The sequence below is a fragment of the Methanoculleus taiwanensis genome, assembly GCF_004102725.1.
GTDB classification, from domain to species: domain Archaea; phylum Halobacteriota; class Methanomicrobia; order Methanomicrobiales; family Methanoculleaceae; genus Methanoculleus_A; species Methanoculleus_A taiwanensis.
The window spans coordinates 54,199-163,922 of record NZ_LHQS01000001.1 but is presented as its reverse complement, the minus strand read 5'-3'; the positions used below and the strand labels follow the sequence as shown (position 1 = coordinate 163,922).

At 60.7% G+C, this 109,724-nt stretch carries 120 protein-coding genes, 2 tRNA genes, 1 rRNA gene and 1 pseudogene (2 of these 124 only partly in view); 62 read left to right on the top strand and 62 right to left on the bottom strand.

The window, feature by feature from the left end; genetic code table 11:
• The 3 genes from ABH15_RS00915 to ABH15_RS00905 form a co-directional block, all read right to left on the bottom strand.
• Positions 1-891, bottom strand: partial view of a hypothetical protein gene (locus ABH15_RS00915; protein ID WP_128692492.1) — the 5' end (the start) only. Its footprint begins 1,017 nt before the window's first position; 891 of the gene's 1,908 nt are visible here — the first part of the coding sequence; its start codon is at positions 889-891; its stop codon lies beyond the left edge, outside the window.
• A gap of 161 nt (positions 892-1,052) precedes the next feature.
• Positions 1,053-2,078 (bottom strand): AI-2E family transporter, encoded by a 1,026-nt coding sequence (locus ABH15_RS00910; protein WP_206633402.1) that lies wholly within the window; start codon positions 2,076-2,078, stop codon positions 1,053-1,055.
• A 69-nt stretch (positions 2,079-2,147) separates the two neighbouring features.
• Positions 2,148-2,612, bottom strand: coding sequence for an SHOCT domain-containing protein (locus ABH15_RS00905; RefSeq protein ID WP_164913600.1), 465 nt, complete (start codon positions 2,610-2,612; stop codon positions 2,148-2,150).
• A 385-nt stretch (positions 2,613-2,997) separates the two neighbouring features.
• Between ABH15_RS00905 and ABH15_RS00900 the strand changes: the two genes are divergently transcribed.
• Entirely contained in the window at positions 2,998-3,219 is a 222-nt protein-coding gene (locus ABH15_RS00900) for a hypothetical protein (protein WP_128692489.1), read from the top strand.
• A 591-nt stretch (positions 3,220-3,810) separates the two neighbouring features.
• Entirely contained in the window at positions 3,811-4,344 is a 534-nt protein-coding gene (locus ABH15_RS00895; RefSeq protein WP_128692488.1) for a hypothetical protein, read from the top strand.
• On the opposite strand, the pseudogene ABH15_RS00890 reads toward ABH15_RS00895, so the two are convergent.
• Positions 4,305-4,502, bottom strand: a pseudogene (locus tag ABH15_RS00890) (transposase); the annotation flags it as partial. The gene ABH15_RS00895 and the pseudogene ABH15_RS00890 sit on opposite strands and share 40 nt — an antisense overlap.
• Positions 4,503-4,781: 279 nt before the next feature.
• Here ABH15_RS00890 and ABH15_RS00885 point away from each other — a divergent pair.
• Positions 4,782-5,318 (top strand): DUF1269 domain-containing protein, encoded by a 537-nt coding sequence (locus ABH15_RS00885; RefSeq protein ID WP_164913599.1) that lies wholly within the window; start codon positions 4,782-4,784, stop codon positions 5,316-5,318.
• Between the two features lie 133 nt (positions 5,319-5,451).
• On the opposite strand, the gene ABH15_RS00880 is transcribed toward ABH15_RS00885, so the two are convergent.
• The 9 genes from ABH15_RS00880 to ABH15_RS00840 form a co-directional block, all read right to left on the bottom strand.
• Positions 5,452-5,721, bottom strand: a complete 270-nt coding sequence (locus tag ABH15_RS00880) for a hypothetical protein (RefSeq protein ID WP_128692486.1) — start codon at positions 5,719-5,721, stop codon at positions 5,452-5,454.
• Positions 5,722-5,964: 243 nt separating this feature from the next.
• Positions 5,965-6,522 (bottom strand): DUF1269 domain-containing protein, encoded by a 558-nt coding sequence (locus ABH15_RS00875; protein WP_128692485.1) that lies wholly within the window; start codon positions 6,520-6,522, stop codon positions 5,965-5,967.
• Between the two features lie 523 nt (positions 6,523-7,045).
• On the bottom strand, positions 7,046-7,714 hold the full coding sequence (locus ABH15_RS00870; protein ID WP_164913598.1) for a TMEM175 family protein: 669 nt from the start codon (positions 7,712-7,714) through the stop codon (positions 7,046-7,048).
• Positions 7,715-8,042: 328 nt separating this feature from the next.
• On the bottom strand, positions 8,043-8,543 hold the full coding sequence (locus tag ABH15_RS00865; protein ID WP_164913597.1) for a mechanosensitive ion channel family protein: 501 nt from the start codon (positions 8,541-8,543) through the stop codon (positions 8,043-8,045).
• The gene (locus ABH15_RS00860; protein WP_128692482.1) at positions 8,540-8,935 is read right to left on the bottom strand and encodes a hypothetical protein; all 396 of its coding nucleotides are present in this window, start codon (positions 8,933-8,935) and stop codon (positions 8,540-8,542) included. Before ABH15_RS00860 ends, ABH15_RS00865 begins: the two co-directional genes overlap by 4 nt.
• Before the next feature lie 151 nt (positions 8,936-9,086).
• Positions 9,087-10,385 (bottom strand): anaerobic sulfatase maturase, encoded by a 1,299-nt coding sequence (locus tag ABH15_RS00855; RefSeq protein ID WP_128692481.1) that lies wholly within the window; start codon positions 10,383-10,385, stop codon positions 9,087-9,089.
• Between the two features lie 218 nt (positions 10,386-10,603).
• Complete coding sequence (locus ABH15_RS00850; RefSeq protein ID WP_128692480.1) at positions 10,604-10,981, bottom strand: hypothetical protein; 378 nt, start codon at positions 10,979-10,981, stop codon at positions 10,604-10,606.
• A 353-nt stretch (positions 10,982-11,334) separates the two neighbouring features.
• Entirely contained in the window at positions 11,335-11,949 is a 615-nt protein-coding gene (locus ABH15_RS00845) for a hypothetical protein (protein WP_128692479.1), read from the bottom strand.
• Between the two features lie 82 nt (positions 11,950-12,031).
• The gene (locus tag ABH15_RS00840; protein ID WP_241647959.1) at positions 12,032-12,628 is read right to left on the bottom strand and encodes a DUF1269 domain-containing protein; all 597 of its coding nucleotides are present in this window, start codon (positions 12,626-12,628) and stop codon (positions 12,032-12,034) included.
• 182 nt (positions 12,629-12,810) lie between these two features.
• Here ABH15_RS00840 and cls point away from each other — a divergent pair, with 182 nt between their 5' ends.
• Positions 12,811-14,241, top strand: coding sequence for a cardiolipin synthase (gene cls, locus ABH15_RS00835; protein WP_128692478.1), 1,431 nt, complete (start codon positions 12,811-12,813; stop codon positions 14,239-14,241).
• A 21-nt stretch (positions 14,242-14,262) separates the two neighbouring features.
• Here the strand turns inward: cls and ABH15_RS00830 are convergent, their stop codons facing one another.
• The 7 genes from ABH15_RS00830 to ABH15_RS00800 form a co-directional block, all read right to left on the bottom strand.
• Positions 14,263-15,150, bottom strand: coding sequence for a PHP domain-containing protein (locus tag ABH15_RS00830; RefSeq protein ID WP_128692477.1), 888 nt, complete (start codon positions 15,148-15,150; stop codon positions 14,263-14,265).
• Between the two features lie 66 nt (positions 15,151-15,216).
• On the bottom strand, positions 15,217-15,630 hold the full coding sequence (locus tag ABH15_RS00825; protein ID WP_128692476.1) for a SpoIIAA family protein: 414 nt from the start codon (positions 15,628-15,630) through the stop codon (positions 15,217-15,219).
• Positions 15,631-15,685: 55 nt separating this feature from the next.
• On the bottom strand, positions 15,686-16,096 hold the full coding sequence (locus tag ABH15_RS00820) for a SpoIIAA family protein (RefSeq protein WP_164913596.1): 411 nt from the start codon (positions 16,094-16,096) through the stop codon (positions 15,686-15,688).
• Between the two features lie 97 nt (positions 16,097-16,193).
• Positions 16,194-16,634, bottom strand: coding sequence for a hypothetical protein (locus ABH15_RS00815; RefSeq protein ID WP_128692474.1), 441 nt, complete (start codon positions 16,632-16,634; stop codon positions 16,194-16,196).
• 76 nt (positions 16,635-16,710) lie between these two features.
• Positions 16,711-17,082 carry a SpoIIAA family protein gene (locus ABH15_RS00810; protein WP_128692473.1) on the bottom strand — a complete coding sequence of 124 codons (372 nt, stop codon included), beginning with the start codon at positions 17,080-17,082 and terminating at the stop codon, positions 16,711-16,713.
• 85 nt (positions 17,083-17,167) lie between these two features.
• Positions 17,168-18,211, bottom strand: coding sequence for an AI-2E family transporter (locus ABH15_RS00805; protein ID WP_128692472.1), 1,044 nt, complete (start codon positions 18,209-18,211; stop codon positions 17,168-17,170).
• Between the two features lie 206 nt (positions 18,212-18,417).
• Positions 18,418-18,492 (bottom strand) — tRNA-Ile (locus ABH15_RS00800).
• A 404-nt stretch (positions 18,493-18,896) separates the two neighbouring features.
• Between ABH15_RS00800 and rrf the strand changes: the two genes are divergently transcribed.
• From rrf to ABH15_RS00770, 6 genes are all read left to right on the top strand, one after another.
• Positions 18,897-19,018 (top strand): 5S ribosomal RNA (gene rrf / locus ABH15_RS00795).
• A 499-nt stretch (positions 19,019-19,517) separates the two neighbouring features.
• Positions 19,518-20,669, top strand: coding sequence for an iron ABC transporter substrate-binding protein (locus ABH15_RS00790; protein ID WP_128692471.1), 1,152 nt, complete (start codon positions 19,518-19,520; stop codon positions 20,667-20,669).
• A gap of 51 nt (positions 20,670-20,720) precedes the next feature.
• Positions 20,721-21,845 carry a FecCD family ABC transporter permease gene (locus tag ABH15_RS00785; protein ID WP_128692470.1) on the top strand — a complete coding sequence of 375 codons (1,125 nt, stop codon included), beginning with the start codon at positions 20,721-20,723 and terminating at the stop codon, positions 21,843-21,845.
• Complete coding sequence (locus ABH15_RS00780) at positions 21,842-22,609, top strand: ABC transporter ATP-binding protein (RefSeq protein WP_128692469.1); 768 nt, start codon at positions 21,842-21,844, stop codon at positions 22,607-22,609. Before ABH15_RS00785 ends, ABH15_RS00780 begins: the two co-directional genes overlap by 4 nt.
• 38 nt (positions 22,610-22,647) lie before the next feature.
• On the top strand, positions 22,648-23,274 hold the full coding sequence (locus ABH15_RS00775; RefSeq protein ID WP_128692468.1) for an FmdE family protein: 627 nt from the start codon (positions 22,648-22,650) through the stop codon (positions 23,272-23,274).
• An 88-nt stretch (positions 23,275-23,362) separates the two neighbouring features.
• Positions 23,363-24,400, top strand: coding sequence for a radical SAM/SPASM domain-containing protein (locus tag ABH15_RS00770; RefSeq protein ID WP_164913595.1), 1,038 nt, complete (start codon positions 23,363-23,365; stop codon positions 24,398-24,400).
• 115 nt (positions 24,401-24,515) lie between these two features.
• On the opposite strand, the gene ABH15_RS00765 is transcribed toward ABH15_RS00770, so the two are convergent.
• From ABH15_RS00765 to ABH15_RS00755, 3 genes are all read right to left on the bottom strand, one after another.
• Positions 24,516-24,588 (bottom strand) — tRNA-Asn (locus tag ABH15_RS00765).
• Between the two features lie 37 nt (positions 24,589-24,625).
• A complete protein-coding gene (locus ABH15_RS00760) occupies positions 24,626-24,925 on the bottom strand; it encodes a hypothetical protein (protein ID WP_128692466.1) in 300 nt (99 codons plus the stop codon).
• Between the two features lie 45 nt (positions 24,926-24,970).
• Positions 24,971-25,201: a hypothetical protein gene (locus tag ABH15_RS00755; protein WP_128692465.1), complete on the bottom strand. Its 231-nt coding sequence runs from the start codon at positions 25,199-25,201 to the stop codon at positions 24,971-24,973.
• A gap of 59 nt (positions 25,202-25,260) precedes the next feature.
• On the opposite strand from ABH15_RS00755, the gene ABH15_RS00750 reads away from it, so the two are divergent.
• The 6 genes from ABH15_RS00750 (at position 25,261) to ABH15_RS00725 (ending at position 30,304) form a co-directional block, all read left to right on the top strand.
• The gene (locus ABH15_RS00750) at positions 25,261-26,388 is read left to right on the top strand and encodes a M24 family metallopeptidase (protein ID WP_128692464.1); all 1,128 of its coding nucleotides are present in this window, start codon (positions 25,261-25,263) and stop codon (positions 26,386-26,388) included.
• A complete protein-coding gene (map, locus tag ABH15_RS00745) occupies positions 26,385-27,260 on the top strand; it encodes a type II methionyl aminopeptidase (protein ID WP_128692463.1) in 876 nt (291 codons plus the stop codon). Before ABH15_RS00750 ends, map begins: the two co-directional genes overlap by 4 nt.
• A gap of 43 nt (positions 27,261-27,303) precedes the next feature.
• Positions 27,304-28,602, top strand: a complete 1,299-nt coding sequence (locus tag ABH15_RS00740; protein ID WP_128692462.1) for an ATP-binding protein — start codon at positions 27,304-27,306, stop codon at positions 28,600-28,602.
• Positions 28,599-29,318, top strand: coding sequence for an MBL fold metallo-hydrolase (locus ABH15_RS00735; RefSeq protein ID WP_128692461.1), 720 nt, complete (start codon positions 28,599-28,601; stop codon positions 29,316-29,318). Before ABH15_RS00740 ends, ABH15_RS00735 begins: the two co-directional genes overlap by 4 nt.
• Before the next feature lie 74 nt (positions 29,319-29,392).
• Positions 29,393-29,677 carry a DNA-directed RNA polymerase subunit L gene (locus ABH15_RS00730; protein WP_128692460.1) on the top strand — a complete coding sequence of 95 codons (285 nt, stop codon included), beginning with the start codon at positions 29,393-29,395 and terminating at the stop codon, positions 29,675-29,677.
• A gap of 9 nt (positions 29,678-29,686) precedes the next feature.
• A complete protein-coding gene (locus ABH15_RS00725) occupies positions 29,687-30,304 on the top strand; it encodes a class I SAM-dependent methyltransferase (protein WP_128692459.1) in 618 nt (205 codons plus the stop codon).
• Here ABH15_RS00725 and ABH15_RS00720 read toward each other — a convergent pair whose 3' ends face one another.
• Entirely contained in the window at positions 30,305-30,922 is a 618-nt protein-coding gene (locus tag ABH15_RS00720; RefSeq protein WP_128692458.1) for a translation initiation factor IF-2 subunit beta, read from the bottom strand.
• Positions 30,923-31,014: 92 nt separating this feature from the next.
• Between ABH15_RS00720 and purL the strand changes: the two genes are divergently transcribed.
• The gene (gene purL, locus ABH15_RS00715; protein ID WP_128692457.1) at positions 31,015-33,090 is read left to right on the top strand and encodes a phosphoribosylformylglycinamidine synthase subunit PurL; all 2,076 of its coding nucleotides are present in this window, start codon (positions 31,015-31,017) and stop codon (positions 33,088-33,090) included.
• A gap of 37 nt (positions 33,091-33,127) precedes the next feature.
• Here purL and ABH15_RS00710 read toward each other — a convergent pair whose 3' ends face one another.
• The 3 genes from ABH15_RS00710 to ilvC form a co-directional block, all read right to left on the bottom strand.
• Complete coding sequence (locus ABH15_RS00710) at positions 33,128-33,508, bottom strand: DUF2703 domain-containing protein (RefSeq protein WP_128692456.1); 381 nt, start codon at positions 33,506-33,508, stop codon at positions 33,128-33,130.
• 51 nt (positions 33,509-33,559) lie between these two features.
• Complete coding sequence (locus tag ABH15_RS00705) at positions 33,560-34,048, bottom strand: flavodoxin family protein (RefSeq protein ID WP_128692455.1); 489 nt, start codon at positions 34,046-34,048, stop codon at positions 33,560-33,562.
• Positions 34,049-34,112: 64 nt separating this feature from the next.
• Complete coding sequence (gene ilvC, locus ABH15_RS00700) at positions 34,113-35,105, bottom strand: ketol-acid reductoisomerase (RefSeq protein WP_128692454.1); 993 nt, start codon at positions 35,103-35,105, stop codon at positions 34,113-34,115.
• Between the two features lie 129 nt (positions 35,106-35,234).
• Between ilvC and mptA the strand changes: the two genes are divergently transcribed.
• The 5 genes from mptA to frhB all read left to right on the top strand — a co-directional run bounded on the left by mptA (position 35,235) and on the right by frhB (position 40,116).
• Positions 35,235-36,173, top strand: coding sequence for a GTP cyclohydrolase MptA (mptA, locus tag ABH15_RS00695; protein WP_128692453.1), 939 nt, complete (start codon positions 35,235-35,237; stop codon positions 36,171-36,173).
• Positions 36,174-36,402: 229 nt separating this feature from the next.
• Positions 36,403-37,770: a coenzyme F420 hydrogenase subunit alpha gene (gene frhA, locus ABH15_RS00690; RefSeq protein ID WP_128692452.1), complete on the top strand. Its 1,368-nt coding sequence runs from the start codon at positions 36,403-36,405 to the stop codon at positions 37,768-37,770.
• 10 nt (positions 37,771-37,780) lie between these two features.
• Complete coding sequence (frhD, locus tag ABH15_RS00685) at positions 37,781-38,407, top strand: coenzyme F420-reducing hydrogenase, FrhD protein (RefSeq protein ID WP_128692451.1); 627 nt, start codon at positions 37,781-37,783, stop codon at positions 38,405-38,407.
• Between the two features lie 49 nt (positions 38,408-38,456).
• Entirely contained in the window at positions 38,457-39,218 is a 762-nt protein-coding gene (gene frhG / locus ABH15_RS00680) for a coenzyme F420 hydrogenase subunit gamma (protein ID WP_174719405.1), read from the top strand.
• A gap of 10 nt (positions 39,219-39,228) precedes the next feature.
• Positions 39,229-40,116 carry a coenzyme F420 hydrogenase subunit beta gene (gene frhB, locus ABH15_RS00675; protein ID WP_128692450.1) on the top strand — a complete coding sequence of 296 codons (888 nt, stop codon included), beginning with the start codon at positions 39,229-39,231 and terminating at the stop codon, positions 40,114-40,116.
• A 193-nt stretch (positions 40,117-40,309) separates the two neighbouring features.
• On the opposite strand, the gene ABH15_RS00670 is transcribed toward frhB, so the two are convergent.
• The 6 genes from ABH15_RS00670 to ABH15_RS00645 all read right to left on the bottom strand — a co-directional run bounded on the left by ABH15_RS00670 (position 40,310) and on the right by ABH15_RS00645 (position 46,747).
• Positions 40,310-40,753, bottom strand: coding sequence for a hypothetical protein (locus ABH15_RS00670; protein WP_128692449.1), 444 nt, complete (start codon positions 40,751-40,753; stop codon positions 40,310-40,312).
• 43 nt (positions 40,754-40,796) lie between these two features.
• Entirely contained in the window at positions 40,797-41,243 is a 447-nt protein-coding gene (locus ABH15_RS00665) for an S-adenosylmethionine decarboxylase family protein (RefSeq protein WP_128692448.1), read from the bottom strand.
• Between the two features lie 947 nt (positions 41,244-42,190).
• Positions 42,191-42,787 (bottom strand): DNA polymerase ligase N-terminal domain-containing protein, encoded by a 597-nt coding sequence (locus tag ABH15_RS00660; protein WP_128692447.1) that lies wholly within the window; start codon positions 42,785-42,787, stop codon positions 42,191-42,193.
• A gap of 32 nt (positions 42,788-42,819) precedes the next feature.
• Positions 42,820-45,261 (bottom strand): ATP-binding protein, encoded by a 2,442-nt coding sequence (locus tag ABH15_RS00655; RefSeq protein WP_241647958.1) that lies wholly within the window; start codon positions 45,259-45,261, stop codon positions 42,820-42,822.
• A 281-nt stretch (positions 45,262-45,542) separates the two neighbouring features.
• Positions 45,543-45,779, bottom strand: coding sequence for a hypothetical protein (locus ABH15_RS00650; protein ID WP_128692445.1), 237 nt, complete (start codon positions 45,777-45,779; stop codon positions 45,543-45,545).
• On the bottom strand, positions 45,776-46,747 hold the full coding sequence (locus ABH15_RS00645; protein WP_128692444.1) for a HAMP domain-containing protein: 972 nt from the start codon (positions 46,745-46,747) through the stop codon (positions 45,776-45,778). The genes ABH15_RS00650 and ABH15_RS00645 overlap by 4 nt, the downstream gene beginning before the upstream one ends.
• Before the next feature lie 446 nt (positions 46,748-47,193).
• Here ABH15_RS00645 and ABH15_RS00640 point away from each other — a divergent pair, with 446 nt between their 5' ends.
• Complete coding sequence (locus tag ABH15_RS00640; RefSeq protein WP_128692443.1) at positions 47,194-48,606, top strand: sensor histidine kinase; 1,413 nt, start codon at positions 47,194-47,196, stop codon at positions 48,604-48,606.
• Here the strand turns inward: ABH15_RS00640 and ABH15_RS00635 are convergent.
• From ABH15_RS00635 to ABH15_RS00615, 5 genes are all read right to left on the bottom strand, one after another.
• Positions 48,590-49,072, bottom strand: coding sequence for a DUF2124 family protein (locus ABH15_RS00635; protein WP_128692442.1), 483 nt, complete (start codon positions 49,070-49,072; stop codon positions 48,590-48,592). The two genes, ABH15_RS00640 and ABH15_RS00635, sit on opposite strands and share 17 nt — an antisense overlap.
• A 118-nt stretch (positions 49,073-49,190) precedes the next feature.
• On the bottom strand, positions 49,191-49,538 hold the full coding sequence (locus ABH15_RS00630) for a hypothetical protein (protein WP_128692441.1): 348 nt from the start codon (positions 49,536-49,538) through the stop codon (positions 49,191-49,193).
• A gap of 100 nt (positions 49,539-49,638) precedes the next feature.
• Positions 49,639-49,824: a 2-hydroxymuconate tautomerase gene (locus ABH15_RS00625; protein ID WP_128692440.1), complete on the bottom strand. Its 186-nt coding sequence runs from the start codon at positions 49,822-49,824 to the stop codon at positions 49,639-49,641.
• Between the two features lie 34 nt (positions 49,825-49,858).
• Positions 49,859-50,833, bottom strand: coding sequence for a polyprenyl synthetase family protein (locus ABH15_RS00620; protein WP_128692439.1), 975 nt, complete (start codon positions 50,831-50,833; stop codon positions 49,859-49,861).
• Positions 50,826-51,305, bottom strand: a complete 480-nt coding sequence (locus ABH15_RS00615; protein ID WP_128692438.1) for a hypothetical protein — start codon at positions 51,303-51,305, stop codon at positions 50,826-50,828. Before ABH15_RS00615 ends, ABH15_RS00620 begins: the two co-directional genes overlap by 8 nt.
• Positions 51,306-51,956: 651 nt before the next feature.
• Here ABH15_RS00615 and ABH15_RS00610 point away from each other — a divergent pair.
• From ABH15_RS00610 to ABH15_RS00595, 4 genes are all read left to right on the top strand, one after another.
• Positions 51,957-52,697 (top strand): phosphotransferase, encoded by a 741-nt coding sequence (locus ABH15_RS00610; protein ID WP_338323519.1) that lies wholly within the window; start codon positions 51,957-51,959, stop codon positions 52,695-52,697.
• On the top strand, positions 52,673-53,344 hold the full coding sequence (locus ABH15_RS00605; protein ID WP_128692436.1) for an HAD family hydrolase: 672 nt from the start codon (positions 52,673-52,675) through the stop codon (positions 53,342-53,344). Before ABH15_RS00610 ends, ABH15_RS00605 begins: the two co-directional genes overlap by 25 nt.
• A 335-nt stretch (positions 53,345-53,679) precedes the next feature.
• On the top strand, positions 53,680-54,462 hold the full coding sequence (locus ABH15_RS00600; RefSeq protein ID WP_128692435.1) for an RNA-guided endonuclease TnpB family protein: 783 nt from the start codon (positions 53,680-53,682) through the stop codon (positions 54,460-54,462).
• Between the two features lie 46 nt (positions 54,463-54,508).
• Positions 54,509-55,249 carry a hypothetical protein gene (locus ABH15_RS00595; protein WP_128692434.1) on the top strand — a complete coding sequence of 247 codons (741 nt, stop codon included), beginning with the start codon at positions 54,509-54,511 and terminating at the stop codon, positions 55,247-55,249.
• A gap of 16 nt (positions 55,250-55,265) precedes the next feature.
• Here the strand turns inward: ABH15_RS00595 and ABH15_RS00590 are convergent, their stop codons facing one another.
• Together ABH15_RS00590 and ABH15_RS00585 are read right to left on the bottom strand one after the other, a co-directional pair.
• Positions 55,266-56,093, bottom strand: coding sequence for a hypothetical protein (locus tag ABH15_RS00590; protein WP_128692433.1), 828 nt, complete (start codon positions 56,091-56,093; stop codon positions 55,266-55,268).
• A 56-nt stretch (positions 56,094-56,149) separates the two neighbouring features.
• Positions 56,150-56,632: a GTP-binding protein gene (locus tag ABH15_RS00585; RefSeq protein WP_128692432.1), complete on the bottom strand. Its 483-nt coding sequence runs from the start codon at positions 56,630-56,632 to the stop codon at positions 56,150-56,152.
• 226 nt (positions 56,633-56,858) lie between these two features.
• On the opposite strand from ABH15_RS00585, the gene ABH15_RS00580 reads away from it, so the two are divergent.
• The 3 genes from ABH15_RS00580 (at position 56,859) to ABH15_RS00570 (ending at position 60,702) form a co-directional block, all read left to right on the top strand.
• Entirely contained in the window at positions 56,859-57,218 is a 360-nt protein-coding gene (locus ABH15_RS00580; protein ID WP_128692431.1) for a hypothetical protein, read from the top strand.
• 81 nt (positions 57,219-57,299) lie between these two features.
• Complete coding sequence (locus tag ABH15_RS00575; RefSeq protein WP_241647957.1) at positions 57,300-57,830, top strand: HEAT repeat domain-containing protein; 531 nt, start codon at positions 57,300-57,302, stop codon at positions 57,828-57,830.
• 7 nt (positions 57,831-57,837) lie between these two features.
• On the top strand, positions 57,838-60,702 hold the full coding sequence (locus ABH15_RS00570) for a M1 family metallopeptidase (RefSeq protein ID WP_128692429.1): 2,865 nt from the start codon (positions 57,838-57,840) through the stop codon (positions 60,700-60,702).
• A 6-nt stretch (positions 60,703-60,708) separates the two neighbouring features.
• Here ABH15_RS00570 and ABH15_RS00565 read toward each other — a convergent pair whose 3' ends face one another.
• The 3 genes from ABH15_RS00565 to ABH15_RS13550 all read right to left on the bottom strand — a co-directional run bounded on the left by ABH15_RS00565 (position 60,709) and on the right by ABH15_RS13550 (position 63,000).
• Positions 60,709-61,548: an MBL fold metallo-hydrolase gene (locus tag ABH15_RS00565; RefSeq protein WP_128692428.1), complete on the bottom strand. Its 840-nt coding sequence runs from the start codon at positions 61,546-61,548 to the stop codon at positions 60,709-60,711.
• Between the two features lie 133 nt (positions 61,549-61,681).
• Positions 61,682-62,824: a cation:proton antiporter gene (locus tag ABH15_RS00560; protein WP_128692427.1), complete on the bottom strand. Its 1,143-nt coding sequence runs from the start codon at positions 62,822-62,824 to the stop codon at positions 61,682-61,684.
• On the bottom strand, positions 62,824-63,000 hold the full coding sequence (locus ABH15_RS13550) for a hypothetical protein (protein WP_164913594.1): 177 nt from the start codon (positions 62,998-63,000) through the stop codon (positions 62,824-62,826). The genes ABH15_RS00560 and ABH15_RS13550 overlap by 1 nt, the downstream gene beginning before the upstream one ends.
• A 324-nt stretch (positions 63,001-63,324) precedes the next feature.
• Between ABH15_RS13550 and ABH15_RS00555 the strand changes: the two genes are divergently transcribed.
• Both ABH15_RS00555 and ABH15_RS00550 read left to right on the top strand, forming a co-directional pair.
• Entirely contained in the window at positions 63,325-66,387 is a 3,063-nt protein-coding gene (locus ABH15_RS00555; RefSeq protein WP_128692426.1) for a PKD domain-containing protein, read from the top strand.
• 57 nt (positions 66,388-66,444) lie between these two features.
• Positions 66,445-66,870, top strand: a complete 426-nt coding sequence (locus tag ABH15_RS00550) for a hypothetical protein (protein ID WP_241648010.1) — start codon at positions 66,445-66,447, stop codon at positions 66,868-66,870.
• A gap of 8 nt (positions 66,871-66,878) precedes the next feature.
• On the opposite strand, the gene ABH15_RS00545 is transcribed toward ABH15_RS00550, so the two are convergent.
• Positions 66,879-67,847, bottom strand: coding sequence for an exonuclease/endonuclease/phosphatase family protein (locus tag ABH15_RS00545; RefSeq protein ID WP_128692424.1), 969 nt, complete (start codon positions 67,845-67,847; stop codon positions 66,879-66,881).
• 51 nt (positions 67,848-67,898) lie between these two features.
• Entirely contained in the window at positions 67,899-68,834 is a 936-nt protein-coding gene (locus ABH15_RS00540) for a sensor histidine kinase (RefSeq protein ID WP_241647956.1), read from the bottom strand.
• A 301-nt stretch (positions 68,835-69,135) separates the two neighbouring features.
• Between ABH15_RS00540 and ABH15_RS00535 the strand changes: the two genes are divergently transcribed.
• Complete coding sequence (locus tag ABH15_RS00535) at positions 69,136-69,450, top strand: WYL domain-containing protein (protein WP_128692422.1); 315 nt, start codon at positions 69,136-69,138, stop codon at positions 69,448-69,450.
• 3 nt (positions 69,451-69,453) lie between these two features.
• Here the strand turns inward: ABH15_RS00535 and ABH15_RS00530 are convergent, their stop codons facing one another.
• From ABH15_RS00530 to ABH15_RS00520, 3 genes are all read right to left on the bottom strand, one after another.
• Positions 69,454-70,092, bottom strand: a complete 639-nt coding sequence (locus ABH15_RS00530; RefSeq protein WP_241647955.1) for a 2'-5' RNA ligase family protein — start codon at positions 70,090-70,092, stop codon at positions 69,454-69,456.
• 267 nt (positions 70,093-70,359) lie between these two features.
• Positions 70,360-70,560, bottom strand: coding sequence for a hypothetical protein (locus ABH15_RS00525; RefSeq protein WP_128692420.1), 201 nt, complete (start codon positions 70,558-70,560; stop codon positions 70,360-70,362).
• 142 nt (positions 70,561-70,702) lie between these two features.
• Positions 70,703-70,879 carry a DUF1059 domain-containing protein gene (locus tag ABH15_RS00520; RefSeq protein ID WP_128692419.1) on the bottom strand — a complete coding sequence of 59 codons (177 nt, stop codon included), beginning with the start codon at positions 70,877-70,879 and terminating at the stop codon, positions 70,703-70,705.
• Between the two features lie 258 nt (positions 70,880-71,137).
• Between ABH15_RS00520 and ABH15_RS00515 the strand changes: the two genes are divergently transcribed.
• Positions 71,138-71,728 (top strand): hypothetical protein, encoded by a 591-nt coding sequence (locus ABH15_RS00515; protein ID WP_128692418.1) that lies wholly within the window; start codon positions 71,138-71,140, stop codon positions 71,726-71,728.
• Between the two features lie 12 nt (positions 71,729-71,740).
• On the opposite strand, the gene ABH15_RS00510 is transcribed toward ABH15_RS00515, so the two are convergent.
• The 3 genes from ABH15_RS00510 to ABH15_RS00500 are packed head-to-tail and all read right to left on the bottom strand — an operon-like array spanning position 71,741 to position 74,911.
• Positions 71,741-72,442, bottom strand: coding sequence for an ABC transporter ATP-binding protein (locus ABH15_RS00510; protein WP_128692417.1), 702 nt, complete (start codon positions 72,440-72,442; stop codon positions 71,741-71,743).
• A gap of 5 nt (positions 72,443-72,447) precedes the next feature.
• On the bottom strand, positions 72,448-73,650 hold the full coding sequence (locus ABH15_RS00505; protein ID WP_128692416.1) for an ABC transporter permease: 1,203 nt from the start codon (positions 73,648-73,650) through the stop codon (positions 72,448-72,450).
• A gap of 10 nt (positions 73,651-73,660) precedes the next feature.
• A complete protein-coding gene (locus ABH15_RS00500) occupies positions 73,661-74,911 on the bottom strand; it encodes a COG1361 S-layer family protein (RefSeq protein WP_128692415.1) in 1,251 nt (416 codons plus the stop codon).
• 408 nt (positions 74,912-75,319) lie between these two features.
• Between ABH15_RS00500 and ABH15_RS00495 the strand changes: the two genes are divergently transcribed.
• The 3 genes from ABH15_RS00495 to ABH15_RS00485 all read left to right on the top strand — a co-directional run bounded on the left by ABH15_RS00495 (position 75,320) and on the right by ABH15_RS00485 (position 77,575).
• The gene (locus tag ABH15_RS00495) at positions 75,320-75,889 is read left to right on the top strand and encodes a class I SAM-dependent methyltransferase (RefSeq protein WP_128692414.1); all 570 of its coding nucleotides are present in this window, start codon (positions 75,320-75,322) and stop codon (positions 75,887-75,889) included.
• Between the two features lie 55 nt (positions 75,890-75,944).
• A complete protein-coding gene (locus ABH15_RS00490; protein ID WP_128692413.1) occupies positions 75,945-76,409 on the top strand; it encodes a protease inhibitor I42 family protein in 465 nt (154 codons plus the stop codon).
• A gap of 92 nt (positions 76,410-76,501) precedes the next feature.
• The gene (locus tag ABH15_RS00485; RefSeq protein WP_128692412.1) at positions 76,502-77,575 is read left to right on the top strand and encodes an AI-2E family transporter; all 1,074 of its coding nucleotides are present in this window, start codon (positions 76,502-76,504) and stop codon (positions 77,573-77,575) included.
• 11 nt (positions 77,576-77,586) lie between these two features.
• On the opposite strand, the gene ABH15_RS00480 is transcribed toward ABH15_RS00485, so the two are convergent.
• Positions 77,587-77,886, bottom strand: coding sequence for a DUF2769 domain-containing protein (locus tag ABH15_RS00480; protein WP_128692411.1), 300 nt, complete (start codon positions 77,884-77,886; stop codon positions 77,587-77,589).
• Between the two features lie 130 nt (positions 77,887-78,016).
• Between ABH15_RS00480 and ABH15_RS00475 the strand changes: the two genes are divergently transcribed.
• Both ABH15_RS00475 and ABH15_RS00465 read left to right on the top strand, forming a co-directional pair.
• On the top strand, positions 78,017-78,571 hold the full coding sequence (locus ABH15_RS00475; RefSeq protein ID WP_128692410.1) for a hypothetical protein: 555 nt from the start codon (positions 78,017-78,019) through the stop codon (positions 78,569-78,571).
• Positions 78,572-79,459: 888 nt separating this feature from the next.
• Entirely contained in the window at positions 79,460-80,422 is a 963-nt protein-coding gene (locus tag ABH15_RS00465) for a hypothetical protein (protein ID WP_128692408.1), read from the top strand.
• Positions 80,423-80,533: 111 nt separating this feature from the next.
• Here ABH15_RS00465 and ABH15_RS00460 read toward each other — a convergent pair whose 3' ends face one another.
• From ABH15_RS00460 to ABH15_RS00445, 4 genes are all read right to left on the bottom strand, one after another.
• Entirely contained in the window at positions 80,534-80,884 is a 351-nt protein-coding gene (locus ABH15_RS00460) for a hypothetical protein (protein WP_128692407.1), read from the bottom strand.
• 173 nt (positions 80,885-81,057) lie between these two features.
• Positions 81,058-83,250: an elongation factor EF-2 gene (locus tag ABH15_RS00455; protein WP_128692406.1), complete on the bottom strand. Its 2,193-nt coding sequence runs from the start codon at positions 83,248-83,250 to the stop codon at positions 81,058-81,060.
• Between the two features lie 31 nt (positions 83,251-83,281).
• Positions 83,282-83,866, bottom strand: a complete 585-nt coding sequence (locus ABH15_RS00450; RefSeq protein WP_128692405.1) for a 30S ribosomal protein S7 — start codon at positions 83,864-83,866, stop codon at positions 83,282-83,284.
• A gap of 5 nt (positions 83,867-83,871) precedes the next feature.
• Positions 83,872-84,300, bottom strand: a complete 429-nt coding sequence (locus ABH15_RS00445; RefSeq protein ID WP_128692404.1) for a 30S ribosomal protein S12 — start codon at positions 84,298-84,300, stop codon at positions 83,872-83,874.
• Between the two features lie 173 nt (positions 84,301-84,473).
• Here ABH15_RS00445 and ABH15_RS00440 point away from each other — a divergent pair, with 173 nt between their 5' ends.
• From ABH15_RS00440 to sepS, 9 genes are read left to right on the top strand one after another with little or no spacing between them, the layout of a single operon-like run.
• Positions 84,474-84,887 (top strand): 6-carboxytetrahydropterin synthase, encoded by a 414-nt coding sequence (locus tag ABH15_RS00440; protein ID WP_128692403.1) that lies wholly within the window; start codon positions 84,474-84,476, stop codon positions 84,885-84,887.
• A complete protein-coding gene (locus ABH15_RS00435; protein WP_128692402.1) occupies positions 84,874-85,482 on the top strand; it encodes a 7-carboxy-7-deazaguanine synthase QueE in 609 nt (202 codons plus the stop codon). The genes ABH15_RS00440 and ABH15_RS00435 overlap by 14 nt, the downstream gene beginning before the upstream one ends.
• A complete protein-coding gene (gene queC / locus ABH15_RS00430) occupies positions 85,483-86,148 on the top strand; it encodes a 7-cyano-7-deazaguanine synthase QueC (protein WP_128692401.1) in 666 nt (221 codons plus the stop codon).
• Between the two features lie 5 nt (positions 86,149-86,153).
• Complete coding sequence (locus tag ABH15_RS00425; protein ID WP_128692400.1) at positions 86,154-86,648, top strand: NUDIX hydrolase; 495 nt, start codon at positions 86,154-86,156, stop codon at positions 86,646-86,648.
• 5 nt (positions 86,649-86,653) lie between these two features.
• The gene (locus ABH15_RS00420; protein ID WP_128692399.1) at positions 86,654-87,529 is read left to right on the top strand and encodes an alpha/beta hydrolase; all 876 of its coding nucleotides are present in this window, start codon (positions 86,654-86,656) and stop codon (positions 87,527-87,529) included.
• A gap of 34 nt (positions 87,530-87,563) precedes the next feature.
• Positions 87,564-88,835 (top strand): peptide chain release factor aRF-1, encoded by a 1,272-nt coding sequence (gene prf1 / locus ABH15_RS00415; protein WP_128692398.1) that lies wholly within the window; start codon positions 87,564-87,566, stop codon positions 88,833-88,835.
• Positions 88,835-90,499, top strand: coding sequence for an arginine--tRNA ligase (gene argS / locus ABH15_RS00410; RefSeq protein WP_128692397.1), 1,665 nt, complete (start codon positions 88,835-88,837; stop codon positions 90,497-90,499). The genes prf1 and argS overlap by 1 nt, the downstream gene beginning before the upstream one ends.
• Complete coding sequence (gene twy1, locus ABH15_RS00405; protein ID WP_128692396.1) at positions 90,480-91,373, top strand: 4-demethylwyosine synthase TYW1; 894 nt, start codon at positions 90,480-90,482, stop codon at positions 91,371-91,373. Before argS ends, twy1 begins: the two co-directional genes overlap by 20 nt.
• Entirely contained in the window at positions 91,370-92,953 is a 1,584-nt protein-coding gene (sepS, locus tag ABH15_RS00400) for an O-phosphoserine--tRNA ligase (protein ID WP_128692395.1), read from the top strand. Before twy1 ends, sepS begins: the two co-directional genes overlap by 4 nt.
• On the opposite strand, the gene ABH15_RS00395 is transcribed toward sepS, so the two are convergent.
• Entirely contained in the window at positions 92,940-95,198 is a 2,259-nt protein-coding gene (locus ABH15_RS00395; protein WP_128692394.1) for a bifunctional alpha,alpha-trehalose-phosphate synthase (UDP-forming)/trehalose-phosphatase, read from the bottom strand. The two genes, sepS and ABH15_RS00395, sit on opposite strands and share 14 nt — an antisense overlap.
• A gap of 236 nt (positions 95,199-95,434) precedes the next feature.
• Between ABH15_RS00395 and ABH15_RS00390 the strand changes: the two genes are divergently transcribed.
• The 5 genes from ABH15_RS00390 (at position 95,435) to ABH15_RS00370 (ending at position 98,287) form a co-directional block, all read left to right on the top strand.
• A complete protein-coding gene (locus tag ABH15_RS00390; protein ID WP_241647953.1) occupies positions 95,435-96,418 on the top strand; it encodes an ABC transporter ATP-binding protein in 984 nt (327 codons plus the stop codon).
• Positions 96,415-97,119, top strand: coding sequence for a hypothetical protein (locus ABH15_RS00385; RefSeq protein WP_128692393.1), 705 nt, complete (start codon positions 96,415-96,417; stop codon positions 97,117-97,119). The genes ABH15_RS00390 and ABH15_RS00385 overlap by 4 nt, the downstream gene beginning before the upstream one ends.
• Positions 97,120-97,252: 133 nt before the next feature.
• Entirely contained in the window at positions 97,253-97,642 is a 390-nt protein-coding gene (locus ABH15_RS00380; RefSeq protein WP_128692392.1) for a hypothetical protein, read from the top strand.
• Positions 97,639-98,046, top strand: a complete 408-nt coding sequence (locus ABH15_RS00375; RefSeq protein ID WP_128692391.1) for a hypothetical protein — start codon at positions 97,639-97,641, stop codon at positions 98,044-98,046. Before ABH15_RS00380 ends, ABH15_RS00375 begins: the two co-directional genes overlap by 4 nt.
• Before the next feature lie 34 nt (positions 98,047-98,080).
• Positions 98,081-98,287, top strand: coding sequence for a helix-turn-helix transcriptional regulator (locus ABH15_RS00370; protein ID WP_128693200.1), 207 nt, complete (start codon positions 98,081-98,083; stop codon positions 98,285-98,287).
• Between the two features lie 316 nt (positions 98,288-98,603).
• On the opposite strand, the gene ABH15_RS00365 is transcribed toward ABH15_RS00370, so the two are convergent.
• From ABH15_RS00365 to ABH15_RS00355, 3 genes are read right to left on the bottom strand one after another with little or no spacing between them, the layout of a single operon-like run.
• Positions 98,604-99,146: an NTPase gene (locus ABH15_RS00365; RefSeq protein ID WP_164913592.1), complete on the bottom strand. Its 543-nt coding sequence runs from the start codon at positions 99,144-99,146 to the stop codon at positions 98,604-98,606.
• Positions 99,143-99,670 (bottom strand): archaemetzincin family Zn-dependent metalloprotease, encoded by a 528-nt coding sequence (locus ABH15_RS00360; RefSeq protein WP_128692389.1) that lies wholly within the window; start codon positions 99,668-99,670, stop codon positions 99,143-99,145. The genes ABH15_RS00365 and ABH15_RS00360 overlap by 4 nt, the downstream gene beginning before the upstream one ends.
• A gap of 41 nt (positions 99,671-99,711) precedes the next feature.
• Positions 99,712-100,755 (bottom strand): ribonuclease H-like domain-containing protein, encoded by a 1,044-nt coding sequence (locus ABH15_RS00355; protein ID WP_206633400.1) that lies wholly within the window; start codon positions 100,753-100,755, stop codon positions 99,712-99,714.
• A gap of 103 nt (positions 100,756-100,858) precedes the next feature.
• Between ABH15_RS00355 and ABH15_RS00350 the strand changes: the two genes are divergently transcribed.
• From ABH15_RS00350 to ABH15_RS00340, 3 genes are read left to right on the top strand one after another with little or no spacing between them, the layout of a single operon-like run.
• A complete protein-coding gene (locus ABH15_RS00350) occupies positions 100,859-101,536 on the top strand; it encodes a type 1 glutamine amidotransferase (protein ID WP_164913591.1) in 678 nt (225 codons plus the stop codon).
• A gap of 24 nt (positions 101,537-101,560) precedes the next feature.
• Positions 101,561-102,307 carry a TIGR01458 family HAD-type hydrolase gene (locus ABH15_RS00345; RefSeq protein WP_128692386.1) on the top strand — a complete coding sequence of 249 codons (747 nt, stop codon included), beginning with the start codon at positions 101,561-101,563 and terminating at the stop codon, positions 102,305-102,307.
• 1 nt (position 102,308) lies between these two features.
• Complete coding sequence (locus tag ABH15_RS00340; protein WP_241647951.1) at positions 102,309-103,460, top strand: adhesion protein FadA; 1,152 nt, start codon at positions 102,309-102,311, stop codon at positions 103,458-103,460.
• Here the strand turns inward: ABH15_RS00340 and ABH15_RS00335 are convergent.
• Positions 103,447-104,364, bottom strand: coding sequence for a DNA-methyltransferase (locus tag ABH15_RS00335; protein ID WP_128692385.1), 918 nt, complete (start codon positions 104,362-104,364; stop codon positions 103,447-103,449). The genes ABH15_RS00340 and ABH15_RS00335 overlap by 14 nt on opposite strands.
• A gap of 43 nt (positions 104,365-104,407) precedes the next feature.
• Positions 104,408-104,554, bottom strand: a complete 147-nt coding sequence (locus tag ABH15_RS13545) for a hypothetical protein (RefSeq protein ID WP_164913590.1) — start codon at positions 104,552-104,554, stop codon at positions 104,408-104,410.
• Positions 104,555-104,736: 182 nt separating this feature from the next.
• Between ABH15_RS13545 and ABH15_RS00330 the strand changes: the two genes are divergently transcribed.
• The 6 genes in view from ABH15_RS00330 to ABH15_RS00305 are tightly spaced (at most 36 nt apart) and all read left to right on the top strand, a layout consistent with a single transcriptional unit that may run on beyond the window.
• Entirely contained in the window at positions 104,737-105,468 is a 732-nt protein-coding gene (locus ABH15_RS00330) for an ABC transporter ATP-binding protein (RefSeq protein WP_128692384.1), read from the top strand.
• The gene (locus ABH15_RS00325) at positions 105,465-106,565 is read left to right on the top strand and encodes a SufB/SufD family protein (RefSeq protein WP_128692383.1); all 1,101 of its coding nucleotides are present in this window, start codon (positions 105,465-105,467) and stop codon (positions 106,563-106,565) included. Before ABH15_RS00330 ends, ABH15_RS00325 begins: the two co-directional genes overlap by 4 nt.
• Before the next feature lie 22 nt (positions 106,566-106,587).
• Positions 106,588-107,247, top strand: coding sequence for a protein-L-isoaspartate(D-aspartate) O-methyltransferase (locus tag ABH15_RS00320; protein ID WP_128692382.1), 660 nt, complete (start codon positions 106,588-106,590; stop codon positions 107,245-107,247).
• 2 nt (positions 107,248-107,249) lie between these two features.
• Entirely contained in the window at positions 107,250-107,870 is a 621-nt protein-coding gene (locus ABH15_RS00315) for a cyclase family protein (protein ID WP_128692381.1), read from the top strand.
• Between the two features lies 1 nt (position 107,871).
• Positions 107,872-108,477 (top strand): hypothetical protein, encoded by a 606-nt coding sequence (locus ABH15_RS00310; RefSeq protein WP_128692380.1) that lies wholly within the window; start codon positions 107,872-107,874, stop codon positions 108,475-108,477.
• Positions 108,478-108,513: 36 nt separating this feature from the next.
• Positions 108,514-109,724: the 5' portion of a phosphopentomutase/phosphoglucosamine mutase gene (locus ABH15_RS00305; protein ID WP_128692379.1), read on the top strand. The gene runs 40 nt beyond the window's last position; the window shows 1,211 of its 1,251 coding nt (coding positions 1-1,211); its start codon is at positions 108,514-108,516; the stop codon falls past the right edge of the window.

Genomic DNA, 109,724 nt, shown 5'->3' with positions numbered 1-109,724 from the left:
TTCGTTCCGGGTGCGGCTGAAGACCTCGAGTTCGTTGCCCTCGCTGTCATCGTCGAAGGTGTACTCGAGGGTGGCAGTAATGCCGTCTCCGGCCGGAACGCCTGCGCTCAGGGGTTTGCCGCCAAAGTCCCGCAAAACGAGAACGGGGATAAGGTCCCCGGACGTCGCCTCGATGAAGGCGTAGAAGGTATCGCCCTCTGTGACGGGGTTTAAGGTGTAGAATGTCGACGTCCTGTTCGCCGTCAGCGTCCCGTCGACCTCCTGCACGGCCATGCCCACCTCGGATGCATCTCTGTCCAGTACGGCGATGGCGGCACCGGTCGGCTCCGCTTGCCCGGTCAGGACTTGCGGCGCGTCGATGCCGACCAGCAGCCGGTAGGTGCCGAATGTATTCTCCTTCGCCGGGGAGCTGAACAGGATCAGCAGGTAATCACCATCGGCCGGGATCGTATACTGAACTGCTGCATCGTAGCCCGCTCCGGAGTCGTCGTCCCATGCAAGGAAGTATCGGTCAGCAATCTCCGGGATCACCTGGAGCGGATCACGCCCTTCGGCGATAGACCGATTGACCTCTGTGGCAAACTCCCGGCGTGCCTCTCCCCGGGTCAGGCTCGTATTCGCGAGAGCCAGGAATGGGTCAAGGTCTCCCCCTGTCCCGTTGGCATAGACGGAGAGGGTCTCTCCCGCCTGCAGGCCGGGGAGATCATAAATAATAACCTGATTCGGTTCTATTCGCCCGGTCAGCTCCTGCACGCTGGCGTTCTGTGCCTGCTGGGCAGCGGCCGTGCCTGTGAGTACGCACAGGAGAAGCGCCAGGAGGAGAATTCTCCACCAGGCATAGGCGCGCCGGGGCCGGAGTAACGGTATCGGCGTGTCGGTCGGGGTGTGCATCAGATCTGCTCCGTCAGCAGTTCAATCACCTCATGGGCGATACGTAAGGGGGTGATCGTAAGAGGTATACATCAGTATCAGTGGATTCCATTACTATTGCCAATATATTATATTTGTGGCCGGATGGATAATCTCCTCACCCGCTGTGTGGCGATCCGGCCTTATGATTCTGTATCTGTATCGGACGGCTCCATCAGTATCGCCAGCCACCGTGTCTCTTCCGAACTCGACAGCACAGCCTTTATGAGCAGCGCCAGGGGAGCACCCAGAAACAGTCCCGGGACACCGAGCACCAGCGTCCAGGCGAGGACCGAGAGGACGATCGCCAGTGGGGAGATTCGGAGCGCCCGCTCGGCAGGGTACGGCAGGAGCACGCGGCGGGCAAGAAGATCGACGACGAAGATGCCGACCGCGACGGCGAGCGCCCCAGGGAGGCCGTGCTGGAGCCAGGCAAGCCCGATAGGGGGTGCGGCTGCTATGGGCAGCCCGAAGTAGGGGATGTAGCCGAGCACGACGATGAGGACCGCCCAGAGCACCGGGGCGTCGATCCCGAGGAGCAGCAGGAGAGTCGCGATAACGATACCGGTTGCAATGCCGCTTTTGGTGCGAAGAACTGCGTATTCGACCAGATTGTTCGCGGCTCGGCCGAGTTCCGCCTCAACATCCGCCCCCAGACTTTTCTGGAGTTTTCCCCGGATGGAGGCCACCTCGAGGAGCATGAAGACGGCCACGATCAGGATGACCAGAAAATCGACGACCAGAATGGAGAGTCCGGCGAGGATCTCCCCGAGCGAGGGGATGAGCAGAGGCCCTGAAGCTGCATCGGGCAGCTGGAGAGAGGCCATGATCCCGATGTCCGCAAGCCGTGCCTGCAGTGTTTCCAGCTGTGCCTGTAGGAGGTCCTGGTAGGCGGGCAGGGCGCTGTCGAGTTCGATCAGCGACAGGCTCAGGAGTGCGACGAGCAGCAGGGCAACGCATGCGATCGCGCCGACCATCGCCAGCACCGCTGCCAACCCGGGCAACCCGCGCTCTTCCAGGCGGTGCACGGTCGGTGTGACGACGATCGCCAGGATGAACCCGGCGAGCACCGGGCTCACAATCGCGGCGCCGAGGTACATGCCGGTGACGACGACGGCACTGATGATGACAACCCGGGTGAGTGATGCAAGGCGGGACGGGGCGGGCATGGTCACCTCTCTCTCGCAGGAGAAACGACCGTCTTTCGGGGGTGTCTGCCCATTCCAGAATCTCCGGATCTACAATCCCAGGAGCTGCTTCTTCTTGGCCTGGAACTCCTCCTCGGTGATGATCCCTTTATCCCGAAGCCCGGCAAGCTTCTCCAGTTCGCCGATGTAAGACGGTTCGGCAGGCACAGCCCCGGGCGGAGGGGCTGCCGGGGGCGCTCTGGAAGGCTGCGGAGCCTGTTCTTTTACCATACCGGCTTCGATTGTGGTCATGTCCTGATCGGTTATCTCCTGCTCCTCGATGCCGAGGTCGTCCATCGCCGTGTTCAGCTCCTGCTCGGAGAGGTTTTCGGCCTTTTTTCCCGTATGCTGCTCGATGCGGTCGACATCCCTCTGTGAGAGTTTGATGACGGCGGCGGTTCCGCCGACAGCGAGCGCGACCATCCCGCCTACGAGGACGGTCCGCCGTATGGTACGGCGCATGACGCGGCGTGATGTACGGCGGGCGGTTCTCCGTGCGGTCCTCCGGGCTCCCATACGAAACATTTCCTTCCTCCATAGGTTGTGATGTGGACTGTGCGGTGACGTCGCCGTTCTCCCGCCTCAACCGGTTCAGTCATAGGAACCGGTTTTTATAATACTTTCCAGATAATGGCCGTACCTCGTGACCGGCAGTATTGTTCGCTTACCTTGCCCTGTCTGCCGGGATCATGACCGCGTCGCCACGGTCGGTGCCGTTGAGGGCGGGGGTCTTGAACACCGCCCCGACCGGTGGAGGATACCCGATGATTCCTCTCTCTGATGGGAAAATAGGTGAATCGACTCAAAAAAAGGTTTCTCACGAGCATCTGGCTATGCCGTTAATTATATATTGTTTGCCGAATAGTCGGTGCCTTCCTCCTTAACTTCAGGGGGCTTATAGATGTTGAAAAAATCGATCCTGCTGATGCTGCTGATCATGGCCGTGGCGGTCCTGGCGGCGGGGTGCGTTTCACCGGTGGGTAATGAGACCCCGACGGCAACGCCGACTGAAACGACACCCATGACCACTGAAGTGACACCGACTGAAACGATGACGATGGAGACGACACCAACCGAAATGATGACGATGGCGGCAACTGGAGCGCCGGGGTACCAGACCTGAACAATTTTTTACCTTTTACTCTTTTAGCGGTGCCATTGCATCTGTATCTCAAAACTGATCGAATAGAGCCGCTTCTTCACCATTATCCGTGTGAACAGTATTTGTTCTCTCTGCCACCCTGGTGAGATTGTCCCTGGGAGTTCCACACCGGCCGTTTTACCCTTGCCCGCGTACGGCATAATCCGATAGGTATGCGCTCGTAAACCTACCCATACCACTTCCGGCCATCCACCGCATGATGTCGTTCCCGGCCTATCAGCCTTTTTAATTGAAGGGTCTTCTGGCACTTCCGGCACCGCCGCCTGCCCTGAAGGGTTGGTACAGCCCCTGGTTCTCCGACGGTTTTCGGGCATCCAAAAGAATTAATCCATGACGCCTCCTTAGGCGGCGTCACAATTGCAGTGTGTGGAGAGTGCACTATGTCTGATACATGGAAGGGCACGGTCAATCTCGATATCCGGGATTCGGTGTCTGATTGGGATTCCTACCTGTAGCCGCAGACACCTGAGAGTGCCCCAACATCCTGATGATCGTCTGGGATGACGTGGGCTACGGGGCTATGGACGTATCGACGGGCCGGATGCGCAGGGCGTGCTGTTTGCTCAGGGAGGGATTGGCGGCGGCCACAGCCTGTACATTGCCGATGGGCGACTGCACTACGTCTACAATTGGCTTGGCGACGCGATCCAGAAGATTTCCTCGAACGACACCGTGCCCGCCGGTCGGCACGCCTTCATCGCGGAGTTCGCCAGGGACGGAGAGGATACGGAGACGAAGAGCGCTCTAGGCACCCTCACATTGTACATAGACATGAAGAAGGTAGGAGAGGGACGGATCAAGACTCAGCCGGGATTCTTCTCCCTCACCGGCGACGGTCTCTGTGTCGGCCGGGACAGCGGATCCCCGGTATCGCCTGATTATTCCGCACCCTTCGCCTTTACGGGTGGAACCATCGATCGGGTGGTGATCGATGTAGGCGGTGAGCATTATGTCGACCATGAGAAGGAAGTGGCGGCCTGGATGTGCGACGTTAATCTCCGCGCCGGTGCGGTTCATCACCACCATGACTCCGATGGTTGCAAGGCGGTCGCGAGCTTTCGGGTAAACCCTTCCATCTGGCGATAGGGCATCTGCAGGAAGATGTGAATGCAGGCCATCCACTCGATGAACGGCTCAGGATACTGACACGGCCGGCCGCGCTTGCCGGCGTTCATCCGGCCAAGGAGCTCGTCCCACTGCTCAAGGAAGTCAAGTGAGAGGTAGAACTCACCCCACCGAACCAGGTGTTCATTAGATATCCCAGTCGCGAGTATCGGGGTACGGCCGTCCCCAGTGTTTTTTCTTTGGTATGGAAGACCGGCAGGGGCGACCGTCATCTTCTCTCTTCTGGTCGTATCAACCGGATTTATTCAACACGGCACGAGCATAAAAACATTTTTATAAATTTGGGGTGGGTTGAGGTTGCTCTGGACGACGGATCCAGGCCGTAAAAAATGGGATCTGTTGCTCAAAGGTGCGATACCACCATGTGCATCAGGCCAACCCCGCAAAGGTGAATGAACATGGGTAAAACAGAAACAGGTTCTTCGGAAGTTTATGACATTCTGGCGCTCGTCTTTGACGGCCAGAAGACGGCAGGAAACATCCTGAACGAAGCCAAAAACGCCGGCCTGCTGGAAGGCTTTGATATCATTGCCCAGGCCGTGGTCGAGCAGGACGAACAGGGCAAAGTGCATTTTCACGAACCGGGCAGGGGTGGCCTCGGGGCGGCAGCTGGCGCGGTTGCCGGCGGGCTCCTGAGCCTCATCGGCGGTCCCGCCGGGTTTCTGGCTTGGGTAGTCGGCGGTGCTGTGGTCGGCGGCGTCGCCGGCAAATACCTCGGTCGCCCCATCAAGAAAGGCGATCTGGAAGATATCGGTAATGCCCTGACACCCGACAGCTCGGCTGTTCTGCTGTTGCTCGAAGACACCTACACCGAGGATGTCGTCAACAGCATGAGCGGCTACAATCCCAATGTGGTGACGCTCACGCTGGGCGACGAGATGTCGGGTGAGATCGCGTCCTATACAGCCAAGGTTGCCGCACCACCCGCTACATGAAAAGAGGCTGCTTTGAGAGATACGATCTGAGGAGGTGCGGGTGACCGGCACCGGACTCCCTTTTTTCACCCGTTCCTCTGCGTCCATCAGCGTATCCCCGGTCGAAGATACAAAAAATGCAGTCCCCTGACTGCTACACCGGCCTGAGCAGGGCGAACGTCACACCCGGCCCGAGGGCCGAGAACGCGGCCACGTAGGGAGAAGACCCCCTCGATACCTTTCCCATGCGGTGAAAACGGGCTGAAGGGCCGATGGGGAGCATCCTGGCTTTGCAGAGCACACCGACGCCCAGGTGATACGCCTGATCGATACGCTCGAAGACATGGGCATCTATGATGACCCCTTCTTCATCCCCCGATTGTGCAGGGAAAAAGATGGTGCTCTCTTTTTTTGCCTCCTTCATCCCTGCGATGCCTTTGTGGGCTTCTTCTCCCGAGTAACCGCAGATGCCGCTCCGCCCGCTTATCCATCTCCTCGCTCGCGAACATCAGCAGCACGAAACCGACCAGCTCAACGATGAGGATCATGATCATCACATCCGGATAGGTGACATTGGGACAGCGGTGGCGGGCGGGATGAGCATCAGCAGGATGAGTGATCGGGTGAGGCAATGGAAAAATGAGAGCGGGTCAGTCTCGGCATCGCTTCAGCGTGCCGGTGCCGCCATTGGTTTTTTCTCCTCCTCTGCACCTTCAGCTGCTTCTCGCAGTGCATCTCCTATCATGACAAGGGCTTCCGGCGTGACCATGCCCTGGGCGATGAGGTATCCGTTGGCATCGCGGAGTGCCTGCTTGAGGTCTTTCGCCCAGAGGTGCTCGATGAGGAAGACGGCGGCGGCGCTGTCGTTCGGGATGGCGTCGGTGATCCTCTGAACGTCCTCCTCGGTCATCCCAAAGGTCTGCTGGGCGGCCGCCATGGCGCCGGTTTCGGCGCCTTTCCGTGCTCCTTCCGCTCCGCCGGCCCCGAGGCCGATGAGTGCGCCGACGGCGGCGCCGAAGCGCTCCCGCTCCTCATCGTCGAGCTGGGTAGCCTCCATGGCACTGGCGTTGCCGTCTGCGTCTTTGTACACGAACCGGAGGTCGATCAGCCTGATAATGCCCTCCTCCATGACCGACCCGAGCGCACGGCGAATCTGACCGTGGAAGTCCGGGTTCGGAAATCCGATGACCAGGAGCTGCATCGGTCCATACATAACTTCAGCCATTTCTCTATTCCCCCTTTACTGAATCTGTTCTCAGTTGGCCCGTTCCAGCCGTATACTGCGCTTATACTGCTGTTATAAGATGCGGCATCAAGAGCCCCGAAGGCGTCGATCAGCGATCTTCGTTGACTTCTTCGGGTGTATGCATGCAGGAGGCGGGCTCGGCCTACTGTAGTTAAGATAATATAAAGATTTTATTATATGCATTAGGTTATATTAAATGGATAAACGGCTCTCTTTCATCCGGGTCTGCCAATCCTCCGGATGTTCGGATGTATATCTCTCCTTCGGCATCTTTCTCGGAGTGCTCATGGTTGACGGCCATGACCGGGAATCCAGATGGCAGGAGTCCCGTCTCCGGGACTGGCCACCCGATCTCCAGTTGATTCCGTCCGTCCTCTCCTAATCGTGCGAAATCTGGTCGATCGCCGCCGTAACGGCGAGTATGAGCGCATCGTCATGTCCCGGCTCCACTTCCACACCGTAGGTATCCCGGATCTCGTGGGGAGAGGGTGGCTCTCTTCTATCAGGTTTTCAAAGAACGCCGTATAATCCTTTTATAGAGCAGGGGCTGGAGGAAGAAGAAGAACGCCACCCCGATGTACGCGGCGACCGCCAGTGGGGGGAAGAGGAGGGCGAGCAGCACCCCGATAGCGTTGAAGATGATGCCCGATCGCCGCTTTCGTTCCATATCATCAACATCTTCTTCCGCAAGGTCGTCCACGAGCAGTTCGCGGCGCCGGGCAAGGTAACGCATGATCCCGCTCAGCATGATCGAGGCGATGAGCAAATTCAGCCCGTAGAGGAGCACCGACAGCCGGGAACCCGAGCCGGTGAGGTGGGTGGCCATCAGGCTCGTGGAGAACGGGATCAGGGAGATGAAGAAGAGTGTAATCAGCGTCAGCCGGAAGGTGACCTGGTCTTCCTGCTCGGTGAGCCGGGTGATGGCTGCATGCGTTATCCAGAACCCGCCGATGAACACGAAACTGATAATATAAGCGAGGAAATCGGGCCATTGTTCCAGAAGCGCCCATAGCAGGCCGTCGGCAACCTCCGGCACCGGGAGTTCGAGGACGAGCAGGGTGATGACGATGGCGAAGACGCCGTCGGCGAACGCGTTCAGCCTGTCCGTGGGGAGAATGTGGGGCGGGTGGCCGGGGTCGGATCTCTTCGTGCTCTCATCAGGGGCAGCCATCAACATCACCTGATCGCGAGTATGGATGGAAGGAGATATGAAAAGAGTATGGTTTCTTCATCCCTTGGTAGCGTAAAAATGGTGCCTTGCGTTCTCTCTGCCTCCATCAGCACCAATGGTGTATACCCGGTCGAAGATACAAGAAATGTGTTGCACCGGTCTGAGCGGGACGAACGCCGCATCCCGCTCAAAGGGGCGACAACGTGGTCACGCACGGGAAAGACCCGCCGATGCGTTTCTCCTGCGGTGAAAACGGGTTGACGGGTCAACGGCTCCCTCCTGGCACGGCATTGAACCGCGCAACCCAAGTGGGAAATTATTATAAATATCAGGTTATATCAGTCAGTGCCCGTGTCCGTCTGTCCTTCATCACCCAGTCCTGCTCCTCTATCGCCTCCAGTATCAGGCCTCTGACGTATTCGATGTCTGCCCCATATGCTATCACCGCATCGGTCTCGACCCTGAAGACCTTGTCCGGCACCGAGTAGTTCGTTACGAGATTCGAACCGATGAGCGAGTTGGGGACGGCGACCATCCGCTTGTCTCTCGTGAGAATGCGGGTGGACCGCCAGCCGACCTCCACCACATCTCCCCGCGTCTCCAGCTCCTGGATCTCGATGCGGTCGCCGACCCAGACGGGGCGGTCGATGCTGATCACGATCCCGCTGAAGATGTCGTTGATGATGTTCTCTGCGGCGAGTCCCACCACCAGGGCGCCCAGGCCGAAGGAAGCGATGGCGGCGGTCAGAGCCGAGCTGCTGATATCGAAGTAATCGAGGAGGATGATGTGCGCCAGTGAAAAAACGACGATGATGACGATGTATTTCACGTTCGGGACGATTTTTCATGCGTTGTGCCCTCGATCCGGGGTGCGGCCATCGCCAAGTACCAGTCCGCAGCGGCGCTGATCAGGCGGAAGGCGAAGTAGAGCCCTACAACCCAGTAGATGATGAAGAAGAGGTCATCAAGATCGGGAGCCTCCGGCACGATGAACCGGACGACCTGTTGGAGTCCGAAGACGATGAGAAAGATGTAGACAAACTGCTCAACGAGGGAGAGTATTCTTCTGTCGGGTGCCAATCCGGCCTTCAGGATTGTCGGCCAGAGCCCGCGCCGCATAATGACCCTTGTGGTAACGAGGGCGGCACCGGTGAGAAGCAGAATTATGAGTATTTCACCGATGTTTACGCCGATTTCCGTGAGAGACTCCAGATCCGCCACAGATCATCGAACTCCCCGTCCGCCAGGCCTATCGTCTCCCTGTACGCGAATCCGGGAACGTATGCCTGATGCAGGATAGATGGTTATTATATTTTTGCAAAAATAATTTTTCAGGCCTGATGAGGTGGCGATCTCCCACGACATTGCATCGTTAACGGGTTCTGAGCCCGCAGCACTTCTTATATTTCAGCCCGCTTCCGCATGGGCAGGGATCGTTCCGACCCACCCTGGCCTGGTTAGCAGGCCCTTTCTCCCTTGCGGCGAGCATCGGCATCACCTCATCCGCAAACCGCCCCTGTCGGAGCAGGTCGGCCATCATCCGCATCGGGCGGTCGGCGTGGGCGAAGAAAGCCTTGTAGCCTTTGCAGAGGTAGTTGAGTCCCGCCTCGCCGTCCGGCGTCTCGATGAACCGGTTCTTCGGGCATTCCCCGTTGCAGATGGCGAGGAACGCACACTCCCGGCAGTACCGGGGGAGCGTATCACGTTTGACTGCCCCGAACCTCCGCTGCTTCTCCGAGCCCACGAGTTCGGCGAGCGGTGTCGTGAGGATGTTGCCGAGGAGGTGGTCCGGTTCGACGAAGTGATCGCAGGAATAGAGGTCTCCGTTGTGCTCGAGCGCCACGCCAAGGCCGCAGGTCGGGGAAAAGACGCAGACCGTCCCCGCCATCCCGAGCCAGCCCGCGAGCGCCCCGTCGAAGTTCAAAACAAACATCCGGCCCACGTCTCTCCTGACCCACTCGTCGAAGATCTCGATCAGGAACCGTCCCCACTGATCCGGCCGGACGGATCGGTCGGTGACCGTGTTCCCTTCCTGAAATCCGGTCTCGTTATTTCGCTCCACGATGGGAATAAACTGGATATATTGCGCAGAGAGTTCGTCGCGGAAGAATCGGTATACCTCCTGTGGATAGTCGGCGTTCGTGCTGTTGACTGCGCAGAGGATGTTGTATTCGACCTGGTGTTTCTGGAGCAGGCGGGCGGCTTTGAGAACCCGGTCAAACGTGCCGCGACCCCGCCTGTCTCTCCGGTAGGTATCATGCAGTTCCGCGGGGCCGTCCATGGAGAGGCCAACGAGAAATTGATTCTCATGGAAGAAATGGCACCATTCGTCATCGAGGAGGATGCCGTTTGTCTGGAACGTGTTCTCGATACGGGTTTTGGGTTTCGCATACTTCTTCTGCACCTCCACGGCTCGCTGGAAGAAGTCCAGCCCCATCAGGGTCGGCTCTCCCCCCTGCCAGGCAATCGTCACCTGGGGCACGCGATGTCCCTCGATGGTCTGGCGGATATACTCCTCCATCACCCCGTCGGTCATCCGAAACGTGCTATCCGGGTACAGCTCCTCCTTCTTCAGGAAAAAGCAGTAGGCACAGGCAAGATTGCACCGTGCACCGGTCGGTTTGGCCATGACGTGGAAGGCGGGGGGCACCTCACCATCAGATCCGCTCATCGATCACCTCTGTTCCCGTAAGGACGATTGAAGCTCCCGGGAATTGCAGCTCCTTTCCCCTCCCTTCGTTTGATCCATGATCGCCTGCTTTACTGCTCTCTCGATGCATAAAGGTGAGGGTTCTTTCTCTGCATCTCGATGAACCCGGGTATTTCTCAAGTTTTAACACAGGCCGCCGCCCGTTGCTTCCTGCCCCTTTTCGAGAACCCGGTCTCCTCTCAGCCCGTAGTGCCCGCCTGCACCTTCGGGCGGATGGTCTGGACGATTTCAACGACGTTCGCACTGTTGGGGATGTTCTGCACGACTTGACTGAGCTCTTCATACGCCGCAGTGAGTTCGTTGACCCGGATGTCGGCGAGCCGGCCTGCAGAACTCCTGACATTCTCCCTGGCAGACTGCACCTCACCCTGTGCGTCCCGAATATCTCCCACCGAAGAGGTTGCATTGACGCTCTGCAGATTCTGAAGCGCTACGCCGAGTGCTTCAAGGTCCCGGCAGAGCTCTGCCTCCGCCCGTTCCTGGGCAGGTTGGACGCACCCGGCAACGGCGCAGCCCAGAATGAGTATCCCGGCGACGAAAAACATCCCTGATTTCATAACCCTCTCCCGAACAGAATGGCAATTGCTGCTCGCGGCGGGAATAACGGCAGAAGGTATATAAAAATAGTGGAGTGCCGAACCCCGATCCGAAGAGCTGTTCCTCCGCCGTCGGGTCGATGTCCTCTCTCCTCCTGTCAGGCCGGGGTTTCGCTCCTCTTCATCGCGGTCGACCGGGATTTGATCACGACGTCCCGCAGCGGTGTCGCCCGGATGTGCATGCTTATTCTCCATACCATTACCCCTGAAGGGATTCAGTACCCGCATAGATACGCATAGGTCAGGCGGTAGTGTGCTGCGGCAGACCGAGTGGAGCCCGGGCGACGATGTCAGCAGTCCTAACCGAGCTGTACTCAACCGATCTCCCGGTCGGCGGGATGAACTGTCTCCTCCGGGTTACCGGTGAGTGGCCAGGTCAGAACCTTGATCTCCAGAGCCGGAACCTTCCGATAGATCCTGCGTCTGTGCATCAGGTGCCGGTAGTCGTACACGAAATACTCGTAGGTGTTCCAGATGGTCACCCAGTTTAAAATGGTGATCAGGCCGCCGAGGAGGATGACAACGAGCGACTCGAGATAGCTCGCAAAGATGCTGAAGAACAGCACCGCGATGGTGGCATTGAAGACCGCAATTGCGAGGCTAATCCTCCCTTCACGTAGTGAAAGTCGGGTTTCGTGGTCGAGGTCACTTAACCGGAACAGATACTGCCGGCGGATGGTGTCGGGCAGGAGCATCTGCATCTCCGGCGAAACCTGATCCTGTGGGAGGCTGATGTTGAGCCCTGCGAGATTCTGCAGCCTGCACTCTCTGAGATACCCGAAAATATACTCCTCGGCGAACTCCGTGAGTTCCCGTTCCGGCAGAGGAGAAGAGTCCGCTGGATCGAGAAGTTGATCGAGTGCTTTAAACCGGAATTCAACGTGCATCACACCGGCGCGTTCAAACCTGGCTACCCTGACGTCACGCATACGCTCCATCACTTCCTGCTGGTGCGGTTGCCGGTACGGGATGGATGTCCCCGCCGCCCCGCTCTGCCGCTCTCAAAAATGATTACGGAGAGGGAGGCGGCACTTCTGCCTTTGCTGGCAGCCCGGTGCTGAATGCGTCGCGAAGACGCTCCTCCTCCTCGCTTGAGAGCGACGTCTGGATTACGGTGCCGTGATATCCCTTGATGGCGTCGATTACCTTGTCCGGCGTCATCTTCTTGATCAGCAGAAAGACGGCAGAGTTCCCGGGCTGGACATTCTCGGCCACTTCCTTGATGAATTTGTCATCGATGCCGTAGTCGGAGAAACGCCCGCCGAGGGCGCCTGCAATTGCGCCTATCGCCAGGCCGAAGATCGGCATGAAGAAGATAAGCCCGATCAACAGACCCCAGAAAGCGCCGGAGAGCGCACCCAGGCTGACCAGATCGGTGCTCTGCTTGATCTCGGTCTTTCCGTCCTTATGGTGGACGACGACGACCAGATCCTCCAGCTCGATAATGTGCTCCTTGGTCAGATCCACCAGTTTATCACGGACCGTATAGGCTGTGGATTCATCGTCATACGCAATAACAACAAGATCGCTCATGGTACCTCCTGCGGGCGTCCCGCCCTCCCGGTTCATCCCCTGCAGGGCCGGTGCACGGCGGATACGCGCAAGCATACCGGCACAATCCGTGCACTGGAATATATAACTACCTCCTCCTCTCCCCTCGTTCCCGGAGACTCATTCCTGCCTGGGTACCCATTTATATACTGCTGTGACGAGAGGGCTTACTTGAGTCCGGTGCCAAAGGCTCTCCCTTTCGCGTGCGGGAAAACAATGGCTTGAGAGAGGTTCTTAACATGAATTGGTCGTTCATCCTCGGCATCATCCTGCTCTTCGACATCTTCTTTGCCATCGTTGTCGTCTTCGTCGAGCGGAAGAATCCTACGTCGGCGCTGGCATGGCTGATGGTCCTCTTCTTCCTGCCCGCGATCGGGTTCGTGCTCTACCTGCTCTTCGGGCAGAACTATACGCGGCGTAAGATGTTTACCGTCAAAGAGGCGGGTGACCGGAGACTCAAGGAGATATTTGAGGAGCAGCACCGCGATCTGGTCGACAGTCACTTCCGGTTTGCAAACCCGGACGCAGAACCCTACCGCGATACTATCTTCGCACTTCTTCAGAATAACCGGGCGTTCCTGACAGAGAACAATCGGGTCGAGGTCTATACCGACGGGAAAGAGAAGTTCGATGCGCTCTTTGAGGCGATCAGGGACGCCCGCCACCATATCCATCTAGAGTACTTCATCGTGAACAATGACGAACTCGGGCGTGCTGTTGTCCACGCGCTCGCAGAAAAGGCACGCGAGGGTGTTGAGGTCCGCCTGCTCTTCGATGCCATGGGAACCCGGGCGGGGAAAGGATCGAAGAAAGCCTTCCATGAACTGACCGATGCCGGCGGACAGATCGGGGTATTCTTCCCCTCGATCTACCGATTGAACTACCGGAACCACCGAAAAATCGCCGTCATCGACGGAGCTGTCGGTTTCATCGGCGGTTTCAATATCGGGGACGAGTACCTGGGCAAAGGGCCGATGGGCTACTGGCGGGATACCGCGGTGAAGATCACCGGGCAGGCCGCAAGCCTGTTGCAACTCCGTTTTTTCCTAGACTGGCAGTTCACGACGAAAGAGTCGATGGAGGTGGTCGAACAGTACTTCCCCGGGGTTGAAGGGTCCGGCACCACGCCGGTCCAGATCGTCTCGGGAGGCCCCGATACCCGGTGGAACCCCGTAAAGGAGGGGTACATCAAGCTGATCAACTCCGCCCGGGAGTCCTGTTATGTTCAGACGCCCTACTTCATCCCCGACGAGAGCATCTCCGACGCTTTGCGGCTCGCAGCGCTCTCCGGCGTCGACGTCCGTCTTATGATCCCCTGCAAACCTGATCACCCCTTCGTCTACTGGGCGTCCCTCTCCTTCGCCGCCGACCTGCTCGATGCGGGAGTGCAGGTCTACACTTACGACAACGGCTTCATCCATGCAAAGACCGTCGTGGTCGACGGGAAAGCCGGTTCCGTCGGCAGTGCGAACTGGGATGTCCGCAGTTTCCGGCTGAACTTCGAGGCGAACGCCTTCTTCTACGACTCGGCCGTCGGGAGCGAGATGAAACGGCGATTTATTGAGGATCTCGCCGTCTGCACCGAGCTAACGCCGGAGCGCTACGCAGAACGGCCGACCCTGATTAAGATCAAGGAATCGATCTCCCGGCTCTTCTCTCCGCTTGGCTGAGCCGTACCCGGCGCATCCCGGCTACCCGTTTCTCCCGGTACGCCGGGACTGGATGAACCGCTCGATGCGGGGGCGGTTCTGCTCCCATCGGGCATGCAGAATCGGCACCGTATAGGGAAGGTGGTGCGGCAGGGCCGCCGTCCCCGTCACCGCTTTGCCGAGGATCGTCCGCTCCTCCCCGATGACGATCGTCTCGCGCCGGAGAATCGCCTCCAGGAGTTCTTCCGCCGTCTCGGCAGAGGCGCAGGTGACGACTCCCCCGAGCTCGTGGAGGAGGTGGGCGTCAGTTCCTCCCGTCCTGCCGAGCCGGTGCTTCCGTGCGAGTTCCGCCGCTCTCCGGTTGTGGGACCGTGCCATCCCGCCGCAGATAACTTCGAGGGCGTCGAGGCGGGAGAAGAGATCTTCGCCGATACATTCCCCGGCGATGCACCGCTCCACCCCCCGGTTCAGGAAGACGTATCCGCACGGGTGCGCCTCAGCGGCGACGCACGGATAGCCCTCTCGGGCGTCGAGTATCTCCTCCGTGGTCAGCCGTATCCCGATATACGGGGCTGACCGTGTATTTCTCTCGATGTACCCGGTGTAGAACTCCCGAAGGTCGCCGTATGAGGCAAAGTAGAGGAGGATATGCGGGCCGTCGTCTGCACTGATCTCGATCCCGGGGACGACCGGAACACCGGAATCCAGCCGCAGGGCTTCAAGGACACCGCTTATCCGATTGTGATCGGTGATGGCGAGCCCGATCCCCTGTCGGGCGGCGAGTTTGAGGGCATCCTTCACTCTCGTCGGAGAGTCCGAATGGTTTGTGTGGACATGCAGATCCACGGGCAGCAGGCCCTGGCGGCGGAGCTCCCCCGGTTCGGGGCGGGAGAAGCGGATCCACCCGCCATCATCGGCTCGGCAGTTCATCGGATTGCAGAGGTGTGCACCTGCCGGGGCAAAAAAGGTTCTCCCGCACCCGGTCTCGCCGGTTTATCACCGGCTCTGTACCGGGATCGCCTCGCGTGGGGCAGCCTGGGGCTCGTCTCTTCCGAGCCAGCCCCATGCATCCACCTGCCGGCTTTCCCGGAAGTACCGGACGTCGATATTGGTGAAGCCGACGAAGAGTCCCGGAAGGTGGGTCATCCACTCCCGCCACTGCTCTCCGCCGACGATGGCGATCCGGTCGACGGAGGCGATCCCCGGCCAGGTCTTCAGTTCCTCCCAGTAGCCTCCCGGTCTCCAGCTGTGGAACCTCTCGATCTTCAGGAGAATTCTGGCGTGATCGCACGTTTCAAGAACTTTTTCGATCTCCGGGAGGAGTGTTGCCCGGTAATCGCTCTCGCTCAGTTTCCCGTCGAATCGGAATCCGACTACGCACCCTGAACTCTCTTTCATCCGGTCAAGCATGGATGCCCCTTCGCAGTCAGAACAGATAAGCGTTCTCCCTTTGTTCCGGGATGGATCAAGGTCCGGATATCGACGGCACCTTTGCCGTATGCTTCCCGCCCGCCGCAACCCAGTCCCACGCCTCTTCCCGCCGCCCGGGCGGAAAGAACCGGACGGTGGCGCCGGCCGATGCGAGGGCGGACTGAAGTGCCGTTTCCGTCCACGTACCATGCTCCTCTTCCGGGACGACAACGGCCAGGCGTTCGATAGACCCGGGCAGTTCATCCGGTATCGCCTTCTGCAGGGCTATCTCCGGGTCTTCGCCTTCGAAGTCCCGGATCTCGAGGAGCAGGCGGATCACCCCGTACTCTATGAACACCCGCTCGAGATCCGTGATGAGAATTCCGGTCAGATCGTGTCCGGTAAGCGTTCCGCCGATCCGAAACCCGATGATGTTTCCCACGCTCGCATGCAGCAGTTCGATCATGCATCCGAACTCCTGCCAGGAGTTCATAAAAGTATGGATGCCGGGATCCATGATGATCCGGTAGAGCCTGCAGAGCCCTTCAGAGCAGACGTCTCGCTCAGCCCCGGTGGGTGAAGCACCGGTGCCATGCGGCTCTGAGCGCCGTTACCTCGCCGCGGATCGCGCCGGCCGTTTCGGATGCCGGTGTGCCGTCCGGAACCGCTGCGAACGCTCTCTCGAGATCCTCGTGTGCCGCTGCGAGATCTTCGGTATCCGGACCCCCCGCTTTCCGGACTCTCCCGACGGCTGCGGAGACCTTCTCCCGTGCGTCCGGGACTGCCGTCCGCGAAGTGGATTCATCGAGATGCTCGAGTTCGATGAGTGTCTGGTCGAGTTCGCGGAGCGCCTCGCCGTACCGATCGTCGCCGGGGTTCCCGGGCGAGAATGCGGCCAGAACCGCAGATGTCCCGGCAAGGGTGAAGAGAAGGGCGATGACAATACATATTGCTGCCAGAAAACCTCGCGTCCGATCGTCCTCCTGCACGTCCGGTGGTTGCACGGCTCGCCTCCTCTCCTGCTGGCCGGGGTATTCCTGTATCCCCGTAGATATCTCTTGCGGTGCTTCTCTTCGGGCGTTACTTCCCTTCCTGCAGCCAGTCCCATGCCGCTTGCAGGTTATCGCTCCGGAAGTACTCGACTCTGGTATCGGTGGGGAGGAGGACGGCTCCGAAGAGCCGAACCCCGAGCACCCCGGTTCCTGCATCGCTGACGATGGCTATCCGCTTGATATGCTTTACTTCAGGGGAACTCTTTAGTTCCTCGTAGATTGCCCCGGATGTCATCCCCTTGAATCCGTCGAGGTGCAGCAGCAGATGGATATGGTGGTATGTCTCGATAGCCCGATGCAGTTCCGGGACGAGGATCGCCCTCGCCTCCTCGGCGGTGAGCGTGCCGCTGATCCGAAACCCGATGATCCTGCCTGAACTTCCGGCCATCCGTTGGAACATGCCCTCCCCTCTGGGTGAAGGAGAGAAAAGTCTTATGGCGTGCAGTCGGCGGGGTAACCGGTCCGGGGCAGCATACGGGTACGTGCTAGGTCAGTTCCTCCTGCCGGTCCCCCCCGCTCATCAGCGTTGCGAGCCAGCGGGTTTCATGCCAGTTCTCAAGGAGCATCTTCACGGCGAGCGTCAGGGGCACTGCGAGGAAAACGCCTGCCGCCCCGAGGATGAATCCCCAGAAGATGACCGAGGCCAGCACGACGAAGGGTGAGAGGTCAAGCCCCTCGCCGGCCATCTGCGGGAACAGGATGCTCTCCGCGATGAAGTTGACGATGGTGACTCCGACGAGGATGATCACGACGGCGAGGGGTCCAAGCTCCAGCCATGCCAGGATTGCAGCGGGAAGGGCAGCGAGGGCGAGGCCGATGTACGGAATGTAACTCAGGACGAAGGTGAGCAGGCCCCATAACAGGGCGAAGTCCACACCGAGCGCGTAGAGGAGCGCTCCGACACCGATCCCGGTGATCAGGTTGACCTTCGTCCTGACCACGACATAGTCGATGAGAATCCGGCTGGACTGCCGGAACCGTCCGACCAGTGGACTCTTCGGCCCGAGCCGCTGTTCTATGCCGGTCGAGAGCCGGGAGGCTTCGAGCAGGAGAAATCCGGTTCCTATCAGGATAAGAACGAGATCGAAGACGGCGGTGCTGAGGCTGCGGAAAAAGGCTGCCAGCTGACCGATGATCATCCCCCGGTCGAGCAGGTCGAAGAGCTGCAGTGACGCCGTATCGACCCCGGATGCCGCCAGCATCGACTGCAGATCAGAGAGCCGGACCTGCACCTGTTCCTGGTAGGCCGGCAGCGCCTCGACGAGCTGGTTGAATGCCACGCCGACGAACGCCGCCAGTGCGACAGAGGCCGCGATCAGCCCGGCGATGAGAACACCGGACGCTGCGGCGGTCGGCAGCCCCCGCCGTTCGAGCCATCGGAGCAGCGGAACGGTAACCATGGCGAGGAAGACGGCGAGGAGGAGGGGGCCGAGGATCGAAGATGCAGCCCGCATCCCCCCGAAGAGGATGACGATACCAGCCCCGATAGCGAGGAGCCTGACCGGAGGGGAGATGGTAGGAGGGGTCACTGGCGATCACACTGAACTACACCTTCCCTGCACGTAAGGTTTGCCGTTGCGAGGCAGGGACTGCTCTCCCCGGTGCATGCCGTGGCATAGGCGACCTGCCCGATCCGTTCGTCGGTGTTTGGGATACGCGGGCTGCCTGACCTCCCGGTTAACAGGCTGCATGCGAAGAGAAGCGGCGGAGAGCGGTTTCACTCTCCGGATAGTAGTGGGCCCGGAGGGATTCGAACCCACGACCGCCCGGTTATGAGCCGGGCGCTCTGACCGGACTAAGCTACGGGCCCAAAATGATGCCTGCCGTAGAGAACCTCGGGGAAATGCGGCAAAATCTCTGTATCTCCCGGCATTACCGGAACCCCGGTGCATATAGAGATCGCTCTCTTCTCTTAAAAAATTATGCGCGGCCGGGTAGTTGCCGAATCATCCATTATCGGGAAGTGCGGGGGTTCGGCGATTCCCGGATGCGTGAACTCCGCTCGCCTCCTGGATTTGAGCGCGAGGCATCCCGTACTCTGGAGTTGTCTACAGGGTGACAACCGTCTCACGACCTGATGATCCCGCGGCCGGGGGATCGATTCTGTAGATAGACCCATGGGAGCCGGAGAAGAGCACGATCCTTATATCTCTGGACGGTGAATAGTATAGTAGCGCGGCAGGTCGCTACATGCGACTCCTGCAAAGCTCTGGTAATAGCGGCCATAGCAGTGGGGAAACACCTGGACCCATTCCGAACCCAGCAGTGAAGCCCACTTACGTAACCCGTTGTACTGAGGTACGCGAGTCCTCGGGAACCTGGATACGCTGCTATTACCTTCCCTCTTCACTGAAGTGTCTGTTTTCGTTGTGTGGTGAGTATCTGACTTGTGATTGCTCTCTGCAGAGGTACGCCTTTTTACTTTCTGGAAAACGCATTTCTCATTCCCTATCCCGTCCTGCTGGTCGCTCCCGGAGCATCGGCAGTATCTGTAACTCGTGACGCCGACAGGTGGATGCTTCCTCATTCATCCGATCGTCATCTTTCCCTTCACGGAGTTCGGAATACCGATTTTTCGGCCGGCGCACCGGAGCAGTTCTGGTAATCCGCCGCACTCACCTCCGGCGATCTTCACGCTGTGGGCTGGATCTGAAGCGTTCTCGTTTTACTGTTGCTCTAAAATGTATGCCGGCATGGTGATCCGCGGCAGGGGCCGTCCGTGGAAAATTAAGACGGGCGACTACCATTAGGTGTATTATCAACACTCATTGCTAATATTTTTAAGGCATGTGCGCGTAATTCAGATCCTTAATCCGATATTCATGAGGAAATAACATGAAAAACTATATTGGTATTACTCTCATCGGGCTCCTTCTCATCGGCATGGTTGCCGTTGCAGGTTGTACCGGCGAAGCCGTGACGTCGCAGGAGGCCGGCAGCGCGTCCGGAACGGAGATCGCCGTCACCGACGGCTTCGGGAGAACAGTAACGATTCCGTCGCCTGCAAAGAGCGTTGTCTGCTCCGGTTCAGGCTGCCTGCGTTATCTCGTGTACCTGCAGGGGCAGGATCTCGCGGTCGGTGTCGACAGCATCGAGAAGGAAGATCGGGCGATGGATGCCAGAGCCTACGTCCATGCAAATCCGCAGTTTAAGGATCTCCCGCTGATCGGCGAGTTCCGGGGCAAGGACGACCCGGAGAAGATCATCGGCATCGGCCCGCAGATCGTCTTCAAGACCGGCTCGACCGGCACGGCATACGCGACGAGCGCTGATGACGCCGAAAAACTCCAGGCCAAGACCGGTATCCCGGTGGTTGCATTCCCCTATGGTTCTCTTCGCAATGACGCGGAGAAGGCTGAATTCTACAGTGGCCTCAGGGTCATGGGCGAGGCGATCGGGAAGCAGGACCGGGCAGAAGAGATTATCGCCTATATCGAGGCGACGATGACCGATCTCGAGAACCGGACATCCAACATCCCCGAGTCCGAACAGAAGACCGTCTACGTCGGCGGTGTGAGCTCGGCCGGAGCCCACGGCATCATCTCCACCGAACCGGCGTACCCGCCGTTTTCTTGGGTTAACGCAAAGAACGTCGCGGCGGGCATGGGTGTGGCGCATGCGGATGTTGCCAAGGAAGCGCTCGTCGACTGGGATCCGGACTACATCTTCGTCGATATCGGCACCATCCAGATGGAGAGCGACGGCGCGATCGGGGAACTGAAGAACGATCCCGCGCTGCAGGGGCTCTCTGCGGTGAAGGGTGATAACGTCTACGGCGTCCTGCCCTACAACTACTACAGCATCAACTACGGCTCGGTGCTCGCAGACGCCTACTTCGTCGGTAAGGTTCTCTATCCCGACCGTTTTGCCGATATCGATCCTGCGGAGAAGGCTGACGAGATCTACACTTTCTTCGTCGGGGAACCGGTCTTTGATGGAATAAACCGGCAGTACGGTGGTCTGGCATTTACACAGATTCCCCTATGAGGGAATGATGAACGATGATACCCGAAGCAGGAAACAGAGGAGGTGAATGGTATGCACTTCGCTGACGGGACGGTGCCGCAGGATTACCTCGCCTACGTCCGGAGAAAACATATCTGGCTCATCGGCGGTGTCCTCGTCCTCTGCGTCCTGTTCGTTCTGTCGATATCGGTCGGTGCGGTGGCAATTCCCGCTTACGATGTGTTTCTCACCCTGGTGAACGGCCTCATCGACAGGGTCAACGGGGCGCTTCACCTCGGGATCCCTCATCTCGGCGATATCGTCTCCCACAAGTGGGATGCGATTGTCTGGAATATCCGGCTTCCCCAGGCACTCGCGGCGGTCGTCGCCGGCGTTGGACTCTCGGTCGCCGGCGTCGCGATGCAGTCGATCCTCAGAAACCCGCTCGGCTCGCCGTTCACCCTCGGGATCTCGAATGCCGGTGCGTTCGGTGCCGCCTTCTCGGTGATCATTCTCGGCGCCGGTACCATGCAATCGAGCGTTGCGGACGCCGTCACGATCAACAACCCGTACGTGACGACGATCATGGCGTTTCTCTTCTGCCTCCTCGCGACGGCGATGATCCTCGGCATCTCGAGGGTCAAGGGTGCGTCGCCGGAGGTTATGGTGCTCGCGGGCGTCGCGCTCTCGTCGCTCTTCACCGCAGGGACGATGTTCCTCCAGTACTTCGCCGACGATTCGCAGCTCGCTGCCGTCGTCTTCTGGACGTTCGGCGACGTCGGGCGGGCGACCTGGCAGGAGCTCGGGCTGATGACCGTCGTCGTAATCGGTGCGACGCTCTTCTTCGCCGCCAACCGCTGGAACTACAACGCCATCGATGCCGGTGACGAGACCGCGAAAGGTCTCGGCGTCAATGTCGAAAGGATCCGGCTCGTCGGGATGGTCGTCGCCGCGCTCGTCTCCGCCGTGATTGTCGCGTTCCTCGGCGTCATCGGGTTTGTGGGGCTTGTCTGTCCACACATGGTTCGCCGGGTCATCGGGGACGACCAGCGGTTTCTGATCCCGGGTTCGTGCATCATGGGCGGAATCCTGCTCCTTGCGTCGGATACCGCCGCCCGGCTGATCGTGGCGCCGTATGTCCTCCCCGTGGCGGTTCTCACCGCGTTTATGGGCGCTCCGGTCTTCATCTACCTGCTCCTCCGGGGGTACCGGCGATGATCCTCTCCGTCGAGGAGCTCCGCTTCCTCTATCAGAATCGGGCTGTACTCCACGAGATCGCGTTCACTATCGAACCGGGACAGACCGTTGCCGTCCTCGGCCCGAACGGCGTCGGAAAGACGACGCTCCTCAAGTGCTTAAACCGGATCCTCCGCCCGAAGAGCGGGTCGGTTCTCCTCGACGGCGAGAACCTGCTCGGCCTCGATACGATGGAGATCGCCCGCCGGGTCGGTTACGTCCCCCAGCGTGTCGAGACCGGCAGACTGACCGCGTTCGATGCGGTGCTTCTCGGCAGGCGTCCGCATATCGGGTGGAACCTCGCCGAGCAGGACCTCGCTATCGTGGATGCCGCCTTCAAGCGGCTTTCGATGGAGCATCTCCGCCTCTCGTATATCGATGAGATGAGCGGCGGCGAACTCCAGAAGGTCGCCATCGCCCGGGCGCTCGTCCAGGAGCCGAAGGTTCTGCTCCTCGACGAACCGACGAGCAGCCTTGACATGAAGAATCAGGTGGAGATCCTCGCGACGATCGTCCAGATCGTCCGGCAGCACAATATCGCGGCGGTGATGACGATGCACGACTTGAACCAGGCTCTCCGGTTTGCCGACCGGTTCATCTTCATGAAGGATGGCAGAGTCCACCTCCACGGCGGCCAGGAGGATGTCACTGCGGAGGTTATCAACGAGGTCTACGGACTTCCGGTGATCATCGGAGAGCTTGGGGGTATGCGGTGCGTCGTGCCCGAGCGGTGTAGCGTTGATTGACTATCAGAATAGTACCAGTAGTAACGAGATGATTCAGTATGGAAGCAGATAATGCACACGAAAACAGATATGCGTCGTTTGAAGACCTCATCCGGTTCCACGGCCATGCCTGTCCCGGCCTTGCCACCGGCTACCGGGCATCCCTTGCCGCGATGAAGGCGCTCGGGGTCGAAAGGCCGTATGATGAGGAACTGGTAGCGATCGCGGAGACGGACGCTTGCGGCGTGGACGGCATTCAGATGGTCACCGGCTGCACCGCTGGCAAAGGCAACCTGATTATCAGGGATTACGGGAAGCACGTCTTCACCTTCATCAGTCGGGAGAGCGGCCGGGCTGTCCGCGTCCTGGTCTGCAATCCGGATATCCCGGAGAAGTCCGAGATGGACGACCTGCGGGGGAAGGTCTTCTCCGGCGGTGCGGCCGATGAGGAGCGGCGTCGGTTCTACGAACTGATGCAGGTGGTGACAGAGCGGCTCCTCACCCTGCCCGAGGAGAGCGTCGTCGCCGTCCGGGAGGTATCGGTCGAGCCACCGCAGACGGCGCGGATCTTCGCCTCAGTCGCCTGCGCCTGCTGCGGGGAGTCGGTCGCCGATGCGAAGATGCGCACCCTCGACGGCGAGCGGGTCTGCATCCCCTGCTACGAAGAGCGTGCGTCAGGGCGGTAGCACCTCCTGCCCCCTCAGGGTGCCGCTTGCGTGATCGGAAAGTATATGTCTCTTAGCCAGGTCTACTGGGAGCACCGGGGGTCTGGCTTTGTATGGACGATTACCATATCTCACCAACCTCCTCCTCCGGAGGGTCGAACAGATACTTGGGCTTACACGACTGGTTTCACAACCGGATACCATTCAGATTGAACCCACAACCCGGTGCAATCTCTCCTGCCCCTTCTGTGAGCACTCTGTCTGGAGCAGAGGAGGAATGGACTTACTGTTTTCAGATTTTGTGAAGATTGTAGAGCAGTTTCCCTATCTGAAGCGAATCCATCTCCAGGGCATCGGGGAACCGCTCCTCTGCAGGGATCTCTTGCAAATGGTGCACTACTGTACAGGCCGCGGCATCGCCGTCGGGACAACAACGAATGCCATGCTTATCGATGAATCCGTTGCTCGTCAGCTGGTTGCATCCGGGATAGATTCGGTGACGGTATCCTTCGATTCATCTTCTCCCTCCACCTTTGAGAGGATCCGGAGGGGCTCTTGCTTTGACACAATCCGTAGGAGCGTGCAGACTTTGGTGGAGCATCGGCGGGAGCCCGGGAAACCACGGCTCTCATTTTTGTTCACGGGGACGACTGAGAATATTCACGATCTCCCGGATGTTGTTACGACGGCGCACGAGTGGGGGATCGGTCACGTCTTTGCCCAGGAGGCCTTAATCTTTGGGGAAGACGCGCTGGATCAGCGCATGACCGGCCTGAAGTTGAGCGAGAATCCGGAGAGCACCAGAACCGTTCTGCGTGAGGCGGCACGACGGGCTACAGAGTATGGAATCCCGTTTGAGTGGTTCGGCCTGCGGAATGGGGGAGCTATCGGTACTGATATTCCCCCGTATCTGCACGGGGACGTGCGGCTCTGCAGAAACGCCTTCAGGTCCTGCTATATCACCGTCGATGGATATGTGGTGCCCTGTTCGTGCTATCCGGACCCTGAGAAGTTCAATTTCGGCAATATTCTGAAAGAGAACTTTTCAGAGATCTGGAACGGTGAAAAGTACGTGGCTTTCCGCAGAGCGAAGCTCTCCGGGCAGGCCATACCGCTCTGCTCCGAATGCACGGTCCCGAAACTCTGACCGGGGAGCAGAGCCTCCTCATAGCCTTCCGGGTGCGGCCAGGCTACGCCGGACACGGAAGGTCGTCAGGGACATATACACAAAATAAGCAAAGGAATCGAATCCGACTCCGGGACGCCGCCAACAGGACTCGAACCTGTGACATGCTGGTTAACAGCCAGCCACTCTACCAACTGAGTTATGGCGGCACAACAAAGTGCTCTATTAAGGTCTGCGGCAATCCTATTAAAGATTACGGGAATTATCTTCCTTGAGGGTCTGCAGGAGCCCGATGAGCTCGTCGACCTGACCGTCCAGAGCCCGGATCAGCTCTTCGGCGCGTGGAGTCGCCACCGCTCCTGCCGGCGACGCGCGGAGGTAGCCTTCCTGCTCAAGGATACGCAGTGAGTAGCGCACCCGGTGGTACGGGAGATCGAGGATGTCCGAGAGCTTCATAATCCCGATCGGCTGGTGCTCGGCGACCGCCCGTATCACCTGCAGGTGCCGGGTTACGAGTTCTATCTCGGACTTCAGTTTCTCAAGCATGCCTGCCGGACTCCCGCTGCTGTCGTTCTCCCTCATGTCTTCCCGTTATGCGTGCTCGTCGAGCCAGAGTTTCGTTGCCCCGTAGCGTTTCCGGAACGAGAGCGACGAAACCAGCGCGATGGCGAGCAGTACGACGGCAATGGCGATCGCCGTGGTGCTCGACGAGTACCGGAAGAGTATAAAGGCGCCCATCGCAACACAGAGGATGATAATATTCAGGATCACCGTCAGGACGATGAACTTCCCTTTGAAGACCTGTTTGGTTGCCTCATCCATCATTCATACTTGAACATGATGGTAAAAGTACTTGTGGTTTCACCGGAAGAGAGAATGGGATGACTATGCTGGATACGGCGATCAGAGACGCGGGGGCGTGCGCATACGTCGCGTACGGACCTTCGGCGGATGCGAACATGCGCTACCTGACCCGGTTTACGACGACCGACCCGGTGGTCTTCATCAAAAAGCCCGGTGAGCGGGGGATGCTGATCGTGCCGCAGATGGAGTACGAGCGGGCGGTGCGCGAATCCGGCGCCGCGGTCCTCACCCGGTCCGACGCGGGATTCTTCGAGTATCTCAAGGATGGGGCGAGCCGGACGGAGGCGACCGCCCGCATGATCGCCGGTCTCTCGGGCGGGGCGGTGCTGGTCCCCGAGCGGTTCCCGCTCGGTCTTGCCCGGGCGCTTGAGGTCTCGGTGCCGGTTATCCTCGATGCCGGGACGGTCGAGGCGATGCGTGCGGTCAAATCGCCGGAGGAGCTTGAGCGGATCCGGTCGGTGCAGCGTGCCACCGAGGCGGCGATGGATCGGGCGATCGCGCTCATCCGGGGAGCTCGGCCGGTCGACGGCGTCCTCCATCGCGGCGGCGAACCGCTCACCTCCGAGCGGGTCCGGGGCGAGATGCACAGCCTGCTCTTCGGGTTCGGGTGCAGCGCGAAGGAGACGATCGTCGCCTGCGGCGCCGACACCGCCCTCCCCCACCATACCGGGAGCGGGCCGCTCCTTGCCGGCGAGCCGATCGTCATCGATATCTTTCCACAGGACGAAAAGAGCGGGTACCACGCCGATATGACCCGGACGGTGGTATGGGGCGAGCCGTCGGTCGAGATCCGCGAGATGTACGAGGCGGTGCGTGACGCCCACGAGATGGCGTCGTCCCTGGTTCGCCCCGGCGCCGGTGGCGGTGACCTCTACCAGCGGGTCGTCGAGTTTTTCCGCGAACGCGGGTATGCGACCGACACCCAGGGTTTCGTCCACAGCCTCGGCCACGGTGTCGGGCTCGACGTCCACGAGCAGCCCTCTCTCGGGCCTGTGGGTGAAACGCTCGTCGCCGGCAACGTGGTGACGATCGAACCCGGCCTCTACTACAAAGGGGTTGGCGGCGTCCGCCTCGAGGATATGGGGGCGGTGAGCCCTGATGGCTTTGACCGGTTCACGCAGTACCCAATGGAGCTTATACTATGAAGAACGAGGAATATGACCTGTACAGAGAGGCGGGGGCGCTGGCAGCGAGAGCGCTCCGGTACGGTGCGGAGCGGGTGCGCGAAGGAGCCGGGCTCCTTGAGATGGTGGAGCGTGTCGAGGGGATGGTGATCGAGGAGGGGGGAGCGCTTGCATTCCCCCTGAACGTCTCCTTCAACGAGGACGCCGCCCACGACACCGCCGCGCCGGGGGACGAGCGGGTCTTCGCCAGAGGCGACCTCGTCAAGGTCGATCTCGGGGTGCACTTCGACGGTTACATAGCCGACACGGCCATGACCGTCGATCTCGGCGACCACGCATCACTCGTTGCCGCGTCCAGAAACGCTCTCGATGCGGCAATCGCGACGGTACGGCCAGGCATTACAGCCGGTGAGATCGGTGCTGCGATCCAGCGCGAGATCGAGGCGCTTGGCTATAAGCCGGTTGCAAACCTCACCGGCCACGGTCTCGGGCGCTACGACCTCCACGCAGGTTCGAACATCCCGAACATCGCCACCACCGGCGGCCCTGTCCTTGAAGAGGGAATGGTCGTCGCCATCGAGCCGTTCGCCACGACCGGGAGCGGCCGGGTCACCGAACGCGCGCGGGCGGAGATCTTCCGGCAGACATCGACGAAACCTGCCCGTCTCCCCTCGGCAAAACGCATCCTCGAGGTGGCGAGGTCGTCCCGCGGCCTCCCGTTCGCCCGTCGCTGGGTGCACGTGGATAAGGTCGATATCGGCCTTGCGAGCCTTGTGCGATCGCAGACGCTCCAGTCCTACCCGGTGCTGCACGACGTAGCCGGTTCGTTCGTCTCGCAGGCGGAGCATACCCTGATCGTCACCGAAGACGGATGCACCGTCACCACCCGGTAGCTACCCTTATCGATCCCGCGCGCCCATATATTCGTTCAGACCTATGTCAAGTCAAGAGGGAAGCAGCGACGTCCTTGGTATCATGGAGATTCTGCTCACGGCGGAGATCTTCAATAAAAACCAGGATCTCGACATAAACGATCTAAACCCGCGGAGCCGGAAATTTTTCGGTGCCGGCAGCGGAGGGAGCCCGGAGGTCAAGCGCCCCCTGCTCGTGAGCGAAGGGGCGATCCGGAAGGTCTTTGACAGCGACGATGCCGCTACCACGGCGATCCGGAAGAACCCGTTCGTCGGGTACGAAGAGTTCGGGCAGCGTCTCTCCATCACCTCGCTCGACCCCGCGGCTGCCTGGTTTGTCAAGAAGGGGGGGGCCTCTCTCATCGAGAAGAATCCGGTTCTTGCATACTTCTTTGAGGGAAAAGACTCGGTATCAGTCAGCTACAAGGACGTCCGGGGGAGAAACTTCCGGTTCGAGGATACAAAGGAGTACTTGGATGCCCGTGTCTCCCGGGTCGTCGGGGAGAGCGAGGAGATGCGTGAGGCGCGCGACCTCATCATCATCAACGCCCCCGACGAGATCGAGTTCTCCATCGACAGATTGGTCTGCACCCCCCGGCAGGAGGAGGCCATCCAGAAGATCGGCATCGCCCTTGAGAACCGGGACTTCCTCAAAGCCCGGGGGATCTACGAGTTCGGCAGGCTCCTCTTCGTCGGCCCGCCCGGCACCGGGAAGACGAGCCTCGCGCTCGCGATGTCCCGCGAGCTCCACATGCCCCTCCTCGAGGTCAGGCTTGCCATGGTCACCTCCCAGTACCTCGGCGAGACCTCGAAGAACATCGACCGGATCTTCGAACTCGCAAAGAAACTCTCGCCCTGCATCCTCTTCATCGACGAGTTCGACTTCGTTGCAAAGACCCGTGTATCCGACGACCATGGCGCCATGAAGCGGGCGGTCAATATGCTCCTCAAGAACATCGACCAGATCAGTTTCGTGAAGAACGGCGTTCTCCTGATCGGGGCGACGAACCACCCCCGGCTGCTTGACGAGGCGGCGTGGCGGCGGTTCGACGAGATCGTCGAGTTTCCGCTCCCCGACGAGGAGATGCGCCGGCAGATCCTCGAGAAGGTCGGTTCCTCCGTCGACTGTACCTGCGACTTTTCGGATCTCGCCGCACGGACGGAGGGTTTCTCGGGCTCCGACCTGCGGATGATGATGAAAGAAGCGATCATCTCCGCATTGATGGAGCACCGCCGCCGGATCGAGCCTGTCGATATCGAGCAGGGGCTGCTCCGGGTCGAGGAACGGAACGTGATCCGGGGCACCGGCTCGGCGTACGTATGATCCTCACGCTCCTCGGCACCGGTGATGCGATCGGGACACCGAAGATCGGGTGTGGCTGCGAAACCTGCCGTGCGGCCGCCGCATCGGGGAGGACGCGCCTCCGGACGTCGCTGCTTCTCGAGGCCGGGGGGAGGCATATCCTCATCGATTCGTCGCCGGACCTTCGTCAGCAGCTCCTGCGTGCCTGCTCCCCTCACATCGACGCGGTTCTCTGGACGCACGGCCATTACGATCACTTCGTCGGCTACGGCGAGTTCTACCGGGTGCAGGAGATGCCGCCCGTCTACGCTCCCCCGCCGGTGATGGAGTACTGCCTGCAGTTTTTCCACTTCCTCCCGCTTCCGCCGCATCCCGTCGAGGCGTACACCCCCTTCGACCTCTTCGGCGTTTCGTGCACCTTTTTTCCCGTCAACCACCCGCCGGTCTACACCGCCGGCATCCTTCTCGAGCACGATGGCACCCGGATTGCCTACACCTCCGATACAAGGCTCGATATTCCGGAGAAGAGCCGCGACCTCCTCTGCGGCGTAGACCTCCTCCTCATCGACGGCATCGCCCCTGCTGGCTACTCGATCCACAAGCACATGAACTACGCCGATGCCGTTGGGCTCGCGGAGTCGGTCGGTGCCCGGGACTACCGGGTCGTCCACATGAGCCACATGGTGCCGTTCGGGATGCCGAAGGCGGGGTACGATATGGAATGTTTCCGGTGGTAGGGCGTCGGCCGGCAGGGACTGTGGCTCTGCGACCCATACTTATATGCCATTTCTGCTCCCACACCTAGGAAGATATGGCCATTAAGATCAAAGTCCTGGAGCTTGAGGAGAAGAAGGCGCGGATTCTCTTCGAAGGCGAAGGCAACACCTATATGAATGCTCTTGCCGACGAGCTGCTGAAAGACCCCGCCGTGGACGTGGCGCAGTACAAACAGCCGTTCAAGTTCTCCGACCCTGAGCTGATCGTCACTACAAAGGGCGACCGCGCTCCGCTCGATGCGGTGCAGGATGCTGCAAAGAGGCTCTCCAGCTACGCCGCCGGACTGCTCCGCGAGCTCGCAGGGATCAACGCCGAGTAACCCGGGCCGATGCGGAAGAGTGCCGCAGGCTTCAACCGGATTGCCCGGGAAGTCTTCGCCCCTATCTACCCCGTCATCGCCCGCCGCCTTCTTGACTGGTCGGGGATACAGAGCGGTCGCTGTATGGACATCGGCAGCGGCCCGGGGCTCCTCGCCATCGCTCTTGCCCGGGAGGCCGGCCGACCCTGCATCGCGCTCGATGCCGACCCGGCGATGGCGCTCTTCGCCCGGGAAAACGCTGCCGAAAGCCACGTCGGCTCATTCATCGACCCGATCGTCGCCGACGTGCACCGGATGCCGGTAGCGTCCGGCAGCATCGCCCTTGCGGTCAGCAGGGGCTCACTCTTCTTCTGGGACGACCGTTCCTGCGCATTCGCCGAGATCGAGCGGCTGCTCTCCCCCGGCGGCGTCGCCTATATCGGCGGGAGCTTCGGATCCGCGCCGCTCCGCGAGCAGATCTTCACAGAGATGCGGAGGCGAAACCCGCACTGGGACGAGGATATACGGCGCCGGAGCGGCAGCCTGCCGGAGTCCCTCCTGCTGGAGGACCTTGAAAAGAGCGGTGTCGCTCAGTACTGCATCCGGAAAGAAGAAGCGGGATGGTGGGTCGAGATCAGGAAGCCCTGATCACTCGGCCCGCTCGGTGAAGACGATCGAACCTGCTATTCTTGTGATCTTGACCTTGACGGACTGTCCCGGTTTTGCGTTCGCCACGTACATCGTGTAGCGGTCCATCTTGACGACGCCGTCGCCGCGCTTCGAAAGGAACTGGATGGTGACGTCGAGAATGGCTCCTTCAGCGAGCTTCGACGATTCCGAGGCATCGGCGGTGGCTCTGCGCTTCCGCACCGGGCGGTGCCCTCCGCAGGCGTCGCACCGGAGCATGAGAATGCGGGCGTCCTTCACGAGCCGGGTGTCCGGCTTGCCGCACTCCGAGCAGATGACGTAGTCGTCCACGTAGCCCTTGATGATCGTGCTGATCTGCTCCTGCTCGAACTTGCCGCTGAATATGGCGCGGGTTCCGTCGATCTTGCCTGCCGTGCCGAGCTCGGAGAGGAGGTGCTTCATGAGGTGATCCTGGTCGCGCCTGAGCGTATCGGCTATCTCGGCGAAGTTGTCAAGGACGGTCGTCTTCCCTTCGATGAAGACGCGCGCCGGGGGTATGGTGAACCGCTCCTCGGTCGCGGTCGGCTCGGTGATATTGGTATAGGCCTTCTTCAGAAGATCCTCGTATGAGGCGGTCATACGTATACATGGGCGGTGAAACCTCAATAAAAGGTTGCCTGCCGGTGCTCGTGGACATGCTTATGTAGGTAGCAGCCACACCTTTTTTCACTATGTTACCGGCCCAGGACCTAGAACTGCTGCGAACAACCCTTCAGCGCGATCTGACCGAGGTCGAGATTGCCTGCTTCGAGAACCTCTGGAGCGAACACTGCAGTTACCGATCCACCCGTCCCCTCTTAAAGACCCTGCCGACGGAAGGACCTGACGTACTGCTCGGGCCGGGGGACGACGCCGCCATCGTACGGTTCAGCGAGACCTGTGCCATTGCCATCGGGATGGAGAGCCACAACCACCCGAGCTACGTCGACCCCTATGACGGATCCGCGACCGGTGTCGGGGGTATCGTCCGCGACGTCCTCTCGATGGGTGCCCGCCCGATCGCTCTCATGGATCCGCTCTACTTCGGAGCGCTCGATGCCGAGAAGAACCGCTACCTCTTCGAGCACATTGTCAGCGGTATCGGCGACTACGGCAACTGTATCGGCGTTCCGGTCGTCCGGGGAGAGCTCGGGTTCGATCCCTGCTATGCCGGTAACCCGCTCGTCAACGTCGTCTGTGTCGGCACCGTCCGCCCCGACCGGTTCCTGACCGCCCGCGTCAAGAAGCCGGGTGCCCGCCTCGTCCTCGTCGGGGCTTCGACCGGCCGCGACGGGCTCGGCGGAGCCTCGTTTGCATCCCGTGACCTTGCGGAGGATGCCGAGGCGGAAGACCGGCCGAGCGTGCAGGTCGGCGATCCCTTCACCGAGAAACTGCTGATCGAGGCGATCCTCGAGATGGCGGAGACCGGAAAGGTGCTTGCCTGCCGTGACCTCGGGGCGGCGGGGCTTGCCGGTGCATCGAGCGAGATGGCGAGCACGTTCGGCGCCGTCATCCACGCCGACCGGGTGCACCTCCGGGAGACGGGCATGACGCCCCGCGAGATCATGCTCGCCGAGTCGCAGGAGCGGATGCTCCTTGAGGTGGAGGCTGACGATGTCGCCCTCATGGGCGCGATCGCCGAGAAGTACGACCTCCGGTGGAGCGATATCGGCGAGGTGATCGCCGAGCCCCGGTATATCGTGACGTTCCACGGCGAGACGGTTGCCGACCTTCCGATCGACCTCCTGGTCGCCGGCGCCCCCCTCTGTGCGTGGGAGACGCGGCCGTATCAGGCGGAGACTGCGTTCGCCCGCCCGATAACCCCGGTCAGAGAACTTGCCCTCCGGGTGCTCGCCCACCCCGAGGTCGCCCGGAAGGACTGGGTGAGCGAACAGTACGACAAGGACGTCCAGCTCCGGACGGTCTCGCATAGGGGCGACGCCGCAGTCCTCCGGCTCGAAGGGGCGGCGCTCGTCCTCTCCTGCGGTTGCAACCCGCACCACACCTACCTCAAACCCTACGAGGGGATGGCGAACGCCGTCATCGAGAACGCGAGCAACCTCGCCTGCCTCGGTGCGGATCCGCTCTGCATCGTCAACTGCTTGAACTTCGCAAGCCCCGTCCACCCGGAGATCGCCTGGCAGCTCGAACGGTCCGTCCTCGGGCTCGGTGATATGGCACGCCGGATGGCGATCCCGATCGTCGGTGGCAATGTCTCGCTCTACAACGAGAGCGACGAGTTCGAGACACAGATCAAGCCCACGCCCTCCCTCGGAATGGCCGGGCGGAGCGACGAGGTGCGGCGGTGGACGACTGCTGGAGACGGCGATCTGCTCGTTCTCATCGGCACGACCATGCCCGACTTCGGCGGCTCGGTTCTCGACGCGGTGACGGGCTGCGGTGGTATGGCGCCTGCAATCGCCGACCCGGGCGTCGTGGCTACCGTCCGGAACCTTGTACGGGCAGGTGCCCTGACCGCCGCCACCGATCTCTCCCGTGGCGGCCTTCTTGCCGCACTCGCAAAACTTGCACCGCGTTCGACGGTGGAGCTCGCCGGCGATCCGCTTGAGGAGCTCTTCTCCGAGACCTACGGCCGGTTCCTGGTCGCCTGCAGGGACGTATCCGCCCTCGCCGGCATCGAGCACCGGGTCATCGGCCGGGCAGGCGGCGACGCCCTCACCGTCACCTGGGACGGGACGAGTTTTGCCATAACCCCGGACGAGCTCGAGGCGGCGCTCTCGACCACGACCCGGATCATGCGGTACTGACCGCTTCTTTCTTTTCTTCTGATTTTAAAAAAGAGTGTTATTCCTGTCGCCCGAGTGCTTTGAGCGCGGCCCGGCCGATGAGGTCGGGTGGAACCATCACGGCTCCTTCCTCGCCGCCGGGGCAGCTTCCCTCGTCCTCGCACCCGGCGCAGGAGGCGCAAGGTGATTCGGGTGCGGCGGGCACCTCCATCCCTTCGACGAGCTCCTTGAGGGGCATGCCGTTGAAGAGGACGCCTCCCCCCTCCCCCTCGGGGGCGGGCGTCTCGGTGATGGTCACGTCGATCCCCTCCATCTCAAGGAGGGTCGCGATCTCGGTGAGGACGCCCCTGAGCACCACGCCGTGCTCGCCGCACCGCACCGTGGTCGTCCCGGCATCGCCTGCGGGATACCTCCATTCGATCACAAGTTTGCTCTGCATAGTGCCATCTCGTCTGTCCTGAAGGAAGATGGTTCTGCCGCTTTTGGCAGGTTATGCACTGCTGACTGCCCGCGGCCTGACAAGGTCGATCAGGGGATCCACTGCGTCGGCCTTCTTCAGTTCCCGCTCCGCGAGCGCGACCGCTCCCCGGACAGTGGCGCCCCGCTCTCCAAGCATCGCCTTCATCGTCTCGAGGGTTCTGCCCGGCATCCCGCCCGAGGTGCAGAAGACGACCACGTTTTTGCCCTCGATCCCCTGCAGGGCGTCGATGGCGGCGTTGACGGCAGGTGTCGGGCTGAACGCCCAGACGGGGCTGCCGAGGACGATCGTATCGTAGCCCGAGACGTCGATGCTTTCGGGCTGTATATCGGCTTTCTCGCCCCGCATGGCCCTCGGGGCGCCTTTGAGGTACATCCCCGCCTTCGAATAGCCGGCGAGATCTTTCACCTCCACGAGATCGGCTCCCGTCTCCCGGGCGACCCGCTCGGCCACGCTCCGGGTGTTTCCGGTCTCCGAATGGTAGATGATGCAGACGGACATATCCGGAGGTTCGGCGGAAGAGTATATACCGGTATCGACCGGGAAAAAAGGGAGGGGTGCTCTGTTACTTCTTCTTAAACTGGGGCATGAGGTCGCGGACCTCGGCGCCAACCTGCTCGATGAGGTGTTCCTCGTCCGCCCGGGTGAGCGCGTTGAAGACGGGGCGGTTGACGAGATTCTCGAGCATCCACTCGCGGGCGAACTCGCCGTTCTGGATCTCCTCGAGCACCTCTTCCATCGCCATGTAGACCTCGGGGCCGATGACGCGGGGGCCGCGGGTCAGGTCGCCGTACTTCGCTGTGTTGCTGATCGAGTCGCGCATGGTGGTGAACCCGCCCTCGTAGATGAGGTCGACGATCAGCTTGAGTTCGTGCAGAACCTCGAGGTACGCCATCTCGGGGTCGTACCCGGCGTTGACGAGGGTCTCGAACCCTGCCTTGATCAGGGAGGTCACACCGCCGCAGAGCACCGCCTGCTCGCCGAAGAGATCGGTCTCGGTCTCCTCGGCAAACGTCGTCTCGAGGACGACCGCCCGGGTCGCACCGATACCCTGCGCGTAGGCAAGTGCAATCGCCTTTGCCTTCCCCGTGTAGTTCTGGTGGATGGCGATGAGTGCCGGGACGCCCTTCCCCTCTTCGTATGTCCGGCGCACCATGTGCCCGGGTCCTTTCGGGGCGACCATGATGACGTCGATGTCGGGTGGGGGTACGATCTGACCGTAGTGGATATTGAACCCGTGCGAGAACATCAGGCAGTTGTTCGAAACGAGGTTCGGCAGAATCTCGGTACGGTATACTGCGCCCTGGTGCTCGTCGGGAAGCAGAATCTGAATGATATCTGCGAGTTTCACTGCCTCTGCTACCGGGTAGACGTCAAACCCGTCTTCGGATGCCTTCTGCCAGCTGCCACCCGGCCGCAGGCCGATGACGACACGATGGCCGGAATCGCGCAGGTTCAGTGCCTGCCCCCGGCCCTGGGATCCGTAGCCGACCACGGCTATGGTCTTCCCCTCGAGAACGCGGGGGTCTGCATCAGATTCGTAGTATTTCTGTACCATACGATATCAGAATGATATAGGCACCAAGGTTGATAAATATTATATGAGACGACGGTTGATTTTCTTAATAGATTATTTTAAGGTTCATGATTGTGAACCTGTTTATCGATAATCTATTGAGGATTTGCAATGGAATTACCGGATGTTCAATCGACCTGCCCGGATGTTCGCATCAATCTGACACGGGTAGGCGTTAAAAACGTCAAAAAACTCGTCGAGGTTGCACGTCCCGGCAAAAGGCCGGTTATATTCATATCCACATTCGATGTCTTCGTCGATCTGCCGGGAAGCCTGAAGGGTGCGAACCTCTCGCGGAACTTCGAGGTCATCGACGAGGTGCTGCAGCAGGCTACGGACGGTGAAGTGAAGGAGATCGAAGACCTCTGCAGCGTCGTCGCCCGGCGGCTGCTCGACCGCCACGAGTACGCAGAGCGCACCGAAGTCTGGATGGTGAGCCAGTTTATGGTACGGCGTGAGACGCCGGTGAGCGAGACGAGTTGCCAGGAAGTGGTGAACGTCCACGCAAACGCCGTCGCTCAGCGGAACGACGGTTCTCCGATCATCAGGAAGAGCATCGGTGCGGAAGTGACCGGAATGACCGCCTGCCCCTGTGCCCAGAACATCATGAAGGATCATGCGATGCACGTCCTCTCGGAGCTCGGTGTCGCCGATGAGACGATCGACCGGTTCCTCGCCGAGGTGCCGATGGCATCGCACAACCAGCGGGGAAAAGGTTTCCTCGCCATCGAGACCGACGACGACCAGCACGTCAGTCTCGAGAAGATCATCAAGATCCTGAAGGACTCGATGAGCGCGCGTATCTACGAGCTCCTCAAGCGTGGAGACGAGAGTTACGTCGTCATGGAAGCACACAAAAACCCCCGATTCGTGGAAGACTGCGTGCGTGAGATGGCCAAGAAGGTTATCGTGCAGTTCAGGCAGATCTCAGGCGACTCGGTTGTGACGATAAAACAGACGAATGAAGAGAGCATCCACCAGCACGATGCGTACGCAGAGCGCAAGGCCACGATCGCCGAGCTCATCGGGGAACTTGGGGACAATGTTTAATGTCCACTATTTTATTAAATAATTTTTATAATGAGACAATGAATAATACTAACTCGTGTTACGAATTTAACAATTTTTGCTAACATCTTTTGTACTAAAACGAAAGGTATAAACTCTGTTTTCATCATAATGCATTTTGACGTACCTCAGTACGTATTACTGTACAGATTTGTGTGGTAACCGCGGTATAGCAAAGAGAACACCAAAATATCGGAATGAGGCGATATAATTGTCGAAAGTTGTAGAGATTTCCCCAACTACGAGACACGAAGGCCACTCCAAGCTCGTCCTGAAGGTCAATGATGAAGGCATCATCGAGCGCGGCGACTGGCTCAGCATCACGCCCGTGAGGGGCATTGAGAAACTCGCAATCGGCAAGACGATGGAGCAGGTCCCTAAGATAGCATCGAGGGTCTGCGGTATCTGTCCGATTGCCCACACGCTTGCAGCCACCGAGGCCATGGAGGCATCGATCGGGGTTGAGATCCCGGAGGACGCGAAGCTGCTCAGATACATCCTGCAGTGTGCCAACAGGATGCACAGCCACGCCATCCACAATATTCTCACGCTCCCTGACATGTACATCCCCGGCACCGACACGAAGATCAACCCGTTCACCAAAGAAGAGCCCGTCCGCAGCGTTGCGCTTCGGATCCAGCGGCTCCGTGAGATTGGGCAGACGATCGGCGAGATGGTCGGCGGCGAAGCCATCCACCCGAGCAACCCCCGGGTCGGCGGTATGTACATGAATATCACCCCCCGTGCCAAGGCCAAGATCTACGACCTTGCCAAGGAAGCACGCGTTCTTGCACAGGACCAGATGGAGTTCATGATCGCGATCCTGCGCAACTACCAGAACCGTGACTTTGCTGAGGTCGGCGGCACCGAAGTCCCGATCCCGAAGGATCTCGGCTACCACAACCAGGGTTACATGGCCACCGACCCCGTCTACGGCAGCTCGAGCCTCGACGAGAACCCCACCTGGTACCCCGAGCGCTTCACCGAAGTGCGCCCCTGGGACTGGTACATGGGTGAGATGGAGGTCAGCGAGGCCGACCCGAACTACCCGATCGGTGGAACCACACCCGTAGGTACGAAGACCTGGCCGCAGATGCAGGCTTGCACCGGCGTTCCGCTCTACGACGGCCAGCCCGTCGAGGTCGGACCCCGCGCCCGTCTCGTTCAGTTCAAGAACTACGACGAGAAGGGAGCCATCGGCCTGCAGATCGCCCGGCAGATGGAGTACCCCGAGACCGCCTACGGTATCATCAATGCACTCGATGCACTGAACACCTCCGGCGACGTCGTCGCGGACTACATCCCCCAGGGTGACGGCTCGCTCGGCTGGGCGGCAAACGAAGCGCCCCGCGGAACGGACGTTCACATGGCTCAGGTCCGTGACGGCCGCGTCGAGTACTTCTCGATGCTCGTCCCGACCACCTGGAACTTCCCCACCTGCAGCCGTGCACTCGAGGGTGCCCCCTGGAGGCTCGCGGAAGTTATCATGCGTGCCTATGACCCCTGCGTGTCGTGTGCGACGCACATGCTGGTGGTTGACGAAGACAAGAGGATAGTGACCCAGAAACTCATTCAGTGAGCGTACACGCATGCTATTCCGCGAGATCGTGATTGCAGGGTGTGGTAACCCGCTCTTCGCAGACGACGGATTTGGACCTGCTGTAGTGGAGGAACTTCAGAAACTGCAACTGCCCGACAATGTCAAGGTGGTCGATGCGGGGCTTGGCGCCCCGCACTTCCTCTTTACCCTGATGGAAGACGGGGAAGTTCCGGTTAAGAGGCTGATCATCGTGGACATCGCCGACTTCGGCGGAAATCCCGGTGACCTCGCAAAAATACGGCCGGAAGACCTGCCGCCGGGCTCCTACCGGGATGCCCATTCGTGGGACCTCTCCGAGCCGTTGCAGCGACTGAAGGACGTGATCGAGATCACGATCATCGGATGCCAGCCGAAGCGTGTTAGCCATGAGTATGAGTTAGGGCTCACTGATGAGGTTGAAAGGGCCATTCCCAGAACGGTACAGATTGTACTCGAAGAGATTGGGGTAAATTATGGGGCTGCTATCAACCATCAAGAAGATCATCATGGGGGAACCCCGCGACGAACCGGAGCAGAAGGAGCCGGTGAAACCGGATCCGGTGCCGACGGGAAAGACGCCGGAGGAAAAGCCTGCAGCGAGCCTGCCGCAGACGAAACCCGCAGTGAAGCCCTCTGATGTGAGTGTCGAACAAAAGGTGGATATTGAACTTAAGGAGGAAAAGCCTGTGGCTGATAAGATAACCATCGGTGAATTACACCTGAGCGGATGTACGGGATGTCTCGTGACGTTGGCAGACAACTACGAGGGTCTCTTCAAGCTGCTCGATGACTATGCGGAACTGGTCTATGCCCTGACGCTGGTCGATGTGCGCCACGTCCCTGAGATGGACGTGTGCCTTGTCGAGGGATCGTGCTGTCTGAACGACGAGATCTCGGTAGAGGAACTCAAAGAGGCAAGAGCCAAGTCGGCGGTCCTGGTCGCCTACGGTGCCTGTGCGGCATACGGCAACATCACCCGGTTCTGCCGCGGTGGCCAGTGGAACCAGCCCGGCCAGGAAGCCTTCGTCCCCATCAGCGAAGTGGTGGACGTCGACCTGTACCTGCCGTCCTGTCCCCCGTGCCCCCAGGCGATCAGGAACATCGCCGTCATGGCCTACCTGCTCCTGAAAGGCAACGACGAGCAGAAGCAGCTCGCAACCGCATACTTAAAGCCGCTGATGCAGCTCGCACAGCGCGGCAACGAGGCCTGCGGATGCGACCTGATGTACGACGTCATCAACCAGGGTCTCTGCATGGGATGCGGTACCTGCGCCGGCACCTGCCCCGTTCGTGCGATCACGATGGAGTACGGCAAGCCGAACGTGAACCGCGACCTCTGCATCAAGTGCGGCGCCTGCTACTCGCAGTGCCCCCGGAGCTGGTTCAACTTCGACGTCATGAACAACTATGAGGGTATCATCGATGCCATCAATGGAGCTATGAAGTGAGGTGACCAAAATGGACGTACTTGGCAACTACAAGTCTGTCATATCCGCACGGTCGGCAGACAAGGACATCCAGAAGAAGGCCCAGGACGGAGGTATTGTTACCACGCTCTTTGCCTATGCACTCGAAGAAGGCATCATCGACGGTGCCATCGTTGCAGGCCCGAGCGACGAGCCCTGGAAGCCCAAGCCCATGGTCGTAACCACGAAGGAAGAACTCCTGGCGGCAGCCGGAACCCGGTATACCATCAGCCCGAACCTGCAGCTGATCAAGGAGGCAACCCGCAGCTACGGTCTTGACCGTGTTGGTATCGTCGGGACGCCCTGCCAGGTGCAGGCGACCCGGAAGTGCCAGCTCTACCCGATCGGCATGCGTGACGTCGACGACAAGATCGCCCTCGTCCTCGGTATCTACTGTATGGAGAATCTCTCCTACCAGGCACTCGAGGCGATCGTCGAGGATCACTGCAACCAGAAGATGGAATCTGTCAAGAAGATGGACATCGGCAAGGGCAAGTTCACGGTCTACACCGAGCGCGGTGCAGTCAGCCAGATGCCCTTAAAGTACATCCACAAGTATGTGCAGCCCGGGTGTCACGTCTGCCTCGACTATGTTGCAAATCTCGCCGACATCTCGACCGGTTCCGTCGGAAGCCCCGACGGATGGAGCACCGTCTTCGTCCGCTCGAACAAGGGTAACGCTGTCTGGGACGGCGCAATGGCCGCTGGCCTCTTTGAGACCAAGGACATGGCAGATGTCAAGCCCGGTCTTGACCTCGTGAAGAAGCTCGCAACCGAGAAGATCACGAAGAACCAGAAGCACGTCGACGAGCGCAAATCGTTCGGTCTGAAGTCGGACGGAACGCCGAAGGCTCTCCGCAACCCGTACGAGACTCCCTAAAACCACTCTTTTTTTAAGCGCCTCTGCTGTAAACCGCTATTCTCCGGAGCTACCGGCGTGGCGGGGTCCGGGCTGATCCGCGAGCCCCTGCTCCGAACGTCGGATGGCCGTGCGTGACCTCCGCTTCCCCGGACGATACTTCCATAGCAAGGTGTTGTTGGTATGTGCCGGCCGGCGGCAAAAAAAAGATGTGCTAGTGAACGGTTGCAACAAGGCCGATTGTATCGAAATACTCCCCGTTTTCAGCCTCAATCATGCTAATGTCATCCTGTGCGTGAGGATTACTGGATTGCAGCCAGTCGTTCCATGCATCGCTGTGACGGGTGTGTGAGAAATAGTGTTCAATGGTTATATCGGGCGACAGCTTCCAGAGCGCTCTCCACCATTCGGAGGAGTGGAAGCTCATATGCTCCTCCCAGAAAGGTTGCAGCACGGCAGGGATGCCTTCAGTAAGGTCCTTCTGTAAACCGGGGACTGAAACCGCTATGATGCCGTTTTGCTTCATGAATGGAACGATATGCGTATCAAGGTAATCCTGCTCAACGCCAAAGATGATAGCAGCGGGAAAAAAGATGCGATCGGATGGATACGGTGCGATCCACCCTTCACGCCGGACGAGAGCCTCTGCTCTCAACATATTTCTTCGGTTAATACATCCGGGGTGAAAATATGCTTCTACTTTAGTCTCTGAACAGTACGTTGTAGGTAACCGACTTTGCACCGAAGAAGGTCTTGCAGAACTCTGCGGTCATCGCTGGGCCGTATTCTCTGCAGCTGAAGATATCGAGGTATGCCCCATTCGTCTCGTTCGCGAAGTGTGCCGTGATGCACGAGGTCTCGATCAGCTGGGTCATGGAGTAGCCGGCAACCCTCTCGTTCGGGCCGAAGTGGATGATCTGCGGTTCGCCGAAGCGCTTCATGTTGATCAGATCACAGAGTTCGACGACGAACCGGTGAATCGTCTCGGCGTCTCTGATTGCTGCGGGGTCGCACTCCTTGAGGTCGACGCTCATGTAGAGCCCCCAGGCCTGGCGCTGCTTGTACTCCGCGATGATCTCCTGGTCGCTTACCATCGATGCCACGGCGTTGTTTGCCATGGGGCTGTTTGCAACAACATTGGTTGTCATGTTTGTTCACCTGTGGAAAAATCCATCCGATCGAAATGATCTAAGTAGTTGTCGACGGTTCAGGTTTTAAATTTTTTTATCGTGCTAATGAGAATACGCTGTTTGTTTTGGAATACCTCGACGTATCCCGTGTGCCTTGGAAAATAAAATGCGAATTTTTGCCCTAATTGGAAAAAAATGACTTTCCGCGTTTTATTTCCAGTCTGGTGTGTAAATTTTCTGTCGCAGTAACACGTAATGTGCGTTTGCCCTTCAGGTGCCGTTTTGTCTCTCACATGCCCCCACCGGTCTGTTTCAGGTGATCGAGGGCACCTGCATTCGATACTACCTGGCCGGGTTCCCGGTCGGCTCACCGGGCATCAGGGCAGTGTAATTGCTTATTTCAGCGGATTGCGTCTCGAGGTTGCCCTGCGGCGGTACCTCCCGGGATGCGCCCGGTGACTACGGGGGTGCTCCGGACGCCCGCCCGAGCGCCCGTTCTCCCCCCGACCGGGACAGCGGGGCAAACCCTCATATCGGATGGAGGGCGCATCGGCGCGAGGGTGCCGCAGCTGGTGGGGGGCGGCGGGTATCCTCTCACCTGCCGCCTGCCGCCGGATCAGAAGGCGGTTGCCGTTCCCTTCGGGACAGCCCCGGGGTTCTGCTCCATGGGCTGGTTCATGCAAGTCATCTGCGCCCTCCGGAATAGCTGCTATGAGGGATTTGGCGGCGAAGGGTGCATCGCCTGCCGCATACGCTTCTCTCTGAGGTCTGCCTGTCTGTGCCGGGGATAGATAGTATAGGCCGGTGCTACCGGAGTCCCGGTGGGGTACGGTGCTCTCTCCGGATGTGCCGGTGGAGTTCGGCATGAGTCCTGAAGATCCTGCCGCAGAAGGGGCAGATATACTCTCCCATCTCCGGCGGGATCTCTCCGGTCCGGCGCTGATCCGGTGAATCCGGATCCTGCCTCATGCCTGCCTGCCCGCCGCAATCTCTTCGAGCGTCCGGCCGGTCAGGACGGATCGCGGTTCGGTGGTAACGGGGCTACGGTGGGGGTTCGCCTCGGCATCGTTCTTCTTGACGATCAGCCAGGCTTCATCCCTGCCGGTCTTAAAGCGGGTGAGAGCGTATCCGCCGCGTAGCTTCTCGCCCTCGAGCCAGATGGAGAGATGGCCGTTCTCAAGCGCTTCACGGACGGAGATGGGGGTTTTGTTCCGTTCGGTCTCGTTCCGGTAGGTGCCCGTATCCCATACGAGCACCGTGCCCGCCCCATACTCGCCCGCCGGAATGACCCCCTCGAACTCGGCATACTCGAGCGGGTGGTCTTCGGTCGGCACGGCAAGACGCTTCTCTGCAGGGTCGGTGGAGAACCCCTTTGGAACCGCCCAGGATTTGAGCACCCCGTCTGCTTCCAGCCTGAAATCGTAGTGGAGGTTTCGGGCATCGTGTTTCTGGATGACGAAGATGGGGCGCCGCCCGGTCTTCTCCGGTTCTGGAAGCGGCTCCGGCGTCCGGTCGAAGTTACGCCGCTCCCGATACTCTTTCAGTGCATCATCCGCTGTCATGCTGCATCGCTCCCGGGTCAGTGCAGGGGTGGTCACTCCTCTACATAAGGGTTATCTACGGCCTGCAGGTTCCGCCCCATGGTCGGAACGATCCGCACGTTCATCTTCTCCGAGCCGATGATGAGGATCCCCTCTCCCGGCTGGAAGTTTAAGAGGTCTTTTTCGCTCACCTCGAAGAACTTCGCGTTCTCCTGTGCCTGTTTCTTATTCTCTGCCCGCATGCAGAATTTCACGGCGATGTTGGCCAGGATCTCCTCATTGAAGTGGGCGATCAGCTGGGAGGCGAGGATCAGGGAGACGCCGAACTTCCGCATCTCGGTGGCGTACTTGTTTAAGACCGCCTTTACGGTCGCCTTCGAGCCGCTTTTCTGGCTGACCAGGAGTTTTGCCTCGTCGACGATGACGAAGAGGCGGAACTTCTCCGTTTCGCTCTCGGTTCCCCGTGGGATCTCCCCCATCGCCTGCAGGGTGTAGTAGATCCGGCGGAGGAAGAGGTCGGCGAAGAGGGCGCGGAGGCTCTCGGGGAGGGCGCTTAAGTTGATGTGGGTTACCCCGCCGGAGAGGATGGTCGGGATGGCAATCTTCTCCTCGCCCGAGAAGAGTTTGTAGTCGAAGATATCCTCGAGGTATGCGGGGATCGCTTCGTCCTCGCACTCCATGATCTCCGCCTCGATGTCGTCGAAGTCGAGCGTCCGCGACCAGGTCGCGGTATCTCCGGTGATCCCGCCCATCCGGTAGCAGTCCTTGATGATGGTCTTGATCTTGCGGCGCTGCTGGATGCCGAGCGTCGGGAAGTTGATGGAGATGGCGTCGACAAAGTCTGACGTCGCACGCAGCGGGCTGATCTCGTCGATCTCGGCGTCGAGCTCGAGGGGGTTGAAGTAGTACGATCCGCCCTCGCGGATCTTATACGAGCGGAGCGGCCCTGTGGTCGAGGCCATATCGCCGTGGAAGTCGATCAACACGACCGGCAGGTTTCTGGCGCTGAGTTCTCCGGCGATACACCGGATCGTCTCGGTCTTGCCCGCTCCCGACCCTCCGAGGATGATCATATGCCCGTTGTTCAGCTTCCCCGGAGACCAGAAGACCTGCTCCCCTTCCCCTGTATAGCCGAGAAAGACGTCCAGATCCTCTCCCGGCGCCGGAACCGGGAGCGGCTCCTCCCGGGGTGCGGCCTCCTCCTCCTCTTTCTTCCGGGATCTCTTTGCCCTCTTCTGCGGTGTCTCCTTCGGGACGGGAGCAGGTGCCGGGACGGGGGACTCTTCTTCCGCCGCTTCAGCATCGCCATCCTCTTTTGTCTCCGCCGGTGCTTCTTCGCTCCTGACGGCATCCTCCAGTGCAGGGAGCGGAAGGCTCTCCGGAAGATCGTCATCAGGTGTTATCCCGCTCTCGATGGCAGCCTCTGGCAGGGGGTATGCTATGGCATCATCCTTCTCCGGGATTACTCGCTCCTCCGGTGCCGGGAGGGGCGGGTGCGGATCGAACCGCGGTTCGCGGGCAGGAGCGGCGATCGGCGCCGGTCTCTCGAGATCGAGCACCCTCGCGACCTCCCGCATGAGCGCCCGGCCGAGGTCTGCAATGCGGCTGTCGTAGACTGAGCGATCCCTGATGAGGCACCTGACCGGGCCTGCTTCGTCGTTTAACGGGGCGTGTTCGAGGATGCAGACGGCGTCCCCGAGGATCTCGAGAGTGCGGAGAAGCTCCCTCCGGTGGGTGGACGAGGCCTTCACCCGGTCGGCCTCCTCCCCCGTTGCCAGGTAGCGGAGGACTGTATACCGTGAGTACAGATCGTCGAGGAGCGCCTCGTACCGGTCGCGGGTATCGGGATCGATGCGTTCGAGCACCCCTTTCAGGATATAGGGGAACTCGGGCGGGAACGTATACGCCGTTCCTTCGGTCCGGCACCCGTCGAGGTCGTAGGCGTACGCGAGTGCCGCACACCCCGCCTCCTTCAGCCTGGCGGCGAACCCCTCACACTCCCGGAAGAGCGACGGGTTGTTATTTAAGAGGAAGTTGATGAACGTCCGTTCATTCTTCGGGAGCGATGCGGGAAACGTCTTGTTGACGTACGAGCCCTTTACCGTCCCGGCGAGCAGCACCGGAACGATGGTGTGGGTGCACTCGGCCAGTTCCCCGATATCGATCCCGGTGAGCCTGCTGCTCATCAGCGGCGCGGCTATCCGCTCTCCTGCGGGAGTCGTCCTGATGACCGTCATCCCGTAAAATTTCCCTTCTTTGACGAGATCGAGCTGTTTGAGGGTGAAGAGCGGGCCGGATGTATAGGCGAAGCAGCTCTGTTCGACTACGCCCTGCCCTCTGCCGTTCCGGTAGCAGCTGTTCTCTGCGATGTAGACATAGAGGAGTGTCTCGATGATGTCGCGGGTCTCCGAAACCGGACACTCCCTGAGATACTCGGTTACGGAGGGGGGGAATGCTCCGGCGAGTGTCGGGAGATCGGTATCCGGAAAGTACATTGATTTCAAAGCTTCGGTAAGGTCTGCTGACACGGCTGTTCCACCAGTAGTTCTCTTCGGTTCAGTTATTCCGGCCGTTTACGCCGGTCGGTACATCTGTTCCGTGAACCGGCGGGCTGTGCGGATGCGGGTGTCCCGCCGGTTCGTTTCAATCCCATAGTTTCTTTTGAAACCAGATTAGAGTTACCTATTTGCCTGTTTGCCGGGCGAGAACGTATCCGGCGGGACGGGGGCGGCGTGAGCCCTCCCGGCCGGAGGGGATCGAAAAAAGATGTGGTTCTTCAGGCTCGAAGCTTCCGGATGGTATTTGCAACGAACTGCGCTTCTCCCGTGGGGACATACCTGGTAAGGTTCTCCTCGACCCGTGCCGCAAATCCTTCGACCGTCTCCGGCGTCAGATCCTCAAACCGCATATTTGCACGTTTTGCACTTGTTTTTGCAAAGTCTGTCGCGGCGGGGCCGAGTTTTCGTGCGAGTGCGTTGATGATCATCGTCTGGTACCTGCCATATGCCGTCATGCCTCTTCCTCCCCGTCGTCATCTGCCGGGCGTGCCGCATCCATGTAGTAGCGGAGGCTGATGATCATCCGCTGGAACGACTCGCCGAGTTCGTCTATCTCATCACCGGTTTTTATATCGACCCCGGTATTCTCCATATCTCCCATGCTGACCCTGTCGGCGATGTCGCGGAGGTTTCGGAGTGGATTCGTGATGGTACGTGCGAATGCATAGGAGACGATGCCGATGATCGCCATTGTCAGGACTGTAATGATGAGAATGGTGTTCTGGGTCGATGTGGCACCGGTCTTCATAGCGATCGTCTCCTCCACGCCGGTGAGATGCTCGCGAATGGTCGCTTCGGTATTCCTCGCGGGCTCTGAAAACTCGTCGATGTAGACGGTGGCACCGATACGGAGGAACACATTATCCACCGTCGGCGTCATAACGACCACGTAGTAGCCGTACGTGTCGCGGACGGCACCGTCCGGGTCGGTCCAGGGGTAGTAGCCGGAAAGGTCGATATACCCCCACCCGCTCTCGAGAAGCTTGTAGAACTTCGGATTGTCGGTTCTCATATTGTGGTAGTCGGTGCCGACTATTGCCGGGTCTTTGTGGAAGAGGCCGATCAGCGTATCCGCGTCCATCCCGGTGGTGTATCCCGTCTCTCCGACCGGCTGGACGACGATGTCCTGGAATTCGGGATCGCTCTGGAGATCATCGATCGTCATCCCGGGGTGTGCGGCAAGGTAGATCTCAACCTGGCGTGCGACATCCTGCGCTTTCGTCTTGACAAGTTCCTCGCCGAGAGCGTTCAGTGCAGAGGTGCTTTCCGCAATTGAGAGTTCTCCGATACTCCTTGCCTCACCCGCAATGCTGCTTGAGAGCTGCCGTGAATCGTCAAGAGCGACGTACCCGAGGATGCCCAGCGGAACGATGGAGACGGCGAGCATCACAATCAGAAGTTTTGTCAGTATGGGTAGTTTCATGCTACGGTCATTCCTTGCCTGTTGGTAGTCGGCCGGATGCCGAAACCTCCTATGCGGGAAAGCATCCGGTCAGGCCCGTGGGTGGTGCCTGTTTCGGCAGAACCGTCCGGAGAATAGTCAGGTGGTGAGGCTATATCTTTTATGCCATTATTCTATATCTGGTAGATATTCTCTATTGATCACAATACCCTCCGCCGCGGGCTGCCCGCTTCGCCCGGGCGCCAGGCAGCAGTCCTGCAACGGCCGCTTCCGGCCGCCACTGGTACCGACTGCTTTTGGTATGACCTATGGCAACGTGAAACGCAGTCCCCCGGCCGGGTGGCCCTGAATCGACAGTGCTCCCATTGATTCCCTGGAATACCTCGTGTTCACCCCGATATGTTTATTTTTATATTGGTATAATTATATTAATGATGAATTACAGATGGTAGCAAGGTAGATCCGCGATGCACGAGAGGTACCGTATACTCATCATGGCCGTCCTGCTGGCCGTTTCGGTATTCCTGACATACTACTTCCACGCCATACTGACGCTGGGCACGGTCTTCTCGCATTTCTTCTATATTCCCATTATTCTCAGCGCCCTGTGGTGGGAGAAGAAGAGTGTCCTCGTCGCCCTGTCCCTTGCGGGGCTTGTCGTGGTGAGCAGCCTCCTCTTCAGGCCGGAAGACCTGACGCTTAACGATTACTTCCGGGCACTGATGTTCATCGTCATCGCATTCGTCGTTGCCACCTTAAGCGACCAGCTCAAGGGGCAGCAGCGGATAATCCAGCGTGAGAAGGATCGTATCCAGACGATCCTCGATACCGCAGGTGTTCTTCTCGTCATCATCAATACCGACCAGACGATCGGCCTCGTCAACAGGCGCGGATCCGAACTGCTCGGATATCCCGAAGCCGAACTTATCGGAAAGAACTGGTTTGATACCGTCGTTCCGGAACGGCACCGGGAAGAAGCCAGGCAGGCGTTCACCCGGATTATGGCGGGGGATGCGGCGGCATTCGATCAGAAGGAGATGCCGATCGTCTCCCGGGAGGGAGCGGAGTATACCGTCCTGTGGCAGGACAGCGCTCTTCGTGACGAGACGGGTGCGATAACCGGTTTCCTCTGCTCGGGGAAGGATATCACCGACCGGATACGGGTGGAGGAGGCGCTGCGCGTGGCAAATGAGGACGCGAACCTCTACCTCGACATCATGGTGCACGATATTAACAACGCCAACGCCGTCGCCCTCGGGTACACCGACTTGCTCGTCGAGATCCTGAACGACGGAGAGCGTGAAATGGTCAGAAAGCTCCGTACCGGGATACAGCGGAGCATCGAGATCATCCAGAATGTTTCCACCATCCGTCGTCTCCGGTCGCAGGATTACACCCTGCAGACGGTTGACCTCGACGAGATCATCAGAGCTGAGATCAGTCATCACCCGGACGCGGATATCGTCTACGATGGAACTCCGGTTCTGGTCGCTGCGGACGATCTCCTTCCGGAGGTCTTCACAAATCTCATTGGAAACAGCCTCAAGTTCGGTGCCCCGGACGTACGGGTCTCCGTGAAGGTCGCCGAGAACGCCGAGGACGTCGAGGTCACGGTGGAGGATACCGGCCCCGGCGTCCCTGATGCTATGAAGTCACGCATATTCTGCCGGTTTGCACGAGGAAAGGCGAAGAAGAGCGGGAAAGGCCTCGGCCTCTTCATCGCAAGGATGCTTGTCGAGCGGTACGGCGGCACAATCCGGGCGGACGACCGGGTGACCGGCAGGCCGGAGGCAGGAGCGGCGTTCCGGTTCACCCTGCGTAAAGTGGGGCAACCGGCAGCCCGGCTCACCGCGGGCCGGCCGATCACTTCCAGATGTTGACCGGTTCGATCGTGGCGTCGATGATGAGGTCGAAGTCGAACGATTCGAGCCACCCCATCTTCTCGAACATCTTCATGAAGCAGACGCCGACCAGGGCGGACGACTGGTGCGCCCCGACGGTCGTGAGCACCTGATCGCGGGAGACGGGGACGTTCGGCATCGATAGCCCCCCCATCAGGACGGTCACGGCCGGATTGACGGTTGCCGGCTCTGCACTCACCTGCATCCCCACCTCGGTCACCATCCGGAGCTTCCGGGCGCCGAGTTCGTCTACGTAGGGCACGAAGACCTGGGAGAGCGGCAGGTCGCGGATGGCGAATGCGAGCAGTTCGACGAACGGCGTGCAGGTGCCGGGGCAGCCGTAGTAGACGATCTGGGCTCCTTCGGCAAGCCCCATTTCCGTGATGAATGCCTTGAACGGCCGCAGGATCCCGGGCACGCTCGAGAGCTGTTCGGATAATTCCATACGGTCAGGTGGGGTTGCTATCCTATAAATCTCTGGATCCGGGCACCTGAATCGGGATGCCCCGCCTGCAGAGAAGGGTTCTCCGGCCGGGCCGCCGGGAGGCGCGGGGTTTACAGGTCTATAAGATCCCGCACTCGGAGAGGTGGTAGAGTCTCCTGACCCGATCGGCGGTCTCTTCCGAGACATGCACCGTTATCTCCCGGAGCACCAGATCGACGTCCTCTTCGGGCATGCACGAGAGGCTCTCGCGTCCTTTCAGGATCTGCTCGGTGAGGTAACGCCAGTCATCCTCTGATAGGCGACCGATCCGCCCCGCAAAATCCGCCTCATCTTCCGCGATGTGGTTTGAGACCGGCGGGAGTATCGAGTGAAATTCGTGCCCCGACTCGGGGCAGAGAACTCCCTCGTACTCGGGGGCGAGTTTTCTGAGTATCGCTACGTCTCTCTCGTCAAGGGTGCGTGTCATAGGATCCCTTCCGCGGCGGAGTGCCGTATCTCATCATGCTCGCCGGGGCTATTTTACCGTTGCCGTGTGCTGCCTGCAGGAAAGATGGGATGCGTTGGAGTTACGACTCGCTGAGGAGCTTGCCGGATTTTGCAATATTCTCACGTTCGAGCTCGTTGATCAGGACGGTGACCCAGCCCGGATCGACCCCGAGGGTATTGACGATCGTGTTTGTGATCTCTTCAACGAGCTGTCGCTTCTGTTCGAGCGACCGGCCCTTCGACATCTGTATGGTTACGACAGGCATGATTTTCTCTTTCTCACATTGATCGGACGGTTATTTATACTCTGTTTTCCGACACCCGCTCGCGGGGCGCTTCTTCCCGGAGCACCATGCCGACGATCTCCCTGGCTGCCCGGGCGAAGACTTCCCGTTCCGGGAGCTGCCGGAGGCTCTCCGTTGACCGCATCACCTCGACGTCAAGGATCGCCGCCAATGCCTGCTTGACCTTTCCTGCCGACCAGAGGCGCTGCAGTTTCGAGGGCTCGGAATGTCTCTGTCTGATGTCCTGCAGAAGTTCGGTGCAGCGTTCATCGCCGCAGATACGGCGCAGGAGCGGAATCTCCGATCCGAACCCGCTCTGCTTTCCGCCCGATACGATCAGGGAGAGATCGGCGATATCATCGGCTATCTGCATCGCCTTCCCGACCCTGAGGCCGTAGCGGGCAAATGCATTCGTCATGCTATGGTTCTGCCCCGCAGCCATGCATCCCCAGGCCGCGGTGAGCGAGAAGAGATGGCCGGTCTTCCTGGTGATGACGCTATCGTAGAGTGCCGGTGCGGGAAGATGCTGGGAGGAAGCGAGTTCCGCCATCACCCCCGATGCCATACTCCGCTGGGTCGATGCGAGCATGGTGACGTACTCTGCGCCGTACGGCGCGGCGAGTGCATAGGGGAGGGAGAGGACGCCGATGGTATCCAGCATCGCCTGCTTCTGCCCCCGTGTGAGGTGAAGGGTGCCGACCCCCCGGCGGAATGTATCCTCGTCCAGCATGTCGTCGAGGATGAGGCTCGATGCATGGGCAAGTTCCACCGCACAGGCAAGGTCGAGCGCCTGATGCCATCTTCCGTTGCCGTTGGCGAGCGTTTCATGAGTGCAGAGGAGGAGTCCTCCCCGCATCCGCTTGCCTTTCAGGAGCAGGCGGACTACGTCGTCGTCAAGGGTACCGTCTTCTGTTGCCACTCCTTCGATACGCCGGTCGATAGCGGGCCTGACTCCGGCGAGAAACTCGGCAAACGGAATTCCGTCACCCATGGGGTCGCACCCCCGCGCAGATGGTCAGGAGGGTGACCGAGCAGAAGATACTCGCGTAGCGTTGCAAAGGCCGGATACGGCCGCATTTCGCCTCGAATGGCGCCTCGGTGCCCCGGAGATATGTCCGGCACACGGCGTCGACCCGGCCTCTGAAGGCAGCGATGAGGATCAGGGCAGCGCTTAATGCTTTCAGCTCCGCCTCCGCCGCCGTTCCCGCTACGGGCGGTTTGACCCGCCCGGTCTCGGGGCTCTTTGCCGCTGCATCGAAGTCGCGGTCTATCAGATCATTGAGAGGATGTGCTGCGTACTGCAGGAGAATGGTGCAGATCACGGGCAGAATGAGGGGTGACCTGGCTACACCGATACACACCGCCTGCCAGATTGCGATGCCGAGCTCCATGAGGGATCCGCCGATGCTCCATCCTGTCAGCGGTTCGACCTGTGCAGGGTGAAAATGTCTGCGATAGTCCATAGCGCTTGGATCCCCCTCCATTGACGGTAAGATAGTCTCCTGGGTGACTGGTAGTGTAGGAATACCGCATAAATTAATAATGTGTGGGTGGCACGAGTACGCCTTCTCCTTCTCTGTGTTCCACCTGGCAGTTATGGGTGTAGTTTGCCGGTATCTTCCGGCGGTCGAAACGTATTTACCTCTTATCCGGGGTTATCGGTTTACCCCGGGTCAGGTTGGCGTAGTGGAAGGTTCCTGTGAGCGAGAGGAGAACGTGGGAAGAATGAATCTTCAAGGGCTGGTACGTGCGTTCTTCTTCAGAACTCCGCTCTGTATATGCGGGTGCTGGGGTGTGATGCGTACCATGCATTCATTGCCGAGGGCAGCGGAAGGACGGGAACTGTCGATAAAACTGCCGGCAACCGGGGGGTAATCTCGAACAGATCACGAGGAGGTTTTTGAAACGTGGCGGAGCAGTACGTAAATCTGTTGCGGCCGGGCGATCGGTTCAGGGACTGGTTGGTCGAGGTGCTCGGTGACAGGATACGTAATCCGGAGTGCACAGTACGGGTGTACAGGATCAGCCCGGCATCTCATACGGTGTGCAGGTATGCGTTCTCAGGTGAGGGTTTCAGCGTTGTCGGTAAGTTTTTCGGTGAGCCGACAGGCGTGATGAGGCGGTATGACAGAGAAAAAGCGATGAAAAACGAATATCGGCGCCTCAAGAGGGCTTCAAAGGTGATCCCTGTCCCCCGGCCGATCACGTACCGAAGTGATTTTCACAATGTCGTCGTGACCGACTACATCGAGGGTGTAGCGCTCCGGAAGTTTCTCCGGCGGGAGCATCAGCTCTTTGATCGCCTCACATCGGTTGCAGCGCTGCTCCGGAGACTCCATGACGGTATGTGTGGTTCGTGCAATATTCAGCGTGAATTCGGACAATTTCACAACGTAATCGCCCAGAATCGGCTGGATCGCGATCAACGGGAGCAGTTCAATCACCTTCTTGGAAGGTGGTGGGATGCCGAGCTCCTTCACGGTTTCCGGGGTTCTATGATTCACGGGGATGCAACCCCGGCCAATTACCTCTTTTCCGACGGAAAAGTCTATGCAATCGATTTTGAAAGTGGATGGAGGAATGCGCATCCGATCCATGATCCGGGTGTTCTCTGTGCTGAGATGAAGCATTTCTTTGCGTCTCGATTCGGCAACAGTGAACTGAGCGAGCCCTATATCGGTCATTTCCTCTGGCACTATAGCAAAGGAGAGGATGATTTTCATCGGGTAACCGACATACTGCCGTTTTTTATGGCTTTTGGGTATATGCGGATCGCGCGGCTCCGATGGGCACCTTCTCACAGGGAACATCTCATAAGGGAGGCAAAGGCATGCTTGAAGTCCCGTTTGACTTGAAAAAGGTAAAAGGCGTCCTTTTTGACTGCTATGATACCCTCATCGACATCAAAACCGATGAGGGAAGTACTCGTACCTACGAGGTGCTGAGTAACTGGCTCATCTATCAGGGTGTTCGGATAACGCCGGATCGATTGCGCGATACCTACAAGCAACGTGTGCGGGAGCAGATGGAGGCATCGTGGGAGCGATACCCTGATGTCCGGGTGGAGGAGGCCTTTGCAAGTATCTGTGCGGAGCATGCCATCTGGAAGATCGACGAGAAGCAGCTGGGCGTCCAGCTTGCCCGTTCGTTCCGGGCAGCTTCACTCCGGCGACTGCATGCCCATATCAAGAGCCATCGGCTGCTCGATACTTTTCAGGATCTTCCCCGGGGAGTCGTTTCGAACGGTCAGCGGGTTTTTTCGGAGCTCGAAATGAGAGCGCTCGGTTTTTATGACCGGTTCGATTTTGTGATCTTTTCTTCCGATGTGGGATGTAAGAAACCGAATCCGCGTATCTTCATAATGGCGCTCGACCGGATGAACCTCGCTCCCGAAGACGCGCTCTTCATCGGGGACAGCTATGAGAACGATGTCGTCGCGCCGATGAAGATCGGGATGCAGGCGTTGTTTATTGACGAAGCATGGAGATATTTCGGTCTGTGAAAAATGGGTGAACCATAATCGGGGAGGGGTGAAGCGTATGGAAAGGTAGGTGCAGGAAAGGATCTGCTGCGGCAAGGGTGGCGCTCTCATCTCGTATTCTGATCTCCTCGTCGATGCGGGTTTCACTCCACCCCGGTCCCCATAGATAGGGTTGGGCGCGTTTGGTATATTCTTTTCTATATCTCATCAGTCAAACTATATGCCTTTGGCGAAATGTATATATTGTCTCGGGTCAGAGGAGTTTCTAAGCCCGGAGGTGAATCTGATCGAGAGACAAAACCTGGCTACAGACAACGCTTCGTGTATCGTCGCTCAAGACTCTGCGGGGAGAGGTGATGGCATTTCCCCGTGGTGATCTCCTGCCCGACCAGTGGATCGGCGTGGATCTGAACACGACCGGGCATATCGCCGTCGTCGCTCATCCGGCCTCCGGCAAAGTGATGAAGCTGGGAAAGAAGGCTCCGCACGTCGCCGCGAAGTGTCGAAGCCTCCTCGAGAGGTACCGGAAAGCCGGGAAGTACACGAAGGCCAGGCGGATAAAAGACCGCGAACGCAGTATTTTGAAGGATCTGAATCACCGGATCAGCAAAGAGATCGTGAACCTTGCCCGCATGCTCGAATGCGGCATCAAGTTTGAGAAGCTCTTCAGCACGAGGCAGATCCGGAAGCGAAAGAAGACCGCTTCCATAGAGTTTTCGCTCGATAACGGCTCGTTTTTCCAGTTCCAGAAGATGGTGGAGACCAAAGCACGAAAAGTGGGCGTGCAGGTCGCCTACGTCAACCCGGTATGTACGTCGAAGCACTGCAGCCGGTGCGGCGAGACAGGCACGAGGAGGCGAAAACGATTTGAGTGCCCGCACTGCGGGCACGCCGATCACGCCGATGTGAACGCGGCGTTCAATATCGCGTCTGCATCATGCAGCGTCGATCGCTTGCACGCAGACAGGGTTGCGTGCAACGGGAGCACCGATACCCCGGTGAGGATCCTGCGCGAACGCCGCAGAACTCCAGGCCTTCCTTCATCTGCTCTGGTGGGGGGCATGTCGGAATCCATTCATGCAGAAAATCTTCTCTTCCTGCTTGAGCGCCCGGCGGTGATGGCGTGCGGAGGAAGGTGACGGTCACCGATCCTTAATGAGGAGGCTGAGCTGAAAATATCACAGGATGAAAGATTCACACTGGCTGATCGCCGTTGCGGCCGGACTCATCGCCCTCTCCGTCGGCCTCTACGGCCTTCACTACCTTGTATTCCAGGATCTCCACCATATCGGGATCTATACGCTCGGCGATATCGCGTTCGTCCCTCTCGAGGTGCTGCTGGTGACGCTCGTCATTCACCAGATGCTCGATCTCCGTGACCGGCGCAAAAGACTTGAAAAACTGAATATGGTCATCGGGACGTTTTTCTCGGCGGTCGGGACGAAACTCCTGGTGTACCTCTCCGATAACGATCCGCACCTTCCCGAGATCCGCCAGAGCCTGGTTGTCTCGGACAACTGGACTGAGGAGACGTTCCGGAAGGTGGATCGGGAACTCCGCACCTATCCATACGATGTCGCGATCGACCGGATCGATCTCGCCGGGCTGAAGCAGTTCCTCATCTCCCGGGAAGATCTCATGCTCCGTATGCTCGAGAACCCGACGCTGCTCGAGCACGAGTCGTTCACCGAACTCCTCCGCGCCGTCTTTCACCTCACTGAGGAGCTCGAGCGCCGTCCCGGATTTGAGTCGCTGCCGGATACCGACCTTGCGCACCTCAGCGGCGATATCGACCGGATCTACCGGCTCCTCGTTCTCCAGTGGCTCGACTACATGGAGTACCTGCAGAAGAACTATCCCTACCTCTTCTCGCTTGCCATGCGGACGAATCCGTTCGATGAGACGGCGTCGGCGATTGTGGGGTGACTTCCCTCCCCCTCTATCAGACTTGCAGGAGAATATCGCGGATTGCTGCGGTCTTCTCGGGGAACTGCTTTGCAAGCCTGCTCTCCTTTAAGTTCTCCTTCACGATCCACCGTATGTCGGTGTTGTCGAGCTCCGCGAGCTGGCGGAGATACTCGAATCCCTCTTCCGGCCGGGCGCTGACGACGACGCTCAGCGTATACCCGAGGCCCTTCCGGAGCACGGCGAACTCCTCGGAGCACGGGTCTGCGGCGGTGTATACCCGGATCAGGATCTTCCGGTGGAGCTTTAACGCCGCCTCGGTGACTGCGGGATCTTTGAGGAGTTCCGGTTCGGCGACCCCTGCCGCCGCCGCCCGCATCGGGAGCCAGGCCCCGCTCTCGACCCAGGCCTCGAGCTCGGTAAGAGTCTTATCCCGGACCGCCGTGATCATATCGGCAAGCCCCATCGTCACCGCCTCCCGCTCCCGCCAGCGGGGGTCGACGGAGGCCTCGTGAAGCTCTCCTAGTGCGAGGTCGGCGAACGCTGGCGATATCGAGCCTATCGCCCCGATACCACGGATACCGCAGAACGAGAGGAACTCGTGCGGATCGCCCGCCGGTGCATCTTCGGGGGCGATGGATGCGAACTCCACGCAGAGGTTCCAGAGGATACGCCGATCGTCGGCATCGTGCACGGCGTACTCCCTGACGGTTTTTGCAAACGCGTCGGCGAGCTCCAGATTCGCCCGGGTCCCCGGGAGGTTGCTGCCCCCGACCAGGCAGGATACCAGGTCGTCTGCGCTTCCGCTCTCGAGAAAAGTGGAGAGGGAGCGGGATATATCCTGAAGATACTTCTGTCCGTTCATTGCCACCAGATCCTGCCTTCAGGTAAAGGGCCCGATACCAGTAATAGTCATCGCTCCTAGGCGATCAGCGAGGCGACGAAGGCCTGCATCGCAGCGTGAACGTTCTCCCCGCTCTGCGCGGATATACGGTGGATCGTCTCCCCGGAAAGTTCATCTCCGAGTTTCCCGTGCATCTCGCCCAGGAGGTCGCATTTGTTCAGCATAACGGCGATAGGGGTCTGCTTCTCCTTCAGCCACGTATACACGGCGAGCGTCGTCGTGTCGAGTCCCACCGTCGCATCAACCACGATGACTGCTCCGTCCATGCCGCGCGAGAGGATCTCCCGGACGAACTCAAATCGCTCCTGTCCCGGTGTCCCGAAGACGTAGACCCTCTGGTCGAGCAGCGTGAGCCTGCCGAAATCGAACGCCACCGTCGTCGTCCCCCCCTCGGTTCTGGCTTCGATATGGCGAGCCGTGGAATCGAGTGCATGCACGAATGTCGACTTGCCAGCGTTGAATCCGCCGAAGACCACGATCTTGAGCCTGCCCGGTGCCATTAGCGAGGTATCGACGCCTATATTTTTTATTGTTTCGTTATTTGCGCTGGAATATCAGGATAATTCACGATTCTGGCGTCTTGAGAAAATTTCACCCTCCTGCAGCGCCCGGAAGGAGGTTTCATGACCCATCTCATGTTCCGGGAAAGAATGTTTCTCGCGGGGTCGTGGCTGCCGACCGGTGAACCCTTAACAGAGATATACCGGCACAGCCCAGTACGATCTGATGCCGCTTGATGAGGTGGACGAGGTTATCGATCGTCTCGAAGCCCTCCTTGAAGGGACGACGATCGCGGAGCAGTCTGCCCGGCTCCAGGTCGCCGTTCTCGAGGAGCGTAACCCTCCTCTGAGTAAAACCTACGAGATGACGGTGGATATGGAGCACGATGCCGCCGTCCGGAGCGAACTTGGGAGTCTCGGCTTTGAGTACTACCCCTTCGGCGAGGATGCAATGTCCTCGCTCTGGATATCCGAGGAGTACGGGCTGATGGTTTTTCTCGAGTTCGACGCGAACGACGGGCGATTCTACACCTTCCGCCTGGTCTCCTTCGATGTCATCTCCGAAGCCGAGGAGATCAGCGAATGACCGCCCGGACACCACCGCAACTGCCTTGTAACGAGCGGTATATGGAATAGTCGGTGATTGATGATGGATAGGGAGAGTCCGGTGAGTCGAGTCTTCGCCGAGAAAGAGCGGCGGGAGAAGGAGAACCTTGAGATCCTGATCCGGCAGCTCTCGGACGAGAGCGTTCCCTACCGCCTGCGTGCGGCCGAGGCGCTCGGCAGGTGCAGAGACCCCTCCGGTGTCGAGCCGCTGATACAGGCACTCAGCGACCCCTCGGATGAGGTCCGGTGGGTTGTTGCCCAGGCACTTGGGAAACTGCAGGATCCGCGGGCGGTCGAACCGCTGATTCCTCTTCTGACCGACCCCGAACGGTGGGTGCGGCGCGGTGCGGCATGGGCACTCGGCGAGATCGGCGATCCGCGGGCGGTCGGGCCGATCATACCGCTGCTTATCGAACGGAAGAAAGACGTCCGGATGGCGGCGGCGGAGGCGCTCGGGAAGATCGGTGATCCGCGTGCCCGAGAGGCGCTCACGGCGGCGCTCGAGGACGACGAGCCTGAGGTTCGCTACGCCGCCCGGGCAGCGCTCCGGAAGATCGCCGGTGAGTCGGAGTGCCCCGGGACGGAGGCGTGAAGCGGCAATGAGACAACAGGATACAGGTAGCGGCGATTCCCTCTTTAAATACCGGCCGGATGACTTTTCGCCGCTGCCGGTCACCGTCGTACATATGGATCTCGCGTTCGATATCTACGACGGGCATACCCGCGTCGTCTCTGACCTGACGGCGGAGACACTGGATGCCCCGCTCGCGGTACTCGACCTGAATGCCAGGGCTCTCGACATTCTCCGCGTCACCTCCGACGATTACGGTGTCGCATACACCTACGACCGGGAGCAGGCCACCCTCTCTATCGTCTTCACGCCGCCGGTGCCGCCCCGCACCCGGTTTACGATCACCACCGAGACGATCTGCCGCCCGACCCGGCATGTCCTCGAAGGGCTCTACTACGACGAGACCCCGCCGGGTGCTCCTCCCACCCAGATCACCCAGTGCCAGCAGTGGGGGTTCCAGCGGCTCGTCCCCTGCCTCGACGATATGACCGCAAAGTGCACGTATACGACAAAAATCGTCGCCGATTATAACTATACGAATATGATCACGAACGGCGATCCGGTCGGCCCACGGCTCTACCTCGGGCTGAACCGGAGCACCGTCGCGTATGCGAACACGACGACCCCGATGCCGCCCTATCTCTTCTTCCTCGGGGTCGGCACCTACGATACGTTCAGCCGTGAGGTCGAGTATCCCGCCGGCAGGCGCTTTCTGCTTGAGCTGCTGGTTCCACCGGGCTCCGACCCGATCCCCGCCGGCAGGGCGCTCGAGATTCTCGCCGATGCGGTCATGTGGGTGCACCTCTTCACCGGTCCGGGGCAGTACCGGCACCCGGAGGTCCGGCAGGAGATCTGGGACCTTGTCCGGCGCCGCGACGCGCTGAAAGAGGCGGGGAGCGACCCTGAAGCGCTCGAACGGTGTCGAGCTGCGCTTGCCGAACGTGCGGCGGCGATAACTCCCGGATACGCCTATACGGGGTCGGTATACCGCGAGATCGGGATGCAGAACTCGGACTTCGGCGGGATGGAGAACGTCGGGAATACCACGATCGTTACGAACCGGATCATGCCGTTTCCGGAGATGACCGATGCGGCGTTCGACTACATGATCCGGGTGAAGGTGCACGAGTACTACCACAACCTGAACGGTTCGGAGGTGACCGGGAGGAGCCCGTTTGAGATCTGGCTCAACGAGGCGGTCACGGTGCACGTCGAGGAGCAGTATCACGCCTTCCTCTTCGGCGAGGCCTACACGCGGCTTGCGACCGTGCTCACCCTCCTCTCTCCGGAGGACGGAACGCTCGTCCTCGACCGTGGGGCGGGCTCCATGCCGATCGAGCCGGACGGGTTTAACGACCCGAACGATCTGATCACGGGCGTGACCTACGTCAAAGCTCCTGAGGTCGTCAGGATGATCGAGACTCTTGTCGGAAAGGAGACCTTCGCGGTCGGGCTTGCCCTCTATCACACCCGTTACCGGCACGCGAACGCCTCCCGTGCCGACTGGATCCGATGCATGGAGGAGGTTTCGGGATTCGACCTTGCCGGGATGGCGGAGGTCTGGCTGAAAGAGACCGGGTATCCGACCGTCACCGTATCCTCATCGTACGACGCCGTTGCCCGGTGGTTCACCCTATCGCTACGCCAGAGTCGCTCGCAGAGCGGTCGGGCATGGGAGTTTCCCTTCCGGTTTGCTCTGGTCGGCCGGGACGGGAGCGATCTCGCCGAGGGGACGATCCGGGTGACCGGTGAGGAGGAGCAGGTCGTTCTCATGGACGTCGACGCACCGGCGTTCCTCTCGCTGAACCGGGGCTACTCCTTTTACGGGACGGTCGAGGATACGGCGAGCAACGACGAGCTCGCCCTCCAGGCGGCATGTGACTCCGATCTCGTGAACCGATTCATCGCTTTCTCCCGGCTCGCCGACGCAGAGAAGGTGCGGCTTATCACCGATCCCGCGAGTGAACCGTCCGCTGCTTTCGCAGACCTGTATATTGCCCTTATCGGCGATGCCGCGCTTATGGACGATGCCGGCGGGCAGTTCATGACGATCTTTCCGTCGGTCGGTGACGAGCGGTTCGCTTACCGTTACCGCGCCCTTGCGGATGCCCGCCGCCGCCTGTATAGGGGGATTGCAGGGAGGCACGGGGAGCGGCTGGCCGAGGTATACCGCCGCTACGCGGAGCCGGCACGAGAAGAGGGTTCCTACAGTGACCGTGAGATCGAGGCGATCAAGCGGCGCCAGGTGAAGAACACAGGCCTCGCGGTGCTCGCCGCCCTTGATACTCCTGACGTTCATCGGCTCGTCCGCGGGCAGTTTGAGGAGTCGGTCGCCGCCACCGACCGGCTCGCCGCATTCCGCCTGTACCTCGAGAGCACGGCGCCGGATCGCATGGCGGTCTTCGACGCGTTCTTCGAGGAGTCGCGTAAAAACCTCGTTGCCTGGGAGACGTTCCTCGCTACCACCGCCGCAAGCGACGTTCCGGATATCGTCCCGCTCCTCCGGCGGATCGAGACCTCGGATGCCTTCCGGATCGAGCAGGCGAACGAGCAGCGGGCGCTCTATACCCGGTTCGCCCTGAACCGGCGGCAGTCGCTCGAGACCGCAGAGGGGCGTGCGTACCTGACGGAGGTGCTGATCCGGCTCGCACCGATCAACGAGTACAGCACCGTCCGGGCGCTCGACGCATTCGCGTTCATCGATCGGATGGAGGAGCGTTACCATGTCCCGGTGGCGCGGATCCTCGCCGCCCTCCTTGCGACGCTCGATCCTGAGAAGACGCCGTCGGTCTACAACACGGCCCGGCGATTCCTCCTCGGAGCGCCGGATGCGGTGCGGGCATACGAGGAAGAGTACGGGGAGATTCCGGCTCTCACCGCTCTCTCCGCCTGACCGCCGTCACCACCAGGAGAGCTGCAGCCCGACACCGGTCTCTTTGAGATTCACCACCCGGGCGAGGGCGATCTTCGAGGCAAGATCGGTGCAGTGGCAGGCGTGAACCGCCCGGGGCGCACAGTCGCGGAGGTACTCGAGGGTGCCGGCGAGGCGCTCCGGCGAGGGTTCGAGGAGGTGGAACCCGCCGATGACATCGACGATCCGGTCGTCGCCGCAGATCTCTTTTGCCTGCTCGATCGTCGAGCAGATCCCGGTATGCGCACAGCCGGTGACGATAATAAGGCCGTCTGGTGTCCTGCAGGCGAGCGCGCTGTCGTCGACGACCATATCCTCCGCCACCCCCTCGCTGGTATAGATCTCGCCGATAGGAGGTGAAACCTCGAAGTCGAACCGCTGCTCGATCTGGCCGAGGAAAACGAGGTTCTCCGTCAGCCAGAGGGGCGAAGCGGTCAGGAGCACCGTGCCGTGGCGGAAGAGTTCCTCCACCGAGAGGTGACACCCGATCTCGCCGATACCGGCGACGCTGCGCGTCAGGAAGGCGTCGGGATGGGCGACGAACGTCGGTCTTCCGTGCTCCCGCCCCTCGAACGCCGCCTCGGTATACAGCCTGATGAGTGCGTCGAGCCCCCAGGTATGGTCGAGGTGGCCGTGCGAGATGACGATCTCGTTGAGCCTGAGGAGATCGATCCCCATCTTCCGGGCGTTCTCGACGACGATTCCGGAGTAGCCTGCGTCGAAGAGCACCCTTCTTCCCCCTTCCTCGATATAGAACGAAAGACCCGGTTCGGCGGTGAAGTAGCGATCGGTGAGGGTGGTGTTGTCGACGAGCACAGAGAGCTGCATGGCGATCAAAGGTGTGTGCGAGCAGAGATAAATCCTGCTGGCACGAGTCCGGGTGATTCTGGATCTCTGCCCGGCTGCCTGCCCCGGTACGCTCTTTGAACGCCCGGAGCACCCCTGGCTGGTTCCGGCGCTTTCAGGGGAGGAGCGATGGTATGCCGGTCAGGGCATGGCGGGAATGGAACCGTGTCCAGTGCTTCTTGAGGAGGTGGCTGTACTGTGCCGCAAACGATCCGGCGACGGACGTTGTGATGACCAGGGCTGCGATGGTGGATGAAACCATGGCAGACCCGTAGAGTGCGGCGAGGATGATCGAGAATTCCCCCCGGGCTATCGAGACGCTCCCGATCACTATCCCGGCCGTAGATGATCCGTGCGTCATGCGCCCGATGATCACCCCGGAGATGAGTTTGCTGGCGATAGCAAGGATACTGAGGGCTGCGATGGGCACGATCCCGGGGCTGGAGGCAAAATCGACCGATATGCCGAAGAAGACGAAGAATAACGCGAGGAAGACGTCCCTGAAGGGTTTTGCGTGCCGTTCGAGGAGGGTCGGGCTCGTCGCGGCGAGCGCGGCGCCGAGGGCGATGACGACTATCGCCTCGGGGATGCCGACGGTGCTCGCAAAGAACGCAGAGCAGATGACGGCGGAGAATGTCAGGAGCACCGGAAGTTCGTCGTCGCGGTCGAGCAGGCCGCCGATCAGGTCTTTCCCCCATTGGGAGATGGCGGCGAAGAGCCCCGCAAGGAAGACCGTTCCGGTAAGAATGGCGATCGGAGACGTCTCGCCGGCATGGAGGAGCAGGATGATCAGGATGAGGACCATGTCCTCGACGAGCATCAGCCAGACGATCGTCTCCGTCTCGCGGAGGATGACCCGCCGGTTCTCGATGAGGTGAGCGAATGCAATTGCGGAGCTGCTGACATAGAATGCTGCCGCTACTACGAGCGATTCGACGAGTGAGAACCCGAGAGCCAGGGCGGCGATGAAGCCGACGACCAGGTTGATCTGCAGGTCGACAAATCCGATCTGGAGGATCGATGCACGCTGCTGCAGCAGCTCCCCGGGTTTCAGTTCGAGGCCGACGTAGAAGAGCAGGAAGATGAGGCCGAGACCGGTGAAGTAGTCGGAGATGGCGGTAGGCTCCACCAGGCAGAGTCCTGACCTGCCGATGGCGAGACCGCCGAGGATGTAGAACGGTATCGGGGGAAGAGAGAGGCTGCGTGAGACGAGGGCGAGGATCAGGCAGAGGCCGAGTCCGATTGCGATACCTTCCATCAGTCCTCCGACCGCTGCTGCCAGGCGACTTTCCGTCGCCCGCCCTCTCCGGCAGGGAGCGCGGAATGCCGGTTGCGGTCGGGAACTCCGAAGAGCGCGGCACAGATGTCGTTTGATCCCGACACGAGTCCGTATTTCACCCCGATTTCGGCATTGTCGAGCGCTCGCCGAGGCATAGTAGTCATCATGCGGAACTGCTAAATATACCTTTTGTTCGCCGAAAACCGGTGGGTACAGGCTTAGATCCGAATGGTGGCCTTCGCCCCGCTAGCAAGGGTGGAGAGGGTGGTTTTCCAGTGTGGCGACGTGCCCCGAATCGGACGCCGATTTTATTGCATAAATTATATAATTAATACCGATTATATTTCCGCCCTGTGCCGGGGGGCTCCGATTTGGGAGGATGTATTCCCGGTACAGTGATATGAAGTCCGTGACGGCCGGCACCCGGCATTATTCGCTTCCGGGAGATCCGGTACATCGCATCCCGCGGAGGAACCACTATGAGAAAGATTCTACTGATAAGCCTTGTTATTCTTGCTTGTATCGTGACGCTTCTCCCGTCGGCAGCAGCTGCCTCAGAACTCCCTGCCGGCGGCCAGTCCTCGACCGATGTCTCGGTCTCCACCAACACCTCGGTGACCTCGACGACCGATGTCTCGGTGACGACAGGCGCGGGCGGCGGGGCGCCGGCACCGAACGGCACCCGCGCCGTCGATGTGGCGCTCGCCATCGACAGCTCCGCAAGCATGCGGAACACCGACCCGGATGACCTCCGCATCGATGCCGCCCGCCTCTTCGTCGACCTCGCGGCGAACGATGATCTGCTCGCCATCGTCGACTTCGACCACGCCGTGACGGTGCTCGAACCGCTCTCGCTCGTCCGGAACAACCGGACGGCACTGAAGATGGCGATCGACCAGGTGGACTCGTCTGGCGAGACGAATATCGGCGGCGGTCTCCTGGCCTCGTTCGACCAGCTCGCCGAGCGGGGTATCCCGGGTCACGGGAAGGCCACGGTGCTCCTCACCGACGGGGTGCATAACACCGGAACCGACCCGCTCGCGGTGGTGCCCCTCTACGTCGAGCAGGGTTGGCCGGTCTACACCGTGGCACTGACCGACTTTGCGGACGAGGCGCTCATGCGGGAGATTGCGAGGCAGACGGGCGGGCGCTACTACTCCGCCCCCACGAGCAGCGCACTCCTCGATATCTACAACCGGATCAAACAGACGATCAAGGGACAGGATCAGATCACGAGCGAGACCGGCACCATCTCGGTGAACCAGACCGTCCAGAACATCGTGAATATCGATACGTCCGTCCAGGTTGTTGAGTTCACCTGCCTCTGCCCGCAGACGACGATAAACTACTACATCTACTACCCGAACGGAACCCGGGTCGAACTCGATCCCGAGAGCCCGACCGGTACCGAGAGCCCGGATATCACTTACATCTCGTCGGATACCTACCAGATCTACCAGGTGAACAACCCGGTCGTCGGCACCTGGATAGAGGTGATAAATGCGACCGATGCGAACGTCACGGTCGACTACTCGAGCACCGTTGCCGTCAGTGCTACGATCGAACTTGCGGCAGCCATCGACGCCTTTTCGTATGCACCCGGTGAGCCGGTCACGGTGACCGCCGAGGTTCGGAACGAAACGGCCGGGATCGAAAATGCGACCGTCACCGCGGTCTTCACTCTGCCCGGCGGGGAGAACGAGACGGTTCTCCTGAACGGAACCGGCAACGGCACCTATGCCGGGACGTTCTCGAACACGAGCACTACCGGCGCCTACCAGGTGCAGGTCAGATCGACGGTCGGTGATATCGTCCGGCAGGAGGTGCTGGACTTTGCAGTGACGGAGGAGGCACCGCCGGTCACGCCGACCCCGACGATGGCGCCGAATGCTACTCCCGCCACGCCGAATGCTACACCACCTCCGACGATGACACTGAATGAGACACCCACGATGACACTGAATGAGACACCCACGATGACGCCGACCCCGACTCCGACGGTGCCCGTAGAGCAGCCATCCGGTGCTTTCCTGCAGGTCACCAATAACTCTGCCGATCAGGTGAACCCCGATATCTCGGGCGATCTCGTCGTCTGGCAGGACAACCGGAGCGGAAACTCCGATATCTTCCGCTATAACCTGACCGACGGGGCGGTGACACAGATAACGACCGATCCGGCCGACCAGGCGAACCCGGCGGTTTCGGGCGTCTCGCGGCTGATCGTCTGGGAGGACAACCGGAACGGCGACTGGGACATCTTCTGGTACTCTCCCTTCAGCGGCGAGGAGTTCCCGGTGACGACGGCTCCAGGCGACCAGCGCTATCCCTCGATCGCCTTCCAGTACGTCTGCTGGCAGGATAACCGGAACGGCACCTGGACGGCGTACGTCGCCGACCTGATACCGGGACAGGAGACGGGCTCGCCGGCCGGTATGCCGGGAAGCGTCCAGGAGAATCCTGCAATCGCTTTCGGCGGGGTCGACGGCCCGACGGTCTGGCAGGACGACCGGAACGGCAGCTTCGATATCTACTGGTCGAACGCCGGCACCAATGAGATGCCGGTCTGCATCGATGCAGGCGACCAGCAGTTCCCCGCCATCGACGGTCTTTCCGTCGTCTGGCAGGATACCCGGAACGGGAGTTCCGATATCTACCTTGGTGATCTCGAGACCGGGAACCGGACGCAGATCACCGACGATCCCGCCGACCAGGTGTACCCCGATATCTCCGGCGACTTCATCGTCTGGCAGGACAACCGGAACGGAAACTGGGACATCTTCCTCTATAACCGGGTTGACGGCACGCTCGTCCAGGTGACCGACGATCCGGCCGATCAGATCTATCCGTCGATCGCCGGGAACTACATTGTCTGGCAGGACAACCGGAGTGGAAACTGGGACATCTTCCTGTACGCGATCGACGGCGTGCTGCCCGCTTCACCGGCGGAGACCGGCGGGATGCCGGAACCGGGTCTCCCGCCGCTCGCCGCCAATCTCACCGCGAATGTAACGAACGGCACGGCGCCGCTGACCGTTCTCTTCAATGCAACGACCAGCGGTGACCCGACCGCCTGGTCGTGGGAGTTCGGCGACGGGGCGACCGCCACCGGCGAAGGATCGGTGCAGTATACCTACCAGAGCCCCGGCACCTATACGGCGAGGCTGACGGTGACGAACGAGACCGGCGGGAACGCGACCGATACCGTGATCGTTACGGTCACGCAAGAGCCCGCAGAGAACGTCACCGACAACCAGACCCCGGAAGCGGCGCTGCGTGCCGATCCTGAGACCGGCGCGGTGCCGCTCACCGTTACCTTCCAGGATCAGTCGACCGGATCGATCGACGAGTGGCTCTGGTTCTTCGGTGACGGGAATGCCTCGGCATCGCCGAATGCGACCCATACCTACGTTGAGGCCGGGAACTACACCGTGACCCTGACGGTGAGCGGCCCTGCCGGGAGCGACACCGCGAACGGGACGATAGCCGTACTTCCAGCGATACCGGCGCCGGAAGAGGCGGCAGGCAACCTGGCCCGTGCGTGAGGAGTCCTGGACACCTCACGTTTTTTCTCTCTCTTCGGCCTATCAGTACCCGTGAGCATGCACGACGAGAACGATCGGATAGCCTGCGGCTCCTCTCCTTCGTTCGAGGAGCTTGCCGGCCGGGGAGCGAAAGAGCGATTTGTCGCGATCGGCATTGAGCCGGGTGCGCGGCTCTGCCTTGCAGACCTTGCCGGGCTCTACGACCGCTACGGATTCGAGACCTACCTCTACTTCGACGAAGATCTCGCTGGAAGATCGCCTCTCAAGGATGATCTCGAGGATTTCCGGATCGTGCCGGAGGCGGCACGCCCGTTCATGCGGCTGCCGGTCTTTCTCCGGACGATGCGAAAGCATGATCCGGAATTTTCGCCGGAAAACGTGACGGTTGAGGTGATTGACTGCGGCACACTTGAGGAAACGTACGGGTGTGTCCTTCGACCGAGGCCGTACCTGCGCTGCCTCCTGCTCGGGCCGGGAAAATAATTTTTGTTTTAGTCCCGATCTTCGCCCGTCCGGAAGACCGCATAGACCGGGTAGTGGTCGGAGACGGCTTCGGTCATCGTCTGATTCAGCCCGTAGGCGGTATCGAACCGGAAGACGCCCGCATCGCCGGTGAAGTCCGGGGCGGTCGGGCCGGTGGCGATGATCCGGTCGTAGGTGGCGTTGGTGCTCTTTGTGGTGGTGTCGAGTTCATCCGTGATCAGCCATGTATACCCGTCATCCCGCAGCGGTGAGGTGCCGCTCTCGTTGAAGTACGATCCGTCGGCGTTCAGGTCGCCGAGGACGATGAAGTCTTGCTCCTGAGGATAGACCTCCCGGGCATACGCCACCACGGCACCGAGGGCGTCGATCTCTTCGGTCGCCTCGTCGGGGTCGGTGTGGACGACGATGTAGACCGCGTCGAACGATCCGTCCAGTACCGTGAACGGAGCGATGAACGGGTCGCGGTGGAACGGGTCGGTGCCTTCCGGTTCGGGGTATGTTCTGCCGTCCGCTGTCGGTGCGACCGTCTCCCGGTCGTAGAAGTAGGCGTACTGCTCCTTGCTCGCCGTCCGGCCGAGCCTGACGCTCTCGATATAGGTGTAGTTCGAGCCGTCGGCGTTCACGGCCGCAAGGAGCGCCGGCAGCGCGGTGCCGGAACTGTCCCGGATCTCCTGGACGGCGACGATATCGTACGTCCGGATGATGCGGGCGAGCACCTCCATGACCTCGGGTTTCGCCGCCTTCGTGACGCCGAATACCTGGATGTTGAACGCGCCGATCCGGATAGTGCCGTTCGCCGCCGGCTGAACTTCGGTCGGAATCGGGATCGGCGTGACGGTCGGGGTGTCCGGTGTCAGCACCGGCAGGTTCGGGAGATCGGGCGCCTGGAACGTGACCGTGCACCCGGCGGTGCAGGTGAAGAGGAGGATGAGCGCCGCGAGCAGAGAGAGCGCTCGAGAGAAGGGCAAACAGGTCATTCGTCTACAGGTTCGCGGTGAAACGATAAAAACCGGATGAAACGCTCCTGTTCAGGCATCTTCCGCCCGCCGGAGGGTGAACCGGAATGCCGCCCCCTGCTCCGGGCTGCCGGGGACCCGATCCTCGACCCAGACCTTCCCGCCATAGCGCCCGACGAGAATCTGCACGAGGTACAGCCCGAGCCCTTCGCCGACACCCCGCCTCTTCTGTTCGTACCGGTGGAAGACCGCCTGCTTGTCCGCATCCGGGATGCCGGGGCCGGTGTCCTCGACCGAGACCAGCACCTCGCCGTCCCGCTCAAGGGCCCGGATGGTTATCCCGACACCGGATCCGCCGTACTTCACGGCGTTGCCGATGAGGTTTGCGAAGACCTCCGGGAGGAGATCGTCGGCCCGAACCGGGAAGGGAGATCCGTCGTACCGTATGGTGCTGTCCGGGAACTGCCCGATCTCCCGCCGGATCACCTCATCGAGATCCAGCTGTTTGAGCCCGGATGATGCCTCGTGGATCCTGCGGATGGTGGCGACGGTGCCCAGGATCCCGATGCTTTTCCGGATGCTGCGTTGCAGTTTCTCCGCGTAGGTGACCGCCTCCCCGTCCAGCGCGTCGACGAGCAGCTCGGCATACAGGTTCGAGACGTTCTCGGTGTTCCGGATATCGTGCGTCAGGATGTCGAGGTACAGGTTCGCCTCCCGGTGGGAAGCCTCCAGCTGCCGGTGAAGCCCGTTTAACTCATCGGTGTAGCGCTGGAGAGCTTCTTCCGCTCTTCGTCGTTCGCGCACCTCGGCCGTCATCGCGGTAAGGAGTTTCTGCTGGCTGCGGAAGACGAAGAACGCGGCGAATACGGCAAGAAGCGTCGTGAACGCAACGGTGGTGATATGTGTCTCCACGACCGTGATGTCGGGATAGAAGAACGTCTTGATGAACTGGAAAACGCTCATTAAGAGGAGGATGATTGCGGCGACCTTTCCGAGTGCCAGGAGCATGCCGGTGGGCGGGCATAACTTTGCGGGGCGATTAGCCACTGTTCCCTCTTCTTCGAGAGGCGGGCGGAGTCCGGACAGACTCCGGGATCCACAGGGCATCTGAGCCTTGTACACGCTTCACGATAAAGCGTTCTCCCTCCCCTGTACGACATAGTCCCATGACAGAAGTGTTCCCGCCGGAGAGCGGGGACTTTGAGGAAATGTTCTGCCTTTTGCGGCGTCGGGCGTCAGAACCGGGAGGGATGGTATAAGCGTCACCTCTCTCCACAATCTATTTATTCTGCGATATAAATCTCAGCGAATGTCTCTGAACCTGCCCGATACCTGGGTGAAGGCGGCGGTCGAGCACGTCGTCGTGCAGATCCTCTACCGCACGCCGGAGGGCGAGATCATATCCCGTGAGGTCGAGCCCGATGCGATCGCTTTTAAAGGGGAGAATGTAGCCTCGCTGACCGGTTACGCTCACGCCGACCGGGCGCTCCTCCAGTGCTTCCGCCCGGAGCAGATCATCGGCTTTTCTCCCACCGGGCGGCAGTTTCGTCCTCCCTCCGGTGGAAAGTGGGAAGATCTCCGGCCGCTCTACAATAGCCGGGGGCTCGCCGGGCGGGACTGGTAACGGTTACCTGTTGTTTCGCTTCACCTCGAACTCGGCGAGGATCTCCCGGCAGGTGCAATGATTTCCGAGGCGGTAGATCGCCGCCCGGGTGACCTCGAAGCGTATCGGGAAGTCGAGACCGGGGAGAAGCGGCTCGATCTCCCCGAAGCCGAGCGTGATGTGGGGCGAATACCGGGAAAAACTCGACGTTTCCGGAAACCGGCGGAGGCAGTCGACCGTCGATGCCGTGACGCGTTCGCCCGCGAAGATCTCCTCCGTTACATCGGCGACCGCGTACCGGGAGACGGCGTTCATCACGGTTTTATGGAAGAGCTGAATGATCTCCGGCCGCAGGACGTGGAACGCCGAAATCCGATCGCCGCTCGAGACCGACTGGTGCTCGATCGCGTCGATCGTCAGGGTCATGGGGGTGCAGTGCTGCACGATCCGTTCGACCGCCCGGGTAAGTTCCGGAAGATTGTCGCGCCGGACCGCGGCCATGGCCACGGAGATATGCGGGACCGCTCCCTCCCGGGAGAGGATGATCTCCCCGTCGGAGTTCCCCATGATCAGCGCCTGGTTTATCCGGATAGCCTCGTCCATCACCGGGCCGGGCGGAAGAAGGACGATGTCGATTGCAACGGTATCGGGAAGTGTGCTCATAGGTGGGAGAAAGGCCGCGGGAATAATAAAAGAGTTGTGGGGCTTCTGGCTGCAGGATCATCCCGGCGTTTCTTGAGTGATGGCGGCGAAGGAATAAACGTCAGAGAAGAGATCCACGCGATCCCCCGCGCAAACGTCCCGTTCAGCACCGACTGGAAATTCCTTCCCGCAGCCCCGGACGGAGCGGCGGGCGCCGGTGAAGCGGGAACTCTTCACGAGCTCCTGGCGGGAATAGACTCTCCCTTTATCTCCTGCGGCCTGCAGTCCTCACCAGGTGATCCCGAAGAGCGGCTCCTCGTTCGTGAGGTTCGTCATCCTCCGTGCGACCGCCTGCATCGAGAGCTCTTTGCCATCCCTGATACTGTTCTGCATAGCCTCGATCGCGGCCTTAACCGCCTCGTCCTTCGATCGTTCCCCGCGGACGGTCATTCTGACGCTCAGCGTCACGACCCATTCGGTCTCAGTCAATTGTTTGCCCCCCTGCTACCGCGGTCATATGCGTCGTAGGGGATAAATGCAACGTCGCCGCCCCCGGCAGAGTGTCAGACTCCGGAAATTCGAGAGTTCTCCTCCCGCTCCGGGGGAAATGGGTAGGTTTCCGTGCAGGTATCTACTTCATCGCCTTCTTTATCTTCTCCTGGACCTCCGGCTCCTGGATGTCCATCTGGTGTACAGTCATGATGTGCCCTTCGACGCGCTTCATCAGCTCGTTCTCACCCTCGGCCTTCTCCTCATAGTCGCACGCGAGGCCGAGATCCTTACAACGGTAGGTCATCACTTGTTTCATACCTCTCACCGGCCGCGGGCTATGGCGTGAAAAATATAAAACTGTGCCGATAGATCTGGTGGTGCAGGACACCGGAAGAGATCCGATCCGGCGCTGCGTCCCGGCCTTCCGCACCTGCGGTTTCAGAGGGGCCTGTCAGATTTCATCAAACACCCCTGCGGCCGGTGATGAGTCTTCGCTCTTCGCGGATCGGCGCCCGGGAAAATGGCTATATCCTGTCAGGATAACGGGGTGGCTACCCGAAGGAGTTACGCGTGCATGGTGAGCGATTTGGAACCGTCAATCTACTGGAGACTCTTCACCCGCTACTCCGGTATTCTTGCATTCTTCGCCCTGATCACTGTTATGGAGCTTCTGACGCTTGTGATCGCCGATCCCGCGTATCACGCGGTCGTGAGTTTCCTGAACGGGACGATCTGGCTGCTTCTCACCCTCTCGTTTCTCTTCTTCATCGGCCTTGTCTTCCGGATGCTGCCGTTCCCGCTGAACCTCCCCTCCCCGGTGTTGATAGCCTCGGCGAGCCTCTTCCTCGTCGCCTTCTTTTCCCGCGTCATACTCCTTGCGGGCGATCTCTTCGGGGTCGTCCTCGTCCACTCGTTCACACCGGTCTCGGTGATGCTCGGGATAGCCGTCTTTGCCGCGGCTCTGATCGTCGGCTACATTCATATTCTCCGGTCGGTCCTTCTCGAATCGCGCACGGGTGTTCCGGCCTGCCGGGAAAAACGCCACCCTACCCGCGAGGAGAAGGAGCGGATCAGCTGGGAAGACGTCGAGCGGGAGCTCCGGTATGCGGCATATGATATCCTGCAGAAGATCCGCGAGGAACTCCGGTCGGATGAAAAACGGTGAAGCTGCTGCCCCTCACCCCGCGGGTTTCTCGCGAGGATTGCACGCGTGCATGCTCTCGATCAGCCCGTCTTTGAGATCGATGATCCGGCAGAAGTAGCGTTCATGCCATTTCTCGTGCGAGACCATGACGATAGTCTGGTCGAGCTCCTCGTTGACCCGGGCGAAGAGGTCGAGGATGCTCTTTGAGGTCTCTGAGTCGAGATTGGCACAGGGTTCGTCGGCGAGGAGAATGCTCGGGTTGTTCACGAGCGCCCGTGCGATCGCCACCCGCTGCTGTTCGCCGCCCGAGAGTTCGCTCTGCCGGTGGTTGATCCGGTCGCCGAGCCCGACCTGCCTGAGCACTTCGGCTCCCCGGCGGGTGTACTCGGCCTCTGGCACTCCCCGGGCAAGCGACGTCACATAGACGTTTTCAAGAGCCGTCAGCTCCGGGATCAGGGCGTAGTCCTGGAAGACGTAGCCGAGCCGGTTCAATCGAAAGAGCGTCTGTTGCCGGTCGGAGAGTTTCTGCACATCACGACCGTCGATGAGGACTCTCCCCGAGGTGGGTCTGTCGAGCAGCCCCATGATGTGGAGCAGCGTCGATTTGCCGCTGCCGCTTGCCCCCGTGATCCCGACGAACTCTCCTTTTGCGATCTCAAATGAAACTCCCTTGAGCGCCCGCACCTCGACCTTGCCCATTCGGTACGTTCTCGTGACATCTTCGACGACGATCATGCCTGCTACCTCTGGATTGCGTCCAGAATATCCTCCCGTGCGGTCTTCCATGCCGGGATGTACCCGGCGATCACCGATACGATGAAAAGGCTCGCGACGCTTCGTATAATTGTCATCGCCTCGACCACCGGGTAGACCGGACCGCCCGGAAAGATGAGGGGATTGATCGTGAGATAGGTGATGACCCCACTCGTGAGGACGAGCCCGACTACTGTTCCGACCGAGGTGATGACGAGCACCTGGATGACATACGAGTTGATGATGATCTGCCGGTTGATCCCGATCGCCTTTAAGATCCCGATCTGGCGGCGTTTGTTCACCGTATTGATGAAGATGACGATGAAAACCACCACGATGGCGATGATCAGGCTGACCAGGGTCGAGATGGCGTTGATGATCTCGAAACTCTGGATCGCCTGGTCGACGAATCCGGCCGCTTTCTGCTGGTAGGTGAAGACCTGCTGCTGGACGCCATAGGCGAGAAGGCGGGTCCGGAACATCTCCTCCTCGCCGTTTACGGCGGTCTTCACGAGGATCTGCGACGCCTGGTTATCGAGACCGAGGACGGCATCGATCGCTTCGGTGGTAACAAAGGCCGAGGTGTCGACGCCGATGGACTCCGTCTCGTAGATCCCCTTGACCTGGAACGTGCGCCGTTCACCGTTCGGGAAGGCGACCTCGACTGAATCGCCGACCTGCACGCCCTGGAGGGACGGGAGCCCGCCCCCCTCCTCTCCTTCCGTCCCGGCGAGTATCCCGCCCATGACGATCCGGTCGGTATCGCCGTCGCTCAGAAACTCCCCGGCGATCAGATTCTGATCGATCGTTGTGACCGACCGCTCGTCTGTGGGGTTGATGCCGTAGAGCGTGCTCCTGGCGTTCCTGCCTTTGTAGAAGTAGGTGACCCCGGTCGAGATGCGGGGCGAGGTGCCGATGATACCGGGGATCCGCTCGACCTTCTGCTGCAGGGTCTCGACATCGCTGATGTACTGATCGCCCTCCCGTGGTTCGATGACCAGGTTGCCGTAGTTGAAGTTGATCGACTGGGAGTTGAACGTCTCGATGACTCCGGAGATGATCGAGGGGAGAAAGACCAGGTTGACAAAGATGAGGGCGATGATCATGATGGTCAGGATCAGCGTCCCCTTGTTTCCCCGCTGGATCTGCTTGAATGCGAGGAAGGATGCCACTTTGATACTTTCGAACATGGCGGAACCCTTATTCCATCTCCTCCTCTTCCCGCCGCCTTCTCCGCCACCACCAGACGGCGACGACTGCCGCGACGATGACGATCGCGGCGGCGGCGATCAGGAGGAGGGTGTCGTCCGAATCGGCGACGGCCATCTGCAGTCGCTCCTCCATCGTATGCGTCCCGAAATCGTCGGTATATGTGATCAGGAGGGTGTAGTCGAACGTTCCGGCCTCATCCGCGGTAAGGGTGAAGACCGCTGGAGCATCGTTGTTCGGTTCGATGGTGCCCATGAAGGCTTCCTTCCCTCCCTGAAGGGGGAGGCCGTCGATAGTCGCCCGCACCGAGTTTGCATCGCCGGTACCGGAGTTCTCCACTCTGATGATCAGGTCGATCGGGTCGCCGACCGTTATTCGGGTCGGATCGGTGCTGACCGAAGCGACCCCGAGCTCGGCCTTTCCTTGGATCGGAACGCCGACGGTCGAGACTTCACGAAAGAGGTTTCCATCGTTGTTCTGGTAGGCGACGGTGATCAGAATCGGCTGCAGCCCGAGCGCTGTTCCGGTGTCGGTCAGGAAACGCATCTCCCGGGCGGCCTCCTCGCCCGGAGCGAGTCGGGGGATGTAGAATGTCTGCGGGGTGGCGGCGGTTATCGATGAGGTGCTTGCATTGACGTTGACCGTAACATCGTTCGCCGCCGCCTGCCCGTCGTTCGCGACCACCAGCGTGAGGTTGAAGGGCTGCCCCGGTATAACGCTCTCGGGGACGCTCCGTTCGATCCGGATAGCCGGTTTTTTAATGATCGCATAGCCTGAGTTCACGTTCACCGGAACCGGATACTTCAGGCTCGTCGCACCGGCGACCCGGACCCATACCTCGGGGAAGTAGATCCCGTCTTCGGCAGGGGCACGGAAGAGAAACGTGAGCCTTGCCGACTGCCCGGGCCCGAGCGCACCGATCCTGCCGTAGCTCCCGGTCAGCACCTCGATTCCGTCTCCTTTCAGGGTGGCGTCCTCAATGACCGCGTTGATCTGGGTGTTGGTCGTCGTAGTGGTCTGCCCCTGTCCCGGAACCGTCTCGGCGGCGGCTTCGGTCCGGGTTGCGGCCGTCGCGGTATTTGTAAGCACAACGGTGATGGTTCCGAGATCCCCCGGCTGCACCACGGCAGGGGTGACCGTGTAATTAGAGACGATCACCGACGGTTGGTCTGCGGTGACAATTCCCGGTAAGACCAGTAGCATGAAGATCAGAGCGGCCACACACAGTTCCCACGATCGCATAATCCCATTCCTGCAGACCGGAGCTCCGATCCGGGAATGCCTCTTGCGCACCCCGGTATTTCGGAACGGTCGGCAGGGAAGATACCGAATGTTCTTATATAACACTTGTGGCAGCCTTGCCGGCGAGCCGCCCCGGCCCGTATCCATGTTCAGTATAATACTGCGATATTATTATATTCCTTGAATTATAATGAAGTCTCGAGGGAGCGGGGAACCCGGTGCCCGATCAACCGTCGCCTGCACAACCACTCCGAATAACAGCGGTTTGTCCTCCATTTCAGTTACAACGCTCTATTGCCGCAATCATGGTGTAAGGTCCGGAGATCTGCCGGGGGTGCTGATATCCCCGTACTCATGCTCTTCTGCACGGTGTAACATTCAAGAGACGGGACGGGCATATGCTCACGCATGACGGGCGGCCATCACTACCATGACGAAGAGGAGAGACGCACCTGGCAGAACCCCGAGTCGATCCTTGCTCTGATCGGCCTCTCCGCAGGCCAGACGTTCGTTGATGTCGGGTGCGGCGACGGTTTCTTTGCCCTGCCCGCAGCGAGGATCGTCGGCCCGCTCGGCCGGATCATCGGGATCGACATCGACGCCGACGCCCTCGATCGGCTTCGCCGCGAGGCGGTCAGGGAAGGCCTCGAAAACATCTTCCTCCATCACGGCCCTGCGGAGGAGATCATCCTCTGTAGCATCTGTGCCGACGTTATCTTCTTCGGGATCGACCTGCACGACTTCGACGATCCCGCCCGGGTGCTCGAACGTGCACGGGAGATGGTCAAACCCGCCGGGGTCGTGGTGGATCTGGACTGGCGCAAAGAGATGCAGCCGTTTGGGCCGCCTTTTGAGAAACGGTTCAGTGTGGAGTATGCCGTATCCCTTATGGAGAGGGCGGGGCTCCGCGTGGAGTCGGTGGCCGAGTCGGGCATTTACCACTACATCATCCTTGCCCGGCCAACGAGGGAGGCCTGATCCGGATAAGGGGCTTTAGGGAGCATTTATATTTACGGTGCCGCTATTATACGCAATGGTGCAGATGAAGACAATCTACGGCATTATTGCAGCCCTCATCCTTGTGGCATGCATGGCGGGAGCCGGTTGTACCGGTACAGAACCCGCCGCGAACGAAACCCCGGCTGAGACCCCGACTGCGGCGGAGACCACGGCAGCCCCCGCCGACGAGTTCGTGTACAATGAGACGAACAACGGGCAGACAGCGACCGTTCCGGTCGGAAGCAACATCACCATCCAGCTCGACGAGAACCCGACGACCGGGTATGAGTGGAACGTAACCTCGTCCGAGGGGCTCGTCTCCATCAGTGACGAGTTCATCCCGCCCTCCGGGCAGCTCGTCGGAGCCGGCGGCCTGCGTGTCTGGGAGTACGGCGCCGTCGAGAACGGCACGGGCGAGTTCGCCGCTGTCTACAAGCGCCCGTGGGAAGAGACGACCGGAAACGAGACGACGTATACCCTGACCTTCACTATCGTGTGAGGGCGCTTCCCCCCTCATTTTTTTGGTATGCCCCGCATCCCCGATCAAAAACGGAGCGTTAATACAATCCCCCTGCGTTCTAATGCTTATTTATGGCTGAAACCGGAACGCGGATCGATAGACTCACCCTCCTCCTCATCGCGGGGATAGCCGCCGCAGCTGCTATTGCCTTCTGGCCGCTTGCGGGAGCGCTCTTTGTCGCCGGAACATTTGCCATCGTGCTGATGCCTCTTCACCGGGTGCTTTGCCGCCGGATGCCTGCCTGGTTCTCTGCGCTTCTGCTGACGGGCGGCCTCGTCTCGGCGCTCGCCGCGCTGCTCGTCCTTCTGGCGGGTGTCCTGCTCGAGAACACGAACGAAATACTGCACATGCTCCAGACGATCGTCTCGTGGGCGGGTTCGCTCCTCAGCCGGCACGTCGATCTCAACGCCGCTGGGGCTGTTATCGACATAAACGCTTGGCTCGCAGAGATCGTCGGGCTCGCGGAGCAGAGCCTGATGGGGATCATACCCCAGGTTCCGCTGATGGTCGTCGACATCATCGTCTTCGTGCTGGCGCTCTACATCGCCGTCCTCGGGGGCGACAAGATCTACCGCGAGGTCGCGGCAGCGCTCCCGAAACGCTCGCAGCGCGGGATCAACGCACTGACGGTCACCTTCACCGATACCATCTACTCCGTCTACGTCCTGCACGTCATCGTCGCGCTGGTCACCTTCGTCCTCGCGGTTCCGTTCTTCGCGATCCTCGGGTTTGGAGATGTCTTCTTCTACGCGGCACTCGCCGCCATCTTCCAGCTCATCCCTGCCGTCGGGTCGCTCGTCCTCATTGTCTTCCTCGCGGTCTACGCCCTCGCCTCCGGCGACTACCGGGCGCTCGCCCTGCTCGTCTTCGTCGGCTACCCGCTCCTCTCCGCTTTACCCGACTTCTTCCTCCGCCCCATCCTTATGGGTAAAAGGGTTGATATTCACCCGGTGCTCGTTCTGATCGGGTTCATCGGCGGTCTCGGAGTGATGGGGCTGATCGGGTTCGTCCTCGGTCCGCTCTTCATGGCGCTGCTCGTCAGCGGCTACCACGTTCTCGTCGAGGAGCTGCATGGGGCAGCCCACGAAAATGCCCCTCTCCCTGATCGGAAGGAGTTCGGGGATGGGACGGCGGCCGGAGAGTAGGCGATGCCGGATCAGAGCGGGTCGAAGTACCGCTGGTTTGTCTCCGCACTCCTGACACAGAAGGCGGTGTGGGTGAGGCCGTACTCCCTGCTGATCGGGCAGGTCGGGCAGAGGCATGTCTTTTGCTCGGTGATGCACCGGAAGCTGCCGCCTATTGCGCAGAAGAGGCGCTCGGCGGCATTCTCCGCGCATTCCGTGTAGGCCGGGCAGTCCGGGCAGGTGCAGAGTTCTTTCTCCTGCGTTATTATCTCCGTCAGCTTCTCCGGCGGAATCTGCTTGAACTCCTTCATCTTCTCTTCGAACCTATCCATGGAAACCACCGCGGCATCGATCTTTTCCGGACTATATATCGTTTTCTTTGCCCGGCATCCGGCGTTCCGGCAAAGCGCGGGTGCGGCATAATTCCAACACACATAAATATCTGGCAAAAGATGATGAATCATGATAAAAAATCGAAGTCTGCTGAAGATGCTCCCTCTGATGCTGGTGCTCGCAGCACTCGCCTTCCCGGCGGCTGCACAGAGTACGCTGCCGATGGACGTGAAACCCGGGGACACCATCGAGGTGGGTTCGGAGACGACCATCCTCGAACTCGTCGATCTCCGGAACCAGTCGACGCTCAATCCCATCACTGAATTGCGGAAGTACCAGATGGACGACCCCGGCATGCAGGTCACCAAGGTAATCCCGGTGAGCGACGACACCTACGTGCAGATCAACTCCCGCACTCTCGGGGGCACCTACGGCCGTTACTTCCCCTACAACGCAAAGGACGGCGTGATCAACAATCCGATCATCTTCGCCCCGGCACCGGCAACGCCCGTCCAGACAATGACCGCAACCCCGACCGACACGGCCACGGAAGAGACGGCCGTCGAGACGCCGGTGGAAACCACGGCGGTGCCGACGACGCAGGCGCCGCTCTCGGTTGCCAGTGCGATCGGGGCACTCTGTATCGCTCTTCTGGCCGCTGTGGCGTGGAGCCACCGGCGGTAGTTTCATATCTTTTTTTGCCGTGAGATCCCCTCACCCGGGTGGTCTGGGGGGGAGCCGGTTTTTCGGGGCGGCATAATGCAAGCATTCTGGTGGATATATATCAATAATGATAATTGTCTGGCTGCTACGGTGATGCCTGGAAAGGTGCTCCATTGTTCGCATACTCAGTGCTCTCCCGCCGGTCGGTTCATCCGAAGCAACATACCCTCGCCCTCTCCCTGGCGGCTGATGCTCCCACCCTCGCTGTTTCGGGGTTCCTTTTCATAGCTCCTACAGTCCTGCATGCGTCATTCTGCGGTGCCTGCAGGGAGAGATCGTTTGCAACGTGATGGTGAAGATATGAAACATGCAATTCTTGGAATCCTGTTCCTCGCCTGTGTCTGTGTCACCGGAAGTGCTGTCCTCGGGGAAGCGGGGCAGCAGGTGGCAAACACCTCGGGGGAATCGGGAGCATTTTCTGGTAATGATGCGTGTGTCGTGTGGCAGGAGAACCGGAGCGGGAATTGGGATGTCTATCTGTTTTGTAATGCAACACAGAACACGTCCCGGATAACGTTGAACCTGCAAGATCAGATCAACCCGGTGAGCAATGGGGACCTGCTTGTCTGGCAGGATAACCACACCGTGTAGGGATGGGCATTTCCTCCTCACCCCCCGAACCTGGCTGTGATGGAGTAGGCCGGGGAAACTTTTATGCTGGTCGGCACACTCTACGCCTGGCGGGGCTCTCCCCGTGATGCCCGCCGATCCGTTCGTCTGCCTGATCGCAGAACTCGGTCTCTCACCTGCTGGAGGCATCCCGTTCGGAGCGGCAGCGGCTCTGGAGTGTCTGTTTTTTCCCTAAGCCCCCATGCGGCAATGCGCGGATCGGGGGTGCAGGAGGTGTGAATGATGAGATTACGGAGTTATATCCTTCTTGGCACTGTTTTGGTGGTTTTTTTCTGTATTGTGGGCATCGGAGCCGCTTTGGAGTGGCAGGTGACCGACGAATCGGTGGATCAATGGTATTCGGCACTCGACGGTGACCTGGTGCTCTGGTCGGACGACCGGAACGGGGACTATGACGTCTATCTCTATAACGCTGGAAACGATACCGAAACGGCGATCACGAACGATTCCGCGAACCAGATCGTCTCGACCCGATCGATGTGGTCGATGATCGAGGGCGACCGTTTCGTCTGGCAGGACAACCGGAGCGGGAACTGGGATATCTTCATGTACGACCTCGCGGCCGGTGAAGAGACGCAGATAACGGACGATGCCGCCGACCAGGTAAGCCCCGCAATCGCCGGGGACCGGATCGTCTGGCAGGACAACCGGAGCGGGAACTGGGATATCTTCATGTACGACCTTGCCGGCGGCGAGGAGATGCAGGTAACGACCAATGCGTCGGATCAGGTCGCCCCGGGCGTCACCGGGAGCCTGATCGCCTGGAACGACGATCGCTACGGCAACTGGGACATCTTCATCTGGCTGCCCGATGATGCCCGGGCAGCGGAGACGGGAGGACAGGCGCCACCGGCAGCGACGACCACGCCGACGACGGCCGGCGGGGGGCAGTCAAGTCCGGATACCGAATCAGGGCCTGATACTAAGCCGCCTGATACCGGTCCTGGGCCTGCACCGGAACCAGAACCGCCCGAACCTGATCCCGAACCCGATCAGAACCCGGAGGGCTCCGTCGAACCCGAAACCCCGATGCTCCCTCCTCCCGGGATGGCACCGAACACCAATCTGCCTGAAGACGTGCCATGGAGGGGGACGGGGGATGGCACTGGCGGAACCGGTCTTCCGGGCGGGTCTGTCCAGCCCGTCAACCCGATAGTACCTCCCACTGGCAGCAGCACCTAGCGGCCGGGAGCCGCGTGAATCAGATCTCCGGTGCGTGTGGTCTCGAAAAAAGATTGCTCTCTCTGCGGGAGGCGGGAGCCTTTCCGCCTCCCCTCAAAACTGTGAGCCCATTCAGCACGTCACGTGGATGACGGCCGCGTACTTCCGCTTCTCCTTCTTGAGTGCCTTTTTGAGATCGTCCGTCGTCGGCATCATGATCACGTCAAAGCCGTCGAGGATCCGTTTTGCGCCATAGGTGATCGGCAGCTGTCCGCAGAACCCGATGTCGATATAAACGACCTCTGGTTCCTCGTCCCGGAGGAAGTGCAGCTCGGCATCGGTGAGCGGTGTCTGGCCGTATTCCTCTTTGAGGTGCCGCGAGAGATCCTTATTCCGCTTCGTAACGCTGCCGTCGACGTGGATGTAGACGTCGTGCTTGTACTTCTCGCCCTGTATCTTGATCTTGCCGAACTTCCAGGTCATGGTATCAACCGCCGGAACGCTTCGCTACCGGATTTCAATCTCTCCGGGTATAAGCGTGTCGGCCTTCCCTGCCGGACGGACGGTTGAACGGGAAAACGGACTCGAAGAACGTGCGGCTCTCTTAGGGTCTTCTGCGCGACAAAAAAAGAAAAAACAGAGGGTATTCGTATGGATTATGCCAGATAGTCTTCGGGGCGGGGGATCTGTTCCTTGAGACCCTTGCGCTTGCGGATGCCCTTGACGACTTCGTCGACGATACCGCCGGGAACGACCTCGAAGCCAGCAAACTCGGTGCTCCACATTGCACGCCCTTCGGTTGCGGAACGGACGTCTCCGGCGAAGCCGAAGAGCTCGGCGACCGGCGCCTTTCCGATGACCGTCATCGTGTCCCCCTCGCTCTGCATATCGAAGACCTGTCCGCGCCGTCCCTGGATCTGGGAGGTGGCAGGTCCCATCTGCTCGGTGGGGACGGTGATCTGGATCTTCTGGACGGGCTCAAGGAGCGAGTCGCCTGCGTACAGGATACCTGCCTTGACCGCGCTTCTGACGGCGGGGATGACCTGTGCCGGGCCGCGGTGGATGGCGTCCTCGTGCAGTTTGACATCCAGCAGCCGGATCTTGAGGTTCTGCACCTGCTCGTCGGCGAGCGGGCCGCCCCGGAGCGCTTCGCGCCACCCGTCGAGGACAAGCTCCATCGTCTCGTTCAGGTACTGAATACCCTTGGTCATATCGATGAACATGTTGGTGCCCTCGATAGCCTTGATATTCTTGGCCTCGTCCTTGTCCATACCGGCGGTGACGAGGATGTCACGCCGCTCGATGACCTGCTGGTTCATCGAGACCTCGCCCTTCAGGATAAGGTCGACGACAGCGGGGTCCATCGGCTCAAGCTCGATGTAGAACCGGTTATGACGGTTCGGCGACTTCCCTTCGACAGGCCCTGCCTTCTGGGTGGGGGTCTCACGGTAGACGACGATCGGCGGGGAGGTGATGATGTCGACACCCTTGTCACGCTTGATACGTCCGGTGATGATCTCAAGGTGCAGCTCGCCCATACCGGCGATCAGGTGTTCGCCGGTCTCTTCGTTGATCGAGACCTGCACCGTCGGGTCTTCCTTACCGACCTGCCGGAGCACCTCGACGAGCTTCGGGAGATCCTTCATGTTCTTGGCCTCGACCGCGACGGTCATGACCGGTTCGGAGTAGTGCTTCAGCGCCTCGAACGGGGTGATGTCCATCATCGTGGAGACGGTCGACCCGACGATAGCGTCCTTGAGGCCGGTCACTGCCGCGATATTGCCTGCGGGCAGCGCCTCGACCTCGATACGCTCGGCACCCATGAAGATGCCGACCTGGGAGAGGCGGTTTGCGCGTTTTGCCGTGCCCATCACATAGAGCTCGGTTCCGCGCCGGAGCGTACCCGAGAAGAGACGGCCGGTGGCAACCTCGCCTGCGTGGGGGTCGAAGGAGATGTCGGTGACCATCAGGGCGGCGGGGCCGTTCGGGTCGCAGTTCATCATGCTCAGGCCCTCAGGCGTCTCCTTGTCGCCGTGCCAGATGATGGGGATACGCCGCTTCTGGGCGTCGGTGGGGTTCGGCAGGTGCTTGACGACCATGTCGAGCAGGACCTCGGAGAGGGGGCTGTTCTTTGCGAGCCACTTCATGTCGCCCGAGTTGCACTTCTCAAAGACATCCTTGAACGAGACACCGCTCTTCTGCATGAAGGGGACGGAGACCGCCCAGTTATAGAGTGCGGAACCGAAGGCGACGGTGCCCTTGGCGGCATCGAGCTTCCAGCCGTCGTTGTACATCTTCTCGTTCATGCCCTTGATCAGCTTGTTGACCTTGTCGATCACTTTGCCGAGGCGGATCTGCATCTCCTGCTGGTCGACCTTCAGCTCGTTGACGAGGCGGTCGACTTTGTTGATGAAGAGCACCGGCCGGACACCCTCTTTGAGCGCCTGGCGAAGCACCGTCTCGGTCTGTGGCATGGTGCCCTCGACGGCGTCCACCACGACGACGGCACCGTCCACCGCACGCATTGCGCGGGTAACGTCGCCGCCGAAGTCTACGTGGCCTGGGGTATCGATCATGTTAATGAGATACTCCTGACCGGCGTAGGTGTGCACCATCGAGACGTTGCTTGCGTCGATGGTGATACCGCGTGCCTGCTCCTCCTCGTCGGAGTCCATGAAGAGCTGCTTGCCTGCGAGTTCCTCACTGATCATCCCTGCGCCTGCGAGCAGGTTGTCCGAGAGGGTTGTCTTTCCGTGATCGATGTGGGCGACGATACCGATGTTCCGGATACGCTCCGGTTTGTCCATCAGCTCCGTCACTCTCTCTACCATCTTCTTTCGTCGGGTCATGTGTTACACCTAAAAAAGTATAGAGATTGAATTAGCGGGCTGCCTTCGCAATACGCTCTTTTTCTTCCTTCTTCATGACGGCGTAGGAGCGGGTGTCGCCGTTTGCGGCCGAGATAAGCTCGTCGGCGAGTGCTTCGCTCACGCTCTTCTTCTTCTTGTAGCTCGCCTGGCGGACACCGGTCGTGATGAACCGCAGCGAGGCATCGACACGCCGCTGGGGGGCGGTGTCGACGGACTTCGGAACGTTGATCCCGCCGTACTTCAGGCGGACGCTCTCCTCGCGGGGTCCGGTGTTGGCGACAGCGTCGACCAGGACCTGCACCGGGTTCTTCTTGGTTTTCTTGTTGACGATCTCGAAAGCGTCCTTGACGATCCGGGTCACAAGTTCTTTCTTGCCGGTGTTGTTCTCGGTCTGCATCAGTTTGTTGATGAGGCGCTCAACGATCAGCATATTGCTCTTGTTGAACTGCTGGCCTGCAAGCTTCCCGAAGGAGTGCGGCACGATCATGGAGTGCAGGTTGACATACCGCACCAGACTTGGATCGTGAATCTCGACCTCGGAGAGGTCCCAGCGGTTGAAGAGCAGCTGTTTTGCCTCGATACCTTCTTCTGCCATGCTATTTACCTCCGCGGCTTCTCCTTGCGCCCGATGACCATTTCATGGAGACAGACGTTGTTGACCTTGGTGACGACGAACCGGACACCCGGGATATCGCCCATGGAACGTCCCAGTCTGCCGCCGATCCCTTCGATCTCGACTTCGTCGTGCTCGTCGATGAAGTTGATGGCACCGTCGCCGACGGCGAATGCGGTGACCTGTCGGCCGTTCTTGATCAGCTGTACGCGGACGCACTTCCTGATTGCGGAGTTCGGCTGTTTCGCCTCGACACCGACCTTCTCGAGAACGATCCCGCGTCCCTGCGGTGCTCCCTCGAGGGGGTCGGACTTGATGTCGAGCCCGAGCAAGCGGCGTGCGTAGTTTGTGTCGTGCCAGCGCCCGTTCTTGGCGTCGCGCTTCATTTTTCTGGCTGCAAATTTACCTTTTCCCATCGGATACCCTCTGATGCTTTGAATTTTTGTATAGGGACAACTCTCAATGTGGTATTAAACAACGCGCGTTGCGGATTTATATATTGTGGAACCCCCAAGGCGCGCCGATCTTTCCCGTATATAGTTGGAAGGAAGCTGATATAATATTATATCCTGGCGGGCAACCATCAGTGATGAAAACCCGGATATACAAGGAAGTTTTTTTTGAAGCAAGCCACCGCTTAATGCACTATTCAGGGAAATGCTTCCGGCTTCACGGGCACCAGTGGCGCGTCCAGGTCTGGATGGACGGGACGGCAGACGAGCGCACCGGGATCGTCATTGACTACAACAGTATCAAGCAGGTCGTCTCGGCGTTCGACCACCAGGTTATCCTGAACGAGGACGACCCGATGGTGCCGTGCCTCGAAGCGTTCCACCCGGTCATCACCACGTCCGGCGACCCAACGAGCGAGCGGATCGCGGATATCATGGCGGAGAAGATCGATGCCGAGGCGATGCGGCAGAACCTCGATGCACGGGTGGCGAAGATCCGGATCTGGGAATCGACGAGCTGCTACGCCGAGCGTATCTATGAGAGTCATTGAGTTATTCAAGAGCCTGCAGGGGGAGGGAAAGCGGCAGGGCGCTCCGTGCATCTTCATCCGGCTCGCAGGCTGCAACCTCCGCTGCAGCTGGTGCGATACCGCCTACGCCTGGGCGGAGGGCGAGGAGATGAGCACGGGCGAGATCCTGGATCTCGTCTGGCGGCTCTGCGGCACCCGGATCTGCATCACCGGAGGCGAACCGCTGCTGCAGCGCGCCCCGCTCCTTGAACTCCTCGAGAAGTTCGACGTTCACGGTTACAGTGTGGAGATCGAGACGAACGGGACACTCGATTTCCGGGATATGCAGCAGTACGCGTCTATCTGCATGGACGTCAAGTGCCCCTCCTCGGGGGAGACGAGCAACCTCGATCTCCTGAAGGATATCACACCCCGCGACTCCGTCAAGTTCGTGGTGGCGGATCTTGACGACTGCCGGTATGCCCAGGCGGTCATCTCGCACTACGATATCCGGGGTGAGATCTTCATCTCTCCGGTGGCGGGGTCGGACTACCTCGCCGTCGCCCAGTATATCCTCGACCAGAACCTCCCGGTGAGGTTCCAGCTGCAGCTGCACAAGATCATCGGAGTGAAGTAAATGAAAGCAGTATGTCTCCTCTCGGGCGGGATGGACTCGACGACGCTCGCCTACCTCGCGAAGGATATGGGCTACGATATCGTCGCCCTCCATTTCACCTACGGACAGCGCACCGAAGACAAAGAGCGCCGGTGTGCGAAAGAGGTCGCCCGTCTCCTCGATGCTGTAGAGTTCGTCGAGATCAGCCTCGAGCACTTCAAAAAGATCGGCGCCTCGAGCCTCACCGACCCCGCCATCGCGGTCGAGGAGTATGAGGAGGGGCGGGAAGGTATCCCGAACACCTACGTACCGTTCCGGAACGGCAACCTCCTCGCGATAGCGACGAGCCTTGCGGAGGCGCGGCGTGCCGATGCCATCTTCATCGGTGTCCAGGTCGGCGACTACTCCGGTTACCCCGACTGCCGCCCCGAGTTCATCGAGGCGTTCCAGCGGGCGGTGGATATCGGCACCTCGCCGGAGACGCAGATCCGCCTCGAGACGCCGTTCGTGCATATGACGAAGGCCGGGATCATAAAAAAAGGCCTGGAACTCGGCGTACCCTACGAGCATACCTGGTCGTGCTACCAGAGAAACGACGTCGCCTGCGGTGTCTGTGACTCCTGCCACTACCGCCGTTCGGCGTTCGAGGAGCTTGGGCTTACCGATCCTATCGAGTACGCGGAGTGACACGGATGGACATTTACCGCGGCAAGCGCCTCTCGGTCGAGAAAAAGACGGTTGCTCTCCCGAACGGCAGCGAGATGGAGCGGGTCGTGATCCACCCCGGCGGAGCGGTCGCGATGCTCCCGGTCGAGGGCGAGTTCTGCTACCTCGTCCGCCAGTACCGGTTCGCCGTCGGCAGGTACATCTACGAGGCGCCGGCAGGCACGATCGACGAGGGTGAAGCGCCGGACGAGACTGCCCACCGGGAGCTCATCGAGGAGATCGGGATGAAGGCGGCGACGTTTATCCCGAAGGGGTATATCTACCCCTCGCCGGGATACACCGACGAGACGATCCATCTTTACGAAGCCCGCGACCTCTCCCTCTCCGACGAGTACGGGATGGACGACGACGAGCTGATCGAGGTCGTCAAAGTGCCCGCCGCCGACGTCCGCCGGATGATCGAGGACGGGGAGATCGTCGACGCCAAGACGATCTGCCTCGCCTACCGCTGCCTGGTGTGATCGCCATGCGGCCTCTTCTCGTCCTTGTCGTCCTGCTGCTGCTCGGGGCGGGCTGCCTCGCTGCACCGCCGCCGGAGGAGCCCTCCTACGCCGTCGACGGGGACGGGCATCTCACCATTACGGCACCGCCGCCGGAGGTGGCTGGAGAGGCCGTTCTCGAGGAGCGGGGCAACGTCGCCCTCACCGATCTTGTCTACCGGAGCGGCGATGCGGACGTCCACGCCATCCTCGCAGAGCCGGCCCGGCCGGTTATGGGCATCGTCTACGCTCCGGGGGCGGGTGTCCCCGCCGAAGCCCACCGCGAGCGGGCGATCCGGTACGCAGAGGCGGGGATTCTGTTCCTTGCGGTGGATATTCGCGGGAACGGCGGCGATACTCCGGGCGAGCCGCTTAATATCGAACAGGACTACCGGCGGTTCGCCGGCGGCGAGTGGCCGCAGTACTACCGGATCGTCGCCGATCTCTCGGCAGCACGGCAGGTGCTGGCGGGCCGGCACGGCGTTCCCGTCGTCGCGATGGGCTCCTCGAACGGGGGGCGCTACGCCGCCGTCGCCGCAGCGGTCGACCCTGCCTTTGCAGGGTATATCGGCATCTCGACCTCCGGGTTCGGGCTTGCGGGAGATGGGTATACGGGCGACGCCCGCCGGTTTCTGCTGAGCATCGACCCCGACTGCTCGGTCGGGAGCATTGCTCCGCGGCCGGTCGTGATCTACCACGCGGAGAACGACCCGATCATTCCCTTCGGGGACGGAAGAGCGCTCTTCGAGCGGGCAGCCGAGCCGAAGGCGTTTTTCGTCTTCAACGGGTCGCACGGCATTGCGGGCGAGGTGGATGATTCTGTGATCGCGGAAAGTGCGCAGTTTTATGGCAACGCGGGTTGACCTTATTGTAGCTTGAAAGCTTGGTGAACGTTCAATGGTTGAAGCGCAAGAGATGGATACGGCGCGAAAGCGCTATGAATTCAAAAAGATGCTCGAGAGGCTCAGCGAGAAGGAAGGGAGCGGTACCGAGCTGATCACCCTCTATATTCCCCCGGATAAGCAGATACACGATGTGACCGCCCAGCTCCGGGACGAGTTCGGGCAGTGCGCCAATATCAAGAGCAAACAGACCCGGACCAACGTCCAGAGTGCCATCTCCTCGATCCTCTCCCGGCTGAAGTACTTCAACCGCCCGCCGGAGAACGGAATGGCCATCTTCTGCGGAACGGTCAGCACCGTCGGCGACCGAACCGATCTCCAGTGCGAGATCGTCGAACCCCCCGAGCCCCTCAACCTCTATATGTACCGGTGCAGCTCGAACTTCGAGCTCGAACCCTTAAAGCAGATGCTCGGCGAGAAGGAGGTTTACGGCCTGATCGTTATCGACCGGCGTGAAGCCTACTTCGGGTTTCTGCGAGGGAACCGGATCGAGCCTATCAGCGGAGTCACCTCCACGGTTCCCGGGAAACAGCGGAAAGGTGGTCAGTCCGCCGCCCGTTTCCAGCGGCTCAGGCTGATCGCCATCAACGAGTACTACAAAAAGGTCGGTGAGCGGGCGAGCGATGTGTTCATGGCCGAGAAGGACTTCTTTGAGCGGTTCAAGGGCGTGCTGATCGGCGGGCCGACACCGACGAAGGAAGAGTTCGCGAACGGCGAGTATCTCCACCACGAGCTGCAGAAGAGGATAACCGGGCTCTTCGACGTCGCGTACACGAATGAGAACGGGCTCTACGAACTCGTGGACAACGCCCAGGACGCCCTGAAGGGGATGGAGGTCGTCAAGGAGAAGACCTTCATGAACCGGTTCCTCCAGGAGCTCGTGAAAGACAACGGCAACGCGACCTACGGTGAAGAGAGCGTCCGGAAGAACCTCGAGATAGGGGCGGTCGATACGCTCCTCCTCTCGGACAAACTCCGGAAAGCGAGGCTCAAGATCGTCTGCGGCGTCTGCGGCTACCGTGAGGAGCGGACGGTTCGTCTCGAACCGGGCAAGAGCCTCAAGGATATCGATCTCGGCGTCTGCCCGACCGATACGAGCCCGCTCTACATCGAGGAAGAGGGAGATATCGTCGACGAGCTGACGGCGCTCGCCGACCAGAGCAGTACCGACGTGGAGATCATCTCCGACGACTTTGAAGAAGGAGCAGTGCTTTACAACGCATTCGGAGGCATTGCAGCAATTTTACGCTACAGGACCGGATACTGATGTTTCGGGAGAAGTACCAGCAGGTTGCACGCATGCTGCGGGCATGCACGGGTGAGGAGGACGTTCTGCTGACCAGGGGCGGGGATCATGCCGATCTCGCCTCGACGGTGGCGTTCAAGCTCGCGAAGAAGCAGAAGAAGGCGCCGGCGCAGATAGCGCAAGAGCTCGCGGGCGAGCTCGCGGCACTGCCCGACCTCGGGGATACCGTGGTCGAGGCGAAAGGGCCCTATATCAACTTCCGTTTCGGAGACTCGTACCTCTCCGAAGGAGTGCAGAGAGCCCTTGAGCCCGGTTACGGCAGGCTCCCCCGCCGCTCGGAGCGGGTGGTACTCGAGCACACGAGCGCCAACCCGAACGGTCCCCTCCACGTCGGGCATATCCGGAACACCGTCATCGGCGACACGCTCGCCCGCGCCTTCCGGAAGGCGGGCTATCCCCTCGAGGTGCAGTACTACTTAAACGACATGGGGCGGCAGATCGCCATCGTTTCGTGGGGATTCGACACCCTCGGCATCGAACGCAACGAGGGTGAGAAGTCCGATCACTACGTCGCACGCGTCTACGTCGCCGCTAACCGGGCGATGGAGAAGAACCCGGAGATCGTCAGGGAGATCGACGCCCGCATGCAGCTCGTCGAGCGCGGCGATGCGGAGACGGTCACAAAATTCAGAACTGCGGTCAGCCTCTGTGCAGAGGGTATCCGGGAGACGCTCGCCGAGCTCCACGGCAGCCACGACCGGTTTGTCTGGGAAAGCGACTTTATCCGGATCGGCGACGTCGACCGGATCATCGGTACTATCAAGCGCCTCCCGCAGACGCACGAGGACGAGACGCTCTGGGTCGACCTCTCCGAGTTCGGTTTTGAGAAGAAGTACATCCTCCGCAGGAGCGACGGCACCTCGGTCTACAGCACCCGCGACCTCGCCTACCATACCTGGAAAGGCAGGAATTACGACCGGATCATCGATATCCTCGGTGCCGACCACAAGCTGATCGGCGCCCAGCTCTCGGCTACGCTGAATCTTCTCGATGAAAAGGCACCGGAGATCGTCTACTTTGAGTTCGTCTCGCTGCCCGAAGGCTCCATGAGCACCCGGGCGGGCAAGTTCATCTCCGCAGACGAGCTCGTCGATGAGGTGACGGCAAAAGCGATGGAAGAGGTCACGACCCGGCGCCCCGAGCTCCCCGAGGAGGAGCGCTCTGCGATCGCCCGGTCGGTCGCCATCGCCGCGATCCGGTACGATATCGTGAAGATCATCCCCGAGAAGAGCACGGTCTTTGACTGGAAAGAGGCGCTCGACTTCGAGCGGCAGAGCGGTCCGTACATCCAGTACGCCCACGCCCGCGCCTGCAGCATCCTCGAGAAAGCAGGTGAGTTCGAGACGGCGTTCGTGTACTCGACCGAGCACGAGATAGCGCTCGCTAAGCACCTCGCCCGGTTCCCGGCCGTCATCGAGGAGGTTGTCGCGGAGCTTCGCCCCCACCTCCTCGCCGCGTATGCACGCGAGCTTGCAGACCTCTTCAATGCCTTCTACCACTACGACCCGGTGCTGAAGAGCAGCGGCGTCACCCGGAATAGCCGCTTAACGCTCGTCGATGCGGTCAGAAACACCCTGAAAGAATCCCTTGAGACCCTTGGAATCGATGCAATCCGAAGCATGTAATGCCCTGCGAAAGCAGGGATACCAGTTTTTCAATCCCCGTTCGTCCGCCGCCGTCAAACCGTGCCTGTGGAACAAGCGCACCCTCAAGGGCGGGGAGATGTGCTATAAAGCGCAGTTCTACGGGATCGAGAGCCACCGCTGCGTCCAGATGACCCCGACGCTCCGGTGCAACCAGCGCTGCCTCTTCTGCTGGCGGTCGTTCGAGCACGAGGTGACGGAAGAGGAGGAGTGCCCGCCTGCCGAGATCCGTGAAAACCTCTGGCGGCTCCAGAAGAAAGCCCTCTCCGGGTACAAGGTCTCGCAGTACGTCACCGGTGAGCGTTTCCGCGAGGCGCTGGCGCCGACGATGGTCGCGATCTCCCTCTCGGGCGAACCGACCTGCTACTCCCCCCTCCCGGAGCTGATCGACGGCCTGAACGAGGATGGGTATACGACCTTCCTCGTCAGCAACGGCACCCGGCCGGATGTGCTTGCGCGGTGCCGACCCTACCAGCTCTACGTCTCCCTGGACGCGCCCGACCGGGAGACCTACCTCCGCCTCTGCCGGCCGCGGGAAGATTACTGGGACGAGATCGGCGAGAGCCTCGCCCTCCTCGCCGCCCGCAGGTCGGCCATCCGGGTGACGGTGGTGCGGGGCCTGAACGACTTCGCTCCCGAACAGTATGCCGCCCGGATCCAGGATTCGGGCGCGACGTTTGTGGAAGTAAAGGGTTATATGCATTTGGGATACAGTAGACACCGTCTGAAGCGTGATCATATGCCGGCGCACGATCAGGTGCGGGCGTTTGCCGAGCGGGTCGCCGAGCACTGTGATTACCGGATCAAGGACGAAAGCCCGATCAGCCGGGTCGTCTGCCTGGAGCGGATAGCATGAGATTTGACGTGGAAGAGTACCGGAAACGAGCGAAAGAAGATTTTGAACGAGCATGGCACGAAGGGCCTGAGGTCTTAACGCCGCCGGGTGCCTCGGGGCGGTATCCGCACCTTGCATACACCCGTGCAAAACCCCACCCGATCTACGAGATCGTGCAGAAACTGCGGTCGACGTACCTCTCGATGGGTTTTGACGAGGCAATCAACCCTCTCATCGTTGAAGAGTCGGATATTTACCGGCAGTTCGGGCCGGAAGCGATGGCCGTCCTCGACCGCGTCTTCTACCTCGGCGGTCTGCCCCGGCCGAACGTCGGGATTGCGCGCAAGCAGCTCGACCAGATCGAGGCGCTCCTCGGACACGCGATCTCCACGGAGACTGAGGATTCGCTCCGCGAGACGCTCCACGGTTACAAGAAGGGGACGATCGACGGCGACGAGCTGACGCACGAGCTCGCGGTGGTGCTCGCCGCCGACGACGCTACCGTCGTACACATCATGGACGAGGTCTTCCCGGAGTTCCGCGAGCTTGCGCCGGAGTCTTCGCGGAGCACGCTCCGGAGCCATATGACGAGCGGGTGGTTCCTCTCGCTCGGGTCGCTCTGGGAAAAAAGCCCGCTTCCCATCCGCCTCTTCTCGATCGACCGGTGTTTCCGCCGCGAGCAGGAGGAAGGCCCGACCCGCCTGATGACCTACCACTCCGCCTCCTGCGTGGTCGCCGGGGAGGACGTGACGATCGAGGAGGGGAAAGCCGTCTCGGAAGCGCTCCTTTCGGCGTTCGGGTTCACCGACTTTAAGTTCACGCCGGACGAGAAACGGTCGAAGTACTACATGCCCGACTCCCAGACCGAGGTCTACGCCCGCCACCCGGTGCTTGACTGGGTGGAGGTCGCCACCTTCGGGATGTACTCCCCGTCCGCGCTCGCCGAGTACGGTATCGGCGTGCCGGTGATGAACCTCGGTCTCGGGGTCGAACGCCTCGCCATGATCGCCTACCGGTCAAACGACGTCCGGCAGCTGACCTACCCGCAGTTCTTCCCGCAGGCGCTCTCCGACCGGCAGATCGCGAGGGCAGTCCGGCTCCGTGAAGAGCCGGCCTCGGCGTTTGGAAAACGGCTTGCTGCCGCCATTCGCGATACGGCGGCGGCGAACGCAGCTGAACCAGGACCCTGCGAGTTCTCCGCCTGGAAAGGCGAGGTCGCCGGCCGGCAGGTCGAGGTCTTCGTCGAGGAGACCGAGTCCGGGACGAAACTCTGCGGGCCTGCCTGCTTCAACGAGGTCTTCGTGCATAACGGTGCGGTGCTCGGCGTTCCCGACGTCGAGAAGTGGGCGCAGGTGAGAAGCGAAGGGGTCTCCACCGGTATCACCTACCTCGACGCCGTTGCTGCTCTCGCCGCCGTCCGGATCGAAGAGGCTGCATGCTGCGGCGAGGGAACGAAGGTGCAGGCGAAGATGGCGAAACTCCCGAGCGACATCAACCTCCGGATCGACGAGTACGCCATGCGCTACATCACGGATAACAACAAAAAAGTGGATGTGAGGGGTCCGGTCTTCCTCTCCGTCCGCTCGGCTATAGGGGAGTAGACCTTACAGTTTCCTTCTCTTTCTGCTTTTCAGGCCGTTTCTTTTCCTGTGCCCGCGCCTCGTCGCAGGCGGTGCAGCTCCGCAGCAGCGGCAGCACGTCGCGCTGCGAGGTGAGGTTGAACCGGGCTCTCGACGCGGACTGTCCGACCTTGATCGAGTAGGCGCTCTCCGGAAGCGCTTCAAAGAGATCTTCGTCCGTCCGGTCGTCTCCGATAGCGAGAATGAAGTCCCAGGGTTTTTTGCTTATCCAGTGGTGCGCCGCCCTTCCTTTGTTGATCAGGGCACTTTTGGCCTCGATGATCTTGTGCCCGTCCATGACGGCGATGTTGAGGTTCGAGGTGAGGTGGAGGAGATGGTCTTTCAGCTCCTTTGCCCGCAGGGATGCGAGAACCGGGTCGGCCTTCCGGTAGTGCCACACAAGCGAGTACTCCTTCTCCTCGACGAACGCGCCGGGCGTCCGGTCTGCGTAGAGCTCGAGGATCGGGAGGACTTCTTCCTTCCACTCGTTCGAGAGCGACTCCTGCATCACCCAGTCACGATTCTGCTCCTTGATCCAGACACCGTGTTCGGCGATGAAGTTTACGTCCGTAGCCCCGAACCACGATTCGAGGGTATGTCGGTCACGGCCGCTGATGATGACCACCTCGTTCTTCGGCACCGCGGAGAGCCGGGCGAGTTCTTCCCGAACCGCTCTGTCGGGGACTGCTTTTTCGGGTTTTGCCGCAAAGGGCACCAGTGTGCCGTCGTAGTCAAGCAAAATCAGGCGGTTTCCTGCCGCTCCGTAATCGGCGAGGAGCCGCTCGCGCATCTGCGCCGTCAGGAGCTGCTCAGAGCGCGTCTGCTGGTGGAGACAGGCGTCGTCCAGCCGGTTGATGAAGTCGCCGGCCCAGTTGGTGACATCGTAGCGGCGAAGCCGCTTCTGCATGATCCGGTTCCGTTCGGTCTGCTCCTCCTCGGACATGGTGAGGGCGGTCTCGATCGCCTCGACCACCGCCTCCCGGTCGTTCGGGTTGACGATGACCGCTTCGCCGAGTTCCGGGGCGGCTCCCGCCATCTCCGAGAGGATCAGGACACCCCGGCCGTCGGTCTTCGTCGCCACGAACTCTTTGGCCATGAGGTTCATCCCGTCGCGTATCGGGGTGACGAGGGCTACGTCGGCGAGTTTGTAGTTTGCGACGAGGGCTTCGAACGGGAGGTAGTTGTAGAAATAGTGTACCGGCACCCAGTTGGTCGTTGCGTACTTCCCGTTGATCCGCCCGACCAGCTCGTCGATCTGCTGCTTTAACGCCTGGTAATGCTCGATGGCTGTCCGCGAGGGAACTGCGACGAGGATGAACGAGACCTTCCCCCGGTACTCGGGTTTCTTCTCGAGGAACGCATCGAATGCCTCCAGGCGCAGCGGGATGCCTTTCGTGTAGTCCAGCCGGTCGAACGAGAGGATGATCTTCCGGTCGCCATACTGCCCCCGGGCGCGTGCGATCTCCTCCTGCACGGCGGGTTCGCTGACCGCACCGGCGAACTGCTGGTAGTCGATTCCCATCGGGAACATATCGGCCCTGACGACCCGGTTGCCGGTGACGACCTCCCCGAGCGAATGCTCGTACCCGAGAATCCGACGGACGCTGGAGAGGAAGTGGCGGATGTAGTCGTAGGTGTGGAACCCGACGAGGTCCGCGCCGAGGAGACCTTCCAGGATCTCCTTCCTCCACGGGAGGAGCCGGAAGATCTCGTACGACGGAAACGGGATATGGAGGAAGAATCCTATCTCTGCGTTCGGCAGGTGTTCGCGGAGCATCTGCGGGAGGAGCATGAGGTGGTAGTCGTGCACCCATATGGTATCGTCGGGGTTCGCAACCTCGACGATCGTCTCGCAGAATGCCTCGTTCACCTTTTTGTAGACCTTCCACTGATGGTTGTCGTACTCGGTCAGGTGGTTGAAGTAGTGGAAGAGCGGCCAGATGGTGTTGTTGCAGAAACCGTCATAGTAGTTTTTGACATCGTAGGGCGAGAGATAGACCGGATGGCACTGCTCTTCTCTGAGTGCGGCGCAGATCCGATTCTTCTCTTCGAGGTTGTTCTTCCGCACGTTCACCGCTGGCCATCCTATCCAGAGGCTATTGTACGACTTATAGAACGATCCGACGCCGGTTGCAAGCCCCCCTGCGGTACGCTCAAAGGAAAGGTCACCTTTCTGCTTGGTGATCTTTATCGGGAGTCTGTTTGACACTATCAGTAACCTGTTCATGCTCTTTCGATCACCGTCCCCCTGGTGGAGTACCTGTGTCTGAATATACTCAAAGGAAATTAAGTTTGCGGGGATTTGGGGAACAATTTATGACCCCGCTGTTCCGATAATAACTGGATGACATCGCCCGTTTGGAAAGATGTATCCGGGGGGAGCGCCCCACGACGGGTAGCGGGGCGATGAGCATTCCGTCATTCTTCCGGGGTCGGGTACTCCCGCGCCGGGAGGCGTGCCCCATGCGAAACTGCAGTACGTACGGCGGTTCCGGCGGTCAGGGGCAGGGAGCGAAAGTCATGGTGATTATCGATGTTACGAATCTGACAAAGACGTTCGACGGCAAGGCGGTACTTGGCGGGATATCGTTCCGGGTCGAGGAGGGGGAAGTCTTCGGGTTCCTCGGCCCGAACGGTGCCGGCAAGACCACGACCATCAGGATCATCCTCGGACTCCTCGCGCCGACTTCCGGGACGGCGCGGGTCTGGGGCTCCGACCTCGGGAGGGAGGACGCTCTACGCCGGCGGGTCGGTGTTCTCCTCGAGAATAACGGTCTCTTTGCCCGGCTCTCGGCGCACGACAACCTGCGGTACTACGCCGGGCTGTACGGGGTTTCCAATCCTGGGAAGCGGATACGTGAGCTTCTCGAGTACGTCGATCTCGCCGCGTCCGCCGACGAGCCGGTCGGCACCTTCTCAACCGGAATGATGCGCAAGCTCGCCTTAGCGAGGGCGATCATCCACGACCCGGAGTTGCTCTTCCTGGACGAACCGACGTCGGGGCTCGATCCCGAGGCGCAGCGGCTTGTCCGCGATCTCATCCTCGAGCTGTCGCGGGAGCAGAACCGCACGGTCTTTTTAAATTCGCATAACCTCAACGAGGTGCAGCGGGTCTGCACCAAGGTCGCGATCCTCAATGCGGGCAGGGTTCGGGCATACGATTCCGTCGAGCACCTGCGGGCGTCGGAGAAAGCCCCGGTCTACGAGATCACGGTCGCCGACCCTGCGACGGCGGAACGGGCGTCCTCGCTCGTTGCAGCGCTCGACGGCGTCCGGTCGTCGTCCGTCGACGGCGCCGTCCTGACGGTATCGCTCGACGAAGCGGTCGGACCGCGGGTGCTCCGGGAGCTCGTGCTCGCCGGGGTGGATCTCGCGGAGGCGAGACGGGTGACCCGGTCGCTCGAGGACGTCTATCTCGGTATCGTCCGTGAAGAGGGAGCGGTATGAGCGGCGTTACTATCGTGGCGGGAAAAGAGATCCGGCAGATCCTCGGGACGAAGAGTTCGCTCCTCGTCGCGCTCTTCTTCGCCGTCTGGTTCGGCGGCCTCTCCGGGCCTGCCATCGCCGGGCTCGGCGGCGAGTCGGCAGCAGGCGCTCTCGATACCGGTATCTTCTACCTGGGGCTCGTCATCGGTGTCTTCATTGCCTATCTCCTCTCGGGGCAGGTCTTTCTCCGGGAGAAGCAGGAGGGGATCATCGCGACCCTCCTCGTAACGCCGCTCTCGCTCTGGCAGATCTGGCTCGGGAAGGTGATCGGCGTCGCCGTCCCCGCCTACGCGATCACGCTCGTCGGGGTCGGGGTGCTCGTCGGCGTGGCGAACTTTCCTGGAGAGGCGCTCCTCCTCCCTTCGGCCCCGGCGATTCTCCACCTCCTCGTCGCCGTCCCGCTCTTCATAGCCTCGGCGGTGGGGCTGCTCGGGTTTATCCAGTTCCTCTTCGGGCTGCGCGAGAATCAGATCATCAATATCATCGTCTTCGGTGCCCTCTTTTTCCTGCTCTTCTCGATGCAGGTGGTCTTCGAGACCGGGATTGCGGTCGGGTGGGGGCAGGTCGGCGCGACGATCCTCATCGGCGGCGTGCTGCTCGGCGTGACGAACTACCTCGCCGGGTTCCTCTCGAAAGAGAAGATCGTCAGGACGATTCCCTGAAATCCCCTTTTTCCCATCTCCGCATGCTGGTCGGTGCCCGGCGTTTCTGTCTGCCGGGTAGTTAGAATTATATAACATTGTGTTGCACATTTCTAACACTGTGTTAGAAATAATCAACAGCGAGTGATCAGAGATGCAGTGGAAACAGGTTCTACCCGTAACTCTCGGGCTCCTGCTCGTGGCAGCAGGCATCGCCCTCCCGTTCGCCGGCATCGCCGACGAAGGCCCGGCGCCGACCGCGCTCGTCTCGGCAGGTATCGCCATGCTGATCGTGACGATGATCACGACGTTCCGCTACCGCGACGAGGTGCAGGCCGACGAGCGGACGAAGAAGATCGGCGCCTACGGGATCACCTACTCCTGGCTCTTCACCCTCGTGCTGGTCTTTCTGCTCTTCTGGGTGGACTACCTCGACCTCGCGGCGCTCAGCCTCCAGGGCGTTCTCGCGCTCCTCGGGTTTGGGATGATCCTCTCCGCACGGGCGTTCCAGTGGTACCTCTTCCGGAAGGGTGACGTCGCATGAGCGGCCGGCCGGGTCGGGCGAAGGTCTGGCTCTTTCTGACCTTCGGCCTTGCTCTGCTCGCCGCCGGAGTGCTCCTGCCCTTCTCCAGCATGCCGGACCGGACTTCAGCGTACCTCATCGTTGCAGGGGTCGCCCTCTCTGTGGCTGCGGGCGTGCAGACCCTCACGACCCGGGAGCGCCGACCGCCGGTAGAGGAGGACGAACGCGACCGACGGATTCGGAGAGCGGCATATGCCTGCTCGTGGCAGGTATCATTCTTCCTGGTGATTGTCATGCTCTTCCTCGATTATGCCGGGATCGTCGGGATGAGCGGGAGAGATGCGTTTGCCCTGACCTTCTTTGCGCTCGGGATTACCGCTTCGGCCGCGCTGTATCTGCTGAACCGGCAGGGTGACGTCGAATGACCGGCTCAGGCCGCCGACTCCCGGGGGCGATCTGATGCAGACCCGGATCAAGGAGTTCCGGGCGAAGCTCGGGCTCACCCAGGAAGACCTCGCGAAACGTGCCGGTGTCCGGCGGGAGACGATCGTCTTTCTCGAGAAGGGGAAGTACAACCCCTCGCTCAAACTCGCCTACCGGGTCGCCCACGAACTTGGGACGACGATCGACGACCTCTTCATATTCGAGGAGAGCGACCTTGAGTGACGGTGCGTGGGTTCGACTACTCGTTCAGCAGTGATTAAACGGAGATCCGGGCGTGTATTCCCTCTGCACCGGAGCGGTCAAAAATGATATATGGGGGCGAAAGCTACGTTGGATTGTCGGTGAAATAAACTTTCCGGTATCCCTAATCCTCTTATTATCCTTTGTTTTTCTTTTAGACTCATTTTTATCAGTCAAAATCAAATTCGCCTTTTTTATGGATTGATATATATTATATTCCTGTATTGCGGTTTTTTTCGCAATTCCCGCACCCTATGGAAAATATCTGTGCCCGACACCGGTTATCGCGCACGTTTCTTTATCCGCTCCCGGGCGGTGCCGCAACCATTCGCCGCAGGTCTTCCTCGAGCACGGGGGGGAGGCTATCCCGGTTCGTGCGGGTCACCTCGACTACCCGCACGTCCCGGCGAAGCCGGAGAGCCTCGATCTCTCTCCCGCCCTTCAGGGCGATCGTCGCGAGGCACGGTGTTGCGGTATCGAGAGCCTCCCGGACGATCTCCCGGAATCTATGCGAGAACCACTCCATCTTCCCGATCTCGTCGATGACGATGATATCCGCCTCTCCGGCGGTGAAGGGGACGGACGCGAGGAACTCTTCAAACCCCGCAACGTCGACGCCGTACCTCCCCACCCGGAAGGGGGTCTCGATTTCCGTGTGGGCGAGCACCCGCCGCCTGCCGTCGAGGCTGACGAGCTCGAACCCGACTCGCCGTCCCGCCTCCCGGAGCTCCTGCGTATAAAACCCGACCGCCCGGTACCCGGCGAGGCCGTCGGCAATCCGCCGGACGAGCGTTGTCTTGCCCGTGCCGGGCATCCCGGTGATCAGGAGGTTTCGTATCATCGCCGCCCTCCGCCGCCCCGGAGCTCCGGGTGGCATGCCGGACAGAATGCAGGGCCTTTCCTATCGGTATCGGCGATGGTCTGCGAGAAGTACATCACGCAGGCAGGGTCGCCGCAGTGGGAGAGGCCGAAGGTATGCCCGAGTTCGTGCACCGCCTCGACGAGCACCCTGCGGGAGAAGACCTCGCGGTCTTCCGGGAGATGGTAGAAGGACTGGCGGAGCCGGTGGAACGATATCACCGCGTTTCTCTCTCTGGCAACGCCGAAGACGAAGTTCAGTCCGGGGACGTACAGATCCGCTGCGGTGATCCCGAGCACCCGGTCGTAGCCGCCCCCCGCGTCCAGGAGTGCTCCGAGCACCGTTCCCGCCTCGTACTGCCCGCGGGTATCGTTCTTCGCACTGCCGGGAAGGTCTACCCGCTCGCCGATCGTCACCTCCTGCCTGAAGACCCGTCGAAGCCCCTCGCGGAGCTCCGGGAGAACACCGGGCTCGAGTTCGTCCATCGGCACCAGAACGATACGCATAGATCCCCGCCGGACGATGGTGGGCGAGGGTGGTGTTGAGACTATCGGTCGGGCAGCGCCGCGGTGCCGTGGCACGTTCCGCTGCTGCCGTCCCACTCCTCCCGGAGGTGGATGAAGAGACGGGCGAGCGAGATCAGATCCTGCCGGTTGTGCTCCACCACCGGCACGAGCGGCCCGGCGTTCCCGGTCCGGAGGTAGGTTTCGTAGAACTCCGGCACCAGAGCGCTCGGAACGTCGTCGCTCCGCTCGATCCCGAAGACCGCCCGCTCGAGCGCGGTCAGGCGGCAGCTCCCGACCTGCTTCTTCCAGCACCGCCGCGAGAAATGGAGGGCGTCGAAGTGCGGGACGCCGAGGTCCGCGGCGATGCCGTGGTGGGCGAGCCGGTCTTGCACGTACGGGAGATCGAAGGCCTTGCCGTTGAAGGTGACGAGGCAGGCGTTCTTCGCAGCGAGGTGCCCGACCGTCGCAGAGAGTGCCGCCGCCTCCTCGTCGATATCGCGGAGCAGGTACTGGCGGACGGTGATCGCAGAACCGCTGACCAGAGCAACGCCGGCGAGGATGACCGGCCGGGAGAAGAGCCCGAGCGTCTCGATATCGAGGAAGACGAAGTCCCCGGGATCGTGGAACCGGCTCGTCTTGAGCACCAGCGGGTGGGAGACCTGGTGGCGCCTCCCTATGGACTGCATGAGGTCGGCGGTCGTTCCGGATGAGACCTGCCGGAGCAGCAGGCCGGCGTCGCTTCCATACCTCGGGTGCCGGGTGAGGTCGGTGACCGTGCGGTACCCCTGCTGCCGGAGCCGTGCCGCTGTCCGCTCCCCGATCCCGCGAACGAGCGTCAGGTCGGCGAGTATCGTCGCCCGTGCCCGTTCACGGTCTGCTCCCTCCATCGCGAGCGTCTCCGACGACTCGACGACGTAGCAGGCACCGGCAGGGGTCGCCTCCTCCCTGCCGCAGAAGACGGTCTCGAGCGGGATATCACGGTACCGCTCGAGGAGCCGGTGCTTCAGCCGCCGGGCGCGGTCGTAGTCGGAGACGCTCGTGCCGTCGGGGCGGCTGAAGAATCCGGCCATCGGTATGGAGATCACGTTTTCCCGGGAATCTATAAGAACCGGATCGGCGGAGAGCGAAAGTGCTCGCTGCCCCGCCCGCCTCCCCGATCGCGCATAAATACCAGCGGTGCATAGTAAGGTGATAATTCTCGAGGGAACAGCAGTGATCACAATCTTCCAGCACGGGGAGACGGAACCCGCAGGCTTCCTGGAACAGGTCCTCTCCGAACGGGATTGCGAGTACCGGATCGTCCGCCTCTACGAAGGTGAGGTGATACCGCCTGTCGGCACGTCCCCCCTGATATTTCTCGGCGGGCGGATGAGCGTCAACGACGAGCGGGAGTACCCGTTCCTCAAAGGGGAGAAAGAACTGATCCGGCGGAGTATCCGGGCAGGAGCCCCTGTGCTCGGGATCTGCCTCGGCGCCCAGCTGATCGCGAGTGCGTTCGGGCAGCGGGTCGCTCCCGGAATACCCGAGCGGGGCTGGTGCGGCGTCGATATCATCAGAAACGATCTGCTGCCCGATTGTCCCGATCGCCTGAAGGTCTTTCACTGGCACGGCGAGACCTTCGATCTCCCCGACGGCGCCGAGCTGCTTGCCTGGGGAAGCGAGGTGCCGAACCAGCTCTACACGCTGAAGACCGCACTCGGCGTCCAGTTCCATATCGAGGCGACGCCGGAGATCATCGAGACCTGGACGGAAACGCTCGATGAGAACGAGCGCGAGCGGATCCGTGCCGGGACACCCCGGTACCTCGACGGGAGCGAACGATTCTGCAGGGAGATCGTCTCTCTCTTCCTGCAGGGAGGTGCGTGACCTACGGAGACAGAGGCGTTTCTCATCGATATCGACGGGGTGCTCTACGTCGGCGACGCACCGGTCGCGGGGGCGCGGGAGACTCTTGCGTTCCTCGAAGAGCGGGAGGTGCCGTTCCGGTTCGTCTCGAACACCACCCGGCGCTCGCGCCGCTCCATCGCCGAGCGGCTCGCCGGGCTCGGCTACCGTATCCCGGCCGATCTGATCGTCACCTCGCCGGTGGCGGCCGTCGCCCGGATGCGCGAGAGGGGGCAGCGCCGCTGTTTCCTGCTCACCACCGGAGACGTCCGTGAAGACTTCGAGCAGGAGGGGATTGCCGTCGCCGAAGAGGATGTGGACGTCGTCATCGTCGGTGATGCGGGTGAAAACTTCACCTACGACCGGATGAACGCCGCGTTCCGCCTGCTTGAGAACGGTGCGGAGCTCGTGGCGCTCGAGAAAGACCGCTACTGGATGGGCGGCGACGGCCTGATGCTCTCCGCCGGCCCGTTCGTCGCGGGTCTCGAGTATGCCGCCGGGGTTCGTGCCGAGGTGATGGGAAAACCTTCACAGGCGTTCTTCGCCCTCGCCCTCCGCGAGATGGGGGTCTCCCCGGACGGTGCGGCGATGATCGGCGACGACATCTTCACCGACGTCGGCGGTGCGCAGGCGGCAGGACTTGCCGGCATCCTCGTGAAGACCGGCAAGTATCGTGAAGAGGTCGTCAGGCGGTCGGGCGTCACCCCCGATCTCGTCATCGAATCGCTGGCCGCCCTCCCGGAGTATCTCTGATATGGCCGGGGGGACGGGAGCCCGGTTCGGGGCGGTTCTGGTGCTGCTCTGCTCTCTTCTCGTCCTCGCCGGAGTGCTCGGCCTTTCCGGCTCCCTCGGCGCCCTCCTCCACCCCGCGGCGGTGGCTCCGGAGATCGTGCCGGTGGCGGGGTATACGCTCGAGAACGAGACCGTGTATACGTTCCCCTTCGGGCAGGGCAACGAGACGATCCGCGTCCGGGTCGACCCCGCCGTCTACGGGGGCGCGAAGGAGGCCGACAAGGCGATCTACCTCTACGAGAACTTCACCCGGGAGGAGTGGCTGCCGCTCTACTACCGGGCATTCATCGACGATGCCGACCAGGAGCCGTTCTATACCGCGCTTCTTGCCGAGTTCCGGGCGATACGCGACCGCGAGGGACTTGACGCCGACCGCTACCTCGAACTGCTCGTGGTCTTCGTCCAGTCGATCCCCTACGAGACCGACAGCCTCGCGGTCGAACCGAAGTTTCCGGTAGAAACCTTTGTCGACGGCAGGGGCGACTGCGACGATAAAAGCCTCCTCCTCGCAGCGCTCCTCGCCCGGGAAGGCTACGGGACGGCACTCTTCTCCTTCGAGGCGGAAGAGCATATGGCGGTCGGGGTGAACAGCACCGGCTGCCTCTGGAACGGCATGCCGTATGCCTACATCGAGGCCACGAACGTAAGTTACGTCGGGATTCTGCCGAACGAACTTGCAGACGGAACGGTGCTCGCTTCGGCCCCGATCGTGGTTCCGGTGGGGAACGGGACGGGCGCATATGAGAACTGCACCGAGATTGAGGCGATCCGGAACGCCCGGGATCTCGCCTACGCACGTATCCTCGCACTCGCACCGCTCATCGACGCCCGGCAGGCGGAATACCAGGCTCTCTACGTGCGGCTCGCGGAGCTTCGAGCAGAACTTGACCGGCTGTCCACCCTCGCCGACCACCAGGGCTACAACGCCCTTGTCCCCGGCTATAACGCTCTCCTGGACGAGTACAAACGGAGCGTCGACGAGTACAACCGTCTGATCGAAGAGTCGGAAGCCTCTATCGGACTATACAACCGGATCGTTCTGCACGCCTACGACCGTCCCGGTACGTACCGCCTCGTCGCGGAGCACCTCCCGGAAGCGCTCACCCCCCGGTAACCTCCTCCCAGTGGACGAGGCGGGGTGAGGGGAACCGCCCGGGCTTTCTTTCGCCCTTGAGGTTCCCGAGCCGCTGCATCGCGGTCAAGCAGTACTCGCCGGATATATCGATGCCGATGAACCGCCTTCCGAGGCCGTATGCGACGCATGTCGTCGTTCCCGCCCCGTTAAAGGGATCGAGGACCACGTCGCCCTGGTAGGAGAAGAGTTTCAGCAGCCGCCGCGGCAGCTCCTCGGGGAACATCGCCGGATGGCGGTACTCTTTCATCCGGGTCTCCGGCGGGAACGACCAGCGGGCGTTGACCCACTCTTTGAACTCAGGGCCGGTGATGTCGATATCCTCCCGGCGACCGGTCTTTTTATGGGACTCTTTATCGAAGATCTCGATGTACTCCCAGGTATACTTCAGGTACGGCATCGAGGGGGATTTCCAGCTGCCCCATGCCGTGTACCGGGCGTTGTAGTTGTGCTTCTCCCAGAGCACCTCCGCCTTCCAGAGGAACCCGAGCTCTGCGAGCTGCCGGGAGATCATATGGTGCGTCGGGATGTAATCAGAGAAGAGAGGCTGGATGTTGACCGCGATCCGCCCGCCGGGTTTCAGGACGCGGTACGTCTCTGCCCAGACTGCGGCAAGGCCGGTGAAGTACTCGTTCCACTCCCGTGTGTCGGCGGCAGGGTCGCCTGCGTAGTGGTGGCCGAAGTTGTACGGCGGCGAGGTGATGATGATATCGATACTCTCGTCCGGTATCGCCGGGAGAACCTTTTCTGCGTCTCCGCAGATGATCGTGTTCTCATACGGCCCGATAGCCTGCGGGTCGGGCGGATGCAGTGGTATCTTTGCCGCTTTCGTCCCTTTTCTGACCTGTTCTTTCGCGTTCCTTTCCCGGACGCCTCTTGCTCCCATCCGCCGGTGCCCCCCCCGCCGGGGCAGTATGCGCCTCGACTGTTTAAGGGTAGCCCTTCGGGATCGGCATGAAGGCCGGCCGCTGCCCGGTGCTGATCATATAGCATACCTTGTGCATCTGGCTCCTGCGGGTAACGGTAGCGTGTTCTTTAGCCCGGTCGGCGAGATACGAGAATGTCTTTCCACTCATACTATGAAACAGGGAAACGAGCGTATAAGAGGGTACGCGGGGTGCGGTGTGAAAGTGAACCGGCGAAGCGTCATCGGCCGCATTTCGCCGCCCTGAAATCTCGTGAATGTGCATCGAAGGTGAGATTGCTTTCACGCAAGCGTTTATTGGATGGGTCGTCGTAATTAATAGCAGGTTGCCTTATGCTGGAGATCAGGGATTTGCACGTAACCGTGGAAGATCGGGAAGTGCTCCACGACATCAACCTCACGATCGGGGATGGGGAGACCCACGTCTTGATGGGGCCGAACGGCTCGGGGAAGAGCACCCTCCTCATGACGATTATGGGGTTTGGGGGCTACAAAGTCACCAAAGGTTCGATACTGTTTAAGGGGACGGATATAACCGCGATGCCCATTCACGAGCGGGCTGGACTCGGTATCGGGATGCTCTTCCAGCGTCCGCCGGCGATAGCGGGGCTCAAGCTCGGCAAGCTGCTGACCGCGACCTCAGAGCTCGGCGACGATGCTATTGAGGCGCTTGCGGAGTCCGTCAACATGGAGAACTTCCTCACCCGCGACATCAACGTCGGATTCTCTGGCGGCGAGATCAAGCGGAGCGAGGTGCTCCAGCTGAAGGTGCAGCAGCCCAAGTTCATCATGCTCGACGAACCCGAAAGCGGCGTCGACCTTGAGAATATGGTGCTGATGGGAGGCGAGGTTGCTCACCTCCTTGAAAAGGACGTGCACATCGTCAACCGGCAGCGGAGCGGTCTCATCATCACCCATACCGGGTACATTCTCGACTACGTGGATGCCGACCAGGGGCACGTGATGATCGACGGTCAGATCCGGTGTCACGGGAACCCCCGCGAGATCCTGAAAGTCGTCAAAGAAAAGGGATACAAGGAGTGTCTGGCGTGCAAACAGATATGAACGAGATCGAAAATCTCTCCCGTGAAGATAAAGACCGCTTGGCACTGACGGGTCTTGATCTCGGGATGACGAACCGCTGCGGCAGTTTCTTCCAGATCGACCAGGAGGTCGTCCACTCCTCCTGCGTCGCGGAAGGTATCGAGATCCTGCCGATCGCCGTCGCCCTCGAGAAGTACGACTGGGTCTCTGACTACTACTGGAAGGCCGTCCCGAAGGACAAAGACAAGTATACGGAGTACGTCGCCCGGCAGGCCGAACCGCAGGGCGTCGTCGTCATCGCCCACGAGGGAGCCCGCTCCGCGACGCCGCTGCAGGCGTGCCTCTTCCTCCGGGAAGAGAAGATCCAGCACGTCCATAACATCATCATCGCCCGGGAGGGTGCGGAGATCCACCTCATCTCGGGCTGCGCGAGTTCCTCACAGAAAGAGCACGGGGCGCACCTCGGCGTCACCGAGATCTACGTCGGGAAGGACGCCAAAGTGACCTCGACGATGATCCACAACTGGAGCCCCGGCATCAGCGTCTTCCCGCGGAGCATGGCCGTCGTCGAGGAAGGTGGCGTCTTCCTCTCGAACTACGTCTGTATGCAGCCTGTCCGGAAGATCCAGATGTATCCGACCGCCCGCCTCGCCGGGAAAGGCGCCGTCGGCAGGTTCAGCAGCATCGTCGTCGCGACGCCCGGGTCGTACCTCGACCTCGGGTCGCGGGCGCTGCTCGAGGCCGAGGATACGAGCGCCGAACTGATCACCCGCGCCATCACGACGGGCGGGACCATCATCTCCCGCGGCCACGTCCTCGGCGGCACCGACAAAACCCGCGGTCACATCGAGTGCAAGGGTCTGATCCTGAAAGACGGCACTATCCACGCCATCCCGGAGATCGAGGGACGCCTGACCGGCACCGAGCTCTCCCACGAAGCGGCGGTCGGCAAGATCGCCCGGCACGAGATCGAGTACCTCATGTCCCGCGGCCTCGACGAGGAAGAGGCCACCGCAACCATTATACGTGGGTTCCTGGATGTTAAGATCAGCGGACTGCCCGCAGTCCTGCAGCAGCAGATCGATGCTGCGATCGATAAAGCCGAGTCAGGGTTCTGATTCGGGACTCCGGAGATCCCCTATGAGCGGCGCCGACCCCTACACCGAGCTTCGCCACGCGATGGTCGAAGGCCAGATCCGGGCACGGGGCGTCAGCGACCAGCGCCTCCTTGCCGCCATGCGGAAGATTCCCCGCCACTTTTTTGTCCCCCCCGCCTACGAGCGTGCCGCCTACCAGGATAACCCGCTTCCCATCGGCGAGGGGCAGACGATCTCGCAGCCCTACATCGTCGCCGTCATGACCGAACTCTTAGCGCTCAAACCCGGCGATACGGTGCTCGAGATAGGTACCGGGAGCGGTTATCAGGCGGCGATTCTCGGTGAGCTCGTCGGCCGCGTCATCTCCGTCGAGCGGATAGCATCGGTCGCCGAACAGGCCGGGGAGAACCTCAAGCGGGCAGGGGTCGGGAATGTCACAATCATCGTCGGCGACGGGACGAAGGGCTACCCGGCGGAGGCGCCGTACGATGCGATCCTCATCACCGCCGCGACACCGACCGTCCCGGAGCCGCTGATCGAGCAGATGGCGGAAGGCGGCCGCCTCGTCGCACCGACGGGTCCCCGCGACTGCCAGGATCTCGTGCGGCTCGTCAAACGCGGCGGGCAGGTGGAGCGGACGACCTTCGGTGGAGTCTGTTTCGTCCCGCTCATCGGCGAGTACGGGTGGCGCGGGGCTGACTAGGCATGCCGGTCCGCGACATCACCCGCCCGCTCCCGGACGACGCGATGGTCTACCCGGGCGACCCCGCTCCCCGGATGGTGCAGGAGGATACCGGCGCATCCCGGATCAGCGCCCTCACCCTCTGCTCGCACAGCGGGACGCATATCGATGCGCCGTCCCATTTCCTCGAGGGCGGTGCGACGGTCGACGAGATCCCGCTCGAACGGCTCATGGGCCGGGCACGGGTCGCGGATCTCCGCTCTGTCCGGGGTGCGATAACGGCCGGGGAGATAGAGCCCCACCTTGCCGGAACGGAACGGCTCCTGCTCAAGACCTGGTTTTCGGAAGCAACCCGCTTCGATCCGGTGTATCCCGCTCTCTCGCTCGAGGCAGCCCGTCTCCTGACGGAGAGCGGTGTGGTGTGCGTCGGGATCGATACCCCCTCCATCGAGGTGTACGACGGCGACGGTGCGGTCCACCGCCACCTCCTCGCTGCCGGGGTCGCCATCATAGAGCTCCTCGATCTCACGAGCGTCCCTGCAGGCGACTACACGATGGTTGCGCTGCCGCTCCGCCTTAAGGGCTGCGACGGGTCGCCGGCACGGGTGGTGCTCTCTGATGCGGAAACTACCGGAGGAAGATGATATGAGTACGATAAGCGATGCGGTCAAAAAACTGGAAGAGCGATTGCAGCACAGCGGATGCGAGAGCGGAACCGTCACCCTGCAGGTGAATTACGAGGCCGAGAAATGCCAGTACCCGAAGGGTGTCTGCATGGAGGCGGTCTACGCCGGCGGCACCGGGGAGTTCCTGACAACCGACCCGGTCCGGGCGACCACGCGGGTCTCGTTTATGTTCGGCGCTCTGTTTGCCGACCCGAAACAGCGGGGGGCTGCGTGCGCCATCATTAACGCCGTCTCTGCATTCCTCTGCCTTACGCGGAAGGTGCACGCCTGTACGCCTGACCGCTACCGGCAGTGCCGCGCCGACCTCGCCGCGGAGATCGGCGGCGGGCGGATCTACCTCGTCGGCGAGAACTATGTCGTGAGCGAGACGATGCGGTCGCAGGTGACGGAGAACCCCGAAGAGGCCGATATCTTTCTCATAACCGGGCAGGGTCTCGTCTCCGACGCCGGACTCGCGGCCATCGACGCCTGGCGGGGGAAGAGGCGGATGCTCTTTCTCGGCCCCTCGACGGTCGGGGTCTCGGGTTTGCTCGATCAGGAACACTGGTGCCCGTACGGGCGATGAATACCTTTTTCTAGGAAAACAGGGTGATTATGCTCTATGCTTTTTGGCTCTTCGGGAATACGGCGGCAGTTTGACCCCGGACTCGTCGATCTGGTGCTCAGAGTCGGTTCTGCGGTTGCCGCAGGTGCATCTGAAATCATTGTGGGTACCGATACCCGCACGACAAGCGGGCTTCTGGCGCACAGCGCCATAGCAGGTATGCTCTCGGCCGGAGGAAACGTCTACTCCTGCGGGATTGCTCCGACGCCTACCGTTGCGTTCGGCACCCGGGATATCGAGGCCGGGTGCATGATCACCGCCTCGCACAACCCGGAGCCGTATAACGGCGTCAAGCTCTTCAACCCCGACGGGTCGTCGTTCACGCTGCAGCAGCAGGCCGAGATCGAGCAGCTCGTGACGGAGAAGCATTGGACGGGCTGGCAGGAGCAGGGCAGCCTCTGCGAGGTCGATATGGTCGCCGCCCACCGGGAAGCGATCCTCGACCGGGTGAACTTCTCCCGCGAGATCAGAACGGTGCTCGACTGCGGCAACGGTGCGGGGAGCGTCATCTCCCCGGGCCTCCTCGCGGACGCCGGCGCCGCCGTGGTCGGCCTGAACTGCAACGTCTCAGGACGGTTTGCGCGCCCTTCCGAACCGCTCGAGGCGAACCTTCCCTACGTCGGGGAGATGGTGCGGAAGACCGGTGCGGACTGCGCCGTCGTGCACGACGGCGATGCCGACCGGATGATGGCGTTCGACGGCCGGGGCAGGTATATCGACGGCGACCAGCTTCTGATGCTCTTTGCGAAGTACCTCGGGAGCGACAAGGTCGTGACGACGGTCGACGCCTCGATGGCGATCGAAGAGGTCGCCGAGGTGCACCGGACACCGGTCGGCGACAGTTTCGTCTCCGAGGAGCTCCTCGCCTGGGGCGACTTCGGCGGCGAACCCTCCGGGAGCTGGATCTTCCCTGAATACTCCTACTGCCCCGATGGGATCCACGCGGGCGCACTCTTCTGCGAGATCGCGTCGGAGTGGGATATCGCCGAGGAACTCGATAAGATGCCCCGCTACACCATTCTCCGGGAATCGTTCCACGTCGATAACCCCCGCGAGATCGTAACGGCGCTCGGTGCGGACGAACCGACCCACGGTATCCGGGTCGCGGACGAGGAGGGCTGGTGCCTTATCCGGGCGAGCGGAACCGAGCCGAAGGTCCGGATCACCGCCGAGGGGAAAACCCCCGGAAAATCAAAGGACATGATTGA

Excerpts from the sequence above, each read along its gene's own strand:
- ABH15_RS00910 (WP_206633402.1), bottom strand. The coding sequence starts at position 2,078 with ATGCCCGCCCCGTCCCGCCTTGCATCACTCACCCGGGTTGTCATCATC.
- ABH15_RS00905 (WP_164913600.1), bottom strand. The coding sequence starts at position 2,612 with ATGGGAGCCCGGAGGACCGCACGGAGAACCGCCCGCCGTACATCACGC.
- ABH15_RS00900 (WP_128692489.1), top strand. The coding sequence starts at position 2,998 with ATGTTGAAAAAATCGATCCTGCTGATGCTGCTGATCATGGCCGTGGCG.
- ABH15_RS00885 (WP_164913599.1), top strand. The coding sequence starts at position 4,782 with ATGGGTAAAACAGAAACAGGTTCTTCGGAAGTTTATGACATTCTGGCG.
- ABH15_RS00880 (WP_128692486.1), bottom strand. The coding sequence starts at position 5,721 with ATGAAGGAGGCAAAAAAAGAGAGCACCATCTTTTTCCCTGCACAATCG.
- ABH15_RS00875 (WP_128692485.1), bottom strand. The coding sequence starts at position 6,522 with ATGGCTGAAGTTATGTATGGACCGATGCAGCTCCTGGTCATCGGATTT.
- ABH15_RS00870 (WP_164913598.1), bottom strand. The coding sequence starts at position 7,714 with ATGGCTGCCCCTGATGAGAGCACGAAGAGATCCGACCCCGGCCACCCG.
- ABH15_RS00855 (WP_128692481.1), bottom strand. The coding sequence starts at position 10,385 with ATGAGCGGATCTGATGGTGAGGTGCCCCCCGCCTTCCACGTCATGGCC.
- ABH15_RS00850 (WP_128692480.1), bottom strand. The coding sequence starts at position 10,981 with ATGAAATCAGGGATGTTTTTCGTCGCCGGGATACTCATTCTGGGCTGC.
- ABH15_RS00845 (WP_128692479.1), bottom strand. The coding sequence starts at position 11,949 with ATGCGTGACGTCAGGGTAGCCAGGTTTGAACGCGCCGGTGTGATGCAC.
- ABH15_RS00840 (WP_241647959.1), bottom strand. The coding sequence starts at position 12,628 with ATGCTTGCGCGTATCCGCCGTGCACCGGCCCTGCAGGGGATGAACCGG.
- cls (WP_128692478.1), top strand. The coding sequence starts at position 12,811 with ATGAATTGGTCGTTCATCCTCGGCATCATCCTGCTCTTCGACATCTTC.
- ABH15_RS00830 (WP_128692477.1), bottom strand. The coding sequence starts at position 15,150 with ATGAACTGCCGAGCCGATGATGGCGGGTGGATCCGCTTCTCCCGCCCC.
- ABH15_RS00825 (WP_128692476.1), bottom strand. The coding sequence starts at position 15,630 with ATGCTTGACCGGATGAAAGAGAGTTCAGGGTGCGTAGTCGGATTCCGA.
- ABH15_RS00820 (WP_164913596.1), bottom strand. The coding sequence starts at position 16,096 with ATGATCGAACTGCTGCATGCGAGCGTGGGAAACATCATCGGGTTTCGG.
- ABH15_RS00810 (WP_128692473.1), bottom strand. The coding sequence starts at position 17,082 with ATGTTCCAACGGATGGCCGGAAGTTCAGGCAGGATCATCGGGTTTCGG.
- ABH15_RS00790 (WP_128692471.1), top strand. The coding sequence starts at position 19,518 with ATGAAAAACTATATTGGTATTACTCTCATCGGGCTCCTTCTCATCGGC.
- ABH15_RS00785 (WP_128692470.1), top strand. The coding sequence starts at position 20,721 with ATGCACTTCGCTGACGGGACGGTGCCGCAGGATTACCTCGCCTACGTC.
- ABH15_RS00780 (WP_128692469.1), top strand. The coding sequence starts at position 21,842 with ATGATCCTCTCCGTCGAGGAGCTCCGCTTCCTCTATCAGAATCGGGCT.
- ABH15_RS00775 (WP_128692468.1), top strand. The coding sequence starts at position 22,648 with ATGGAAGCAGATAATGCACACGAAAACAGATATGCGTCGTTTGAAGAC.
- ABH15_RS00760 (WP_128692466.1), bottom strand. The coding sequence starts at position 24,925 with ATGCTTGAGAAACTGAAGTCCGAGATAGAACTCGTAACCCGGCACCTG.
- ABH15_RS00755 (WP_128692465.1), bottom strand. The coding sequence starts at position 25,201 with ATGGATGAGGCAACCAAACAGGTCTTCAAAGGGAAGTTCATCGTCCTG.
- ABH15_RS00750 (WP_128692464.1), top strand. The coding sequence starts at position 25,261 with ATGACTATGCTGGATACGGCGATCAGAGACGCGGGGGCGTGCGCATAC.
- map (WP_128692463.1), top strand. The coding sequence starts at position 26,385 with ATGAAGAACGAGGAATATGACCTGTACAGAGAGGCGGGGGCGCTGGCA.
- ABH15_RS00740 (WP_128692462.1), top strand. The coding sequence starts at position 27,304 with ATGTCAAGTCAAGAGGGAAGCAGCGACGTCCTTGGTATCATGGAGATT.
- ABH15_RS00735 (WP_128692461.1), top strand. The coding sequence starts at position 28,599 with ATGATCCTCACGCTCCTCGGCACCGGTGATGCGATCGGGACACCGAAG.
- ABH15_RS00730 (WP_128692460.1), top strand. The coding sequence starts at position 29,393 with ATGGCCATTAAGATCAAAGTCCTGGAGCTTGAGGAGAAGAAGGCGCGG.
- ABH15_RS00725 (WP_128692459.1), top strand. The coding sequence starts at position 29,687 with ATGCGGAAGAGTGCCGCAGGCTTCAACCGGATTGCCCGGGAAGTCTTC.
- ABH15_RS00720 (WP_128692458.1), bottom strand. The coding sequence starts at position 30,922 with ATGACCGCCTCATACGAGGATCTTCTGAAGAAGGCCTATACCAATATC.
- purL (WP_128692457.1), top strand. The coding sequence starts at position 31,015 with ATGTTACCGGCCCAGGACCTAGAACTGCTGCGAACAACCCTTCAGCGC.
- ABH15_RS00710 (WP_128692456.1), bottom strand. The coding sequence starts at position 33,508 with ATGCAGAGCAAACTTGTGATCGAATGGAGGTATCCCGCAGGCGATGCC.
- ABH15_RS00705 (WP_128692455.1), bottom strand. The coding sequence starts at position 34,048 with ATGTCCGTCTGCATCATCTACCATTCGGAGACCGGAAACACCCGGAGC.
- ilvC (WP_128692454.1), bottom strand. The coding sequence starts at position 35,105 with ATGGTACAGAAATACTACGAATCTGATGCAGACCCCCGCGTTCTCGAG.
- mptA (WP_128692453.1), top strand. The coding sequence starts at position 35,235 with ATGGAATTACCGGATGTTCAATCGACCTGCCCGGATGTTCGCATCAAT.
- frhD (WP_128692451.1), top strand. The coding sequence starts at position 37,781 with ATGCTATTCCGCGAGATCGTGATTGCAGGGTGTGGTAACCCGCTCTTC.
- frhB (WP_128692450.1), top strand. The coding sequence starts at position 39,229 with ATGGACGTACTTGGCAACTACAAGTCTGTCATATCCGCACGGTCGGCA.
- ABH15_RS00670 (WP_128692449.1), bottom strand. The coding sequence starts at position 40,753 with ATGTTGAGAGCAGAGGCTCTCGTCCGGCGTGAAGGGTGGATCGCACCG.
- ABH15_RS00665 (WP_128692448.1), bottom strand. The coding sequence starts at position 41,243 with ATGACAACCAATGTTGTTGCAAACAGCCCCATGGCAAACAACGCCGTG.
- ABH15_RS00660 (WP_128692447.1), bottom strand. The coding sequence starts at position 42,787 with ATGACAGCGGATGATGCACTGAAAGAGTATCGGGAGCGGCGTAACTTC.
- ABH15_RS00655 (WP_241647958.1), bottom strand. The coding sequence starts at position 45,261 with ATGTACTTTCCGGATACCGATCTCCCGACACTCGCCGGAGCATTCCCC.
- ABH15_RS00650 (WP_128692445.1), bottom strand. The coding sequence starts at position 45,779 with ATGACGGCATATGGCAGGTACCAGACGATGATCATCAACGCACTCGCA.
- ABH15_RS00645 (WP_128692444.1), bottom strand. The coding sequence starts at position 46,747 with ATGAAACTACCCATACTGACAAAACTTCTGATTGTGATGCTCGCCGTC.
- ABH15_RS00640 (WP_128692443.1), top strand. The coding sequence starts at position 47,194 with ATGCACGAGAGGTACCGTATACTCATCATGGCCGTCCTGCTGGCCGTT.
- ABH15_RS00635 (WP_128692442.1), bottom strand. The coding sequence starts at position 49,072 with ATGGAATTATCCGAACAGCTCTCGAGCGTGCCCGGGATCCTGCGGCCG.
- ABH15_RS00630 (WP_128692441.1), bottom strand. The coding sequence starts at position 49,538 with ATGACACGCACCCTTGACGAGAGAGACGTAGCGATACTCAGAAAACTC.
- ABH15_RS00625 (WP_128692440.1), bottom strand. The coding sequence starts at position 49,824 with ATGCCTGTCGTAACCATACAGATGTCGAAGGGCCGGTCGCTCGAACAG.
- ABH15_RS00620 (WP_128692439.1), bottom strand. The coding sequence starts at position 50,833 with ATGGGTGACGGAATTCCGTTTGCCGAGTTTCTCGCCGGAGTCAGGCCC.
- ABH15_RS00615 (WP_128692438.1), bottom strand. The coding sequence starts at position 51,305 with ATGGACTATCGCAGACATTTTCACCCTGCACAGGTCGAACCGCTGACA.
- ABH15_RS00610 (WP_338323519.1), top strand. The coding sequence starts at position 51,957 with ATGAGGCGGTATGACAGAGAAAAAGCGATGAAAAACGAATATCGGCGC.
- ABH15_RS00605 (WP_128692436.1), top strand. The coding sequence starts at position 52,673 with ATGCTTGAAGTCCCGTTTGACTTGAAAAAGGTAAAAGGCGTCCTTTTT.
- ABH15_RS00600 (WP_128692435.1), top strand. The coding sequence starts at position 53,680 with ATGGCATTTCCCCGTGGTGATCTCCTGCCCGACCAGTGGATCGGCGTG.
- ABH15_RS00595 (WP_128692434.1), top strand. The coding sequence starts at position 54,509 with ATGAAAGATTCACACTGGCTGATCGCCGTTGCGGCCGGACTCATCGCC.
- ABH15_RS00590 (WP_128692433.1), bottom strand. The coding sequence starts at position 56,093 with ATGAACGGACAGAAGTATCTTCAGGATATATCCCGCTCCCTCTCCACT.
- ABH15_RS00585 (WP_128692432.1), bottom strand. The coding sequence starts at position 56,632 with ATGGCACCGGGCAGGCTCAAGATCGTGGTCTTCGGCGGATTCAACGCT.
- ABH15_RS00580 (WP_128692431.1), top strand. The coding sequence starts at position 56,859 with ATGCCGCTTGATGAGGTGGACGAGGTTATCGATCGTCTCGAAGCCCTC.
- ABH15_RS00570 (WP_128692429.1), top strand. The coding sequence starts at position 57,838 with ATGAGACAACAGGATACAGGTAGCGGCGATTCCCTCTTTAAATACCGG.
- ABH15_RS00565 (WP_128692428.1), bottom strand. The coding sequence starts at position 61,548 with ATGCAGCTCTCTGTGCTCGTCGACAACACCACCCTCACCGATCGCTAC.
- ABH15_RS00560 (WP_128692427.1), bottom strand. The coding sequence starts at position 62,824 with ATGGAAGGTATCGCAATCGGACTCGGCCTCTGCCTGATCCTCGCCCTC.
- ABH15_RS13550 (WP_164913594.1), bottom strand. The coding sequence starts at position 63,000 with ATGCCTCGGCGAGCGCTCGACAATGCCGAAATCGGGGTGAAATACGGA.
- ABH15_RS00555 (WP_128692426.1), top strand. The coding sequence starts at position 63,325 with ATGAGAAAGATTCTACTGATAAGCCTTGTTATTCTTGCTTGTATCGTG.
- ABH15_RS00550 (WP_241648010.1), top strand. The coding sequence starts at position 66,445 with ATGCACGACGAGAACGATCGGATAGCCTGCGGCTCCTCTCCTTCGTTC.
- ABH15_RS00545 (WP_128692424.1), bottom strand. The coding sequence starts at position 67,847 with ATGACCTGTTTGCCCTTCTCTCGAGCGCTCTCTCTGCTCGCGGCGCTC.
- ABH15_RS00540 (WP_241647956.1), bottom strand. The coding sequence starts at position 68,834 with ATGCTCCTGGCACTCGGAAAGGTCGCCGCAATCATCCTCCTCTTAATG.
- ABH15_RS00535 (WP_128692422.1), top strand. The coding sequence starts at position 69,136 with ATGTCTCTGAACCTGCCCGATACCTGGGTGAAGGCGGCGGTCGAGCAC.
- ABH15_RS00530 (WP_241647955.1), bottom strand. The coding sequence starts at position 70,092 with ATGAGCACACTTCCCGATACCGTTGCAATCGACATCGTCCTTCTTCCG.
- ABH15_RS00520 (WP_128692419.1), bottom strand. The coding sequence starts at position 70,879 with ATGAAACAAGTGATGACCTACCGTTGTAAGGATCTCGGCCTCGCGTGC.
- ABH15_RS00515 (WP_128692418.1), top strand. The coding sequence starts at position 71,138 with ATGGTGAGCGATTTGGAACCGTCAATCTACTGGAGACTCTTCACCCGC.
- ABH15_RS00510 (WP_128692417.1), bottom strand. The coding sequence starts at position 72,442 with ATGATCGTCGTCGAAGATGTCACGAGAACGTACCGAATGGGCAAGGTC.
- ABH15_RS00505 (WP_128692416.1), bottom strand. The coding sequence starts at position 73,650 with ATGTTCGAAAGTATCAAAGTGGCATCCTTCCTCGCATTCAAGCAGATC.
- ABH15_RS00500 (WP_128692415.1), bottom strand. The coding sequence starts at position 74,911 with ATGCGATCGTGGGAACTGTGTGTGGCCGCTCTGATCTTCATGCTACTG.
- ABH15_RS00495 (WP_128692414.1), top strand. The coding sequence starts at position 75,320 with ATGACGGGCGGCCATCACTACCATGACGAAGAGGAGAGACGCACCTGG.
- ABH15_RS00490 (WP_128692413.1), top strand. The coding sequence starts at position 75,945 with ATGGTGCAGATGAAGACAATCTACGGCATTATTGCAGCCCTCATCCTT.
- ABH15_RS00485 (WP_128692412.1), top strand. The coding sequence starts at position 76,502 with ATGGCTGAAACCGGAACGCGGATCGATAGACTCACCCTCCTCCTCATC.
- ABH15_RS00480 (WP_128692411.1), bottom strand. The coding sequence starts at position 77,886 with ATGGATAGGTTCGAAGAGAAGATGAAGGAGTTCAAGCAGATTCCGCCG.
- ABH15_RS00475 (WP_128692410.1), top strand. The coding sequence starts at position 78,017 with ATGATAAAAAATCGAAGTCTGCTGAAGATGCTCCCTCTGATGCTGGTG.
- ABH15_RS00465 (WP_128692408.1), top strand. The coding sequence starts at position 79,460 with ATGATGAGATTACGGAGTTATATCCTTCTTGGCACTGTTTTGGTGGTT.
- ABH15_RS00460 (WP_128692407.1), bottom strand. The coding sequence starts at position 80,884 with ATGACCTGGAAGTTCGGCAAGATCAAGATACAGGGCGAGAAGTACAAG.
- ABH15_RS00455 (WP_128692406.1), bottom strand. The coding sequence starts at position 83,250 with ATGACCCGACGAAAGAAGATGGTAGAGAGAGTGACGGAGCTGATGGAC.
- ABH15_RS00450 (WP_128692405.1), bottom strand. The coding sequence starts at position 83,866 with ATGGCAGAAGAAGGTATCGAGGCAAAACAGCTGCTCTTCAACCGCTGG.
- ABH15_RS00445 (WP_128692404.1), bottom strand. The coding sequence starts at position 84,300 with ATGGGAAAAGGTAAATTTGCAGCCAGAAAAATGAAGCGCGACGCCAAG.
- ABH15_RS00440 (WP_128692403.1), top strand. The coding sequence starts at position 84,474 with ATGAAAACCCGGATATACAAGGAAGTTTTTTTTGAAGCAAGCCACCGC.
- ABH15_RS00435 (WP_128692402.1), top strand. The coding sequence starts at position 84,874 with ATGAGAGTCATTGAGTTATTCAAGAGCCTGCAGGGGGAGGGAAAGCGG.
- queC (WP_128692401.1), top strand. The coding sequence starts at position 85,483 with ATGAAAGCAGTATGTCTCCTCTCGGGCGGGATGGACTCGACGACGCTC.
- ABH15_RS00425 (WP_128692400.1), top strand. The coding sequence starts at position 86,154 with ATGGACATTTACCGCGGCAAGCGCCTCTCGGTCGAGAAAAAGACGGTT.
- ABH15_RS00420 (WP_128692399.1), top strand. The coding sequence starts at position 86,654 with ATGCGGCCTCTTCTCGTCCTTGTCGTCCTGCTGCTGCTCGGGGCGGGC.
- prf1 (WP_128692398.1), top strand. The coding sequence starts at position 87,564 with ATGGTTGAAGCGCAAGAGATGGATACGGCGCGAAAGCGCTATGAATTC.
- argS (WP_128692397.1), top strand. The coding sequence starts at position 88,835 with ATGTTTCGGGAGAAGTACCAGCAGGTTGCACGCATGCTGCGGGCATGC.
- twy1 (WP_128692396.1), top strand. The coding sequence starts at position 90,480 with ATGCAATCCGAAGCATGTAATGCCCTGCGAAAGCAGGGATACCAGTTT.
- sepS (WP_128692395.1), top strand. The coding sequence starts at position 91,370 with ATGAGATTTGACGTGGAAGAGTACCGGAAACGAGCGAAAGAAGATTTT.
- ABH15_RS00395 (WP_128692394.1), bottom strand. The coding sequence starts at position 95,198 with ATGAACAGGTTACTGATAGTGTCAAACAGACTCCCGATAAAGATCACC.
- ABH15_RS00390 (WP_241647953.1), top strand. The coding sequence starts at position 95,435 with ATGCGAAACTGCAGTACGTACGGCGGTTCCGGCGGTCAGGGGCAGGGA.
- ABH15_RS00385 (WP_128692393.1), top strand. The coding sequence starts at position 96,415 with ATGAGCGGCGTTACTATCGTGGCGGGAAAAGAGATCCGGCAGATCCTC.
- ABH15_RS00380 (WP_128692392.1), top strand. The coding sequence starts at position 97,253 with ATGCAGTGGAAACAGGTTCTACCCGTAACTCTCGGGCTCCTGCTCGTG.
- ABH15_RS00375 (WP_128692391.1), top strand. The coding sequence starts at position 97,639 with ATGAGCGGCCGGCCGGGTCGGGCGAAGGTCTGGCTCTTTCTGACCTTC.
- ABH15_RS00370 (WP_128693200.1), top strand. The coding sequence starts at position 98,081 with ATGCAGACCCGGATCAAGGAGTTCCGGGCGAAGCTCGGGCTCACCCAG.
- ABH15_RS00365 (WP_164913592.1), bottom strand. The coding sequence starts at position 99,146 with ATGATACGAAACCTCCTGATCACCGGGATGCCCGGCACGGGCAAGACA.
- ABH15_RS00360 (WP_128692389.1), bottom strand. The coding sequence starts at position 99,670 with ATGCGTATCGTTCTGGTGCCGATGGACGAACTCGAGCCCGGTGTTCTC.
- ABH15_RS00340 (WP_241647951.1), top strand. The coding sequence starts at position 102,309 with ATGGCCGGGGGGACGGGAGCCCGGTTCGGGGCGGTTCTGGTGCTGCTC.
- ABH15_RS00335 (WP_128692385.1), bottom strand. The coding sequence starts at position 104,364 with ATGGGAGCAAGAGGCGTCCGGGAAAGGAACGCGAAAGAACAGGTCAGA.
- ABH15_RS13545 (WP_164913590.1), bottom strand. The coding sequence starts at position 104,554 with ATGAGTGGAAAGACATTCTCGTATCTCGCCGACCGGGCTAAAGAACAC.
- ABH15_RS00330 (WP_128692384.1), top strand. The coding sequence starts at position 104,737 with ATGCTGGAGATCAGGGATTTGCACGTAACCGTGGAAGATCGGGAAGTG.
- ABH15_RS00325 (WP_128692383.1), top strand. The coding sequence starts at position 105,465 with ATGAACGAGATCGAAAATCTCTCCCGTGAAGATAAAGACCGCTTGGCA.
- ABH15_RS00320 (WP_128692382.1), top strand. The coding sequence starts at position 106,588 with ATGAGCGGCGCCGACCCCTACACCGAGCTTCGCCACGCGATGGTCGAA.
- ABH15_RS00315 (WP_128692381.1), top strand. The coding sequence starts at position 107,250 with ATGCCGGTCCGCGACATCACCCGCCCGCTCCCGGACGACGCGATGGTC.
- ABH15_RS00310 (WP_128692380.1), top strand. The coding sequence starts at position 107,872 with ATGAGTACGATAAGCGATGCGGTCAAAAAACTGGAAGAGCGATTGCAG.